This is a genomic window from Hydrogenophaga sp. GW101-3F08 (assembly GCF_059424585.1).
In genome coordinates, this window is the sequence record NZ_JBWKZP010000002.1 from 443,595 (window position 1) to 555,491 (window position 111,897).

Below are 111,897 nucleotides of genomic sequence, written 5' to 3' on the forward strand. Positions count from 1 at the left end.
GCGCTCAAGGTCGCGGTGTACAAGGACAACGCGCCGTTCTCCGACGGCGCCGTGACCGACATGAAAGGGCTGGACGTGGCCCTGGCCGAAGCGTTGGCCCGACAGCTGGGCCTCAAGCTCTCGCTGCTGCCCTTCGACGCCGGCGAGAACATGGGCGACGACCTGCGCAACATGGTCTGGAAGGGGCACTACCTGGGCTACGGCCCGGCCGATGTGATGCTGCAGGTGCCCGCCGACAAATACCTGGCGCAGAAGAACCCCCAGGTGCGGATCCTGGAGCCGTACATGCGGCAGTCGCTGGTGCTGGTGCACGACACGCGGCGCCTGCCCAGCGCGGCGGCCCCCGAAGACCTCAAGGGCCTGCCGCTGGCGGCCGAGCGCGGCGCGGGCGCGGCCAGCGTGCTCATGGGTTATGGCGGGGGGCTGCTGCGCACGCAGGTCTCGATCCACAACACCGGCACCGAGGCGGTCCAGGCCGCGGTGGACGGCAAAGTGGCGGCGGCCTTCGTGACGCGGGCGCAGGCCGAATCGGTGCTGTCGCGTCACCCGGACAGCGCGGGACAGTTCCGCATCAGCAAGATCAACTTCAACAACGGCATCGCCGACACCGGCTGGCCCGTGGGCATGGCGATCAAGTCGGCGAACAAGGAACTGGGCCAGGCCCTCGAAGCCGCGATGAAATCCCTGCGCGACAGCGGTGAGCTGCTGAAGATCTTCCAGCAGAACGGGTTAACGTTGACCGCGCCATGACAAGGCACCCCCCTGCGCCGCTGCGCGGCTTCCCCCCAGGGGGACCACGCCCTTGGACCGGCAAAGCCGGATCTTCGGCGTGTGTCGGGTGAATTCACTTTCTCCGGAAAAGTGTTCGGAGGAAGTGAGGCTGCCCATCGCCCAAGGTCCAGCCGGAGCAAAGTGCCTTCACCCAGAACGCGGTGGAACCGGCTTTGCCGGGCCGCTCGCGTTGCCCCTTGAGGGGCGGAGTGGTTACGCGCAGCGAACAAGCGACGGGGGTGGGGCGTGTGCTCCGGCTTTGCCGGGCCAAGGGCGTGGTCCCCCTGGGGGGAAGCCGCGCAGCGGCGCAGGGGGGATCACTTCCTACCGATTTTTCGGTAGACCGTGGCGCGGCTGATGCCCAGCACGCGTGCGGCCTGCATCACGTTGCCGCGGGCCTCTTCCACCGCGCGGCGGATCAGTGCGGTTTCCACTTCCCTGAGCGGCACGCCCGCGTGGGTGGTCGGACGCTGTGGTGTGGTGCTGGCGCGCCCGTCGTTGAATCGCGCCAGCACCTGCAGGCGCAGGCCCGACCACAACGGCAGTTCGACCGCGCCGCGCTGGGCGCGGGCGGCGTCGAACAGGTTGTCGGTCGGGATGGCGAACACGTCGCTGCAGTGCGGCCAGGGCGCGCAGGGTGCGAGGGCCAGCATGTCCGCCGCGGCCCGGTTGGTGCCGACGATGACGCCGTCGCGGTCCACGCACACCAGTCCGTCGCTGTCTTCCCCCGGCATGCGGCCGGCCCAGTTCAGGCGCAGCAGCAGGTGGTGTGGCTGCGCGAGGGTGAGCGCGTTTTCGATGCTCAGCGCCGACTGGCTGACCAGGTGCTTGAGGGCCGGGCGTTCGGGCACGTCGACGCCGGTGAGGTCGAGCATGCCCACGCAACGGCCGTCGGGGCCGAACAGCGGCGCGCCCGCGCAACTGTAGACGCTGGCGGTGTCGAAAAAGTGTTCGCCCCGGTGCAGCCAGAGCGGCTGCAGTTCGGCCAGCGTGGCACCGATGGCGGTGGTGCCCACGCGGTGTTCGGACAGGTCCACCCCCACGCGCGCGATCAGGCTGGCGCGCCGGTCCTGGTGGTCGATCGGGCCGTTGACGTCGATCACCACGCCCTGGGCGTCGGTGAGGATGGCGAAGTAGCGCGTGTCGGCCATGGTGCGCGCGAGCGACTGGATCACCGGTGCGGCCGCGCGCAGCAGGGGCTGGTTGGTTTCCATCACGCGCTTCATGGCGGAGGCGGGCACGGGGTCGAACACCAGCGGCTGGCGGGGCAGGAACCCCTGCGCCAGGCAGCGGCGCCAGGAGCGCTCGATCCAGGGGGCGATCCGCTGGCCCGCACCGGGAGCACCACCACCGAGCACGGCCCGCCGCGCGTTTTCGATCATGGCCAGGCGGTCGCTGTGGTTGTTCGCCGTGGTGACCGGCGGGCGCGGGCTGTTGTTCATGGATGGGCCTGTCTCGTTATGGCGCAGTGGAGCTCAATCGCACAACATACAGCAGCAAGTATGCCAAGCGGGGTGCTGTTTCATTTTGAGAATTTCCACCCCGGTTCGGAGTGTCTACGGGATAACCCTGAACAAAAACGGCAAGGGGGCTTCAACAATGCATAGGTATTTCCTTTCATAGGCAAGGCGCTTCATAAGACGCGCCGCTACCCACCAGGAGACCCACATGCAGAAAGTCCTGCACATCAACCCGGACAAATGCACCGGCTGCTTGCAGTGCGAAATGGCCTGCTCGTTTGAGAACTACGGCATCTACGCCACCTCCAAGTCGCGCATCAAGGTGTTCGACTTCCACCACACCGGCAAGAAGGTGCCCTACACCTGCACCCAGTGCGACGAGGCCTGGTGTCTGCATGCTTGCCCGGTGGAGGCGATCACGGTGGACAAGATGACCGGCGCCAAGGTGGTCAACGACGCGACCTGCGTGGGTTGCAAGGTCTGCACCATCGCCTGCCCCTTCGGCACCATCAACTACGTGCAAGAAACCGGCAAGGTCCAGAAGTGCGACCTGTGCGGCGGCGAACCGGCCTGCGCCGAAGCCTGCCCGACCGCCGCCATCACCTTCGTGGACGCCAACTGGACCGGCATCGACAAGATGAAACAGTGGGCCGACAAGCTGGGCAACCAGCCGTCTGCCGCCTGACCTCAAGCCTGAAACCTTGTGGGTCAGACCACTCGCGAAGCGATGTGCTCTGACCCCAACTGATCAATTAGGAGCATCAACATGTCTTGGGCTGGAAAAATCCTCCGCGTCAACCTGAGCGCGGGCACCGTGAAGTCCGAACCGCTGAACATGGAGTGGGCGCGCGCCTACCTCGGTTCGCGCGGCCTGGGCAGCAAGTACCTGATCAGCGAAGTCGACCCCAAGGTCGATCCGCTGTCGGCCGACAACAAGATCATCTGGGCCACCGGCCCGCTGACTGGCACCATGGCCTCCACCGGTGGCCGCTACACCGTCATCACCAAGGGCCCGCTCACCGGCGCCATCGCCTGCTCGAACTCGGGCGGCTACTGGGGCGCCGAGCTCAAGATGGCCGGCTGGGACATGGTGATCTTTGAAGGCAAATCGGCCAAGCCGGTCTACCTCTACATCAATGACGACACCGCCGAACTGCGCGACGCCAGCCACCTCTGGGGCCAGAGCGTGTGGAAGACCGAAGAGGTCCTCAAGTCCAGCCTGCAGGACCCGCTGCTGCGGGTCTCCAGCATCGGCAAGGCCGGTGAAAACGGCGTGCTGTACGCCGCCGTGGTCAACGACCTGCACCGCGCGGCCGGCCGCTCGGGCGTGGGCGCCGTCATGGGCAGCAAGAACCTCAAGGCCATCGCCGTGCGCGGCACCAAGGGCGTGGGCAACATCCGCGACCCCAAGGCCTTCATGAAGGTCACCTTCGAGAAGAAGAAGATCCTGGCCGAGAACGCCGTGACGGGCCAGGGCCTGCCGGCCTACGGCACGCAGGTGCTGATGAACGTGATCAACGAGATGGGCGCGCTGCCCACGCGCAACCACCGCGACGTGCAGTTCGAAGGCGCGAAAGACATTTCGGCCGAAGCCATGGCCACGCCGCGCGAGAGCGACGGCAAGAAGCACCTGGTGACCAACCAGGCCTGCTTCGGCTGCACCATCGCCTGCGGGCGCATCAGCAAGATGGACGAAGGCCACTTCACCGTGGCCAACAAACCGCAGTACTGGGGCGCCAACGGCGGCCTGGAATACGAAGCGGCCTGGGCGCTGGGCGCGGCCAACGGCGTGAACGACCTCGAAGCGCTGCAGTACGCCAACATGCTGTGCAACGAAGAGGGCTTCGATCCGATCAGCTTCGGTGCCACCGTGGGCGCGGTGATGGAGCTGTACGAGATGGGCGTGCTCACCGCCGAGCAGCTCGGCATCGACGCCAAGTTCGGCTCGGCCCAGGCGCTGGCCCACTTCGCCGAGATCACCGCCAAGGGCGAGGGCTTCGGCAAGGAGATCGGCCAGGGCTCCAAACGCCTGACCGAAAAATACGGCCACCCCGATCTGTCCATGAGCGTCAAGGGCCAGGAGTTCCCGGCCTACGACGGCCGCGCCATCCAGGGCATCGGCCTGGCCTACGCCACCAGCAACCGCGGCGCCTGCCACCTGCGCGGCTACACCATCGCGTCGGAAGTGCTGGGCATCCCGGTCAAGACCGATCCGGTCGAGAGCGAAGGCAAGCCGGAGCTGGTGAAGGCGTTCCAGGACGCCACCGCCGCGTTCGACTCGTCGGGCCTGTGCGTGTTCACCACCTTCGCCTGGGGCGTGGCCGATCTGGCACCGCAGCTGCAGGCCGCGTGCAACGAAGAGTTCACCACCGAAGAGCTGGAGAAGATCGGTGAGCGCATCTGGAACATGGAGCGCGAATTCAACAACGCCGCCGGCTTCACCGCCAAGGACGACAACCTGCCCAAGCGCCTGCTGACCGAAGCGGCCAAGACCGGTGCCTCCAAAGGCATGGTCAGCAAGCTGCCCGAGATGCTGCCCAAGTACTACGCCGCGCGCGGCTGGGACCCGGAAGGCCGTCCCACGGCAGCCACCAAGGCGCGTCTGAGCCTCTGAGTCGCCGGAAGACGCGCAGGTCATTGGGGGGTCGGATCACCGACTGGAGCGAAGCGCAAGGCGCGTGCTCTGACCCACAATGACCGGAAGCAACGAAGTAGCGGTCTCCTGAGACCGCTATCTTTCTTTTGGAGAAACTATGACCCACCACGTCATCCTCGGCGCCGGCCCGGCCGGTGTCATCGCGGCCGAGACCATCCGCAAGCACGCGCCCCACGATCCGATCACCCTCGTGGGCGACGAGAACGAGGCCCCGTACTCGCGCATGGCCATCCCCTATCTGCTGATCGGCAAGGTGGGCGAAGAGGGTACGCACCTGCGCCACACGGCAGACCACTACAGCCGGCTCAACATCCAGCTGCTGCGCGGTGTGCGCGCCAAACGGCTGGACACGGCCAAGCGCACGGTCGAGCTGAGCGACGGCAACACCCTGGGTTTTGACACCCTGCTGATCGCTACCGGTTCGTCGCCCGCCACACCGCCCATTCCCGGCATTGACGGCCCGGGCGTGCACAGCTGCTGGACGCTGGCCGACGCGCGCGCCATCGCCAACCTGGCCAAGCCCGGCGCCAAGGTGCTGCAGATGGGCGCCGGCTTCATCGGCTGCATCATCATGGAAGCGCTGCAAAAGCGCGGCGTGGAACTCTCCGTGGTGGAGATGGGCGACCGCATGGTGCCGCGCATGATGGGCCCCACGGCGGGCGGCATGATCAAGGACTGGTGTGGGAACCACGGCGTGAAGGTGTTCACCGGCACCCGGGTCGAGGCCATCGAGCGCGGCAACGGCGCCGAGCCCGGCCTGCTGGGCAAGATCGCGCAGGTGGTCGGCATCGGCTCGGCGTCCGCCCCCAACGGCAAGATGCAGGTGCGCCTGTCCAGCGGCGAACGGGTGGAGGCCGATCTCGTGATCAGCGCCACCGGGGTGCGGCCCAACATCGGCTTCCTGGAGACCAGCGGCGTGCGCTGCCTGGTGGGGGTGCTGACCGACGAACACTTGCAGACCAATGTGCCCGGCATCTACGCCGCGGGCGATTGCGCCGAGGCCTACGACAAGGTCAGCGGCAAGACCATCGTCAGCGCCATCCAGCCCAACGCCGCCGAGCAGGCCCGCGTGGCCGCGCTCAACATGATCGGCCAGTCGACCAGCCTGCCGGGCGTGACGCAGATCAACGTGCTCGACACCCTGGGCCTGATCTCCACCAGCTTTGGCAACTGGCAGGGCGTGCCCGGTGGGGAACACGTGGAGCTGACCGACAAGACCGCGGGCCGGCACCTGAGCCTGCAGTTCCAGGGCGACGTCATGGTGGGCTGCAACTCCGTGGGCTGGACCGATCACGTGGGCGTGATGCGTGGCCTGGTCGAAGGCCAGGTGCGCCTGGGCGAATGGAAAGACCGGCTCATGCACGACCCCACGAAACTGATGGACGCCTACCTGTCCAGCGCGCAGGGGCAGGGGCATTGGAGCGGCGCCGCCGACGAACGCCGCCGGTGAGGCCATGACCCCCCACGCTCCGCCGCTGCGCGGGTCGCTGCCCCCCGAGGGGGCTGGGCCTGCCTTGGGGCGGCCCGGTGGCTGGCCCCATGGCCCCCACGCTCCGCCGCTGCGCGGGTCGCTGCCCCCCGAGGGGGCTGGGCCTGCCTCGGGGCGGCCCGGTGGCTGGCCCCATGACCCCCACGCTCCGCCGCTGCGCGGGTCGCTGCCCCCGAGGGGGCTGATCCGCCTTGGGGCGGCCCGGCGGCGGATCGTTTGCCATCTATCACAATGTCTTCCATGCGCATCACCTTCAAGCTCTTCGCCACGCTGACCGACTACCTGCCTGCCGACGCGCGACGCAGCAACCAGCTGTCGCTGGAGGTGAGCCCGGACGCGCCCATCAGCCAGATCATCGAGCCCTTTGGCCTGCCGCCCAAGCTGGTGCACCTGGTGCTGGTCAACGGCAAATACGTCGAGCCCGACAAGCGCATGAGCACCACGCTGGCCGAGGGCGATGTGCTGGCCATCTGGCCACCCATCGCTGGGGGCTGACTTGCAGTCGAGCTATGCGGAGCGCTTCGAGCGCGACATGGGCTGCACCGAGGCCGAGTGGCTGGGCTGGCTGCCCGCGGCCATCGGTGCCTGCGCATGGCTGCGCGAGGGCCAAACGGCGCGGGTGGAGATACCGCCGGGCGCGCTGCAGCTGAGCTGGCAGACCCGGCCGCCCCGCGTGATCGCGCTCATGCGCATGCCCGTGCTGCGCGTGGGCTTCGTCTTTAACGGGCTGGACGCGGCGCAGCGCCACGCCTTCATGAAACGCTTCGACCTGTACATGCAGCGCGGTGGGGGGTAGGTCATGGCCCTGTGGGTGGCTACATACTCCTGGGGGAATGGGTAAGATGCGGAACATTGCCCCGCAACCCACACCGAAGGACCCGGCATGAGCGACAACGCCAGCGTGACCATCACCCGCCAGTCGGGCTACCAGTTCCTCGTCGATTTCGGCGCGGCGATGCCGTCGCTGCTGGCCGACGAGCCCGCGCCGCTGGGCCAGGGCGCCGGCCCGGCGCCCGACCACCTGCTGCTGGCGGCGGTGGCGAACTGCCTGAGCGCGAGCCTGCTGTTTTCGCTGCAGAAGTTCAAGCAGGACCCGGGCACGCTGGTGGCCACCGCCACGCCCGAGATGGGCCGCAACGAGAACAAGCGCCTGCGCATCGTGGGCATCCACGTGAAGCTGGAGCTGGGCCAGGCCGCGGCCCGCATCGAGCACCTGGACCGCGTGCTCGCGCAGTTCGAGGAGTTCTGCACCGTGTCCATGAGCGTGCGCCAGGGCATCCCCATCCATGTGCAGGTGCAGGACGGCACGGGCGCCATCCTCAAGGACTGAGAGGCCAAGAGGTTGAGCGGCCGGCGCGCCCGACCGGGCGCGCGCCGTTTTGACGGTACAGTGAAACCTCTTGAACCAACCTCGTCTTTTCACAGGGCGAAGACCCGATGCGACTCACCCAATGGACCGACTACAGCCTGCGCGTGCTGATGTACTGCGCGGCCTGTGATGGACGCGAGCACCCGCCCACGGTGAACGAGATTGCCGAGGCACACGGCATTTCGCGCAGCCACCTCACCAAGATCGTGATGATCCTGGCCGCTTGTGGCTGGATCGCGACCACGCGCGGCCGGGGCGGCGGCCTGCGCCTGCTCAAACCGGCCAACGAGCTGACCCTGGGCGAGATCGTCCGTCAGACCGAGACCGATCTGACCCTGGTGGAGTGTTTTGACAAGAAGAACAACACCTGCCGGCTCGACGGCTATTGCCGGCTCAAGGACTCGTTGTACAAGGCCATGAAGGGGTTCTTTGATGTGCTCGACGGCGTCACGCTGGCCGACCTGCTGGCGCCCGTGGCCACCAGCAAGGCGCACGCGGGGCTGCTGCCCCACCTGATCCCGATCCAGCTCGCCTCATTGAAGATGCCCAAAAAGGCGCCGGCCTCAACCGGTCCGGCCGCTCCCGCCAAACGGCCACCGGCCGCGCGCAAGCCGGCCAAGGCCAAAGCCGGCTGATGCCGGAAGCAACGAGGGTCAGCCCCACCGCCCCATGGTGTGGATGTGGTCATCGGCATCCACGATCAGGCTGTCCACCCCGCGCAGCGGCGCGAGCAGGTGCCGCCCCGCCGTGGCGCCCGCCACCATGATCGCTGCGCCCAGGCCGTTGACCGGAGGATCGGGCTGGCGCGACACCGTGACCACGCCCCGCACGCCGCGGCTGGGCATGCCCGTGCGCGGGTCCAGCACGTGGTGGTAGCGCCGGCCGTTGCGCACGAAGCAGCGCTCGTAGTCGCCGGAGGAGGCCACGCAGGCGTCGCGCACCTGCACCGTGCCGATCAGCCGCTCGGGCGCGCGCGGGTCGCGGATGCCCACGCGCCAGTCCTGGCCCTGGAGCTGGCCGCGCGTGAGCACGTCGCCACCGCCATTGACCATGGCGTGGCGCAGGCCGTGTTGTTCGAGCACGCGCAGACCCGCCTGCAGGATGGGAAGTTTGGCCACGCCCCCCAGGTCGATGCGCATGCCCGGGCGGCCCAGGCCGGCCTGACCCGTCGCGGGGTCGATCAACACGTCGCGGAAATCCACCAGCCGGCGTTCGCGGCGCAACTCTTCCGGCGCGGGCATGCGGGCGTCCCGCGGGTCGAACGACCAGCCGCCGTACGCCCCCACCGTGATGTCGAAGGCGCCGTCGCTGAGCCGTGACAGCTCGGCGGCCCGCTGCAGCACTGCGAGCAGCTCGGGCGGGGCCATCACCAGGCCATGGCCCGCGCTGCGGTGCATCGCGCTCACCAGGCTGTCGGCGCCGTAGCGGCTCATCATGCGTTCCAGACGCTGCATTTCCGCAAAGGCCGCCTGCACGGCCGCCGCCGTGGCGCCAGGGCTTTCGCCTTGCGCCACGATGTCCACCCGCGTGCCCATCAACACGCGGGACGCGCGGTGGACGTCGGGGCTGGCCAGCGCCGGGCGCAGCCCCAGGCCGGCGACGAGCAGGCCGCCCAGCCCGGCCAGGTACTGGCGGCGTTGGAGCAGGTGTGTCATGGTGGGGCCGGGTGGGTTCAGAGCGACTGGGCGACCATGTGGTCCACGGCGGCCTTCAGTTCGTCGTCGGTGAGGGTGCTGCTGCCACCGCGCGCGGGCATCATGCCCTTGGCGCCGGTGAAGCCTTCAAGGGCGTGCTTGTAGAGCGTGTCCTTGCCTTGCGCGATGCGCGGGCCCCAGTCGGCTTTGTCACCGGGCTTGGGTGCACCGGCCACGCCAGCGGCGTGGCACATGGAGCACACCGAGCCATAGACCTTCTTGCCCACGGCGTTCTCGGCCACGGGGGTCGGTGCGGGTTCCGGGGCGGGTGCGGGCGCTGCGGCCACCGGGGTGGGAGCGGCCGGCGCCGCCGCGGTGTCGGCGGGCTTTTCGCCGCAGGCCAGCAGGGCGGCGCTGCAGCCCAGGATCAGGAGAAGGTTCTTGGCGTTCATGGGGAATCCTTGGATGAAGTGGTGAAGGGGGCGGGGTGGATTTTAATATTCATTTTATATGAACAATTAAATCCGTTTTTTGACACGCATCAAAGTGGTCGGCCGTGGGTGTGCGGCGCGAGCCGCTGCAGCGACGCGGGCAGGCCCTGGCGCAAGCGCTCGGCCGTGAACCACTCGCCACCTTCCCGCGCCGCGAAGGCGCGCGCCTGGTCCAGGGTGGCGAACGCGGGCAGGTTGCCCGATCGCATCGGGCCCATCTGCCTCGACCCGTGCACGTACCAGGCCTGCTCGGCGGGTGTCCAGGCGCCGGTGTCCAGGTCGGTGACGTACGAGGCCACGATGCTGGCGGCACTCTGGCCGGCGGTGTAGCGCGGGACCTGCTGCTGGTAGAGGAACAGGCTCAGGGGCGAGTCCAGGTACTGCACGTCGCCGTTGTTGAAGATGACCTGGGCCGCCCAGCGGCGCTGGCGCGCCGGAAACATGCCGCAGACCGGGCAGCGTGCCTCGGGCGGCACCTCGCGCGCCGCGTGCAGGGGCAGGCCGGAGGCGGGGTCGTGGGAGAAGGTGGGCGCCGTCAGGCACACGTCGTCGGGCAGCACAGTGTCCCGCCGGGCGGGCGCCGGGGCACCCCGCACCACCCGGTAGCCCAGACCGGCGAGCACGGCCGAGGCGCACAGCAGCGAGAGACCGATGAACCGGCGGCGTTGCGGCATCACATGCGGGTGTCGTGCAGCGCACCGCCGCTCAGGTCCACCATGCCGGGCTGGATCTCGGCGTAGCGCAGCAGGCGGCCGCCGTGTTGCTGCATGAAGGTTTGCGCGGCGGACTCGGTGGCGAAGCTCGCGGCCGTGGGGCCCATGGAGCCGTGGCGCTTGCTGCCCAGCACGTAGAGCGCCTGGCGCGCGTCGATCCAGTGCCCCCGGGGCTGGTCCCAGTCGGCTTGGCCCATGTCCTGCACGTGCGCGCTCACCACCGCGCGCACCTGCTCGGGGGCGAGCAGCACCGACAGCAGTTCCACCGAATCGCAGAACCATTGCACCTCGGCCACGCCGTCGTAGCGGATCTGTCCCTTGGGGCCGGGGTAGTCGGCCAGCAGCATGCCGTCGAGCGAGCAGCTGGCCTGGGGGCTGATCTCGGCCGGGGCGCCGTTGGCGGCAGCGCCACTTTGGCCGCAACCCGCCAGGCTCAAGGCCGCCAGGCCGGCGCAGCCGCACAGCAGACGCCTGCGATTCAGGGTGAGGTTGAAAGGGGTGTTCATGGTCGGAATCTCCAGGAGGCCAGGGCAAGGGGCGCGACGATCCAGGCCAGCATGGCGCTGGCGAGCCAGCCCACCTGGCTGAGCGCCGGAGGCAGGATGCTGGCCAGGCCGTACAGGCGCTGCACGTCGTCGAGCGAAAACACGTTGAGGATGCGGAAGATGTCGGCCGGGTTCAGCAGCAACAGGTAGGCGAAGACCTGGCCGCCGAACTGCCCGCCAGTAGCCACCAGCAGGCCCAGCAGCAGCAGGTCGAACACCAGCACCAGCGCGAACCACAGCGCGATGGCCAGGCCCGAGGCGCGGGTGCGGTCGCGGGCCAGCACCGACAGCAGCACCGCCAGGCTCAGGAACGCCAGCCCCAGCAGCACCGAGCTGATCACGAAGCCGGCGTAGTGGTACAGGCCGGCCCAGCTGAAGCGCTGGTACAGCAGCAGGGCCACCAGCGCAAAGCCCGAGACGGTGGACAGCGTCAGCGCACCCGCGAGCCCGAGGTACTTGCCCAGCAGCAGTTCGAGCCGCGTGATGGGCAGGGCGAGCAGCAGGTCGAGCGAACCGCGCTCGCGCTCGCCGACGATGGCGTCGAAGCCGAGCAGCAGCGCGATCAGCGGGATCAGGTAGATCACCAGGCTGACCAGGCTGGCGATGGTGAGCTCGATCGAGCGCGGGCCGATCTGGCCCTGCGCGGCCGAGCCGAAGTAGGTGATGAGCAGCGAGAACACCGTGAAGACCACGGCCACCGCCAGCACCCAGCGGTTGCGCAGCCGGTCGCGGAATTCCTTGGCGGCCACGGCCTGCACCTGGCGCCATTGCAATGACACGTTCATGGTGCCTCCCTCAGGCCGAAGTACACGTCCTCCAGCGAGGGCTCGTGGATCTGCAGGTCGCTCAGGCCCGCGCCGGCCAGCCAGGCCAGCACCCGCATCTTGTGCTCACGCGGGCAGCGCAGTTCCAGCAGATCGGGTTCGCGCTGCTGCAGTGCGATGTCGGCTCCGGCCAGTTGCCCGGGCAGATCGTTGGACAGGGTCTGCAGCCAGGTCGGCGCGGCGCGCAGCTGGAACACCAGGGGCATGCGCGAGCGCTCGCGCAGCGCCTGCACCGAGCCTTGCGCGCACACGCGACCGTTGCTGAGCATGGCCAGGGCATCGACCCGCTGCTGCAGCTCGGCCAGGATGTGCGAGCTGATGACCAGGGTCACGCCCTGCGAGCGCAGCAGGTCGAGCTGGTCGTAGAAATCGCGGATCGCCGACGGGTCCAGGCCGGTGGTGGGCTCGTCGAGCAGCAGCAGTTGCGGGTCGCCCAGCAGGGCCTGGGCAAAACCCAGCCGCTGGCGCATGCCCTTGGAGTACTCGCGCACCGCGCGCCCGCCGGCCCGGGTGAGGCCGACGCGGTCGAGCAGGGCGGCGCATTGCGTCTGGGGGGCGCCCTTGAGGCGCGCGAAGAAGCGCAGGGTCTCCAGCCCGGTGAGGTTGTCGTACAGCACCAGGTTCTCGGGCAGGTAGCCCAGGGCGCGCCGGGTGGTGCGGAAGTCGGGGCCGTTCACCGCGCAGCCGTTGACGCGGATGTGGCCGTGGCTGGGGGTGATGAGTCCGAGCACGAGCTTGAACAGCGTGCTCTTGCCCGCGCCGTTGTGGCCGATCAGGCCGAAGAGCTGGCCGCGTGGCACCCGCAGGCTCACGTTGTCCAGCGCCAGCAGCGGCGCACGCCGGCTGCCATAGGGTTTGGTGACGCCCTCGAGATGCAGGGCCTCAGCGGAAATGCTTGTCACGCCATGTGCTCCAGTGGGGGTGTTTCGGCGTCATGGCCGGATGGGGGTCGATCACGCTGGGCACGCGCAGCACCGGGAACTGGTGCCCCAGCACGCGCAGGGCCTGCACGGCGGGGCTGCCCAGCAATAGTTGAATGGAAGGGTGGCGCCATTGCAGGCGGTCCACCAGGTCGTTGGCTTCGTAGGACAGGTCACCGATGCCGTTGCCGTCGCGGTCCCAGCCCAGGTAGTTGCTCCAGTGATTGCCCTGGCCGGGCTGGGGCTGGCCCCAGGGTTCGTCGCGCGCGCCCACGTAGCGCACCTGCTCCCGGTTGGCGATGAAGTCGTTGCCCACCACCTGGTTGCGCGTGGACCCCGCGGACAGGTGCACCCCGACGCGGTTGTCCACCACCAGGTTGTTGCGCAGGGTCACGTACTCGACGTCGTAAATGAAGAAGCCGCGGTCGTTGCCGGCCACCACGTTGTTTTCGATCACCGAGTCCTGCAGGGTGCGCAGCATGATGCCGTGGTCGGAATTGCCCCAGGTGCGGTTGCCGCGCACCACCTGGTCGCGCACCTCCATCAAGGCCAGGCCGCCGCGGTTGTAGTAGCTGTCGTTGTCTTCCCACAGGTTGTGGTACGAGTTCATGTAGTGCGAGCCGTAGCGGCTGTGGTGCAGCCGGTTGCCGCGGAATTCGGCGTTGTGCGACACGTCGACATAGAGCGCGTCGCGCACGAAGCTGATGTCGTTGCCGGTGATGCGCGCGCCCTGCGTGTTGTAGAGCTGGATGCCGTTGCCGCGCTGCGAGGAGTTGAGGTCGCGCAGGCCGGTGATGCGGTTGTGTTCGATGCGCACTTCGTTGGCCTTTTCGATCCACAGGCCGAAGAGGTTGTAGGTCAGGTCGCAGCGCCGCACCACGGCGCGGTGCGAGCCGGGCTGCACGTAGATGCCCGCGTGCTGGCTTTTCAGGCTGGTGCCGGAGTCGCGCACGATCAGGTTTTCGATCAGCACGTCGGGCGACGCGACGCGGATGGTGTCGCCGCGCTGGCCGCCGCTGAGGGTGGGGCGGTTGATGCCGCGCAGGGTCAGGGGTTTGTCGATGCGCAGGTTCACGCTGTAGAAACCGCGCGCCACCTCCACCACGTCGCCGACGGCGGCCTGCGCCACGGTGGCCTGGATGTCGCCGCCCGGTTCGACCCGCCACACGGCGGACCACGCGGAGCACGCGGGCAGGGCCAGGCCCAGCAGCCACACGCAGGCCAGCCGTTGGCGCCAGGAGCTGTGGGTCTTCACGCCAGGTGCCCCAGGGTCTTGAGCGCGAGGAACAGCGTCGCGCCGATCAGCAGGTTCTTGAAGCCGACGTAGCTGAGCATGTCCATCCAGTTCGCCACGCGGTAACGCGCCTGCCACCACGGGCCGTCCTTCACGTAGCGCTTGCCCGCCATGCGGATCAGCACCTCGTAGACGCTCCAGCCGAACCACCAGCCGATGATGGCGCTGGCCGACAGCCGCCCGTCGGCCGCCAGCAGCCAGGCCACGCTGGCGGCCAGGGCCAGCGAGAGCCCGGCGAACTGCAGGGCGCGCTGGTGCTTCCAGCCGTCGCGGCTCCAGGGCCACAGGTGGTGCTGCACCTCCTGCCACAGACCTTTGAGGCCTGGGGCGCGGCCGCCGGGCCAGGGTTGGGCGGGCGCGGTGGGCATGCGCGGATCGGGGCCCTGCGCGGCCCGGGCGCTGACGGGCGAGACCGGTTGGATCGGGATGAAGTAACCGTCGCGCCCGATCGGCGTGATGAGCAGGCCGTCGCGTTCGCGGCGCTTGCGCTCTTTGGCCAGCGGCGGGCAGCCCTTCTGGTCGGTGTAAAGCACCATGCAGTCCAGGCAGTGCAGGCATTCGCGGTGGTCGATGCGGCCATCGGCGTCGATCGCCTGCGCGCCGCAGCCCACGGCGCAGGCCTTGCAGCTGTTGCAGTCCTGCTTGCGCTGCAGGCCGAACCAGCGGAAGGTGCTGGGCATGGCCAACGAGGCGCCCAGCGGGCAGATGTACTTGCAGTAGGGGCGTTCGATGAACAGCGACAGGCCCAGGATCACCACCACGAACAGACCGTAAGGCCAGCTGCGGTGGGTGATGCCGACCAGGAAGGTGGTCTTGAAGGGCTCCACCTCGGCCAGCACCTCGGCCAGGCCCATGGAGAACATCGACACCACCAGCAGACCGAAGAAGATGGCGTACTTCAGCCACTTGAGCCGGTCGTGCCAGACCTGCGGCAGCTTCGTCTGGAAGCGCTTGAGGCCGATCACGCGCCCCACCTTGTAGAGGGCTTCGGAGAGCGAGCCGAAGGGGCACATCCAGCCGCAGAACAGCCCGCGCCCGAACACGAACACGGTGACGATGATGAAGACCCAGAAGACGAAGATGAACGGGTCCGACAGGAACAAAGACCAGGTCCACTGGAACAGCAGGGCGTGGAACCAGGTCAGCACCTGGGTGATGGAGGGCTGCGCCATGAGACCGAAGCCGATGAAGCCGATGCTCAGCGCCCAGGCCGAGTACTTGAAGGCGTTGACCGGCCATTTGTTCTTGTGGGTCGAGCGCCGCGTGAGCTTGTCGCGCAGGGCATAGACCACCGCCACCGCCAGCAGCAGGGCGATGAAGAGTCCGATCTCGATGGCGCGCGACTTCCAGATGCGCACCCAGGGCGCGTCGGGCTCGGTGACCACCGGGCGCCCGCCTTCGAGCAGATCCGCCGCCAGCCAGTATTTCGACTCGAAATTGGCGAAGCTGCGGTGGCCGGTGGCGCGGTCCACCCGGTTGCCCAGGAAGGCCAGCTTCCAGGGGTAGGCCGCCGAAAACGAACCGGCCCGGATGACGAAGATGGCCGACTCGCTGAAGGCCGGCGCGCCCGCGGCCTGCAGGCCATAGAGGTTGAGGTAGTCGAGGTCGCGGAAGGTGAACGAGTCGGCGCCCTGTTTCACCTGGACGCGGTCGTACAGGCCGCCGCGCACGAAACCGGAGCCCTTGAACGACTCCACGCCCGCGGTGCGCACCACGAAGAGCGCGTGTTCGCCCGGCTGCAGGCGCTCGCGCAGGTTGGCGAAGCTGCGCTCACCCAGCAGGCTGCTGCCGATGTCGGGGTGGTTGAGGTCGCCGAACCAGAGCTCGATGAAGGGCACGTCGCCGCGCGGCAGGCCCACCTGTTCGGGCGTGACGCGCAGGGTCTGCACGGCACCCATGTCGACCAGCTCGGCCCAGCTGTAGCGCTGCTGGCGCGCGACGAAGCGGGCGGGGTCGCGCCGCGTGGGCTCGATGATGCCGACCTGGCGGGCCACGGCCGCGCCCGAGAGTTGCATCACCTGGTTCTGGGCGATCACGGTCACGGTGGCGCCCGAGATGGCGTCCACCCCGAGCACGTTTTCTTCGGGGCGCGAGGGCCCCACTTCGATCTGGTCGGCCACCGACTTGCCGAGGTATTGGTGGTTGAAATCGAGCAGGGCCTGTTCAGGAATGCCCAGCAGCAGGATGGGCTCGGAGTGCTTGAGCACCTTGATGCCCACATAACGGCCCTGCGCGTCCATGCCGATGAGCGTGACCACCGGCTTGCCGGAGTAGGCCGGGGTGTCGGTGATGTCGGTCGAGAGCATCACGTAGCCCAGCAGGGTCTTCTTGCCCGGTTGCTGCGGGTCGGCGTCGCCATGGGCTTCCACATACGGTGGCTGGCCCATGCGTTGAGAAAAGCTCTTGGCGCCCGGAAACACATCGCCGCAGGGCACGAGGGCACACAGATCGGGGTTGGTGGCCAGGTCGGCGGGCAGATGGGCCTCGTAGGCCTGTGCCCATGCATCGTTGCCGAGCGGGCTCAGCCACAGAGCGGCGGCGGTCAGCGCGGCCGAGAAAAGGCGTGCAATCGACATCGTTGGGGTCCAGGGGGGGCGGAGCCCGATGCCAGCGCCACGCGGCGCCGGCACCGGACCCGGCAAGGCAAGACCTCCCCAGGTGGGGAGGGGTGCGAAGGCTTACGCCTCCACGATCATGCGGGTGCGCATCTCCAGGTGCAGCGCGTGGCAGAAGTGCGTGCAGTAGCACCAGTACACGCCCGGCTGGTCGGCGATGAACGTGACCGATGCCGTCTCCTGCGGGTTGACGATGAAGTTCACGTTGTGGTTGGGGATCGCGAAGCCGTGCGTCAGGTCTTCGACCTTGTCGAGGTTGGTGAGGATCAGCGTCACCTCATCGCCCTTCTTGACCTTGAACTCGCGCAGGCTGAACGCCGGGGCCTGCGAGGTCATCTTCACCGTGACCTTCTTGCCGTCGCGGAACACGCCGGACTCTTTCGGGTCCTTGATGGCCAGCGGGAATTCGTCGATGGTGTAGACCTGCTTGGGCTGGAGCAGCTCGCGCTTGAAGATGATGAAGTCGTGCGGCTCGCCACGCACCGGGTGGTCGGCCAGCAGCACCATCTTGTCGCCCGAGATGTCGATCAGCTGCTCGTTTTCGGCATGCAGCGGGCCCACGGGCAGGAAGCGGTCCTTGGAGAACTTGCAACCCACGGCCAGGTACTTGCCGTCGGCGGCCTTGGTTTCGGACTGGCTGGCGTTCAGGTGGCCCGGCTGGTACTGCACGTCGATGCGATCGACCACGTATTTGGCGGCCTTGTCGCCGGCGTGGAACTTGATCGCGGCGTCCACGTTCCATTTCACGACCTGGCTGTCGAGGAACAGCGTGGTATAGGCGTTGCCACGGCCGTCAAAGGCGGTGTGCAGGGGGCCCAGACCGATCTCGACCTCGGCCACGATGGCCGCGTCCAGCTTTTCCAGCTTGCCGTCGAACCACTCGAGCACCTTGTTCAGCTCGATCACGGTGGCCGTGGGCGAGAGCTTGCCGGCGCAGATGAAGTACTTGCCGTCCGGGCTGGCGTTGACGCCGTGCGGGTTCTTGGGCACGGAAACGTAGGCGGTCAGCGCGGTCGTGGGGTCCTGGTTGGCCGCGTGCGTGCCATCGACCACCGGCACCTTGGAGCTGCCCACGGTCTTGAACTTGCCGGCCTTCACCGCCGCTTCGATGCGGGCGATGTTGAAGAACAGGCAGGCATCGCGCTCGGCCGACATCATGTCTTCGTAGGTGACGCCCATCTCGACGTTGTACTGGTTGGTGGCCGCGAGCTTGCCGTCGTAGGACGTGGCGACCAGGTCGCAGTTGCCGTCGATCAGCACCTGCCAGCGCACTTCCATGCTCTCGGCGTCCACGCAGGTGAACATCGAGCGGTACTTGGAACCATCGTCCAGGCCGGTGTTGGGCTGGGGGATGGAAAACTCGGCGCCGCAGAACACCCGCGTGGTGTAGTTGATCGCCGGGTCCACCGGGTCGGCCTTGTCGGGGAAGATGCCGTGGAAGCCCTGGACGTTGGGCAACTGCGTGATCTTGTCGCAGATGAAGTAGTCCAGACGGATGCGCGCGATGCGGGCGTTGATCTTGTCGTTGATCCAGGCGTAGCGGCCGTCGTAGTTGCCGTCCTTGTACGAGGCGTGGGTGTGGTGCGAGTCGCCCACCGTGTAGCGCAGCGAGCCATCGGGCTTGGTGCCCATGATCTTCTTGGACTCGTTGGTGATGCCCCAGCCCACCAGTGCGTCGGGCACAAAGCAGGGGATGCGCATGAGTTCGCGGCCCGAGGGCAGACCGAGCACGCGCATGTCGCCGGTGTGGCCACCGCTCCACAGGCCGTAGTAGGTGTCGAGCTCACCGGGCTTGAGGTGTGTGCTGTTGCCGCTGGCGTGCGCGGCATCGGGTGCCGCGGCCGGTGCCGCGGCGGGGGTGTTGGCGGCACCCGACTCCTTCTCGGTGCAGGCCGCAGCGCCCAGCGTCAGACCCGCGAGCGCGGCGGTGTTGAGGAAACGCCGACGACCCCATACGGTGGTGTCGCTGGCAGACAAGGTGCTGTCGTCTTTCATGTGTGAACCTCTTGGGTTTGGTTTTGGAAAAGGGGTGGGCCACGCGCGGGCGGTGGCATGGCCACAGGGGCAGGGGGAACACTGTTCTCGCCACGGGCCACCAGCGTGTGGTGGCGTGGCCGTTCGGCGAACGCAGGATCGGCGGCGGGCGTGGGCAGAGCGGCGGGCAGGCACAGGGCGCAGTCCAGCGTCGGGGCCGGCAGGCTGTCGGGGCTGTCGTCGACGTTGACCCACTTGACGCCATCGCTGCCACAGACCTCGGTCATGCCGTGGTGGGTCAGCAGGGGCGATGCGAAAACGATGCCCCAGCAGAACAGCAGACACCACAGGACCCAGCGCTGCCGGGCTCGTGTGGGCTGTGGAAATGTGGGCATGCGCGGACTATAAGTCCGATATGATTCAATTGAAATGAATATTTAACGACGTTTGACCTGGATCAATGGCTTCGGTCCGACGAACGCCCGCGCCTGGCGCAGGCGGCCTGGTTGCGCGTGTCGGTACGCCGCACGCGCGCGGCAGACTGCAGAAGGGCAGCCGCTGGGGCGCGGGTCAGGCTCCGACGTCGTCCTTGTAGCCGGTCCCGATGGCGCCTTGAACGACCACGTCCTTCAGCACCACGTTGCTGTCGTCGGTGGGCACGGGGTCGGCGGGTGGTGTCGGCGCTTGGGCCCCGCTGCGCTACTTGGGCCGGGGCCGTTTCAGAGCGGGCCGCGCCGCCCGCAGCCGGCCGGCGCGCAGTTCGACCACGGCCTGCGCCACGGCGCGCGCCATGTTGCGGGCCTCTTCCTGCAGGCCCTCGTCGCGGTCCAGGGCTTCATGGCTGTTGGCGTAGGGCTGGTAGTAGCCGATGTAGCGGTCCAGCCGGGCCTGCGCACCCGCATCGAGAAAGCCCATCCAGTCCAGCCAGTCGCACAGCGATCGCCTTGCGCCTTCGATGCCGGCCACGTCGCCGTGCACCAGCACGCCGTAGGCACGGCCGGCCAGGTGCTGCGGGTAGCTCCAGCCCTCCATCTCCAGGGCCTTGGCCTTGGCGGGGTCTTTGCCACCAGTGGCGGTGGGGTCGGGATTGCCGCCGTCGGCGCACACCATGCGGTCCATCATCAGCTTGAGCGGGCTCGGGCTCTGGTACCAGTAGACCGGGGTGACGATGAGCACGGCGTGGGCCGCGGTCCAGCGCTCGTAGATCTCGGCCATCCAGTCGTTGGTCTGGTTCAGCGCGTGGTTGGGGTAGCAGCTGCAGGGCCAATGGCACAGCGGCATGGCGGTGGACAGGCAGCCCTTGCAGGGGTGGATCTTCAGGCCATAGTCGGAAGTGAGCAGGCTCAGGTCCAGCACATCGGTCTGCAGACCCAGCGGCTCCAGCACCTCGCGGGCGATCTCCATCAGCCGAAAGCTCTTGGAGATTTCACCCGGACAGGTGCCGTCGTTGCGCGCCGAGCCGCACACCAGCAGCACGCGCGACGGCGTGGCCGGGTCCGCCCAGCGCGATTGCGCGGTATCCAGCCGCTGTTTCGTAGCCACCCATTCGTCGGAGAGCTGGTAATTCGGGTCCGCGTAGCCTTTGCCCGCGGGGTGGGTGAACGGCGCTTTGCGGCCTTCGCTGAAGGCGGCCCAGGCAATGGCCTCCAACCGGTCGATGGCCGGCTCCTCCGCACGAAAGGCCGGGTCCATGAACGAGGCCCGGAAGCGCTCGGCGAATTGCGCCCGTGCCATGGGGGCGGGCGCCTGCCCCTTGCGAATCTGAATCATGGTCGGTCCCCTGCGGGAAGGGCTGGGGAACCCAGTCTGGTCGCCTGCCCCCGGGGGCGTCTGTGCGATGCCGCACTCAGCGGCGGTGGGGCGTCGCGCTGGTCGTCAGCGAAGACGCTCAGCCTCTCAGGCCGGCGCCCACCACCAGCCCGCCATCTTCACGCCCACCCCCGTGAGCAGCAGCGAGCCCAGCAGGTGCAGGCTTGCGTTGCCCGTGGCCAGCAGCCAGCGGCCGTGCTGCAGCATGCTCACCACCTCCACCGAGAAGGTGGAGAAGGTGGTCAGCGCGCCCAGGAAACCGGTGACGATGGCCAGGCGCCAGGTCGGGTCGAGCTGGGGCTGGGTCTGGAAAAACACCACCGCCACGCCCACCAGATAGGCGCCCGCCCAGTTCGCCGTGAGCGTGCCCCAGGGCAGCAGTGCGTGGCTCTGGTTGAGCCAGAGGCTGAGCTGCCAGCGCGACAGCGCGCCGATGCAGGCGCCCAGACAGATGGCGACGACGGTGAGCATGGGGTGGCCTCAGGGGTGTCGGATCAGAACGGAGGATCGTCGTCGTCCCCGACGGCGGTGACGGCGGCGTGGCCTTGCGAGGCTTTGGCTTCGCTGCCCGGCACCGCGGTGGCATCGGATGCCGCCGCGCCGAACGCCATTTCGCCGCCCAGCGCTTCGATCAGCTCGGGGATCAGCTTGCTCAGCTCTCCGGTGGTCAGCGCCACGTCGGTGTCGAAGCCGCTCTCGCCGTCGTCGGCGCGGTCGTCGAACACGCCTTCGAGAAAGGCCAGCCGCTTGAGCTGCAGCGATTCGGTGAGCACGAAGCCGACGCGGCCCTCCCAGCTCATGGCCAGGCGGGTGGGCAGCTTGCCTTCGGTGATGTGTTTGCGCACCTCGTCGGTGGCGAGGTTGTGGCGGGTGAACTTCACGACCGACTTTTCTTCGTCGCCCGATTTGAGTTCGCATTCGCGTTCGACCGCGAAACCGCCGGGCGCGCCACCATCGTCTTCATCGGAGGTGGGGGCCGAGAGCCATTGCGTCATCGCGGTCTGCGGTGTCACCTGGGTCTGCAACAGGGTCACGTTCAGGTCGTTGAAGGCGTTGACCAGCGCGGTCACCAGTTCGTCGACCTTGCCCTGGCTGCTGGCGTCGGTCACCAGCCAGCCGTTGGCCTGGTCGATCCAGACCCAGGCGGCCGTGCGGCGCGGAAAGGCCTGCGGCAGCAGCGACAGCAGCGCGTCCTCGCGCAGTTCCTTCATCTGCTTTTTGCCGGGCTTGCGGCCAGTGGTGGCTTCGATGTGCTCGGCTTCTTCGTCCGCTTTCTCGCGCACGACCGAGCCGGGCACGGCCTTGGTTTCGATCATCAGCTTGAGCATGCGCTGGCCGGCCACCGACTCCACCAGCGGACCGTGGGCCTCGCCGCGGGGTTCCACCCAGCCCACCGATTTGTCCTGCGTGGCTCCGCAGGGCACGAAACGCGCCGCATCCAGCGCGGCTTCCATGGTCTCCAGCGCGGGCGCCCAGCCGGGCGCGATGCGGTAGATCGTCACATTCTTGAACACGTCATTCCTTCAACAAACACAAAGCCCTGCCGCGTTGCGCGGGCAGGGCTTGCATCTTAGAGGATGGGGCTTCTACATCCTGGAAGGCAGCCAGGTCACCAGCCCGGGAAACCACCACAGCAGGATCAGCGCCAGCACCATCAGGAAGAAGTAGGGCATGCAGACCTTGGCGATCCAGGTGATTTCGCGTTGTGTCATGCCTTGCAGCACAAACAGGTTGAAGCCCACGGGCGGCGTGATCTGCGCCATTTCCACCACGATCACCACGAAGATGCCGAACCAGATCAGGTCGATGCCGGCGGCGCTGACGGTGGGCAGGATCACACCCATGGTCAACACGATCATGGAGATGCCGTCCAGAAAGCAGCCCAGCAGGATGTAGAACAGGGCCAGCGCGACGATCAGCACCACGGGTGAGAGCTGCAGCCCGGTGACGAACTCGGCCAGGTGGCGCGGCAGGCCGATGTAGCCCATGGCCAGCGTGAGGAAGGCCGCCCCGGCCAGGATGAGCGCGATCATGCAGTAGAGCCGCGTGGCGCCCAGCAGCGAGTCGCGGAAGGTCTTCGCGGTCAACGAGCCCTGGGCCGCGGAGAGCAGCAGCGCGCCGACCACGCCCACCGCCGCCGCTTCGGTGGCGGTGGCGATGCCGGTGTAGATGGTGCCGATGACGCCCCCGATGAGCAGCACCACCGGGATCAGGTGGCGCGACTCGCCGAGCTTCTCGCGCAGGCTCAGGCGGCCCTCGGAGCGCGGCACCTGGTCGGGGTGGAGCAGTGCCCAGATCATCAGGTGGCCGCTGAACAGGGCGGCCAGCATCAGCCCGGGGACCACGCCGGCCACGAACAGCTTGGCGATCGAGACCTCGGCCGCCACGCCATAGACGATCATGATGATGGATGGCGGGATCAGCAGGCCCAGCGTGCTGGCGCCGCCCAGCGAGCCCACCACCTTCTCGGGCGGGTAGCCGCGCTGGGTCAGCTCGGGGATGGTCATCTTGCCGATGGTGGCGCAGGTGGCGGCCGACGAGCCCGAGACCGCGGCGAAGATGGTGCTGCCCAGGATGTTGGTGTGCAGCAGGCGCCCGGGCAGGGCGTTCACCCAGGGCGCCAGGCCACGGAACATGCTCTCGGACAGCTTGGTGCGGAACAGGATCTCGCCCATCCACACGAACAGCGGCAGGGCGGTCAGCGTCCAGCTGCTGGCCGCACCCCAGATGGTGATGGCCATGGCGTCGCCCGCCGGGCGGGAGGAAAACAGCTCCATGCCGATCCAGGCCACGCCCGCGAGCGTGAGCCCGATCCAGACACCGCTGCCCAGCAAGGCAAACAGCGAGACGATCAACAGGCTGGTGACGAGCACGTCATTCATGGCGCGTCTCCACCTCGCCGTGCGCGCGTTTGCGCTGGAACTCGAGCACCCACTCGTCAACGAAAGCGATCAGCAGCACAGTGGTGCCCAGGCCCATGAGGAGCTGCGGAATCCACAGCGCCGTGGCATCGCTGGCGGTGGAGATGTCGTGGTACGCGTGCGACTGCCAGGCCAGCCGCCAGGCATAGACCGCCAGCAGGGCGGACAGCAGCACCGCCGCCGAGAGCGACCACAGCTCCAGCCCACGCCGTGCACCGCCCCTGAGTTTGCCGATGATCAGCGTCACGCGGATGTGTTCACCGCACTTGAGTGTGTGCGCCAGCGCCAGGAAACCCGCGCCCGCCATGGCGTAACCGGCGTAGGCGTCGGTGCCGGGAATGTAGAACTGGAACATGCGACCGAGCATGGACAGCAACACCATGACCAGCACGCCGATCATGAACAGCGCAGCCAGCCAGGCCGCGCCGAGGTAGAGGGCATCAAGCGTCTTGCGCATTCGAAACTTTCGCGGAGTACCCGCCAACGCAACCCAGAGGCACCGCGGAACCGGCTTTGCCGGGCCGCAGGTGCCGCCCCCTTGAGGGGGTCGCGCGAAGCGCGGCAGGGGTGATTACTTCTTGTACGCGTCCAGCATGGCCTGGCCCTCGGGGCCGGCCTTGTCCAGCCACTCCTTGACCATGGTTTCGCCCACCTTCTGCATGTCGGCCTTGAGCGCGGTCGAAGGTGGCTCCACCACCATGCCCTTGGCCTTGAGCACGGCCAGCGTGTCGGCGTTGACCTTGCTCGACTCGGCCCAGCCGCGGGCTTCGGCCGCGGCGCCGGCCTGGAGCACGGCCTGCTGGGTGGGTTTGTCCAGCGCGTCGAAGGCGCGCTTGTTCACGATCACCGCGTTCTTGGGCAGCCAGGCCTGCACGTCGTAGTAGTGCTTCAGGTGCTCGTAGAGCTTGCTGTCCACGCCGGTGGCGCCCGAGGTCATGTTGGTTTCCACCACACCGGTGGCCAGCGCCTGCGAGAGCTCGGCGGCCTGCACGGTGACCGGCTGGGCCCCCACCAGCTCGGCGATGCGCGAGGTGGCCGGGCTGTAGGCGCGCCACTTGCTGCCCTTGAGGTCGGCAGCGCTGGCCAGCGGCTTCTTGCTGTAGATGCCTTGCGGCGGCCATGGCACGGCATACAGCAGCATCAGGCCCTGCTCACCGAGCTTCTTCTCCAGGATCGGCTTCTGCGCCTTGTAGAGCTTCATCGACGCGTCGTAGCTGGTGGCCAGGAAGGGCAGGCCGTCGGCACCGAACATCTGCCATTCGTTCTGGTAGGCCGCCAGCAGGATCTCGCCCATCTGGGCCTGCCCGCCCTGCACGGCGCGCTTGATCTCGGGCGCCTTGAACAGCGACGCACCCGGGTGCACCGTGATCTTGAGCTTGCCCGCGGTGGCCTTGTCCACGTCGGCCGCGAAGCTGGCGAGGTTGACCGAGTGGAAGTTGGTCGCCGGGTAGGCGGCGGGCAGGTCCCACCGGGTCTGTGCCTGGGCGGAGGCGCCCAGGACCAGGGAGGCCACGAACATGATGAGTGAATGCTTCATGCTTTCTCCGGGACAATGGTTGGATGAAGAAGCGTCACAGCATAAATGCAAATGCCGGGCCAGGGGGCAACGCGCTTGTCCTCTGGAAGACCCGCATCCAGCGCCAGCGGCGAGCGCAGCGGAGGCCGCGATGAACCTGCGTTTCGTGGAGGCCTTCTACTGGGTGGCGTCGCTCAAAAGCGTGACGCGCGCGGCCGAAAAACTGTTTCTCACGCAGTCGGCGATGTCCAGCCGCATCGCGGCGCTGGAAGAGGAACTGGGCGTGTTGCTGCTGGACCGGCGCGACAAGCAGTTCCGCCTGACCGCTGCCGGAGCACGCTTTTTCACCTACGCCCAGCGCCTGCTGGAGCTGCAGCGCGAAGCGAAGGCCGAGATGGGGTCGGGCGCCGCGCTGGCGGTGTCCATGCGCATCGGTGCCATCGAGTCGGTGCTGCATTCCTGGCTGATTCCCTGGATCGAGAAGCTGCGTGCCGACCACCCGGGGCTGGCGCTGGAGCTCACGGTGGAGACCACACCCATCCTGGTCGAGCAGGTGCAGCGCGGCACCCAGGACCTGGTGTTCGCCGCCTTGCCCGCCTCGGCCGACGGCGTGCGCAGCCGCGCGCTGCCCGCCATGGACATGGTGTTCATGGGCAACGCCCAATTGCACCGCAAGCGCCGCTACACCCTGGCCGAGCTGGGCGAACTGGAGATCCTCACCTTTCAGCGGGGTTCGCTGCCACACGTGGCCCTGCTGGACCTGTTTCGCCAGGAAGGGATCGAGCCGCGGCGGGTGCACACCATCTCGTCCATCTCGGCCATGGCGCAACTGGTGCAGGGTGGGTTCGGCGTGGCCACGCTGCCGCGCCACGCGGTGCAGCGCATGCAGACCTTCCCCAATCTGCGCCAGCTCGCCTGTGACAGCGCGCTGCAGCCGCTGTCCATCCACGCGAGCTACCGCACCGACCCCAGCACACAGGCCGTGGAGACCGTGGTGAAGTCCGCACTGGCCTTTGTCGACGCGCAGAACGGCTCCCGAAAACGGGCCGCCAGTGCACCAGTGGTGGGCATTTCGCAGTTTTCGCACCAGTCCAAAGCATCGAAAAAATCGATGATCTAAGCGAAAAATTTCTCGTTTGAAGCGCCGCCGATCGCGCTCCACAATCCGCCCATCGTCACTCGAGTGACATGTTCCGGAAACAGGAGACAACGTGGGATCAGCTTCGGATGAGATGCAGCGTGTGTTCGGCCGCGAGGGCATGCAGGATGCCGGCCACGTGCGCAGCCTGATACGGCAGGGCCTGTGGGCCGGGCACACCAGCGGCCTGGCCGACGACCATGTGCAGGGCAACCTGGTCATCCTGCCGCAGGCGCAGGCCGACGATTTCCTGCGCTACTGCCAGCGCAACCCCAAGCCCTGTCCGCTGTTGGCGGTCTCCGAGCCGGGCCAGCACCTGTTGCCCCGGCTGGGCGCCGACATCGACATCCGCACCGACGTGCCGCGCTACCGGGTCTGGCGCGATGGCGAGCTGGTGGACGAGCCCATGGACATCACCCCGCTGTGGCGCGACGACCTGGTGAGTTTCGTCATCGGCTGTTCCTTCAGTTTCGAGCAGGCCCTGATGGAAGCCGGCCTGCCGCTGCGCCACGTGGAGCAGGGTCGCAACGTGGCGATGTTCCGCACCAATGTGCCCACCGAAGCGGCGGGGCCGTTCAGTGGCCCGCTGGTGGTGACGATGCGGCCGATGCGTGCCTCGGCCGTGATCCGCGCCGTGCAGGTCACCTCGCGCTTCCCCAATGTGCATGGCGCGCCGGTTCACATCGGCGATCCATCACTGATCGGCATCACCGACCTGTCAAAGCCGGACTACGGCGATGCGGTGGAGGTGATGCCCGATGAACTGCCGGTGTTCTGGGCCTGCGGCGTGACGCCACAGGCCGCGATCCAGCAGGCCCGCCCCGCGTTCTGCATCACCCACGCCCCCGGCGCGATGCTGATCACCGATCTTCTCAACAGCCAGCTAGCCAGTTTCTGAACCAGGAGCCTTCCATGAAAAAATTCGCGTTCTGCCTCTGCGCCACCGCCTTCGCGGTCGGCGCCTCGGCCCAGACCCAGTGGGACCTGCCCACCGGTTATGGGGCCAACAGCTTCCAGACCCAGAACGTGCAGCAGTTCGCCAACGAGGTGGACCAGCTCACCGGTGGCAAGCTCAAGATCACGCTGCACCCGGGCGGCTCGCTATACAAGGCCAACGAGATCAAGCGCGCGGTGCAGACCGGCCAGGTGCCGGTGGCCGAGTTCATCCTCTCGGGCGCGGCCAACGAGAACCCGCTGTTCGGCGCGGACTCCATTCCCTTCCTCGCCACCAGCTACCCCGCGGCCAAACGCCTGTACGAGGCCGCCAGGCCGGTGCAGGACAAGCTGCTGGCCTCGCAGGGCATGAAGCTGCTGTTCTCGGTGCCGTGGCCGGGCCAGTCGCTGTATTCCATCAAGCCGGTCAACGCACCGGCCGATCTGGCAGGCACCAAGATGCGTGCCTACAACCCGGCCACCACGCGCATTGCGCAGTTGCTCAAGGCGCAGCCGGTGACGATCCAGCTGGCCGAGTTGCCGCAGGCGCTGGCCACCGGCGGCGTGCAGACCTTCCTGACCTCCAGCGCCAGCGGGGTCGAGAGCAAGCTGCACGAGCAGGTGAAGTATTTCTACCCGGTCAGTGCCTGGCTGCCGCGCAACGCCACCGTGGTGAGCCAGAAGGCCTTCGATGCGCTGGACAAGCCCACGCAGGACGCCGTGCTCAAGGCCGCGGCCGCGGCCGAGCAGCGCGGCTGGATCACCAGCGAGCGGCTCGATGGCGAGTTCATCAAGGAGCTCGGTGCCAAGGGCATGACCATCGCCGCACCCTCCGAGAGCGTGAAGAAGGAACTGGCCGCCATCGGCGAGACCATGACCGCCGAATGGCTCAAGACCGCTGGCGCCGAAGGCCAGACTGTGATCCAGGCCTACCGCGGCCGCTGAGTTTCTCTCCGCGCGGTGGGGCGCCCCGGGGCATCCGGGCTTCCTCCCCACCGCGTCCTTCCCTTTGTTGTTGTCCAGCCGAACCAGGAGCGTGCGGTGTCCAGACTCGTCTTCCTTTTTTACAAGCTGCTGATGGCCCTGTCGGGTCTGTCCATGGTGGCGGCCTTTGGCGCCGTGCTGCTGGGCGTGGTGGCCCGCGAGGTGCACTGGGACATCCCCGGGCTCGACGCTTACGCCGGCTACGCGATCGCTGCGGCCCTGTTCCTGGCGCTGCCGGGCACGCTCAAGCACGGCGACCACATCCGCGTGACGCTGTTGCTCGACCGGGTGCCGGCCCGGCTGCGTTCTGCGCTCGAGTGGTGGTGCCTGGTCGCGGCCACCGGTCTGTCCGCTTTCATCGCGTGGTACGCCGTGTGGATGGTGTGGGTGTCCTACGTCTCGCACGACGTATCGCCCGCCGCCGACGCCTCCCCGCTGTGGATCCCGCAGATCAGCATGGCGCTGGGCTGCATCGGGTTTGCGCTGTCGTTTGCCCATGCGCTGGTCGAGCGCTGGCGCGGTGGCAACTTCATCGCGGCTTCGAGCGAAGCCGCCCACGTTGAATAGAACAAGAGACACAACCCCATGGACGTCGTTATTGCATTGGCCCTGATCGTGATGCTGTTCGCGGTGCTGGGCTCGGGCCTGTGGATCGGTCTGTCGCTGCTCGCGGTGGCGCTGGTCGGCATGGAGCTGTTCACCTCGCGCCCGGTGGGCGACAGCATGGTGCTGACCATCTGGGGCTCGACCTCCAGTTGGACGCTGACCGCGCTGCCGCTGTTCCTGTGGATGGGCGAGATCCTGTTTCGCAGCAAGCTCTCGGACGACATGTTCAAGGGCCTGGCGCCCTGGCTGGACCGCCTGCCGGGCCGGCTGCTGCACACCAACGTGGTGGGCTGCACCATCTTCGCCGCCATCTCCGGCTCCAGCGCCGCCACCTGCGCCACCATCGGCAAGATCACCTTGCCCGAGCTGCAGAAGCGCGGTTACCCCGACGACATCGCCGTCGGCACGCTGGCGGGGGCCGGCACGCTGGGCCTGCTGATCCCGCCGTCCATCATCATGATCGTCTACGGTGTGGCGGCCAACGTGTCGATCGCCAAGCTGTTCCTGGCCGGTGTGATCCCTGGGTTGATGCTGGCCGCGCTGTTCATGGGCTACATCATCGTCTGGGCGCTGCTCAACAAGGACAAGGTGCCGGCGGCGGACGCGGCCATGAGCTTTGGCCAGAAGATCCACGCCTCGCGCCACCTGATCCCGGTGGTGTCGCTGATCGCGCTGGTGCTGGGCGGCATCTACAGCGGCATCGCCACCGCCACCGAGGCGGCCGCGCTGGGCGTGGGGGGTGCGCTGCTGCTGGCCAGGCTGGAGGGTTCGCTGGACTGGGGGCGCTTCAAGGACGGGCTGATGGCGGCCTGCCGGGTCTACTGCATGATCGGCCTGATCCTTGCTGGAGCTGCCTTTCTCACGCTGGCCATGGGCTTCATCGGCCTGCCGCGCCACCTGGCCGAGTTCATAGGCGCGCTGCACCTGTCGCCGTTCGCGCTGATGCTGCTGCTGGTCGTGTTCTTCATCGTGCTGGGCTGCTTTCTCGACGGCATTTCCATGGTGGTGCTGACCATCGCGGTGCTGCTGCCCACGGTCGAGGCCGCAGGCTTCGACCTGATCTGGTTCGGCATCTTCATCGTGCTGGTGGTGGAGATGGCGCAGATCACGCCGCCCGTGGGTTTCAATCTGTTCGTGCTGCAGGGCCTGACCAAGCGCGACGTCACCTGGATCGCCCGCACCGCGTTGCCCCTGTTCGCCTTGATGCTGGTGGCGGTTCTGCTCACCTACTTCGTGCCCGACGTGGTGCTGTGGCTGCCGCGCCAGATGCAGGGTTGAGGCGCGGATCGACCGCCGACCCGACCCAGGAGACCGCCATGAAACCGCTTTTGATCGCCGCCCTGTGCGCGGCCACGGTGGCGCACGCCCAGACGCGCTGGCAACTGGCCACCGGCTACCGCGCCGAGTCCTTTCACACGCAGAACATCGAGCAGTTCGCACAGGAAGTGGAGCAGGCCACGGCCGGTGCGCTGCGCATCGAGGTGCGCCCGAACAACACACTGGTCAAGCTGGGCGAGATCCACCGGGCGGTGCAGACCGGTCAGGTGCAGGCGGGCGAGACCATCATGAGCAGCCTGGTGGAGGACATGCCGATCGCCGGCGCCGACGCCATCCCCTTCGTGGTGGGCAGCTACGCCGATGCGAAGCGCCTGTGGGATCTGCAGCGCCCCTTGGTCGACAAACATTTCGCCGCGCGGGGTCTGAAGGCGCTGTACGCCGTGCCCTGGCCGCCGCAGGGCCTGTACACGGTCACGCCGGTGCGCTCGGCGGCCGATTTCAGGGGCACGCGCATGCGCACCTACAACCAGGCCACCGTGCGCATTGCCGAGATGCTGGGAGCGACGCCGGTGGACGTGCCGATGGTGGAGGTCAACACGGCGCTGGCCGCCGGCCGGCTCGACAGCATGATCACCTCGGCCGTGACCGGTGTGGAGAACCAGGTCTGGGGTCAGATCCGGCACTATCACGAGATCAACGCCTGGTTCCCGAAGAACATCGTGTTCGTCAATCGGCAGGCGCTGGATGCGCTGCCGCCCGCGGTCCAGCAGGCCGTGCTGAAGGCCGCTGGCGCGGCCGAGCAGCGTGGCTGGGCCATGAGCCAGGCGGTGGCCGCCACCTCCACCCAGACGCTCAAGGCCCAGGGCATGCAGGTGGAGCGCATTTCGGCCGGTTTTGAGGCCGAGCTCAAGCGCCTGGGCGAGCGCTTCTCGCGCGAGTGGGTGCGCTCGGTCGGGAACGAGGCCAACCACATCTTCGTGCCGTACTACATGCAGCGTTAGCTGCCCGCATCACGCCCACCGCCACCACCGCTGTACCCCACCCAACTCCGATCCCGACGTTTTGCCCGACCTGTGCGGACAAGGCAGTATTCGTTTACAACCACAGCTCAAACACCATGCAAGACACCCTTTCCCCCCCCCGCTGGCAGTTCTGGATCGACCGTGGCGGCACCTTCACCGACATCGTGGCCAAACGACCCGATGGAACATTGGCCACCCACAAGCTGCTGAGCGAAAACCCCGAACAGTACAAGGACGCGGCGGTGGCGGGCATCCGCCATCTCCTGGGCCTGAAGCCGGGCCAACCGATCACGCCCGAGCAAGTCGAGTGCGTGAAGATGGGCACCACGGTGGCCACCAACGCGCTGTTGGAACGCAAGGGCGAACCCACGCTGCTGGTGACGACCGCGGGTTTTCGCGACGCCCTGCGCATCGCCTACCAGAACCGCCCACGCCTGTTCGACCGCCACATCGTCTTGCCCGAACTCTTGTACAGCGAGGTGATCGAGACCCATGAGCGCATCGACGCCCATGGCGGCGTGGTGACGCCTCTGCACGAGGCGCCTTTGCGCGGCGATCTGCTCGCGGCCTACGGCCGGGGTCTGCGCAGCGTGGCCATCGTGTTCATGCACGGCTACCGCTACATCGAACACGAGGCCGCTGCCAGCCGCATCGCGCGCGAAGTGGGTTTCACGCAGGTGAGCACGTCCCACGAAACCAGTCCGATGATGAAGTTCGTGAGCCGGGGCGACACCACGGTGGTCGACGCCTACCTTTCGCCCATCCTGCGCCGCTACGTGGAGCAGGTGGCCGGCGAGATGCCCGGCGTGAAGCTGTTCTTCATGCAGTCGTCGGGCGGCCTGACCGATGCCCACGCCTTCCAGGGCAAGGACGCCATCCTCTCCGGCCCGGCCGGGGGCATCGTGGGCATGGCGCGCACCGCGGCGCTGGCGTTCGCGGACGGCCCAGCGGCGGGTGGCGCTGTCAAGGTGATCGGCTTCGACATGGGCGGCACCTCGACCGATGTCTCGCACTACGCGGGCGAGTTCGAGCGCGAGTTCGAGACGCAGGTGGCTGGCGTGCGCATGCGTGCGCCCATGATGAGCATCCACACCGTGGCGGCCGGCGGCGGCTCCGTGCTGTCGTTCGACGGTTCGCGCTTTCGCGTGGGCCCCGAGAGCGCGGGGGCCAACCCCGGCCCGGCCAGCTACCGGCGCGGGGGCCCGCTGGCGGTGACCGATGCCAACGTGATGACCGGCAAGATCCAGCCGCTCTACTTTCCCCGCGTGTTCGGGCCGGCGGCCAACGAGGCCTTGAGCGTGGACGCGGTGCGCGCGAAGTTCGGGGAACTGGCCGCGCAGACCGGACGCAGCGCCGAGGACGTGGCCGAGGGCTTCATCAACATCGCGGTGCAGCAGATGGCCAACGCCATCAAGAAGATTTCGGTGGCACGGGGCTACGACGTCACGCGCTACACGCTGCAGTGTTTTGGCGGCGCGGGCGGCCAACACGCGTGCCTGGTGGCCGACGCGCTGGGCATGACGCGCGTGTTCGTGCACCCGCTCGCGGGCGTGCTCAGCGCCTACGGCATGGGCCTGGCCGACCAGAGCGTGATCCGTGAGCAGGCGGTGGAACTGCCGCTGGAGCCAGGCTCGCTGCCCCTGATCGCCGAGCGGCTGGACGCGCTCGGTGACGCGGCGCAGGCCGAGCTGCGGCGCCAGCAGGTCAATACGGGCGAGGTCACGGTGCACCACCGGGTGCATGTGCGCTACGCCGGCAGCGATGCGGCGCTGGTGGTGCCCTACGGCGACATGGCGGCGATCCAGGCTGGTTTCGAAACCGCCTACCGCCAGCGCTTTGCCTTCCTGATGCAGGGCAAACGCCTGGTGGTGGAGGCTGTGTCGGTCGAGGCGGTGGTGGCGGGCGACGCGCCGAACGAGCCGCGCCTGCAGACCCACGAGCCGCGCGAAGTGCCGCGGCGGGACACGGTGCGCATGTACTCGGGCGGCGAGTGGTTCGACGCCGCCCTGGTGGTGCGCGAAGACCTGCGTCCGGGCGACGTGATCCCCGGGCCCGCCATCATCGCCGAGCAGAACGCCACCACGGTGGTGGAGCCGGGCTGGGAAGCCGTGCTGACGGCGCGTGACCACCTGGTGCTGGACCGGCGTATCCCGCGCGTGACCCGCTTCGCGGTGGGCACCACGGTGGACCCGGTGCTGCTGGAGGTGTTCAACAACCTCTTCATGAACATCGCCGAGCAGATGGGCCTGCAGCTGCAGAACACCGCCCATTCGGTCAACATCAAGGAGCGGCTGGACTTCTCCTGCGCCCTGTTCGACGCCGAAGGCAACCTGATCGCCAACGCGCCGCACATGCCGGTGCACCTGGGCAGCATGGGCGAGAGCATCAAGACCGTGATCCGCGAGAACGCGGGGAAGATGCTGCCCGGCGACGTGTACGCGCTCAACGATCCCTACCACGGCGGCACCCATCTGCCCGACGTGACCGTGATCACCCCGGTGTACCTGGGTGGCGCGGCCCACGACAGGCCGCTGTTCTACGTGGGCAGCCGGGGGCACCACGCCGACATCGGCGGCACCACGCCCGGCTCCATGCCGCCTTTCTCCACCCGCATCGAGGAAGAGGGTGTGCAGATCAACAACTTCAAGCTGGTCGACCGGGGCGTGTTGCGCGAGGTCGAGATGGTGACGCTGCTGCAGAGCGGGGAATTCCCGTCGCGCAACCCGCAGCAGAACATGGCCGACCTCAAAGCGCAGATCGCGGCCAACGAAAAGGGGGTGCAGGAACTGCGCAAGATGGTCGAGCAGTTCGGCCTGGACGTGGTGCAGGCCTACATGGGCCATGTGCAGGACAACGCCGAGGAGTCGGTGCGCCGCGTGATCACGCGCCTGAAAGATGGTGAGTTCACGTTGCCCCTGGACAATGGCGCGCGGATCCAGGTGGCGGTGCGGGTGAACGCCGCGCAGCGCAGCGCCGAGATCGACTTCAGCGGCACCTCGGCGCAGCAGCCCAACAACTTCAACGCCCCCACGGCGGTGTGCATGGCGGCCGTGCTCTACGTGTTCCGCACGCTGGTGGACGACGACATCCCGCTCAACGCGGGTTGCCTCAAGCCGCTCAAGGTCATCATCCCCGCTGGCTCCATGCTCAACCCGAATCTGCCGGCCTCGGTGGTGGCGGGCAATGTGGAGACGTCGAGCTGTATCACCAACGCGCTCTATGGCGCCCTGGGCGTGATGGCGGCGAGCCAGTGCACCATGAACAACTTCACCTTCGGCAACGCCGCGCACCAGTACTACGAGACGATCTCGGGCGGCAGCGGAGCCGGGGAGGGGTTCGATGGCACCAGCGTGGTCCAGACCCACATGACCAACTCGCGCCTGACCGATCCCGAGGTGCTGGAGTTCCGTTTCCCCGTGCGGCTGGAGAGTTACGCCATTCGCGAGGACTCGGGCGGCGCCGGGCGCTGGCGCGGGGGCGATGGCGGCGTGCGCCGGGTGCGCTTCCTGGAGGACATGACGGCCAGCATCCTGTCCAACGGGCGCATCCACCCGGCCTTCGGCATGGCCGGCGGCATGCCGGGCGCCCTGGGTATCAACCGTGTGGTGCGCAGCGACGGCCGCATCGAGGCGCTGGCCCACATCGGCCAGGCCGAGATGAAGCCTGGCGACATCTTTGAGATCCACACGCCGGGCGGAGGCGGGTTCGGGCCGCTGTGACCGGATGAACGCACTTTCCGGCGTGCGTGCCAAAACCCGGAACACCGCGGAACCGGCTTTGCCGGGCCGCAGGTGTTGCCCCCTTGGGGGTCGCGCGCAGCGCGGCGGGGGTGGCCTCTAGAGCTCTTCGACGCGCCGGGCCGGGTAGCTGTCCCAGGCCTGGCAGCCCGGGCATTGCCAGAAGTGCTGACGTGCTTCAAAGCCGCAGGCCGCACAGCGGTAGCGCTTGAGCGGCGCACTCGCCTGTTCCAGCGCCGCCTGTACGCGGGCCTGGGCCACGTCGTCGGACAGCTTCTCCCCGGCCAGCCATTGCGTGGCCATCACCAGCGAGGCTTCGCGGCCCAGGTGGTCGAGATAGCGTGAACGCGCCTCCTCAGGGCCGCCGCTCAGGCTGACCATGGCTTCGGTCACATCGATGGAGGGCGCGCGGCTGTTGAACGACTGCAGCAGGGTCAGCGCCTCTGCCTGTCGGCCCGTCTGCACCGCCAGCTCGGCCAGCGCGTGGGCCGCCAGCGGCAGGGTCTGTGGTGCGTGCTGGCACAGCATGCGCAAGGCGTCGAAAGCGGCCGCAGCGTGGCCGCCCTGGGCCTTCAGGCTGGAGAGCGCCATCCAGCCACGTGCAAGCTGGGGTGCGTGGGCCACCGCTTCGCCCAGCAGCTGCAGGGCCTGTGTGGTGTTGCCATCGCGTTGTGCCTGCTCGGCTTCTTCGCAGAGGTAGTGGGCGAGCCGGGTGGTGAAGCTGCCCTGTTCGGCGTCATCCAGGCGCTGCGCGATGCGTTTGGCCTGTGGCCAGTCGCGCGAGCGCTCGTAGATGGCGAGCAGGGCCAGCAGGGCCTCGCCTTCAAACGCCGACCCTTCGAGCTTGTGCAAGGCCGCTTCGGCGCGGTCGAGCAGGCCCGCCTTGAGGAAATCCAGCGCCAGCGCGTGCTGGGCGCGATCGCGGTCCTTGCGGCTGAGGTCGGCGCGGGCCAGCAGGTGCTCATGCACCCGCACGGCGCGGTCGTAGTCGCCCCGGCGGCGAAACAGATTGCCCAGCGCGAAGTGCAGTTCGGCGGTGTCGGGGTCGCCCTGCACCGCCTCGATGAAGGCGTCGATGGCCTGGTCCTGCTGTTCGTTGAGCAGGTAGTTCAGGCCGCGGAAATAGGCCTTGGGTGCCTGCCGGCTTTCCATGCGCCATTGGCGCAGGTCGAGACGGGATGCACCCCATCCAAGCGCGAATGCCAGCGGCAGGCCCCAAAGCAGCCAGGTGAGATCAAAGTCCATGCCGGGGGTCGTGGGGGTCGGGAATGAGGGTGGAGTCGGCGTCAAAAGCCGTGCCGGCCCGCGGCGACGAGGCTGAAAGCGGGCGATGGGCCTTTCTGGCCCGCAGCCACAAGGGCAGCATGACGGCCACCCCGAGGAACACCCCGAGAATCAGCGCGACCAGGATCACCAGCACGAGCGGCGCCTGCCATTGCACCCCGAAAAACAGGTGCAGGGTGACCGGCTCCTGGTTGTTCAGCGCGAAGGCGAACAAAGCAAAAAAAATGGCTGCGTTGAGCAGCCACATCAGGTATTTCAAATCATCCCCTCTGTGGTGGGACGATTGTAGCGAGCGGGGCCCCTGGTCAGACCGGCTTGTTCGGTGCACGCGCCAGGATCTCGGCGGTCCTGGTGTCCACCTGTTCGCGCAGGGCCTTGCCCGGCTTGAAATGGGGGACGCGTTTTTCCGGAATCATCACGCTCTCGCCCGAGCGCGGGTTGCGCCCGACCCGGGGGGAACGGCGGTTGACGGAGAAGCTGCCAAAGCCGCGGATCTCGATCCGGTGCCCTTTGACCAGCGCATCGCCCATCGCGTCGAGGATGGCCTTGACGGCGAATTCGGCATCGCGGTGGGTGAGCTGGCCAAAACGGCCGGCCAGAGCTTCAACGAGGTCGCTGCGGGTCATGTCTGGGAAAAAACTCGGTCGTGCTGTTGGGCTGCACCGGGCGGATGCTCGCGCACCCGCCCAGGTTCAGTCGGCTCAGTTGTTGTTGTCGAGCTTGGCGCGCAGCAGGGCACCCAGGCTGGTGGTACCGGCGTTCTCGCGGGAAGACTGCTGGCTCAGGGAGGCCATGGCTTCCTGCTGGTCGGCGGCATCCTTGGCCTTGATGGACAGCTGGATGTTGCGCGTCTTGCGGTCGATGTTGACCACCACGGCGGTCACTTCGTCGCCTTCTTTCAGCACGTTGCGCGCATCTTCCACGCGGTCACGGCTGATTTCGCTGGCGCGCAGGTAACCCAGCACGTCTTCGCCCAGATCGATCTCGGCACCCTTGGCGTCCACGGTCTTGACCTTGCCGGTCACGATGGAGCCCTTGTCGTTGACCGACACGAAGGTGGTGAACGGGTCGCCGTCGAGCTGCTTGATGCCCAGGGAGATGCGCTCGCGCTCCACGTCGATGGCCAGCACGATGGCTTCGACTTCCTGGCCCTTCTTGAAGTTGCGCACGGCGGCTTCGCCGGTTTCGTTCCAGGACAGGTCGGACAGGTGCACCAGGCCGTCGATACCGGCGGCCAGACCCACGAACACGCCGAAGTCGGTGATCGACTTGATCGGGCCCTTGACGCGGTCGCCGCGCTTGGTCTGCTCGGCGAACTCGTGCCACGGGTTGGCGCGGCACTGCTTCATGCCCAGGGAGATGCGGCGCTTGTCTTCGTCGATGTCGAGCACCATGACTTCGACCTCATCACCCAGCGACACCAGCTTGGACGGGGCCACGTTCTTGTTGGTCCAGTCCATCTCGGAGACGTGCACCAGGCCTTCGATGCCGGGTTCCAGTTCAACGAACGCGCCGTAGTCGGCGATGTTGGTGATCTTGCCGAACATGCGGGTGCTTTGCGGGTAGCGGCGCGAAACGCCCATCCACGGGTCGTCGCCCATCTGCTTCAGACCCAGGGAAACGCGGTGCTTCTCGGTGTCGAACTTCAGGATCTTGGCGGTGATTTCCTGGCCAGCCGTCACCACTTCGCTCGGGTGACGGACACGGCGCCACGCCATGTCGGTGATGTGCAGCAGGCCGTCAATGCCGCCCAGGTCCACGAACGCACCGTATTCGGTGATGTTCTTGACCACGCCGTGCACGATGGCGCCTTCCTTGAGGGTGTCCATCAGCTTGGCGCGCTCTTCGCCCATGGAGGCTTCCACCACGGCGCGGCGGCTCAGCACCACGTTGTTGCGCTTGCGATCCAGCTTGATGACCTTGAATTCCAGGGTCTTGTTTTCGTAGGGGGTCAGGTCCTTGGTCGGACGGCTATCGACCAGCGAACCCGGCAGGAAGGCGCTGATGCCGTTGACCATGACCTTGAGGCCGCCCTTGACCTTGCTGGAGGTCGTGCCGGTGACGAATTCACCAGACTCGAGCGCTTTTTCCAGCGACATCCACGAAGCCAGGCGCTTGGCCTTGTCGCGCGACAGCAGGGTGTCGCCGAAGCCGTTTTCCACGGAGTCGATGGCGACCGACACGAAGTCGCCGACCTGGACTTCGAGTTCGCCCTGATCGTTCTTGAATTCGGCCAGCGGAACGTAGGCTTCCGATTTCAGTCCGGCGTTGACCACCACGTGGCTGTGTTCGATGCGAACGACTTCAGCGGTGATGACTTCGCCCGAGCGCATTTCGGCACGTTTCAGGGACTCTTCGAACAGGGCGGCAAAAGATTCAGACATTGAATTTCCTAAAACCGCTCAAACAGTCGGGCGCGGATCCACCACAAGGCGGTTCGCACGGAGATCGACGGATGGGCGGCGTTGACGTTGCGGTGCGTGGCACCGCGGGGTTAAGTGAAAGAACCATCGGGCCTGCGGGCTGTGAACACCCGGCCGTGCCGTCTGGGCCATCAAGGTGGTGGACTCAGTTGCCCGAGAACACCGTTTTGCCCTGCCACCAGTTCAACACATGCTGCACCGATTGCTCGACGTCCAGCCCGGAGTTGTCCAGTTGCAAGGCATCTTCGGCCGGCTTGAGTGGGGCGTGTGCCCGGGACGAATCCCGGTGGTCGCGCTTTTCCAAGTCCGCCAAAAGACTGGTGATGTTAGCAGCAATTCCCTTTGAAATCAACTGCTTATATCGCCGTTGGGCGCGCTGCTCGGCGCTTGCGGTGAGGTACACCTTGAGCGGCGCGTCCGGAAAGATCACGGTGCCCATGTCACGCCCATCGGCCACCAGTCCGGGCAGGCGGCGAAAACCGTGCTGCAGGGTCAGCAGGGCGGCGCGCACCTCGGGCACGGCCGACACGCGCGAGGCCGCCATGCCAGCCACTTCGCTGCGCAGCGCATCGCTCACGTCCACGCCATCGAGCCAGATGCGCGGGCCGTCAAAGCGCACCTGCAGCCCCGACGCCAATGTGCCCAGGCGCTGGGCCTGCTCGGGCTGGCGCAGATCGTCTTCGGCGGTGGACAAGCCGGCCTTGCCGGCCGCAAGGCCCACCAGCCGGTACAGGGCGCCGGAATCCAGCAGGTGGTAGCCCAGCCGTTGCGCGACCTCGGCCGCCAGGGTGCCCTTGCCGGAGGCGGTGGGGCCGTCGATGCAGATCACCGGGATGCGGGCGGCGTCTGCCTGGCACACGTCGAACAGGGCCTCGAAGTAGTCCGGGAAGGTCTTGGCCACGCATTTCGGGTCTTCGATGCGCACCGGCAGGCTTGCCGGGTTGAACGCCGCGAGCGAAAAGCACATGGCGACACGGTGGTCGTCGTAGGTGTGGATGGAGGCGGCCCGCCAGTGCGCCGGGGTGGCCGGTGGTGTGATGCGGATGAAGTCCGCGCCTTCTTCCACGGTGGCGCCGAGCTTGCGGCATTCGGTGGCCATGGCGACGATGCGATCGGTTTCTTTCACGCGCCAACTGGCGATGTTGCGCAGGGTGGTGGTGCCGTCGGCGTAGAGCGCCATCACGGCCAGCGTCATCGCCGCGTCCGGAATGTGGTTGCAGTCCAGCTCGATGGCCTTGAGTGGCCACAGCCCACGCCGGATGTGCAGCCGGTTGGCCTCGCCGGTGATCTGCGCGCCCATCAGGCGGGCGGCCTCCACGAAGCGGATGTCGCCCTGGATGGAGGCCAGGCCCACGCCTTCGATGGTGATGCCGTCCCTGCCAGGCAACGCGGGTGCCAGCGCACCCAGCGCGATGAAATAGCTGGCCGATGAAGCGTCGCCTTCGACGGGAATGCGCCCGGGCGATGTGTAGCGGCTGCCCGCCGGAATGGTGAAGCGCGACCAGCCATCTCGCTGGACCTGGACGTCGAACCTTTCCAGCAGGTTGAGCGTGATTTCGATGTAGGGCCGGGAAATCAGCTCGCCGACCACGTCGATGTGGATGTCCTGCCGGGCCACCAGAGGCAGGGCCAGCAGCAGGGCGGTGAGAAACTGGCTGGACACATCGCCGCGCACGCGGATGGGCGCATCGAGGTTCAACGCCTGCGGCTGACCATTGCCCAGCCGCAGGGGCGGATAACCTTCCTGACCGAGGCAGTCCACCGGGCAACCCAGCTGCCGCAGGGCGTCCACCAGGTCGCCGATCGGCCGCTCGTGCATGCGGGCGATGCCACTGAGCTCGAACGCGCCACCGTGCTGACTGGCCAGCAGCGCCAGGGCCGCGGTGAGCGGGCGCATGGCGGTGCCGGCGTTGCCCAGGAACAGCTGCGCGGTCTTCACGGGTAGCGCCCCACCCAGACCGTGCACCCGCAACGCGCCGTCGTCCTGGGGTTCGATGCGACAGCCCAACTGCGCGAGGGCCGCCAGCATCACGCGTGTGTCGTCCGAATCGAGCAGGTCGGTGATGCCGGTGTGACCCACGCTCAACGCTGCCAGCAGCAAAACCCGGTTGGAGATGCTCTTGGAGCCTGGCAGGCGGACGGTGCCGCCCGCGCTCTTCAATGGCGGAATGTCGAGATGGTCGATGGAGTACATGCGGAGGGCTTGCGGTGCGCGAGCGCCGGCGGAAACGATGGGCTCAACTGCGGGGTTTGATGGCGCTCATGCGCCAGTGGGCGCGTGAAGTGCTGGCGCGGTCAATCAGCGACTCCAGTGCATCCGGGTTGTCCGCGGCGATCGCGGTTTCAAAGGCATGCAGGGCACGCTGGAAGTGCCGGGACTGGGCGATGAGCTCTTCGCGGTTGGACATGAGGATGTCGCGCCAGATGCTCGGATCACTCGCCGCGATGCGGGTGAAGTCGCGAAAGCCAGGGCCGGCCAGCGAAAGGAACTCTTCGCCTTGCGGCTGCCCGGTGACGGCGTTCATCAAGGCAAACGCAATCATGTGCGGCAGGTGACTCACGGCCGCATAGGCGGCGTCGTGGGCCTCGGGCGTCATCTGTTTGACATGGCAGCCCAGCGCCGTCCAGACTGCGTGAGCCTTGTTCAGCTGGGCGGTCTGTGTGCGCTCAATGGGCGTCAGAATCACCTGGCGGCCGGTGTACAGATCCGCATCGGCGTTCTCCACGCCGGCGAGTTCCTTGCCTGTGATCGGGTGGGCGGGCACGAACACGCCGACCTGGTCACGCAGCACGCGGCGCGCGGCGTCGATTACCTCGCGCTTGGTCGAACCCACGTCCATGATGAGCGTGTCAGGGCCCACCAGGTGGCGAATGGCCTTGAAGGTCGTTTCGGTGGCCGACACCGGCACCGCCAGCAACACCAGGTCCGCGCCGCTGACCGCCAGCAGGGCCGAGGGCGCTTCCACATCGATCACGCCCATTTGACGTGCCCGTTCGGTGGTGGAAGGCGACTTGCTGTAGCCCACCACGCGCTTGACCAGCCCCGCCTTCTTGAGCGCGAGTGCGAATGAGCCACCCATCAGGCCGCAACCGATCAGTCCCAGTTGTTCAAACATCAAGAACCCCGCCGGGCAGCCCCAAAGGGGATAAAGAAGGTATGTGAAGGAGTGCGCTCATTCATTCGCTGACCGGGTACGCACCCAGCACCTTGTAGAACGCGCACAGCCCCTTCAGCTCCTCGAGGGCGGCCGCCACGTGCGGCTGCGAGGGGTGGCCAGCGATGTCGATGTAGAAGTAATACTCCCACTGCCCGGATTTGGCCGGACGCGACTCGAAGCGCGTCATGGACACGCCGTTGTTCTTCAGCGGCACCAGCAGGTCGTGCACCGCGCCCGGCCGGTTGGGCACCGACACCACGAGGCTGGTGCAGTCCTTGCCGGTGGCGGGTGGCATGGCCAGTGTCTGCGGCAGGCAGATCACGGCGAAACGCGTGCGGTTGTAGGCCTCGTCCTGGATCGCGTGGGCCACTATGTGCAGACCGAACTGCGCAGCGGCCCGTTCGCTGGCCAGCCCGGCCCAGGCCGGGTTGGTGGCGGCCAGGCGGGCGCCTTCGGCGTTGCTGTCCACAGCGCGGCGTTCGGCATGGGGCAAGTGTTGGCTCAGCCAGTTCTGGCATTGCGCGAGCGCTTGCGGGTGCGCCATGACGACCTCGATGCCTTTGAGGTCGTTCACCTGGCGCAGCAGGTTGTGCCGCACCAGCAGGCTGACCTCGCCCACGACATGCACCGGCGAGCGCAGGAACAGGTCCAGCGAACGGGCCACCACCCCTTCGGTGGAGTTTTCCATGCCCACCACGCCGTACTGGGCGGTGCCCGCCGCCGTGGCGTGGAACACCTCGTCGAAGTTGGCGCAGTAGATCAGGTTGGCGGCGCCACCGAAAAATTCGATCGCCGCCTGCTCGCAGAACGTTCCCTGCGGCCCGAGCACGGCGACCCGCTGCGGCGCTTCCAGCGCCAGACAGGCCGACATGATTTCGCGCCAGATGGACGCCACGTGCTGGTTGAGCAACGGCCCCTGGTTGGCCGCCTGGATTTTCTCGATGACCTGGGCGACGCGATCCGGGCGGAAGAAGGGCGAGCCTTCGGCGCGCTTGATCTCGCCCACCTGCTCGGCCACCCGGGCGCGCTGGTTGAGCAGCGACAGCAACTGCTGGTCGAGCGAATCGATCTGGACGCGCAGGGCTCCGAGGGCATCGGATTGTGTGGGTTGCGTCATGGCGTCAGGCCCGGGTTTTCTCGAAATCGCGCATGTAGGTCACCAGCGCTTGTACACCCGCCAGCGGCAAGGCGTTGTAGAGGCTGGCGCGCATGCCACCGACCGATTTGTGGCCCTTGAGCTGCAACAGGCCCGCGGCCTTCGCGCCGGCCAGGAAGGCCTCGTTGCGCGACTCGTCGCGCAGGAAAAAAGGCACGTTCATGCGCGAGCGGCAGTTCCGGGCCACCTTGTTGATGTACAGCTGCGACTGGTCGATGAAGTCGTAGAGCAGGGTGGCCTTGGCCAGATTGCGCTGCTCCATGGCCGCCACGCCGCGGAACGCACCCTCGCTCTGGCGCTTGAGCCACTGGAAGGTCAGGCCGGCCATGTAGATGGCGTAGGTAGGGGGCGTGTTGTACATGGATGCGTTGTCGGCCACGGTCTTGTAGTCGAACGCACTCGGGCAGATGGACAGCGCGTGCCCCAGCAGGTCCTCGCGCACCACCACCAGCGTGAGACCGGCTGGCCCCAGGTTCTTTTGCGCGCCGCCAAAAGCCAGGCCGACACGCGACCAGTCAACCGGTCGCGATGCAACGTGCGAGGAAAAGTCGATCACCAGCGGCGCATCGCTGCCCAGCACTTTGAGGTCGGGCAACTGATGGACTTCGATCCCGTTGATGGTTTCGTTGCTGCAGAGGTGCACGTACTGGGCATCGCGGCTGAGCTGCCACGAAGCGGGGTCGGGCAACTCAGTGTGCGCTTCTGCCGCATTGCTGGCGGCCAGGCGGGCCTCGCAGTATTTGCCGGCCTCCTTGAACGACTTCTGGCTCCAGCTGCCGGTGACCACAAAGTCCACCACCCCGCCACGCGAGAGGTTCAGCGGAACGATGGCGTTTTCGGCCAGTCCGCCGCCCTGCATGAACAGGATGCGGAAATGGGCCGGAACGGCCAGCAGTTCGCGCAGATCCGATTCGGCCGTCTCGATGATGGACATGAACTCCTTGCCGCGGTGGCTCATCTCCATCACGCTCATGCCGCTACCGTGCCAGTCGAGCATCTCGCTGGCCGCTTGCTGCAGCACCTCGGCCGGCATGGCGGCCGGACCGGCGGAAAAATTGTAGGGGCGCGTCATGGCGCTTCGGCGCCGGCGTCATCCGCCTCGCTTGGGTCGGCGAGCTCCGGCACGTTCGCATCGTTTTCCACGATGCGTTGCAGGCCGGAGAGCTCAGCGCCTTCATCCAGCGCGATCAGGGTCACCCCTTGCGTGGCCCGGCCCATTTCGCGGATCTCGCTCACGCGGGTGCGCACCAGCACACCCTTGTCGGTGATCAGCATGATCTCGTCGTCGCTGTGCACCAGCGTGGCGGCCACCACCTTGCCGTTGCGCTCACTTTGCTGGATCGCGATCATGCCCTTGGTGCCACGACCGTGGCGCGTGTACTCGCCAATCGGCGTGCGTTTTCCATAGCCATTGATGGTGGCGGTGAGCACGCTCTGTGCTTCGTCCTCGGCCACCAGCATGGCGATCACGCTCTGGCTGTCTTCGATCATCATGCCGCGAACACCACGCGCGTTGCGGCCCATCGGGCGCACATCGTTTTCGTCGAAACGCACGGCTTTGCCGCCATCGGAGAACAGCATCACGTCGTGCTGGCCATCGGTGAGTGCCGCTCCGATCAGGAAGTCGCCGTCGTCCAGGTCCACCGCGATGATGCCGGCCTTGCGCGGGTTGCTGAATTCGTCCAGCGCGGTCTTCTTGACCGTGCCCATGGACGTGGCCATGAACACAAAACGGTCGGACGGGAAGCTGCGCATCTCACCGGTCAGCGGCAGCACCACGTTGATCTTCTCGCCTTCCTGCAGCGGGAACATGTTGACGATGGGGCGGCCGCGCGAACCACGCGAACCCGCCGGAACTTCCCAAACCTTGAGCCAGTACAGGCGGCCCCGGTTGGAGAAGCACAGGATGTAGTCGTGCGTGTTGGCGATGAAGAGCTGGTCGATCCAGTCGTCTTCCTTGGTGGCCGTGGCCTGCTTGCCGCGACCGCCGCGCTTCTGCGCCCGGTATTCGGAGAGAGGCTGGCTCTTGATGTAGCCGCTGTGACTGAGCGTGACCACCATGTCGGTGGGCGTGATCAGGTCCTCGGTGGAGAGGTCCTGTGCGCTGTGTTCGATCTCGCTGCGGCGAGCGCCCAGCTTGGTCTGGCCAAACTCGACCTTCACTTCCGTCAGCTCTTCGCCAATGATGGCGGACACGCGCTCGGGCCGCGCCAGGATGTCGAGCAGATCGTCGATCTCGCCCATGACCTCCTTGTACTCGGCCACGATCTTGTCCTGCTCCAGGCCGGTCAGGCGCTGCAGGCGCATCTGCAGGATTTCCTGCGCCTGGGTTTCGGACAGGCGGTACAGACCATCGCTGCCCATGCCAAAGGCTTTTTCGAGTCCATCCGGACGGTAGTCGTCGGCGTTGATCACGCCACCATCGGCGCGCGTGCGGGTCAACATTTCGCGGACCAACTGGCTGTCCCAGGGACGGGCCATCAACTCGGCCTTGGCAACGGGCGGTGTGGGCGACTCGCGGATGATGCGGATGAAGTCGTCGATATTGGCCAGCGCAACGGCCAGGCCCTCCAGCACATGACCACGCTCGCGGGCCTTGCGCAGGTTGAACACCGTGCGGCGCGTCACCACTTCACGGCGGTGCTCCAGGAACACCTGGATCAGGTCCTTGAGGTTGCACAGGCGCGGCTGACCATCGATCAGCGCCACCATGTTGATACCAAAGGTGTCCTGCAGCTGGGTCTGCTTGTACAGGTTGTTGAGCACCACCTCGGGCACCTCACCACGCTTGAGCTCGATCACCAGGCGCATGCCGGACTTGTCCGACTCGTCCTGAATGTGGCTGATGCCTTCGATCTTCTTCTCGTGCACGAGTTCGGCGATGCGCTCCTGGAGGGTCTTCTTGTTGACCTGGTAGGGCAGCTCGTCCACGATGATGGACTGGCGCTGGCCTTTGTCAATGTCTTCGAAGTGGCACTTGGCACGCATCACCACGCGTCCGCGTCCGGTGCGGTAACCGTCCCGAACACCATTCATGCCGTAGATGATGCCCGCGGTGGGGAAGTCGGGCGCCGGCACGATTTCCATCAGTTCGTCAATGGAGGCTTCCGGGTGCTTCAGCAGATGCAGGCAGGCATCGACCACCTCGTTGAGGTTGTGCGGCGGGATGTTGGTCGCCATGCCCACAGCGATACCGGACGATCCGTTGACCAGCAGGTTGGGCAAACGCGAGGGCAGCACCAGGGGCTCTTTTTCGGAGCCGTCGTAGTTGGGGCCGAAGTTGACCGTCTCCTTGTCGATGTCGGCCAGCATTTCGTGGGCGATCTTCGACAGCCGGATTTCTGTGTAGCGCATGGCCGCGGCGTTGTCACCGTCCACCGAACCGAAGTTGCCCTGGCCATCGACCAGCATGTGGCGCAACGAGAAGTCCTGCGCCATGCGGACGATGGTGTCGTAAACCGCGCTGTCACCATGCGGATGGTATTTACCGATGACGTCACCAACGATGCGCGCCGATTTTTTGTACGCACGGTTCCAATCGTTGTTCAGCTCGTGCATGGCAAACAGCACGCGCCTGTGCACCGGCTTGAGCCCGTCGCGTGCGTCTGGCAAGGCACGACCAACGATCACGCTCATGGCGTAATCGAGGTAGCTGCGTCGCATCTCCTCTTCAAGACTGATGGGCAGGGTCTCTTTGGCGAACTGTGTCATGAACGGGTGCTGGTGTACGGATGTGAGCCAAAAGGCAACCGCTCATTTTAGTGGTGGCGTGGCACAGGCCCTGATCGGTAGGTCTGTTGTGCCTCAACAACGAATGACTTGGAGAAGCAGAATGTGGTTACAACACGGTATGGCAGCGCACAGATGGCTATAGTTTGCTTGTGGCACAATAAATTCAACGTTTTGAGTGGTGGTCACTTCAAGCGTCACTGTCGATAGCAGCCCCATTTGGGGCAATACCAAGAGGAAAAACCATGAATAAACTGAACAAAGTGGCAATGTTGATTGCATCCGCTGCTCTGGCAACTAGTGCTTTCGCTGCGCCCTCCAGTGGCACCGAAACCAATGACAACTGGCGCAGTGGCCATGGCAATCTTCAATGGAAGAACGGCGACGGCACCCTGTGCTGGCGCAATTCCAGCTGGACGCCTGCCACGGCAGCCAAGGATTGTGATGGCGCCATTGTGCCGGCCCCGGCACCCGCACCCGCTCCAGTGGCCGCGCCTGCTCCCGCTCCGGCCCCAGCTGCACCTGCTCCCGCTCCGGTGGCTACCAAGGTGACCTACGCTGCAGACGCGTTCTTTGACTTCGACAAGGCTGTGCTCAAGCCCGAAGGCAAAGCCAAGCTGGATGATTTGGCTGGCAAGGTCTCCGGCATCAATCTGGAAGTGGTGATTGCCGTGGGTCATACCGACTCCGTTGGCTCTGACAAATACAACCAGTCGCTGTCCAATCGCCGCGCCGAGGCTGTCAAAGCTTACTTGGTGAGCAAAGGCATCGAAAGCAATCGCATCTACACCGAAGGCAAGGGCGAGTCCCAGCCGGTGGCCGATAACGGCACCCGCGAAGGTCGCGCCAAGAACCGTCGCGTGGAAGTGGAAGTTGTCGGTACGCGCGCTGGCAAATAAGTCTCCTTTGCTGAGTTTCTGACGCAAGGCCCCATGTGTGAAAGCACATGGGGCTTTTTTCTGGTCGTCGATCCATGAATCGGTTTTTGTTTTTCCTGTGGTGTCTGTCGCTGGTTGCCTGTGGCGCACCTTCGGAAAGACCTGCTGAAGGTCTGTATGACCGGTATCCGGTGCGTGAAGCGACCGGGCTTGAACGTCACTGTCTGCTGATGGGCTCTGTCGAGGCGCAAACGAGGGCCACCGTGGTGATGCTGTTGTCGCCTCGCATGGCGTACAGCCTTCTCGAATGGCCTCACATGAAGGCCGCGGCAGAAGAGGCCCGCTTCCAAGTGCTTGCGTGGAAAGACCCACGGGTGACCGCGTCCGAGTGGGATGACGCCTTGGCTGCGTCCGGGCTCGACAGCGTCGACCGCCAACGGCTCCATGACCAGCCGGTTTTGTGCCATTCGGTCTGGAATCGAGTGGATCACCTGCCTTTCAGTCTGGTATTTCTTGGTTCCAGTGTGCATGCGTGGCCCATCCTGGGCGTCATGCCCGATACCGCTTGGCGGGATTCCCTCGAGCTCCGGCGCCAAGCCTTGCTGCATGCAGAGCCGAAAGGTGCCAGGTGAGGGTATTGGCCCACCCTGGGGGGCCCCAAGTGACGCTCAAGGAAGCTGCCTCTGATCGGCTGCGTTGCCTGTCCAGGCGCCGGGCGGGGCGCTTGATGGCACTGGCCGGTGCGTTGTGCCTGGGAACCGCCATCGGGCAAGCCGACACCCCTGGCCAGGATGCGTGCATTGATCCTGTCAGCTATCTCGCGCTCGATCCGGACGTGGTCGGGAAGGACAGCAATGGCATCGCAGCCCTGGGGACCTACGAGCGCATCAGCCCGGACGGACGTTTCGTGTTGAGGTCTTTTTCAGGCAGCTTGTTCGGACAGGTGTCCCTGATCGAGTTGCCGGCCGAACCACAGGGGGGGTTGCAAGCCTACCGCACGCCCTTGAGCAATGAGGCGTTTCCGGTGCAGGGGAGCTGGCGCTTCCTGGTGGACGTGAACGGGAGCCACTACCGGTTGTCGGATGTCCTGCGCCGGCAGCAAAGGGCGCAACCCTTGTTTTCGGGGGGGATGCGGGGGTTCTATGCCGCAGCCTCGGAGCTTCCCGCGGAGAAGAGTACAGATCCGTCGTTGATCTGGATCCGGTCCATGAGTTGGCCGCAGGGGGACCGTTCGGGGCAGGGGACGGGCCCGCTGCAGGTCCGGACCCTGGGGTTGCGAGACCGCGGTGGGCAGGTTGATATCGTGCACGATACCGGTGCGCAGTTCATCTGTGCTCAAAGGCAGAGCGTCGATGGCAATGTGTACACATTGCCCATGATCTCGGTGGATGGCCTGGAGTTTTCCGCCATACCGATCAATCCGCGACAGGGCCGGCCGAGCATGCGCGTTTATGGTTTGGCTGCTGGGGCGCTGGACGAACAGCATCCCTGCGATCTGAAATGGGACCTGCGCGCCACCCCTGGAAAGGCCGTGTTTGGATTTGCGACCCATGCCCCTGCGATGTTGGTCTACACCTCCAATTCCAGTGTGTACTTTCTCGATCGGCGTCTGCCTCCCGAGGCAGGAGCTTTCCAAGTGGAAGATTGGCGGACATTGGTGCTGGCCAGCGCCTTCCCCGGGCTGACCCGCGATGGGCGCATCGTCTTTGGGGCGACCTGGAAAGACTGTCCGCCCGATGGACCGTGTGTGGGACGCTCCGGTTACGTCGTGGCAGATCCCTACCAGAACCCTGCGTACCGGAACCATTGGAAGGCCCGAAACGCGACTGCGCCCAAGGCCTGCATCACTCGGCGGGAGGTCGTGGCGGAGCGGCGGCGTTTTGCCGATCAGCACGGTCTGGTACCCTGAAGCCGTGTGAAAATTGACCGCATGAATCCAACTGTCAATGCCGACCCCGCCGAACTGGCCAAATTCTCTGACCTTGCCCATCGTTGGTGGGATCCCGAGAGCGAATTCAGGCCCTTGCACCAGATCAATCCCTTGCGTCTGGGCTGGATCGACGGTCTGGCCAGCCTGAGTGGCAAAAACGTGCTCGATGTGGGGTGTGGGGGCGGCATCCTGTCGGATTCAATGGCACGCAAGGGCGCAGAGGTCACGGGCATCGATCTGGCCGTCAAGGCGCTCAAGGTGGCCCAGCTCCATGCGTTGGAGGCGGGGACGCAGCACGTGAGCTACCGGGAAATCAGCGCTGAGGCGCTGGCGCAGGAGCAGCCCGGTGCCTTTGATGTGGTGACCTGCATGGAAATGCTGGAGCACGTGCCGGACCCGGCTTCCGTGGTTCGAGCCTGCTCGGCGCTGGTGAAACCCGGTGGATGGGTGTTTTTCTCCACCATCAACCGCAACCCGAAGTCGTTCCTGTTTGCCATCGTGGGCGCCGAATACCTGCTGCAGATGCTGCCCAAGGGCACGCACGAGTACGCCAAGATGATTCGACCCAGCGAGTTGGCGAGCCATTGCCGTGCTGCCGGGCTGGAGCTGACGCAGACGCGTGGCATGGAATTCAACCCGCTCACCCAGCGCTACTGGCTGAGTCAGGACACCAGCGTGAACTACCTGATCGCGACACGAAAGCCATGACCGATCGCGTGTTCCGCGGTATTCGGGCCGTGCTGTTCGACCTGGATGGCACTCTGATCGACAGCGCGCCCGATCTGGGCGCGGCGGCCGACGCCATGCGCACACAGCGCGGCCTGGCCCCGCTGCCACTGGAGCGCTACCGGCCCTTGGCTGGCGCTGGGGCTCGGGGCATGTTGCGTGTGGCTTTTGACATCGACCCGGATCATGCTGGGTATGAGCCGCTCAAACAGGAGTTCTTTGCCCACTACGAAGCCTGCCTGACGCAGCGCACCCAGCCTTTCATGGAGGTGGATCGCCTGTTGGCGGCGCTGGTGCAGGGAGGACTGCTTTGGGGAGTGGTGACCAACAAATCGCAGCGTTTCACCACGCCGTTGACCCAGGCCATGCGGCTTTTTGACACCGCAGGCACCATCGTCAGCGGTGACACGACGCCCCATGCCAAACCCCATCCCGAGCCCTTGCTGGAGGCGGCTCGGCGCCTGGGGGTGTTGCCGGCGCAGTGCCTTTACGTGGGGGACGATCAGCGCGACATCCAGGCCGGGCAGGCTGCAGGCATGCCCACCGTGGCCGCACACTACGGTTACCTCGGACTGGGGGCCGACGCATCGGCCTGGGGTGCCGACGCCGAGGTTTTTTCACCCCTTCAGGTCTTGCAATTGCTGGAACTGCCTTAAACTTGGTTGTTCAGGGGCTGCACTGGTTTCGACGTGGGTTCGGACACGCAGCAGGGCATGTCGAGGTTCTGTCACCTCGTAAAACCGCAGAAAAAAACTAACTGCAAACGACGAACGTTTCGCACTCGCCGCTTAATTGCCGGTGAGCTTTGCAACAGCAGGCCTATGGGCTGGGCAAGGGTTCAAACGGCGCAAGCCGCGAGAGTCCAGGCTGCAAAGATAATTCAATAGGCTGGTTGGGCGTCGGGTAACTTGGCGCACAACAAGATTCAAGGTTGCTGGCGTCCTGTGTAGCGTGCCGCTGCGCGATTCAGGAAGCGAGACTCAAATCAGACGGCTACACATGTAGAACTGCGCGAAGAAGGCTTGCGGACGGGGGTTCAAATCCCCCCAGCTCCACCACACACCCAACCCCGGGGCTCCGATGCCCCGGGTTTTGCTTTCAATCCCCCAAAGACTTTCCACCGACCGCATCGCGGTGTGCGCGCTCGCGCAACCGTCCGCGGCGCGTCCAGCGGGTTTTGAGTATCCACAGCGCGCTCGTCAGAAAATAGACGGCCAGGCCACTGGCGGTGGCGATGATGGACAGACCCACCACCAATGGCTTGCCCACGGTCTTCAGCTTGCGGGCCCAGTGCACCAATTGATCGGTCCAGCCCTGCTCCGGCGCGGGCATTGCTTGGGTTCTTTCCAGCAGATCCATGGCCTGCGCTTCCGTGAGCGCGGGCTCTCCCAGAATCCTTTTGCCGAGTCGGTAGGCGCCGTAGTACACCGGCCCAAAGGTCACCGGGTTCGTCACCAGGGTGCTGGCCACCGCCATGGGGAGGTTGGCCCGCAAAAGAACCGCCACGGTGGCCGATACCGGGATTTGGGCCACGGGGATCAGCAGCCCAAAGAAGATGCCCAGCGCCAGCCCGAGGGCGATGCCTTTGCGGCTGAAATGCCAGAGTCGGGGGTGGTGCAGAACGGGTCCCAGCCATCGCAGCCACCGGTTCTGGCGCACGGTCTCCGGCTTGGGGAGCCACTTCTTGAATGTATGTTTCACCGATCGAGCACCTGATGCAGTTTTCGCTCCTATTCTGGCCGATGCGTTGGGGCGCCGCCTGGCAGCGGTGACAATCCACTCACCATGATGCAGTTACAGGACATTCTTTTTTCCCAGGGCTTTGGCACACGCCGTGTTTGTTGTGGGCTGGTACAGCAGGGGCTGGTTCAGGTCGGGGCCGAGCGAGCCGTTTGCACAGACCCGACCCGCGAGTTGGAGGAGCACGGTCTGGAGTTCTGGGTGCAGGGAGAGCGCTGGAACTACCATGCGCTGGCCTACCTCATGCTGCACAAGCCGGCAGGCTATGAGTGCTCACAAAAGCCCAGCACCTACCCGAGCGTCTACACCCTGTTGCCGGGGCCGTTGCGCAGCCGGGGAGGCGGCGCGGCGGCAGGGGTGCAGGCGGTGGGGCGGCTGGACCAGGACACCACCGGCTTGCTGCTGTTGTCCGACGACGGCAAGTTCATCCACCGCATGACCTCGCCCCGGCACCATGTGCCGAAGGTGTACGAGGTGCAGGTCAAGCACCCGCTGGATGATCGCCAGGTGGCCCGCTTGCTCGAAGGCGTGGTGCTCGATGACGATCCCAGGCCGGTGCGGGCCGCGGCCTGTCAGGCCGTGACCGATCACCACCTGCGTTTGACGTTGACCGACGGCAAGTACCACCAGGTCAAGCGCATGGTGGCTGCGGTGAGCAACCGGGTGGAAGGGTTGCACCGGTCTTCCATGGGACAACTGGTGCTGCCCGCCGATCTGTTGCCTGGCCAGTGGCGCTGGCTCACGAGCGGGGAGGTGTCGGCCCTCACGCAGAAGGTCGGCGCTCCCGCTGGCACCTGAGCTGGTTCAGAGCAGATCGCCCTTGCGGCTGTCCAGGGGGACCAGGAACGAGTTTTCCTGCCACTGGGAGCCCAGGACGCTGTTGGGCGCCTGACCGGTCGTGCTGTTGGGCCAGGTGGACAGCGGGCTGAAGTCGCTTTGCCGGTTGCTGCGCTGGCGCGAGATGGCCGAGCGCAGGTTGGTCTGCGCGGCAATGATGGCCCGCTCTTCCTGTTCACGCTCTCGCATGGATTGAACGGTGGGCGATTCACCCAGGAATTCGGCCCGGATTTCCGCCACCGTCGGCAGAGCGTTGGACCGCACCACCCAGTAGGGCAGGCCACACTGGGTCAGCAGCGAGTGCTTGAGCAGGCGGGTGCTGCGTGGCAACGGCAGGCGCCCGGGCACGTCCAGGCAACCCACCACGCGGCCGTCTGCTTTGCAGACCGTGAACGTGCAGTACACCCCCCCGAGCAATCGGTACCAATGCATGCCCTGTTCTCTGTCTCGCGGCAGCGTGAAGCGGGTCACCGGCAGCTTGATCATGATGTGGTGGTCGTAGAAAGCCCGCGCCAGCCAGTGCCAGACGCGCGCCTCTTCGCTGTTGGCGATGGCCCGTGTGCTCAAGGGCCAATGCTTGGGCATGCGCCTTTGGCGTCGGGTTCGTCTGGCTTCCCAGGCTCGATGCAGCAGCGCGCCCAGCACCAGAAGTGCAGGGATCAGCGCTGCAAGCAGCCATGGGTTGGACCAGAAGTTCATAAGCAATTCGTTGTTCGTATTGTCTGTATCAAAGTGTATGGATATCGCTCATAAAGAAACCGACCAGGGGCGCGACTGCAACGCTGTTTGTGTGAATTCCTTTGGGTTTGGGCAGCTCCTCGCGGGCTGACCACGCCCGTGGGATCGCCTGGGGCGTGGTAAAAGCCAGTCGCTGGAGAATCAGGGCTTGGTGTCGCAACCCGGCCATGGCCGCCGGACCGCCTTATTTGGGCGTGGCATGGTGGCTCGTGCTTGGGACCAAGAATTGTGCCCAGAAGCGCGGGTGCTGCCTATCCCGCAAATGGGGTACCCATCGCCCCCAAGCCTGAAACGTCGGGGCCACCGCGCTGCGGGCCGTATCCACCGGCGGGTATTCTTGTGAGCTGGGGGCGTATGGAGTCCCTGTATTCTTGTCCCTATGAAGTTGCTGTTCGATTCGTTTTGGCGCGCCGTCGCCTACTGCATGCATCCGCGCGTGATCGCGCTCTCGTTCCTGCCCCTGATCCTGATGGTGCTGGTGTCGTTCGGGCTGGGCTACTTTTTCTGGGAGGGGGCGGTGGCGTCCGTGGCCGCCTGGCTGGAGGCCTACGAGCTGATGCAGGCCTTGCTCAGCTGGCTCGACCGCGTGGGCATGGGCTCGCTGCGCACGGTGTTTGCGCCGTTGCTGGTGCTGGTGCTGGCCACACCGGTCATCGTGTTGTCGTGCCTGCTGCTGGTGGCTGTGCTCATGACGCCGGCCATGGTGTCTCTGGTGGGGCAGCGGCGCTTTGCCACGCTGGAGTGCAAGCACGGCGGTTCGCTGCTGGCGAGTGTGTTGTGGTCGCTCGGGTCCACGGTACTCGCGGTGCTGGTGCTGGTGATGTCCATACCGCTGTGGTTGGTCCCTCCCATGGTGTTGATCCTGCCCCCGCTGATCTGGGGCTGGCTCACCTACCGGGTCTTTGCCTTTGATGCGCTGGCCGAACATGCCAGCGCCGATGAGCGCAAGCGCATCCTGCGTGAGCATCGGGGCAGCTTTTTGCTCATGGGGGTGCTCAGCGGCTATCTGGGAGCGGCGCCCAGCCTGTTGTGGGCGTCGGGGGCCATGGTCATTGCATTGGCGCCGCTGCTGGTGCCGGTTGCGATCTGGATCTACACCCTGGTGTTCGCGTTTGCATCGCTCTGGTTTGCGCATTTCGCGCTGGCCGCACTGCAGCATTTGCGGGCAACCTCGCCGCGCGATGCGTCCGAGGCCCAGATGAGCAGCGCCGACGCGGCCGTGCCGAGGCCATTGAATCTGCCCGCCGCGGGGCCCGCGGAAGACCTGGGCCTGCCGCCGCCTGGCACCATTGGACCTCTCTGAATGCCATCAAAAACGACCATGCCACCTTCTTTCGGACTCATCATCATCGGAGACGAAATCCTCTCCGGCAAACGGGCCGACAAACACCTGCCCAAAGTCATTGAGCTGCTGGCCGCCCGTGGGCTGTCGCTGGCCTGGGCCCGTTGTGTGGGGGATGACCGGGAGCGCATCACAGCCACACTGCGCGATGCGTTCGCCAGCGCCGACGTGGTGTTTTCCTGCGGCGGCATTGGCGCCACGCCCGATGACCACACCCGTCAATGCGCCGCCGCCGCTCTGGGCGTGGCGCTGCATTTGCATCCCGAGGCGCGCGACCTGATCGAGCAGCGCATGCGCGACATCGCCGCCGAGCAAGGGCAGGTTTTTGACCCTGAGCGTGCCGACAACGTGCATCGCTACAACATGGGTGTGTTTCCGGTGGGTGCGCGGATCATCCACAACCCCTACAACCGGATTCCGGGTTTCTCGTGCGACGGCCCTGGCGGTGGTGTGGTGCATTTCGTGCCCGGGTTTCCCGTGATGGCCTGGCCCATGATCGAAGCCGTGCTGGACCAGCAGTACCGCCATTGGCAACGCCCCGGCACCTGGCTGGAGCGTTCGGTGGTGGTCATGGGCACGATGGAGGCCACCCTCACGCCGCTCATGGAGCGTATCGAAGAGACGCATCCGGTCAAGGTGTTCAGTCTGCCCAGCGTGGACCACCCGGAGTTCGGTCGGCACATCGAACTGGGGGTCAAAGGCACGCCGGTGGCCGTGGAGGCGGCCTTTGGCGATCTGTTGTTGGGTCTGCAGGCCTGTGGCGCCGAGCTTGGCCCTGAAATGGTGCGCTGAACGATTGCACCACATGGGTGCTATTTTATGAATTGCACTGCATTGGTGCTTTTTGCGTGAAGAGCGTTGCTGTTTTGTCCGCACATCCTGATGTTGCCTGTTTTAAACCGGTGCGTCCGATCTTGACGGTGCACCGCCTCGGCGATAATTCCGCCCGAGCAAGCGGGATTGGCATTCCGGGTCTGTGTCGCGCGTCATGCAATGGCACAAATACTGCTTAACTCGTACGTCGTTTTTATTTCCACTCACCCAGCTACAGGAGTATTTGATGGCCAAGACCGTCGCAGACGTGATGCAAATGGTGAAAGACAACGAAGTCAAGTTTGTTGACTTCCGCTTCACCGACACCCGGGGCAAAGAGCAGCACGTGACCGTGCCTGTTTCCCACTTCGACGAAGACAAATTCACCTCGGGCCATGCGTTCGACGGTTCTTCGGTGGCTGGCTGGAAGGGCATCGAAGCCTCGGACATGCAGCTCATGCCCGACCCCAGCACCGCCAACATCGATCCGTTCTACGAAGAAACCACCCTGTTCCTGCAGTGCGACGTGATCGAGCCCGGTGACGGCAAGGCCTACGACCGCGATCCGCGTTCCATCGCCAAGCGCGCCGAAGCCTACCTCAAGGCCTCCGGCCTGGGCGACACCGCTTTCTTCGGACCGGAACCCGAATTCTTCATCTTCGACGGCGTGCGCTGGAGCAACGAACCCGGTCGCGTGATGTATGAGATCGAAGAGTACGAAGCCCCCTGGAACAGCGGCGCCAAGCTCGAAGGCGGCAACCGCGGCCACCGTCCCACCGTCAAGGGCGGCTACTTCCCCGTGCCCCCGGTCGACAGCACGCAAGACATGCGTGCCGAGATGTCCCTGATCCTCGAATCGCTGGGCATCCCGGTCGAAGTGTTCCACCACGAAGTGGCGGGCGCTGGCCAGAACGAAATCGGTACCAAGTTCAGCACGCTCGTCGAGCGAGCCGACTGGACCCAGGTCCTGAAGTACGTGGTGCAGAACGTGGCCAACGCCTACGGCAAGACCGCGACCTTCATGCCCAAGCCTTACGCGGGCGACAACGGCTCGGGCATGCACGTGCACCAGTCGATCTGGAAAGATGGCAAGAACCTCTTCGCCGGTGACGGCTATGCGGGCCTGAGCGACTTCGCGCTGTTCTACATCGGCGGCATCATCAAGCACGCCCGTGCCCTGAATGCCATCACCAATCCCGGCACGAACTCGTACAAGCGTCTGGTGCCCGGCTTCGAAGCTCCGGTGAAGCTGGCCTACTCGGCCCGCAACCGCTCGGCCTCGATCCGCATCCCGTACGTGGCCAACCCCAAGGGGCGCCGCATCGAAGCCCGTTTCCCCGATCCTTCGGCCAACCCCTACCTGTGCTTCTCGGCGCTGATGATGGCGGGTCTGGACGGCGTGGAGAACAAGATCCACCCGGGCGAAGCCGCCACCAAGGATCTGTACCACCTGCCGCCGGAGGAAGACAAGCTGGTCCCCACCGTGTGCCACAGCCTCGACCAGGCGCTGGACTACCTCGACAAGGACCGCGGCTTCCTGACCAAGGGTGGCGTGTTCACCGACTCCATGCTCGATGCCTACATCGAACTGAAGATGGCCGAAGTCACGCGTTTCCGCATGGCGCCGCACCCGGTCGAATTCGACATGTACTACAGCCTGTGAAGCCCGGCCCGGCTTGGCCGGGTTGTTCTCACCGGGTCCACGGCCACCGTGGACCCCAAGCGAAAGGGACGGCAGACGCCGTCCCTTTCGCTTGGGGTGAGGCAAATTCACCACCCTGCGCTGGGAGGCAGGCACTTTTTGGACGGTTTTCGGTCATACTGAAATGTGATGAACACGCGCCGCCGGCGCTTGGAGAGACGTGTTGTTGATTCCCTTGCCTCCCTACGCCATTCGTTGGTTGATTGCCGGTGCAGCTGGTTTGTTTGTGGTTCAGGCTCAGGCCCAGGAACGCATTTACCGCTGCGGCAACGAATACACCAACAACGCCCAGGTGGCCAAAAACCGTGGCTGTAAGCTGATGGAGGGTGGCAACATCACCATCGTGCAGGGCATCACACCACAGGCCAGCCGGCCCGCCGCCGCCACGCCCGCCGCGCGTGGGGGGGGTGAGCAGCGCATCAACTCCCCAGAGCAGCGCGCTCGCGACAGCGATGCACGCGCCATTCTCGCGGCGGAGCTGCGCAAAGCCGAAGAGCGTCTGGCGCAGGCCCAAAAGGAGTACGCCAACGGCGAGCCCGAGAAGCAGGGCATTGAATCGCGCAACTACCAGCGCTATCTGGACCGCGTGGCCGAGCTCAAGGCGGCCGTGGCCCGGGCCGAGGCCGATGTGGCGGGTATCCGCCGCGAATTGAGCCGACTCGATGGTTCCGCGGGCTCCCCCGGAACTGCCGCAAAATAAGCGGCTTGAAAAAGCCAGCCCCCCCCACCCCATCCCTTTCCGCGGACAGCCCCGTAGCGCCTGCCCGGCCGGTGGCGCGGCCTGCGGCCAACGCGCTGCGTTTCCATTCGCTGGATCTGCTGGCCACCCTGGTGGCCGTGGTCGCTTCCGACGGCGCCATTTTGTATGCCAACGCGGCACTGGAGGATGCGCTGGGCATGTCCCGACGCAGCATCACCGGCGCTTTGCTGCAAGACTGCTTCACCGAACCCACGCTGTTGCAGAGCGCCTTGAGCGGCGCCCGCGGCAACGAATTTGCCGCGCTGCGTTACGACGCCTGGCTCCGGCGTGCGACGCACGAGCCGTTGCCCGTGCATGTGGTGGTGGCACAGACCGAAACCCCGGGGGAGGTCATCGTCGAGCTGCTGCCGCTGGAGCAGCAGACCCGGCAGGAACGCGAAGAGCGTTTGATCGACCAGGCGCAGGCCAACAAGGAGCTGATCCGCAACCTCGCGCACGAGATCAAGAACCCGCTGGGCGGCATCCGCGGCGCGGCGCAACTGCTGCAGATGGAGCTGGAGTCCAAGGAGCTGATCGAATACACGCAGGTCATCATCCACGAGGCGGACCGCTTGCAGTCGCTGGTGGACCGGCTGCTGGCGCCACACCGGCGCCCGCACGTGGTGGGCGACGTGAACATCCACGAGGTGTGTGAGCGCGTGCGCTCGCTGATCGTGGCCGAGTTTCCCAAGGGCCTGCGCGTGGTGCGCGACTACGACACCTCCATCCCCGAGTTCCGGGGCGACCGCGAACAGCTGATCCAGGCGGTGCTCAACATCGCGCACAACGCGGCCCAGGCGCTGGGCGAGCGCATCGCGGAGGGCGACGCGCAGATCACGTTCCGCACGCGGGTGGGGCGTCAAGTGACCTTCGGCAAGCAGCGTTATCGGCTGGCACTGGAATTGCATGTGATCGACAACGGGCCTGGGGTTCCAGACTCGATCAAGGACCGCATCTTTTTCCCGCTGGTGTCGGGGCGCGATGGCGGCTCCGGCCTTGGCCTCACGCTGGCACAAACCTTTGTCCAGCAGCACCATGGTCTGATCGAGTGTGAGAGCGTCCCGGGTCACACGGATTTCAAACTGCTGATTCCGTTGCCATGAAACCGAACTCACAACGCCGCGCCTGACGAAGGGACACAGAACACATGAAGCCGATCTGGATAGTGGATGACGACCAATCGATCCGCTTCGTGCTAGAGAAAGCGCTGTTGCGCGAGAACCTGCCGACCCGCAGTTTCACGAATCCCCAGGAGGTCCTCAAGGCTTTGACGGACACCCCCGAAAGTGAAGGCCCGCAGATCCTGGTGAGCGACATCCGCATGCCCGGTGGCTCGGGGCTGGATCTGCTGGAGAAGGTCAAGGAAAAGCTCCCCGGCCTGCCGGTCATCATCATGACCGCGTTCTCCGATCTGGACAGCGCGGTGTCGGCTTTTCAGGGCGGTGCTTTCGAGTACCTGCCCAAGCCGTTTGACCTACCCAAGGCGATCGAGCTGATCCGCCGCGCGGTGGAGGAAAGCCAGCGCGAGGAGGTGTCCGAAGAGCGCATGAGCGCGGCGCCCGAAATGCTCGGGCAGGCGCCCGCCATGCAGGACGTGTTTCGCGCCATCGGGCGCCTGAGCCAGAGCCAGGTCACGGTGCTCATCACCGGCGAGTCCGGGTCGGGCAAGGAGCTGGTGGCGCGTGCGCTGCACAAGCATTCGCCGCGCTCGGCCGGCCCCTTCGTGGCCATCAACACCGCCGCGATTCCCAAGGACCTGCTGGAATCCGAACTGTTCGGCCATGAGCGCGGCGCCTTCACCGGGGCACAGACCATGCGCCGCGGTCGCTTCGAGCAGGCCGATGGCGGCACGCTGTTCCTCGACGAGATCGGCGATATGCCGTTTGATCTGCAGACCCGGCTGCTGCGCGTGTTGTCCGACGGGCATTTCTACCGCGTGGGGGGCCACAGCGCGGTGCGCGCCAACGTGCGCGTGATCGCCGCCACCCACCAGAACCTGGAGCAGCGCGTCAAGGAAGGGGTGTTCCGCGAAGACCTGTTCCACCGGCTCAACGTGATCCGCCTGCGTCTGCCCGCGCTGCGCGAGCGGCGTGAAGACGTGCCCATGCTCACGCGCTTTTTCCTGCAGCAGAGCGCCACGCAACTGGGTGTGGAGCCCAAGCGCATTTCAGAGGCGGCACTGCGGCTGCTGGGCACGTTCGACTTCCCGGGCAACGTGCGCCAGCTGGAAAACGTGTGCCACTGGCTGACCGTCATGGCGCCGGCCCAGGTGATCGAACTCAAGGACCTGCCCCCCGAAGTGCTGGCGTTGGCGGGTACGGCGGCCAGTCCGGCCATGGCGGCGCCAGAAGCCGCGCCGTCGATCCCGGTCGTTCCAGAGGCGCTGACGGCGCCCCAGCCACAGGCCCTGGTGCAGCCGCTTCATGCCGAGCCGATGGTGTTCGCGCCGAGCGAGCCGCTCACGGCGGTGCCTGTGGTCGGCGTGACTCAGGCGTGGGAAGCGGGCCTGCAGGCCGAGGCCCAGGCCTTGCTGGCGGAGGGGCGCACCGACGTGTGGGACGTGCTCACGCGCCGGTTCGAGACGCGGTTGATCCAGACCGCGCTGGCCAGTACCCGGGGGCGCCGCATCGAGGCGGCGCACAAGCTGGGGATTGGCCGCAACACCATCACGCGCAAGATCCAGGAATTGAATCTGGAGTGACCCCCCGCGGCGCTTCGCGCCACCCCCTGCAGGGGGCAATGCCTGCGGCCTGGCGAAACCAGTTCCGCGGCATTCTGGGTTGAGGCATTTCGCGCCGGCGGCGCCTTCGGTTGTTATCCGAGTGTCAGAACCACCGGCGCGTGGTCGCTGGGGCGCTCGTTCTTGCGCGGCGCCTTGTCGATCCCGCAAGCCGTGGTGCGGGCCTTCAGCGCTTCGCTGATCAGGATGTGGTCGATGCGCAGGCCGCGGTTGCGGCGGAAGGCGAGGTCGCGGTAGTCCCACCAGCTGTAGTTTTTCTCGGGCTGCGGAAACAGGCGCACCGCGTCGCACAGGCCCAGGCCGATGAGCGCCTGCAGATGGGTGCGCTCTTCGGTCGTGCAGTGGATGGTTTCGCGCAGGCCCACCGGGTCCCACACATCGGCGTCATCGAAGGTGATGTTGTAGTCGCCCATCAGCACCAGTTGCGGGTGTGCGGCCATTTCGGTGCGCACCCAGTCGCGCAGCGCATCAAGCCAGCGCATCTTGTAAGCAAACTTTTCGCTGCCGGGTTCCTGGCCGTTGGGGAAGTAGGCACCGATCACCCGCACGCCGTCGATGGTGGCGCACAGCACCCGCGATTGTTCGTCGGCGAAACCCGGGATGTTCCTGATGACCTCGCTGGCGGGGGACTTGCTCAGCAGCGCCACGCCGTTGTAGGTCTTCTGCCCGAAGCACTGGGCCTGGTAGCCGATGTCGGCGAACGCCTGCGCGGGAAACTTGTCGTCGGCGAGCTTGAGCTCCTGCAGCGCCAGCACGTCCACCGGGTTCGCGGCCAGCCAGTCCAGCACCTGGGGCAGGCGCACGGTGAGCGAGTTGATGTTCCAGGTGGCGAGCTGCATGGTGTGTCGGGCCGGTTCAGGGCTGGCGGGTGTAGGTGACGAAGGCGAACGGCAGACCGTTGACCGAGATATGGGTCTCGCGCGTGGTCTCTTTCCACTCGGGGCCGAAGACCGGGGCGAAGGCATCGCCCTCGAAATCCCGCGCGATCTCGGTCACCACGGCGCCGCTGGCCAGCGGCTGGGCCTGGGCGTAGATCTGCGCGCCGCCGATCACCCAGGCGTCGGTGCCGGGTGGGCAGGCCGCCAGGGCCGCGGACAGTGAGCCGGCGCGGGTGGCGCCGTCGGCCTGCCAGGCCGCGTCGCGGGTGATCACGATGTTCAGGCGCCCCGGCAGCGGGCGGAACTTCGGCGGCAGCGAGTCCCAGGTCTTGCGGCCCATGATCACCGGGCAACCCAGCGTGGTGCGCTTGAAATGCGCCATGTCCTCGGGCAGGTGCCAGGGCAGGGCGTTGTCCTTGCCGATCACGCCGTTGGCGGCGCGGGCGAAGATGAGATGCAGTCGGGTGGCTTGGGCGGGCATGGCGCTATTGTGCCGCCGCCGCTTTGCGCGCGGGCCACAGCACGCTGGCAATCGCCAGCATCACGAAGACCATGGCCAGCCAGTCCTGCCAGTGCGGCACTTCGCCCACGATGACGGTGGCGCTGAGCGTTCCCACCAGCGGGATCGCCATCACGCTCATGGCGCTGGTGGCCGGCGGCAGGTCGCGCGCCATGCCGAACCAGATCAGCTGCGCCAGGCCGTAGTTGATGAGCGCGCCGTAGGCCAGGCTGGTCCACATCATGGGGGTGAACGTGGCCGGTTGCGGCAGCGGCTCCAGCGTGAGCGCCAAGGCCCACAACACGCCACTGCCCAGCAGCAGCATCCAGACCGTGACCACCATGGGCGTGAGCGTGAGATGGGCGCGGCGAAACATCAGCGTGCCCAGCGCCCAGGACGCCGCCGCCCCCAGCATCCAGACCACGCCCGCGGGTCGGCCCGAGAGGCGCTGCAGTTCGTGCCACAGCAGCAGGGCAATGGCCAGCGCCACGCAGACCACCGCCAGGCGCACGCGCGGCGTGATGCGTTCGCCGAAGAAGGCCGCGCCGATCAGCACCGTGAAGATGGGCATGGTGAAGCCCAGGATGGCCGCGCGACCCGACGCCAGTTCCTGCACGCCGAAGATGGACAGCGTGTGCCAGCCCAGCACGTTGGGCAGGCCGAGCCAGGCGATGGCGGCCCACTCGCGCCCGGTCGGGCGCATGCGCTCGCCTTGGGCGGCCACGTAGACGAACAGCCAGGCCGCGCCGATCAGCATGGTGCTGGCGCGGAAATACAGCGGGCTCAACTGCTGCAGCGAGAGTTTCATCATGGGCCAGTTGACACCCCACATGAGCGTGAGGGCCAGCAGCGCCCAGAGCTGGCGGCGGGTGATCAAACCGCGACGGGTGCTTTGATGGCCGGGTGGCTCTCGTAGCCGAGCACCTCGAAATCCTCGTACTCGTAATCGAAGATCGAAGCCGGTCGGCGCTTGATGTTCAGCGTGGGGTAGGCGAAGGGCGTGCGGCTCAGCTGAAGCGCCACCTGCTCGTGGTGGTTGCTGTAGATGTGGCAGTCGCCGCCGGTCCAGATGAAGTCGCCCACGTCCAGGTCGCACTGCTGCGCCACCATGTGGGTGAGCAGGGCGTAGCTGGCGATGTTGAAGGGAACGCCGAGGAAGATGTCGGCGCTGCGCTGGTAGAGCTGGCAACTGAGCTTGCCGCGCCCGCCGGGTTCGGTGGCCGGTGCCACGTAGAACTGGAAAAAGGCGTGGCAGGGCATGAGTGCCATCTTGTCCAGCTCGGCCACGTTCCAGGCGCTCACGATGATGCGGCGCGAGTCGGGGTTGGTCTTGAGCGTCTGCATGACGTCGGCGATCTGGTCGATGTGGCCGCCGTCGGGCGTGGGCCAGCTGCGCCACTGCACCCCATAGACCGGGCCGAGGTCGCCGTCGGCGCGCGCCCATTCGTCCCAGATGGTGCAGCCGCGTTCCTGCAGCCATTTCACGTTGCTGTCACCGCGCAGGAACCACAGCAGTTCGACGATGATGGCCTTGAGGAACACCTTCTTGGTGGTCACCAGCGGAAAACCTTCGTTCAGGTCGAAGCGCATCTGGTGGCCGAACACGCTCTTGGTGCCGGTGCCGGTGCGGTCGCCTTTGTGCACGCCGTTCTCAAAGACGTGGCGCATGAAATCTTCGTATTGAGAACGCACGGGGCGCAGGGGGAGGTGGTCGGTCATGGGGCAACTTCGGTGGGCAACGGGCGGGCCAAACCGCGATTGTGCCCGCTCCACATCACCCCTGCGCCGGGGTGGACCGGTACGCGCCAGCCGGCTACGATGCGACCTCGTTGTACCGCCCACAGGAGACCTCGCCATGTCTTCACTCACGCTCTACACCAACCCCCAATCCCGCGGCCGCATCGCGCACTGGATGATGGAAGAACTGGATGAGCCCTACGAAACCGTCTGGCTGGACTACGGCACCACCATGAAGGCGCCGGATTACCTGGCGGTCAACCCCATGGGCAAGGTGCCGGCGCTGCGCCATGGCGACGCGGTGGTGACCGAGGCGGCGGCCATCTGCGCCTACCTGGGCGACCGGTTCCCGGAAAAAGGCCTGGTCCCGCCGCCCGACTCGCCGGCCCGGGCCGACTACTACCGCTGGCTGTTTTTCGCCGCCGGGCCGCTGGAGCAAGCGGCCGTGGCGCGCGCGCTCGGCTGGGAGGTGCCCGAGGGCCGCAGTGTGATGGTGGGCTTCGGCAGTTACGCCGACACGATGCATGCACTGGAGCTCGGGCTGTCGAAGGGGCCGTACGTGTGTGGTGAGCAGTTCACCGTGGCCGATGTTTACGTGGGGTCCAGCCTGGTCTGGGGCCTGATGTTCGGCACCATCGAGAAGCGGCCGGCGTTCGAGGCCTATGCCGCGCGGGTGCAGGCGCGGCCGGCCTGGCAGCGCTCGGCCCAGATCAACGAGGCACGCATCAAACCCACGTGAGGTCACACCGTCTCAGGTCAGCCGGTCGAGGGCGCGGGTCGCCCACAGCAGGGCGATCAGCAGCAGCACCACCACCGGCATCACCGCGCCGAGCCCGACCCAGGTGGCCAGCAGGCCAAACGCCGCCGGGATGACCGAGCCGCCCGCGTAGGCGGCCATCATCTGCCGGCCAATCACCGTGCGCGCCACGTCCGCCGGAAAGCGCCGCGCGGCCTCGTGCATCAGCGAGGGAAACACGGGGGCGCAGCCCAGGCCCATGAGCACCAGGCCGGCCAGCGACAGCGCCGCCGGCAGGCCGGGCAGGGCGAACAGCACAGCGCCAACCAAGGCCAGCGTGACCCCCAGGCCCACCAGCCGCCGGTTGCCCAGGCGGTTGGACACCAGGCCGACGCCAAAACGCCCGGCGGTGATGGACCCGAAATACACCGAGACCCAGAAACCCGCCTGGGCCAGGCTGGTGCCCCGGTGGACCAGGATGCTGGCGGCCCACAGGCCGGTGCCCATCTCGGCCGCCACGTAGAACAGGAAACACAGCGGCGCCAGCCACAGGGCGCGGCGCGCGACCGGTTTGAACACCACGGGCGGCTCGTCCGCCGCAGCGGCGTCGGTCGGGTGGCTGCGTTCGCGCCGCCAGAGCGACAGCGTGGCCCAGAGCAGCGCGGCCAGCGTGAGCTGGGCCAGCCCGAGGGTGAGCACACCGCGGGTCCAGCCGCCCGGGCCGGCCAGCGCCAGGCCCATCACGGCCGGGCCGGTGGTGGCCCCCACACCCCAGAAGCCGTGCAGCCAGTTCATGTGGCGCGACGAGTAGTGCGCGGCGACGAAGTGGTTCAGGCTGGCATCGACCGCGCCACCGCCCGCGCCCAGCGGAATGCCCAGCAGCACCAGCCAGGCAAACGAGGGTGCGACGGAGAAGCCCACCAGGGCCAGCGCGGTCATCAGGCAACTGGCTGCCACCACCACGCCGGTGCCCACCCGCGCGACGATGCGCCCGGCAAAGCCGGCGCTGAGGGCGGCGCACACCGTCATGGTGATGGTCAACACGCCCACGGCGGCCAGGGGTTGGCCCATGTCGGCCCGCATGGCCGGCCAGATCACGCCCATGACGGCGTCGGGCAGCCCCAGGCTGACGAAGGACACGTAGACGATGGCGAGCAGGAGCAGGTGGGCCAAGCAGCGGATCTCGGGGTGTGCAAGGGGGCAGGTGGCCCCGCTGCCGGGTTCAGGGCAACAGCACGCGCCCGGGGTTGAGCAGGTTCTGCGGGTCCAGCGCCTGTTTGATGGAGCGCATCAGGGCCAGCGCCACCGGGTCTTTGTAGTGCGGCAGCTTGTCCACCTTGAGACTGCCAATGCCGTGCTCGGCACTGATCGAGCCTTTGAACCGTGCCACCGCGTCGAACACCAGGGTGTTCACACGCGCTTCCTGCTCGCGCAGGAAGGCCTTGGGGTCGCCATCGGCCGGCGCCTGCACGTTGTAGTGCAGGTTGCCGTCGCCCAGGTGGCCGAAGTTGACCAGGCGCACGCCCGGAATCTCGCGCTCCAGCAAGGCATCGGTCTCTTCGCAGAAGGCCGGGATGCTGGACACCGGGATGCTGATGTCGTGTTTGATGTTCAGGCCTTCTTCGGCCTGCGCCAGCGGAATGCTCTCGCGGATGTGCCAGAGCGCGTGCGCCTGCTGCAGGCTCTCGGCCACCACGGCGTCGCTCACCACGCCGTTCTCGAACGCGGTTTCCAGCAGGCGCTCGAACTGCGCGCGGGCGTGCTGTTCGGACTCGCTGTCGCTGTTTTCCAGGAGGACGCAATAGGGGGTGTCTTCCCACAGCGGCACGCGCTGCTGCGGGAAATGTTTCGCTACCAGGCCCAGCGCGAACTGGCCCATGACTTCGAAGCCGGTGAGGCTCGCGCCCAGGTGCTGGTGCGCCAGGCCGAGCAGGGTCACCGCCGTCTCCAGCGAGGGCACGGCGGCCCAGGCCGTGAGCGTGGCGGCGGGCAGCGGGTAGAGCTTCATGGTGGCCGCGGTGATGATGCCCAGCGTGCCCTCGCTGCCGATGAACAGATCGCGCAGGTCGTAGCCGGTGTTGTCCTTGCGCAGGCCGCTCAGGCCGTGCCAGACCTCGCCCTGCGCGGTCACCACTTCGAGGCCCAGGCAGAGTTCGCGCGCGTTGCCATAGCGCACCACCTGCGTGCCGCCGGCGTTGGCGGCCAGGTTGCCGCCGATGGTGCAGCTGCCTTCGGCCGCGAGCGAGAGCGGAAACAGGAAACCGGCCTTCTCGGCCGTTTCCTGCAGCGTCTGCAGCACGCAGCCGGCCTCCACCGTCATGGTGAGGTTGGCGCTGTCGATGGCGCGCACAGCGTTGAGCCGCGTGAGGCTGAGCACCACCTGCGTGCCGCTGCCGTCGGGCACCGAGCCCACCACCAGGCCGGTGTTGCCGCCTTGCGGCACGATGGACGCACCCGCGGCGGCGCAGGCCTTCACCGCCGCCGCCACTTCGGCCGTGCTGCCCGGGCGCACCACGGCCAGGGCGCGGCCATGGGCGCGCTGGCGCCAGTCCCGCTCCCAGGCGCTCAGATCGGTGGCGGGGTCTTCGTGCGTGAGCACGTGGGGGCCCCCCACGATGCGCCGCAGTTCGTTGAGCAAGGTATTCATGCGTGTGGGGACGGCGTTGCCACGGGGTCGGCCGCAGCGCCGGTGGCGGCGGCGTGGCGGGCCTTGTCGGCTTCCACCGCATCCTTGCCCGCGGCGCGCAGACGCATGCGCACGTGCAGCGCGCAGGCCACGAACAGCGCCACGCACAGCAGCACCTCGATGCCGGCCAGCGCGGCGGACAGCCCGCTCTCGCTGGTGGCGCGCACCGCGCCTTCGGTGAAATAGACCCACACCAGCAGGCTGAGCCAGCGGTAGGTGTACATGCGGTTCTTCAGCAGCCCGGCCAGCGGCAGGGTCAGCGGCAGCACCTTGAGCACCAGCCACGAACCACCCGGGCGCAGCGGTGCGAGCCAGAGTTCCCAGGCCAGGCCCAGCACGATCAGACCCAGCAGGCTGCCCACGGCAAGCCAGCGCGTGGCGCGCACGGCGGGCGCCGGGTTGGAGGCAGGAGAAACAAGGGTGGGATCGGGCATAACGGGGAGGGGCGCGGACGCGTGATGGGCAAATGGCATGATACCGGGATGACCCTGATCGAGCGTCTGCGGACGATGGAAACCCTCTTGCGCGAACTGTGGCGCGACACGCTGAAATTCCCCTGGCGCAACACCGCTTTCACGCTGCGCGAGCGCTTTCGCGAAGACCGCCTGGGCGTGACCGCCAGCAGCCTGACCTTCACCACCACCATCTCGCTGGTGCCGCTGTTCACCGTGGCGCTGGCCATCTTCAGCGCCTTCCCCATGTTCGACCGGCTGCAGGCCACGCTGCAGCGCTGGCTGATCCAGAGCCTGGTGCCCGACAACATCGCCAAGCAGGTGCTGAGCTACCTCAACCAGTTCGCCAACAAGGCCGGGCAGATGGGCTGGGCCGGCGCGCTGGTGCTGCTGGTGACCGCGCTGGCCCTGATCCTCACCATCGACCGCAAGCTCAACGACATCTGGCGCGTGCGCCAGGCGCGTTCCCTGACCCAGCGCGTGCTGGTGTATTGGGCGGTGCTGACCCTGGGGCCGCTGCTGCTGGCTGGCAGCCTCACCGCCACTTCCTACGCCCTGACCATCTCGCGCGGCGTGGTGTCGTTCATGCCGGGCGGCATCCGCCTGCTGCTGGATTCGGTGCAGTTCGCGCTGGTGACCGGCGGGCTGGCCGCGCTCTACCGCTACGTGCCCAACACCCATGTGCGCTGGAGCCATGCGCTGGTGGGTGGCGCCTTCGTGGCCATCGGCCTGGAGCTGGCCAAGAAGGCGCTGGCTCTGTACCTGGCGCAGGTGCCCACGTATTCGGTGGTGTACGGCACCTTCGCCACCGTGCCGATCCTGCTGGTGTGGTTCTACGTGGCCTGGGTGATCGTGCTGCTGGGCGCGGTGGTGGCCGCCTACCTGCCCAGCCTGCTCTCGGGCGTGGCGCGGCGCGGCGACAGCCCAGGCTGGAATTTCCAGCTGGCGCTGGAGCTGCTGCAGCAGTTGCACCGCGTGCGCGACGACGCGCCCAAAGGCATGGGCCTGTCGGCCCTGGCCCAGGTGCTGCGGGTGGACGCGCTGCAGCTCGAAGAGCCGGTGGCGGCGCTGGTGGCGCTGGACTGGCTGGGCCGGCTGGACGAAGAGGACGAGCGCTATGTGCTGCTGGTGGACCCGGCGGCAACCCCGATGGCGCCCCTGCTGGACCGCCTGCTGCTGGCGAGCAGACCCGGCAACGCGCGCTTCTGGTCCGAAAGCCGCTGGTCGCAGATGACCCTGGCGCAGGCGCTGGCGCAAACCCCCGACGTGGCGGAGGACCCGCAAGGGGCGGGGACAGGACCGTCGGTCGCTGCCGGCTGATCCGATCCGCTGGGTGCTGTTCAGCGCAGGCTGAACGGCGCGCGCAGAAAGCCGCGAAAGCGCGCCCGTCCGCCGCGCATCGGCGCCTGGCTGAGCCGGACGCCCGGGAAGCGCTGCAGAAAGCGGCCGATGGCGATGCGGCCTTCGAGCCGCGCCAGGCTCAGGCCCGCGCACTGGTGGATGCCGAAGCCGAACGCCAGGTGCTTGTTGCCCTCGCGTTGCAGGTCCAGCGTCTCGGGCCGGGCGAACTGTGCCGGATCGCGGTTGGCCGCGCCGATGCACAGCGTGACCAGCGCACCCGCGGGCAGGTCCACACCGCCCACCTGCGTGGCCTTCAGGGCGCGCCGGTTGCCGAGCTGGTTGGAGGATTCGAAGCGCAGGACCTCGTCCACCGCGAGCGTGAGCAGCTGTTCCTGCGCGGCGGCATCTCCCGCCGTGGCCCGCAGATCGGCCAGCAGACCGGCTTTGGCCGCCGGGTTTTCTTCGAGCAGGATCAGGCCGTTGCCGATCAGGTTGGTGGTGGTCTCGTGGCCGGCGTTGAGCAGGAAGATGCAGTTCTGCAGGAGCTCGACCTCGCTGAGCTTTTCGCCATCCACCTCGCCCTGGATCAGGCGCGTGAGCACGTCGCGCTCCGGGTCGCCGGGGCGCTGGCGGCGCTCGACCACCAGGGTGCGCAGGTAATCCAGCATCTCGGTCACGCTCTGGTTGCCCAGCGCGTGCTGCGCGGGCGACACCACCGGCTCCAGCGCGCCCAGGATGGCGAGCGACCAGGCGCGCAGCGGCCCGCGGTCTTGGTGCGGCACGCCCAGCAGGTTGCCGATGATCTCCACCGGAATGGCCGAGGCGAAGTCTTCGATCAGGTCGCCGCCGCCCTGGTCGGCGATGCGGTCGAGCAGGCCGTCCACCAGCGTCACCAGCCCGGGCTCCATGTCGGCGATGGCGCGGCGCGTGAGGGCGCCCATGATGAGCTTGCGCACGCGGGTGTGCAGCGGCGGGTCGTTGAACACCAGACTGGTGGTGTGGTGCTCGTACAGCGGCGAGTCCGCGCCGTACTTGGGCGCGAACTCGACGTGTTTGTCGGAACTGAAGGTGGCCGCGTCGCGGTACACCGCCACCAGGTCGGCGTAGCGGGTGAGGAACACCGAGCCGTCGGGCATGTGGCGCACCGGTTCGTGCTCGCGCAGGGCGGCGTACACCGGGTAGGGGTTGGCCAGGAAGTCGGCGGGCAGGGCACGCAGGTCGAAGGCGGTGGCGATCTCGCGCGCCCGCGCCGCGCTCATGGGTGGGGTGATCGGGTCGTGAAACATGGTGCGGCCATTGTGGCTGCGGGCGCTGGAACGCGGGTGCTGGTTTTCCCGCCGGGAGGCGCTCAAGCGCGCCGCAGGACCGGGGGCGTCGGGCTGGCGGCGGGGCGCTCCAGCATCTGGCGCGCGAGCTCGCCGATGCGCGCCAGGGCCTGCATGGTGAGTGCGTTCCAGGGGCCCGAGAAGTTCAGGCGCAGGCAGTTGCGGTAGCGGTCGGTGGCGGTGAACAGTTCGCCCGGGCCGAAGGTGATGCCTTCGCTGGCGCAGCGCCGGAACAGGTCCATGCTGCCGATGGCCGGATGCAGCTCCAGCCACAGCGTATCGCCCGACGGCGGGTTGCTCACGCGCGTTCCCGGGGGAAAGTGGTGTGCGATCAGATGCCGGGCCTCGTTCCGGCGCTGCCGCATGTCGGCGCTGAGGCGGCGCAGGTGGGCTTCGTAGCTGCCCTGGGTGAGCAGGTCGGCCAGGGCCTCTTCCAACACCACGTTCGTGGCCGCGCCCTGCAGCCGCTTGTGGGTGGCGATGGCATCGCGCCAGCGACCCGCCGCCACCCAGCCCAGGCGGATGCCCGGCGTCAGGGTCTTGGCGAACGAGCCGCAGATCATGACGTTGCCCTCGGTGTCGTAGGCCTTGGCGGCCTTGCGCCGCTCGTCGCCGGCCAGCAGGTCGTTGAACACCACGTCTTCGATCAGGGGCACCTGCCGGCGGGCCAGCAACTGCACCAGGCGCTGCTTGGCCGACAGCGGCATCACCGAGCCCAGCGGGTTGGACAGCGTGGGGGCCGCGAGCACGGCCTTGATGGGTTGCGTGTCCAGCGCCAGCTCCAGCGCGGGCAGCGAGAGCCCGGTGGCCGGGTGGGTGGGGATCTCCAACACCCGCAGGCCCAGGGACTCGATCAGATCGAGGTAGCCAAAAAAGGTCGGAGACTCCAGCGCCACCACGTCGCCCGGCTGCGTGACGGCGCGCAGGCACAGGCTGACCGCCTGGGTGCAACTGGCGGTGATGACGATGTCCGACGCATCGAGCGCGCAGCCCAGGTGCAGGGCGCGCTGCGCCACCGCCGCGCGCAGCGCGGGCCTCCCGGCATCGGCCTTGTTGTATTCGGTCAGGCTGCGCCGGTGCACGCGCGAGGCGCGGCCCACGGCCACGCGCAGGCGCTCGTCGTCGAACAGGTCGCTGCTCTGCGGTGTGAACCCCCCAAAACTGGCGCGGTCACCGGGCTGGTGGAGCAGGGCGAAGGCTTCGGAACGGCTCTGCCGCTCCAGCAGAAAGCTGCGTTGCGGTGGTGCGCTCAGGCTGGGCTGGGCGATGCGCTGGGCGCGCCTCACGAAGTAGCCGGCCTTGGGGCGCGCCTGCACCAGGCCCTGCTCCTCCAGCTGGCGAAAGGCCTGCATGGCGGTCGAGATGGACACGCCCTGCGTCAGCGCCGTCTCGCGCACCGAGGGCAGTCGTTGGCCGGCCTTGAAGGTGCCGCTGTGGATGAGCTGCGCCAGTGTCTGCGCGATCTGCTGGTACAGCGGCAGGGTGGGGGCGGGGCTGGCCGACGGGGCCGGACACAGCGTGAGGGTGGGGGGCGGCGCTGGCATGGCGTTTCCATGCTAACCCAGTGCGCGGTCGCCGTCGGGTCCGGTGGCTGGCACCGACCGGTACAGATGGGGTCGAAAGAGACCACACAGATGCGGCCTGCACGGATCTGGCAGGGCGCAAATTGGCCATCTGTGTGCCTGTTGCGAACGGGCGCAAACCGGGACAGTAGAGCCTCATTCACAGGAGGCACGCCATGCACCCCACCGCCCAGACCACCCGCTTGTTGCCGCGCCAGACGCGCATGATCGACGCCAGCGCCGGCATGCGCCTGAGGGTGGTCAGCGGCCACTTCTGGCTGACCCAGCCCAACGCCGCGCAAGACCTGTTTCTCGGCCCCGGCGCCAGCATCGACCTGCTGCAGGACTGGATACTGATCGGCGCCGACGCGGGGCCCCGCCCGTCCGAGGACGCGCCGGCCTGCTACAGCGAGTACCTGCTGACGCCGCTGGTGGAGCCGGTGCCACGCCATGGCTGGAGCGCGGCCGCCTGGCGCACTTTGCGCCGATGGGCCCGCCAGGCCGCAGCGGCGACCCGCAGCGCTTGGCCGAGCGCCTTCGCCAAATGAGCCTCAGCGGCTTCGGAGGAAATCGCGGATGGCGAACAGCGTGGCGTCGGGCGTTTCCGTCATCTGGTGGTGGCCGACCGGCAGGCTCTCCACCCGCACGGTCTTGCCCGCCGCCTGCGCAGCCTTGATGAGCCCCTGCGCGGCTTTGGGTTGCGTCATCTGGTCCTGGGCACCGAGCAGGAACAGCACCGGGCAGGCTAGGGCGGCGACGGCCGCTTCGCCGCCCGCGTACCGGTCGCAGGCCACGAAACCGCGGTGGAACACGTTCACCGCCGGGTTGCTGGCCAGCACGCGCCGGCCCAGCGCCATGCTCGCGCCGTAGACCCAGGTGCCGGGGCCGAGTGCCGAGGGCGGGGCGGCCAGGGTGCTGCGCGAGAACACGTTGACCATCTTGAGCGCCTTCTCAGGCTCGTTGAGCGAGGCTTCGATCAGCGCAGGCGACACTTTCATGGGGTAGGCCGTGCCCACCAGCACCAGGTGGCTCGCGCGGTCTTTCAGACGCGCTGCGGCCTCCAGGGCGATCAGCGAGCCCCAGCTGTGGCCGACCAGCGCCGCTGATGGCACACCCGCTGCGTCGAGCAAGGCGGCGATGAAGTCCGCGGCTTCTTCGACCGAAGACGGCGCTTCGCCAGCACTCTTGCAGTGGCCCGGCAGGTCCACGGCCAGCACGTTGAATCCGTGGTTCGCGAGGTAGCGGCTTTGCAGGATCCAGACGCTGTGGTCGTTGAGCACGCCGTGGATGAAGACCACGGTGGGTTTGGCGGCATCGAAGGCTTTGCCACCGGTGTAGCAGTAGGTCTGGGCGCCGTTGACGGTGAGGTACATGGTCAGCCCCCCGTCTTTTCTGCGACCTTGAGCGCGCGCTTCAGATCGTCGATCAGGTCGTCCGGGTCTTCCAGCCCGATCGACAGGCGGATCGTGCCGGGGCCGATGCCGGCGCCGGCCAACGCCTCGTCGCTCATGCGGAAGTGCGTGGTGCTGGCCGGGTGGATCACCAGCGAGCGGCAGTCGCCCACGTTGGCCAGGTGGCTGAAGAGCTTGAGCGCTTCGATGAAGGCCTTGCCCTGTTCGCGCGAGCCCTGGATGTCGAAACTGAACACCGAGCCCGCGCCTTTCGCGCCGTGTTTCAGCAGCTTCTGGGCCAGCGCGTGGCTGGGGTGCGATTCGAGCAGCGGGTGGCCCACACGGCCGACCAGCGGGTGGCTGGCGAGAAACTGCACCACCTTCTCGGTGTTGCCCATGTGGCGCTCCATGCGCAGCGGCAGCGTTTCGATGCCCTGCAGGATCAGCCAGGCGCTGTGCGGGCTCAGGCAGGCGCCGAAGTCGCGCAGGCCTTCGCGGCGCGCGCGCAGCAGGAAGGCGCCCACGGTGCTTTCTTCGCTGAAGGTCATGCCGTGGAAGCCGTCGTAGGGCTCGGTGAGCTCGGGAAACTTCCCCGAGGCCTCCCAGTCGAAGCTGCCGCCATCGACCACCACACCGCCGATCACGGTGCCGTGGCCGCTGAGGAACTTGGTGGCCGAGTGGTAGACCAGATCGGCGCCGTGCTCGAAGGGTTTGATGAGGTAGGGCGTGGTCAGCGTGCTGTCCACCAGCAGCGGCACCCTGGCTTCGTGCGCGATCTGCGCCACGCTGGGAATGTCCAGCACGTCCAGGCCCGGGTTGCCCACCGTCTCACCGAACAGCAGCCGGGTGTTGGGCCGCACGGCGGCGCGCCAGCCGTCGATGTCGCCCGGTTTCACGAAGGTGGTTTCGATGCCGAAGCGGCGCAGCGTGTAGTGCAGCAGGTTCTGGCTGCCGCCATAGAGCGCCGTACTGGCGACGATGTGCGAGCCCGCACCCATGAGTGTGGCGATGGACAGGTGCAACGCGGCCTGGCCGCTGGCCACCGAGATGGCGCCGATGCCGCCTTCGAGCGCGGCCATGCGCTGCTCGAACACCGCATTGGTCGGGTTGCTGATGCGGCTGTAGACGTGGCCCGCGCGCTCCAGGTTGAACAGCGAGGCCGCGTGGTCGCTGGACTCGAAGACGAAGGAGGTGGTGAGGTGGATCGGCACGGCGCGCGCGCCGGTCGCGTCGGGCGTGGCGCCGGCGTGCAGCGCCAGCGTGTCAAAGCCGGGGTCGGAATAGCCGGACATGAAGTTGTCTCCGTCAAAGGGTGGTTGCCCCGGGGCTTGGGGGACTCCCGGGGCAGGGCCCGCGTGGTGTTCACAGCGTGGGGATTTTGCGCATTGTGGGCTATATTCCCATGCATGCCAGCCCGACTGGCGACACCGGAAACCCGAGGAGAACAGCCATGAAAGTCAGTGACATCCTGCGCGTCAAGGGCGGAACGCTTTACACCTGCCAGCCCGACGAGCCTCTGGTCAAGGCGATCGAGATCATGGCGGAGTTCGACATCGGCTCGCTGGCCGTCATGGAGCACGGTGAACTGGTGGGCATGCTCACCTTCCGCGAGGTCATCCACACCCTGGCGAAAAACGGCGGCTCGGTCGGCACCCGGCAGGTGCGTGGTGTCATGGACGACCACCCCATGAGCTGCACGCCCGAAACGGAACTCGACCAGGTGCGCCCCATGATGCTGGAGCGCCACACCCGCTACATGCCGGTCATGGACAACCGCATGCTGATGGGCGTGATCAGCTTCTACGATGTGGCCAAGGCCGTGGTGGACAGCCAGAACTTCGAGAACAAGATGCTCAAGGCCTACATCCGCGACTGGCCGGAAGAAGAAACCGGCAAGAACGAACCGAACTTTCCTTGAGCACAAACCCTTTCAATGCAAAACGCCCCGAGTCCGGGGCGTTTTGCATTGAAACGGCGTTTGAGCGAGGTGCCCTCAACCCAGAAACACCGCGGAACCGGCTTTGCCGAGCCGCAGGTGTTGCCCCCAGCAGGGGGTGACGCGCGCAGCGCGGCGCGGGGGGTTACATCGTGCGATGGATCATGTCCCGCACCAGCGGGTAGATCTGCTGGTTCCAGCGCCGGCCGCTGAACACGCCGTAGTGGCCCACACCGGTCTGCACGTGGTGGGTCTTGAGGTAGGGGCGCACGCTGCTGCACAGGTCCTGCGCCGCCACGGTCTGGCCCACGGCGCAGATGTCGTCGCGCTCGCCTTCGACCGTCATGAGCGCGGTGCGGCGGATGGCGGCCGGGTTGACCGTGCGGCCCTTCCAGGTGAGAACGCCGCGTGGCAGGTCGTAGGTCTGGAACACCTTGGCCACCGTCTCCAGGTAGAACTCGGCCGGCAGGTCGTTCACCGCGAGGTACTCCTCGTAAAAGTCCTGGATCACGCCGGCCTCTTCGGTGCGGCCGGCGAGCAGGTGGTCGTAGATGTGGCGGAACGACTGTCTGTGGCGGTCCGGGTTCATGGCCATGAAGGCCGAGAGCTGCACGAAGCCGGGGTAGACGCGGCGCATGAAGCCGGCGTGCGGCAGCGGCACGTGGCTGATCAGGTTCTTCTCGAACCATTCGATGGGTTGGCTGGTGGCCAGGCGGTTGACCTCGGTGGGGTTGACGCGGCAGTCCACCGGACCGGCCATCAGCGTGAGGCTGCGGGGCTGGGCCGGGTGGTCGTCTTCCGCCATCAGCGCGGTGGCGGCCAGCGCGGCCACGCAGGGCTGGCACACCGCCACCATGTGGCTGCCGGGGCCGATGGTCTCGGTGAAGCGCATGAGGTAGCTGACGTAGTCGTCGAGCGAAAAACCGCCATGGCGCAAGGACACGTCGCGCGCGTTGTGCCAGTCGGTGATGTAGACGTCGTGGTCCTGCAGCAGGGTGCGCGCGGTCTCGCGCAGCAAGGTGGCGAAATGGCCCGAGAGCGGCGCCACCAGCAACACCGGCGGCTGGGCCTCGGCGCCTTCCTTGCGAAAGTGCAGCAGGGTGCCAAAGGGCAGGGTGAGCACCGCCTCTTCGTGCACCGGGTGCATGCGCTCGCCGGCCTGCACCTGCTGGATGTTGTAGGGCGGGCGCGAGTGGGTCAGGCGCAGGCGCGAGAGCACGTCGCAGGCCGCGGCCATCTTGCGCACCAGGGTGCCCTCGGTCTGGCGCAGCCACAGCGTGGCGCTCAGGTGCTGGGCCAGCAGACGCAGCGGCGAAATCAGGTCGGACTGGAGTTGGTAAGCCTGATACATCATGGGTTTTTCCTGGGCATCGTGAGCGGGTGCAGGCAAGTAGCGGGCCAGCGGCCAGTGCACCGGGCCGGTGCACGTGGCGGCGGTGGGTGTGGCACAGCCCTTGCTCGGGATGGGGCACCAGAGGAGGGTTCCCATGGCCAAAGCGGTACTCACGATCAGCAGCAAGAACTACGGTGCCTGGGCCTTGCGCGGCTGGCTCATGGCCCGCTTCGCGAAGCTGGACTTCACCGAACACGTGATCCCGCCCGACGACCCGGCCATGAGGGCCGAGATCCTGCTGCTCTCGGCCTCGATGCGCGTGCCGGCGCTGGAGCACGACGGCGTGCACGTCTGGGACACGCTGGCCATTGGCGAATACCTGAATGAAATCAAGCCCAAGGCCGGGCTGCTGCCGGCCGATCGCGCGGCGCGCGCACATTGCCGCGCGATCTGTGGCGAGATGCATTCGGGTTTTTCCGCCCTGCGCTCGTCGCTGCCGATGAACATCAAGGCGCATTTCCCGAACCACAAGCTCTGGTCACGCGCCCGCACCGACGTCGACCGCATCGAAGCGATCTGGACCGAGTGCCTGCAGACCTACGGTGGGCCCTACCTGTTCGGTGCAAGGCCCTGCATCGCCGACGCGATGTTCGCGCCGGTGGTCACGCGCTTCATCACCTATGCCGTGGCGCTCGATGAGGCCTGTGTGGGCTACTGCGACACCATCATGGCGCTGCCGGCGATGAAGGAATGGGTGGCGGCGGCGGAGGCCGAACCGGACGACATTGATGAGCTGGAAGCGGAGTTTTAGTGGGGGCTTGCCGGCTCCCTGGTGCTCGTTGTTTTCTCTCGCCACCGCCTTTTGCCTTTTGTGTGCCTGTATGTTGGCAGGCCTTCGACCACCGGGTGAGGAGCGCAGCGAAGTCAAGGAGGAGGGGCGGCGCAGCCGACCGGGGGACATTCGAGGAGCCTCTCACCCGGTGGCCGAAGGCCACACAAACCCGGTGGCCTGAATTCTGGCGCAGGCGCGCACCAGACGGGTCCACGCCTGCACCATCGGTGCCTCTGGGATAATCCGGTGCATGAGCGGCAACACCTTCGGCACCCTGTTTTGCGTCACCAACTTTGGTGAATCCCACGGCCCGGCCATTGGCTGCGTGATCGACGGTTGCCCGCCGGGCATGGCACTGAGCGAGGCCGACATCCAGGGCGACCTGGACCGCCGCCGCCCCGGCACCAGCAAGTTCGTCACCCAGCGCAACGAGCCCGATGCGGTCGAAATCCTCAGCGGCGTGTATGAGGGCAAGACCACCGGCACGCCCATCGCCCTGCTGATCCGCAACACCGACCAGCGCAGCAAGGACTACGGCAACATCCTGCAGACCTTCCGCCCCGGCCATGCCGACTACGCTTACTGGCAGAAGTACGGCATCCGCGACCCGCGCGGTGGCGGCCGCAGCTCGGCGCGCCTCACGGCGCCCACCGTGGCCGCGGGCGCGGTGGCCAGGAAATGGCTCAAGGAGCGCTACGGCGTCACGTTCAAGGCCTGCATGACGCAGATCGGCGACGTGGTGATCCCGTTCGAGAGCTGGGACCATGTGCCCCACAACCCGTTCTTCGCGCCGGTGGCCGACGTGTCGGCGCTGGAGGACTACATGAACGCGCTGCGCAAGAGCGGCGACTCCTGCGGCGCGCGTCTGCGTGTGACGGCGCAGGGCATGCCGGTGGGCCTGGGCCAGCCGCTGTACGACAAGCTCGACGCCGACATCGCCTACGCGATGATGGGTCTGAACGCCGTCAAGGGCGTGGAGATTGGCGCCGGTTTCGCCAGCGTGACCCAGCGCGGCAGCACCCATGGCGACGCGCTCACGCCCGAGGGCTTCGTGGGGAACAATGCCGGCGGCACGCTCGGCGGCATCAGCACCGGGCAGGACCTGGAGGTGTCGATCGCCATCAAGCCCACCAGCTCGATCCTGATCCCGCGCGACAGCATCGACGTGGCCGGCGCGCCCACGGAGGTCATCACCAAGGGCCGGCACGACCCCTGCGTCGGCATCCGCGCCGCGCCCATCATCGAGGCGCTGCTGGCGCTGGTGGTGATGGACCACGCGCTGCGGCACCGTGCCCAGTGTGGCGACGTGAAGGTTGAGACACCGGACATCGCCGCGGCTGGCCGGGGCTGATTCAGACCGTCGTTGCGTGCGCCAACCCCACCCGTTCGTGCCATGCGCTGATTCATGAGCGCTCGCAAACAGCTGTTCCCCTTTGCCGCGCTCTCGGCCAGCTATTTTGCGCACATCGGCTTTTTCAACCCCTACCTGCCGCTGTGGCTCAAGGAGCTGGGCTTCAGCCTGATCGCCATCAGCGTGCTCACTTCCGTGCAGTCTGCCACGCGGCTGTTCGCCCCCTACGCCTGGGGCGCGCTGAGCGACCACACGGGCGAGCGCGTGAAGCTGCTGCGCTACGGCGCCACCGTGGCGTTGCTGCTGTCCATCGGTTTGTGGTTCCCGCTCGGCGGCGTGGCCCTGTTCGTGGTGCTGCTGCTCATGTTCACCCACACCAGCGCCATGATGCCCATGAGCGAAGCGGCGCTGGCGCATCTGGTAAGCCAGGGCGGGGCGTTTGATGCGAAGCGCTACGGCCGCGTGCGGCTCTGGGGCTCGCTGGGGTTCCTGATCACCGTGATGGTGACGGGCTGGTGGTTCGAGCGCTTTGGCATGGGCCACTTCCCGGCCTGGACGCTGGCGACCCTGGCCGCCGTGGTGGTGAGCGTGTGGCTGCTGCCCGATTTCAAGGAAGCCACGCACCACGACGACGCGCACCCCGACATCTGGCCGCTGCTGCGCCAGCCGGCGGTGCGCTGGTTTTTCGCGGCCGTGTTCTTTCACGTGCTCGCGCACATCTTCATCTACGTCTTTCTCTCGCTCTACCTCGACTCGCTGGGCTACAGCAAGACGTTGATCGGCCTCTTGTGGGCCGTTTCGGTGCTGATCGAGATCGGCTGGTTCGTCGCCCAGGGGCGTTGGCTGCCGCTGCTCTCGCTGACCGGCTGGCTGGTGCTCGCGTCCGCGCTGATGGTGCTGCGCATGGGCCTGACCGCAGGCTTGCCGCTGGTGTGGCCGCTGCTGCTGGCCGCGCAGGCGCTGCATTCCATCACCTTCGCCGCGCACCACACGGTCTGCATCGCGCTGCTCTCGCACCACTTTCCCGGCCGGCTGCGTGGGCGCGGGCAGGCGCTCTACACCGTGATCGGCTACGGCCTGCCGGGGTTGCTGGGCGGTCTGGGGGGCGGGGTGCTGAGTTCGGCGTACGGCTTGTCCAGCGTGTTCTGGCTCGCGAGCGCGTTGGCGGCGGTCGCCACGCTGTGCGCCGTGCGGTTGCGGCGGCTGGACCACCGGCCGGGGTAGGTGGCCCGACCGCAGGCACAATGGAATTGTTACCTGATGTTTCTGCTGTCACACACCACCATGCGTTCCAACAACCAGCCCATTGCCCCGTCCACCAGCGCCCGCGCTCCAAAGTCCCCGCCGAAGATCCCGCCGTTCTGGCACCGGCTCAACGCATTTTTCCTGTTCCCGTTCCAGCCCCGGCCGCTCATGTACGCGGTGTTCCTGTCGCTGTGTTCCTTCGCGGTGACCATGTCCCCGCTGATCGGGTTTTTCGCCGTCGTGGGCATTCTGCTGGCCACGGCGCGCTACAGCTTCAAGGTGGCGGCCATGGCGTCGATGGGCTTGCTGCGCAGTTCGGACTACGACAGCGCGCAGAGCGATCCCGCCTGGACCAACCTGCCCTGGAAGTTCCTGGGCGTGTTGATGGTTCACGGGCTGCTCATCTCGATCCTGGCCTCGGCCAGCGAAGGCCTGGGCTCGATCGGCAACGTGATCTCGTCCCTGCTCATGCCGGCCACGCTGATGGTGCTGATCCAGACCTGCAGCTTTCGCAGCGCGATCAACCCCTCGGAGCTGATCCGTGCCATGGCGGCGGTGGGCATGCCCTACCTGCTGCTGTGCGTGTTCATGCTGCTGCTGAGCATGGGCATGCCGGTGGCCTGGGGGCTGTTGCTGCCGCTCGCGCCCAAGGGGCTGATTGCGCCGCTGATCGCCTTTGTGGCGGTGTATTTCGCCTGGGTCAGTGCCAGCATGGTGGGCTACGTCATGTACCAGAACCACGACAACCTGGACATCGATCTGGTGCAGGACCCCGAGAGCGGGGACTCCGCGGGCGCGCGCCGGGCGGGTGCCTCCGGAGACGCGTTGGCCCGTGAACGCGATGCGGAAGTGGCCGGGCAGATCCGCGCCGGTCAGATCGCGGAGGCCTATGACATGGCCTACGACTGGCAGCGCGCCAACCCGGACAGCCTGGCGGACCAGCGCCGCTACCACCGTGTGCTGCTGCTGACCGACAAGAAGGACACGCTGGGGTGGTTCACGCAGAAGTTCATCCAGAACCTGCTCAAGGAAAAAAAGGGCCAGGAGGCCTTGCAGGTGCATGCGGCGACCTTGGCCAAGTCCCCCGACCTGGTGCTGGAGTCGGCCGATCTCACGCTGGAGCTGGCGCAACTGGCCTGGAAGGGCCTGGACGACAAACAGGCTTTCTCGCTGCTCAAGAGCTACGACAAGCGCTACCCCCGCCACCCCACCATACCGCAGGCCTACGAGCTGATCGCCCGCATCCTGCACCAGGGCCAGGGCCGCACCGAGCAGGCGCTGGCGGTGTACCGCGCGCTGCGAAAGAGCCACCCGCAACACGCCAGCACGCAGGAAGTGGCCTGGCTGCTGCGGGATCACACGGGGGAAGCGGCGCCGGCTGCGCCCCTGCGCTCGGCCTGAAAGCGCTGAGGCCTTCAGTCCAGCTGCTCCCCCGCGCAGCGCTCGACCCAAGACGCATGAAACGGTCCAATCCAGAGGCACCGCCGGGCCGGCTTTGCCGGACGGCCAGTGCCGCCCCCTTGAGGGGGTGACGCGAAGCGGCGCGGGGGTGTTTCATTTCTGTTTCTGTGCCAGCAACTGCGTGACCGGCGCCGCCGGTGCGTGGGCTTGAAGGGCCGGCAGCCAGCCCATGGCCGCTTCCCACTGGTTGCTCTGGGTCAGGCCGTTGACCAGCAAGGTGAGCGTGTCGGGCCACTTGGGGTGGACCGAGGTGCTCCGGTGCAGCAGCCCGGCCAGCCGCTGTGCGTCGTCCCAGGCGTGCAGCTTGACGAAGACCGGGACCAGATGCACCAGCGTGTTGGCACTCAGGCGCGGGCCGGGTTTTGCCAGCTTCAGGTAGGTGTGGAAGTGGGCGTGCGTGCGCTTGCGCGCGGCGTGGTCGGTGTCGGGCAAGGTCAGCAGCAGCTTGGCCGCGGCGTGGAACCCTTCGCTGTCGGGGAAATGCTGCGCCACCTCGAACCACGGCTCCAGCACCTGGGGATCGCGTGGCCGCAGCCGGGCGGCGCGGTGCCAGGCCTGGTTGGCGGCCGCATAGTCCAGTTCGTCGGTCAGACGCTGGGCGCGCTGGATGCTGGCCTGGACCTGGGCCTCGTCGTCGGACAGGGGAGCGGCCGCGGCGGGCATCAGGTTGGCGGGGGCATCGAGTGTCTTCACCGCCATCAGCGCCCCCATCAACAGGGCCCCGCTCAGCAAGCCGCCAAAGTGGGCCATGTAGTCCACACCCTGGCCGCCCAGCCATTGCTGCAGCAGCTCATGGGCCATGTACACCGGCAGCATCACCAGCGCGGGCCACCGGGCGTAGTTGAAATAGAAGAACAGCAGGTAGAAGAACTGGATGCGCCGCAGCTTGTACATCACCACGTACATGGCCATCAGCCCCGCGATCGCTCCCGAGGCGCCCAGCCCATAGCCGGGCGTGCCCGCATGCGACCACAGCGAGACCGCTGAAGCCCCCAGTCCGCAGAGCAGGTAGAGCAGCAGGTACATCCAGGGGCCCAGGGCCATTTCCAGGGTGAAACCGAAGAGAAAGAGAAACACCATGTTGCCCAGCAGGTGGTCCACGCTGCCGTGCAGGAAGGTGGCGGTCAGCAAGGTCTCCGGCCGGTCCGTGAAGCCCCGGTCAAAGTACTGGGCCCAGCGCAGGGTGAAGGGCCGGGGCTCCGACGGCGTCATCCGCGCCCGCAGCCGTTGCCACTCGGCATGTTGCGGGTCGCTCTCCCGGATCACCTGGCCCGCCAGCAAGGCCTCGCGAAAGCCGGGCTCCTGCCACATGTCCTGGTACAGCAGGGCATGTTCCCGGTTTTTCCACATCGCCTGGGTCATCGCCAGATGGGTTTTTTCGTCGGGCGACTGCCCGGCCTTGCCCTCCAGGTGGCGGAGGTAGTGCGGCATCTCCAGCTCGGCCAGGCCGCTGCGGGCGTACCGCTCGGCATTGCGCTCCACCGCCCGTTCTTCCGGCGCCTGCCAGCCCCAGTACACCAGCATGTTGATGACGATGATGAGCACCGTCATCCAGGGCGGCGCGTGCCAGGTGGGCTTGTTGGCAAGGGGGATGGCAAAGAACATGGGGCCACATTGTGCCGGCGCCGTGGTCCCTGCCCGAGCACCCCGCCATCGACGAACCGGTCGGCGTTGCCCATTGACGCCGGTGTGTCGAGCGCGAACGCCCGCATCTGCCGCAGGCGGTCTGCCCTGGGCGCTACGAAGGGCGCGGCTGGCCGGCCCGCGCAGCGTTCAGCAGGGCCTTCAGTGCCGCCCGCAGCACGCCGGTGGCTTCGTCGGGGCTGAGCAGGCCCGAACTGACAAAGGCCCCATTCACCAACACGGCGAGCTGCGCGGCGAGTTCATCGGGCCGGGGGACGTTCAACCGCCACGCGATGTCCAGCAGATGGCCCCGCAGCGCCTGCATGTGTCGCCGCGACACCTGGCGGGCCGGGTGGTCCTGCTCGGCGAACTCGGCGGCCACGTTGATCTGGGGGCAGCCGCGGTAGTTCGAGCGGGCGAGGCGTTCGCCGATCCAGCCCATGTGCGCGTCCAGTTCACCGGCGGGATCGTCGGGGAACCGCCGGGCCACGCCGTCCCACTGCGCCCAGAACTCGAGATCCTCCCGCTCCAGGAAGGCGACGATGAGGTCGTCCTTGGTGGGGAAATAACGGTACAGGCTGGTCTTGGCCACCGCCGCCTCCAGCACGACCAGATCGACACCGACCGCGCGCACGCCGCGCTCGTAGAACAGCCGGGATGCCGTGTCGAGGATGCGGTCACGGACCTCGGGTGCTGGCTCGGCCGTCGCGGAGCGTCTCGACGCCGGGCCGGAGCGGCCCGTGGGGGAAGGGTTTGGCGGTGAAGTGGGGGTGGTCGGCGTGGACATGCTTGACATGATACAGACCTGTCCGTAGTATTTGATGTACAGACAGGTCTGTATCGTTTGTTTTTTCAAAGGACTCCACATGAATTCCATCAGCAAGTGCGTCGCCGTGGTTGGCGCCACGGGTCACACCGGTCAATTTGTCGTCCATGAAGCGCTCCGTCGCGGGCTGTCGGTGGTGGCCGTCGGGCGCAGCGCCGCCCGGCTCGACGAGACGATTCCTGAGGCAGTTCCCCGGCGCGTTGCCGAGCTCGACGATCCGGTCCGCTTGGAACAGGCTTTCGCCGGATGCGCGGTGGTCATCAACTGCGCGGGGCCGTTTCTCGACACCGCGGCGCCCGTGGCGCGGGCGGCGCTGCGGGCCGGCTGCCACTACATCGACGTGACGGCGGAGCAGCCCAGCGCACAGGCCAGCTTCGCCGAGCTCGATGCGCCGGCGCGTGCGGCCGACCGGGTCGTGATCCCGGCGGCGGCCTTCTATGGGGGCCTGGCCGATCTGCTGGCCAGCGCACTGGCGGGCGACGGCGAGATTGACGAGATCACGGTGGCCATCGCGCTGGACCGCTGGTGGCCCACCGCCGGCACGCGCAAGACCGGCGAGCGCAACACCGTGCCGCGCTTGGTCGTGAAAAACGGGCGCTTGGCGCCGTTCGTGCCCTCGGCCGAGGTGCCCGACTGGGTGTTTTCCGCACCGCTGGGCCAGCAGGCCATGGTCGAGATTCCGTTCAGCGAAGTCATCACCCTGGCCCATCACCTGAAGGTCGGCGAAATCCGCTCGCTGCTCAACCGTTCGGCGCTGGCGGACATCCGCGACGCTTCGACGCCGCAGCCCACGGCGGCGGACGACAGCGGGCGCTCTGCGCAGCGCTTCGAGCTGGTGGTGCGCCTCGTCCAGGGTGGCCTCGCCCGGACGGCCGGCGTGCGAGGGCAGGACATCTATGCCGTGACGGCGCCCATCGTGGTCGACGCCGCCCTGCGTCTGCTGGCGCCCTCGTACCGGCGCAGCGGGGCGCTCTCGCTGGCGCAGGCGGTCGATCCGGTCGAGCTGCTGCGCGCATTGCACGGCCCGGCGCTGGACCTCTTCGGGGACGCGCTGCCCGGATAAGCCGCAAACCGCCCCTGCCCGCGCGGCAGGCCAGCGCCGCGCCACCACCTCGGCCGGGCACGGGCGTGCCGGAACCTGTCAGCCGGCGGCCTGGGGCGCGCCTGCCGCCAGCCGGGCCGGCGAGAGCATCTGCGCCGTGAGCCCGCAGTTCGCGATGTGCGCGGGCAGCGGCTCGCCCCGCGCCAGCGCCGCGCAGGCTTCCCCCATGGCCGCGCTGGTCTGGATGCCGTAGCCCCCCTGTGCCGCGCACCAGAAAAAGCCCGGCGCAGATGCCGAGGCCCCCACGTTCTGCCGCTGCGCCCCGAGGGGGTGCGCTCCCGGCTTGGGGCGGCCCGGCGCCGTCGCGTCGAAACCGCCCACCAGGTCGCCGTCGGCCACGAAGGATCGCAGGCCGGCCCAGGTGTGGGTGGGGCGGGGCGTGAGCGTGGTCCAGGTTTCGATGGCGTGCATGCCCAGCGCGATGTCCAGCTCTTCGGGTTGCACGTCCTGCGGGGTGGTGGGGTCGGCGTTGACGGGCGAGGCGAGCAGGGCGCCGGCGTCGGGCTTCATGTAGAAGCTCTCGTCGGCCGCCATCGTGAGCGGCCAGCGGCTGCTGTCCACGCCGGCGGGCGCGGCAAAGGTGAAGGCGCTGCGCCGCTTGGGCACCAAGCCGATCGGCGGCACCCCCGCCAGGCCGGCGACCACGTCGCACCACGCGCCCGCGGCGTTGATCAACACCGGCGCGGCGTACGCGCCACCGGCCGCGGCGCGCACCCGCCAGAGATCGCCCACGCGCTCAATGGCCACCACCTCGGCATCGGTCACCAGTTCGCCCCCGGCGTGCTTGTAGCCGCGCAGGTAGCCCTGGTGGATGGCGTCCACGTCCATGTCGTAGCTCTCGGGCTCCAGGATGGCCGCGCTCACCTTCTCCGGTCGCAACACGGGCATGATCGCCAGCGCCTCTTCCGCGCTGAGCCAGCGCCCGGTGCCGCTGGTCTGCTGCAGCACGGCCCAGGCCTCCCGCAGCGCGGGCATCTCTTCGGGCCCGGCCACCGTGAGCAGGCCGCGCGGCGTGAGCAGCGGCGCGCTCGCAAAGCCCTCGGGCGGGTGCTGGAAGAAAGGCTCGCTCGCCCGCGACAGCGCGCGTACCTGGGACGTGCCGTAGGTGGCGATGAACTGCGCGGCCGAGCGGCCGGTGCTGTGGTAACCCGGCTGGCTCTCGCGCTCCAGCATGACGCAGCGGCCGTGCGGCGCGAGAAAGTAGCCGGTGGAAGCGGCGGCGATGCCGGCGCCGATGAGGATGAAATCGTGCGTTGGGGTGCTCATGCCCGGCATGTTACGGCGCGCTGGCTTGGCCTGGTGCTGGCGTGGGTTCACCAGCGGTTCAGGGCCTCGCGCAGTTGGGCTTTGATGTTCGAGTTGGCGAAGCTCGCGTCGATGGAGGTGCGGGCCACGGCGCGCAGCTCGTCGTCGGTCCAGCCGAAGGCGGCCTGGCACAGCGCGTATTCGCCTTCGAGCGTGGTCTCCAGCAGGGCCGGGTCGTCGGTGTTGAGCGAGACGGGCACGCCCGCGCGGCGCAGCCGGTCCACCGGGTGGGCGTCGATGGACGGGTAGACGCCGAGCTTGAGGTTGGACGTGGGGCACACGCCCAGCGGGATCTGGCGCTCGGCCAGCAGGGCCATTAGGGCGGGGTCTTCGATGGCGCGCACACCGTGGTCGATGCGGTCGGCGCCGAGCCATTCGATCGCATCGCGCACCCCTTCGGGCCCGCTGGACTCACCCGCGTGCACGGTGCGCTTCAGGCCGGCCGCGCCCGCGCGGCGGAAGGCCTCGGCAAAGCGCGGGCCGGTGCGCCCGGCCGCGGCCTCGTTGCCGTCGATGGAGAGCGCGACCACGCGCGGGTGTCGCAGCGCGACCAGCGTGTCCACCAGCTCGGCCGCGGCGTCGGCCGATTGCGTGCGCAGCAGGCTTACGCACAGACCCACGGGCGGCAGGCCGTCCTGTTCGGCGGCGCGAAAACCGGCGTCCAGCGCGTCGATCAAGGCGCCCAGGCGGCCGCGCCAGGGCTTCCAGTGGGTGGGGTTGAAGATCAGGTCGGCGTAGCCGGTGCCGCTGGCCGCCAGGCGCTGGCTGAACCCATAGGCCGCCTCGGCCAGTTCCTCCCGCGTGCGCACCAGTCCACAGGCCCAGTCGAGAAAGTGCAGGAAATCGGCGAGGCCGTCGAAATGCAGCAACTGCCCGGGCGGACGGGGCAGAGGCTCGCCGTGGCGCCGGGCCCAGGTTTCGAGCTGCGGCACCGGCAGGCAGCCTTCGAGGTGCACATGGACTTCGGCGCGCGGCAGGGCGCGCAGGCGGTCGGGTGAGGCGGTTGGCGAGGGGGGCGTCATGGGCTGGAGGGCGTGGCCGGGATGAGCCGCCATGATCGCCGTTGCCAGCGGTTTCGCCATACGGTCCGGCGCATAGGGAGTATCGGATCACCCCATCCGGTCGCACCGCTTCGCTGTCGGCCCGGGGCGTTGTGGTTCAGCGCTGCGGCTGCATCACGATGATGGCCATGCCGAGCAACGCCACGCTCGCGCCGGCCAGGTCCCACAGCGTGGGCCGCACCTGGTCCACCGCCCACAGCCACAGCAGGGCCACGCCGATGTAGACCCCGCCATAGGCCGCGTACACCCGTCCGGCGGCGGTGTCGTGCAGGGTCAGCAGCCAGGCGAACAGCGCCAGGCTGAGGGCGCCCGGCAGCAGCAGCCAGATGGACCGGCCCTGCTTGAGCCACAGGTAGGGCAGGTAACAACCGACGATCTCGGCCAGCGCGGTGGCGGCGTAGAGCAGCAGGGCTTTCATGCCGGCATTGTGCAAGCAACCATTTCCCGACCCTTCCTGTTGGAGCACCGGGGAGCCATTTTCGGGCGAAGCCTGTGACGCAGAGGGCTACGCCGGACCGTCCAAAAATTTTTGCGGAATCCTGTAGCGAGCCCCTGGCTAGGTGCCATTGGTGTTGTATTTGATTCCGCGACCCCGGAGATAGACGTAGTTGATTCCGCGACCCCGGAGATAGACACGTCCGAAGACACTGGTGTCAGCCGCGATCCCGTTGACGCCACCATAGCGGTGATGATCGTCGTCGATTCGGAGCCAGGTGGCGCCCATGTCGACGGATTGATAAACGGCGTCGACGCCGTTGATCGTGCCCACGAGATAGACGGTGGCCGAATGGACCGATCCCGGGGCAGGTGCTCCGAGTGCGACCTTGATGGCACCGTGCACATTGGTGAATTCCGCCCCCACCGTCGCCATCGCGCTCAGCTTCGTCCAGGTGAGGCCGGAATCGACCGAGCGCCACAGGTTGTTTGCGTCCGCCAGCCAGACGTCGCCTTCCACGAAGGGGTTGACGGCCAGGCCGGTGACACCGTTTCCGTTCGGTGCCCAGGTCCGTGCATTCGCCGTGAAGGTGTGCCCGCCATCGGTCGATGTGTAGAACCTGGCGCTGTTGGACGGGTACCACCAGTTGCCGCCGTGGTCGTAGGCGTAGACCTTCAGCGGGTTCTTGCGGTCCGCCGCGATGTGATACGCCACGATCGGTGCCGGCAGGTTGGTGGCCGTCCACGAGGCGCCTCGGTTCGTCGTGTAGTACGGCACCTGCCCCCTGATCGCCCAGATGATGTTCCCACCGTCTGCCGTGACGGCGACCTTCGATTCGTCGCCGGTCGCGTTGCCCACCGGAGGCACGGAGGGGAACAGTGTCCAGGTGAGGCCGGCGTTGGTGCTGTACACACCCTTGGACGTGTGGTCGAAGGTGCCCACGCCCACGATGAAGGATGGGTTGTTCCAGGCCATGTCGATGCCGGTGCCATTGCCGCCGCTGCCGCTGAGCTGCGCCGTCGGTGACCGTGTCGGCGATGTGGTCAGCGAGGTGTGCACGTACAGGCCGGTGTCGCCATGCCCGCTGGCCAGCACATAGGGTGCGCCCGGAGGTGGTGCGGTCAGCACCAGGTTGACCATCTCCTCAATACCGTTCACGTCGTACTTCCAGCGCGGGAGTGTCGCCGAGAAGCCTTCGGTCGTCGAGACGACGCCACCACCGAGCACATAGGAGACATGCTCTGGATTGAAGGGGTCGATCTCGAGGTCGTCGGGCCATCCCCAGTAGCCGGTGGCGTCGTGGTAGTTCAGGCTGTCGTCGATGTCGCCGGAGCGCCCAAACTCCGACCACGTGGCGCCGCCGTCGGCCGAACGCATCGCAATCTGCACCCAGCCGTCATCGCCCCAGGTGCCGGAGACGCCGAAGGCGATCTTGGTTGTCGCGCCGCTGCCATGGACCGAGAGGCCGCCGATGCCGCCGAAGTAGCGACCGTCGCCGGACTCGATCAGCTTGGTCCAGTTCGTGCCGTCGAACTTGTACAGGACCGACGGCGCGCTGCTGCCCGGCCCAGGGCTGGAGGCGAATGGCACGTACCACATGCCGTCGGCCGCGCGGGCGAGGTGCGGGATGTGGATGTTGTCGGCACCGAGCGCGGTGACCACGGCTGTGGGGATCGCCACCGGCGACCAGGTGGCGCCGCCGTTCGTTGATTTGTACAGATACGCGGAGAGCCCGGCCAGGTTCTTGTAGTCCGGCGCGATGCCGACGTAGATCGTCTGCGTCGGGTTGCCCGAAGGCGTGAAGCCTGAGGTGGGCACCGAGAGGTCGAAGGCCACGAACTCCACGCCGATCGGGCTACCGCCGTCGTTGTTGTCGATCTCCGTCGTCGACATCACGTGCGACGACAGCGAGCTCACCTGGTTCCAGGTCTGGCCGCTGTTCGTGCTCTTCCAGAGGCCGGCCGTGCGCGAGGCGTAGAAGATGGTGGACGGCACGTTGGGATCGACCATCATGCGCTCGCCGATGGCGCGGCCCCGGTTGTTCGCGCCGACGGGGAAAGGCAGTGTGACATGGCTCCAGGAGTTACCCTGGTTGGACGAGTAGTAGAGGCGCCCGTTGCCCCACTGAACCGCCTGCATCGTCGTCATGTAGACCTTGTTCGGGTCGGTCGGATCGAGAGCCATGCTTTCGGCACCCTGGTGGACTCCCTCGGACCGGTCGAAGTGATCGGTGAGCGCCACCCAGATCGAGTTGGCATGGTCCCATCGGTACACACCCATCACGTCGGTGCGGGCGTAGCGCAGATTGGGCACGGTCGGGTGGTAGATGATGCCGGGCACATAACCACCACCACCCATTTTGACGGTCGTCCAGCGCCTGGCGTATTGCAGCCACTGTGAGCCGTATGCCGGAGGCACGTTGGAGCCGCTCGCCCCAAAGACGGCATTCCTCTGGTTCGTGGTTTCGCTGTCGCCTGCGGTCGTCTCTGTCTTCTCTGAAGCCAGAGACGATTCAGGACCGCTCGGTGGCGTCGAGGTTGTTGTTCCGCCGCCACAGGCGGCGAGTTGCCCGAGGGCGATACCAACGATCGAAAGGCAGAGTGTCTTCCAGGAGCCTCTCCGGGCTGAGGCAGACCCTTGTTTGACGGTGGCACGCGGCAGATGCCGAAGTTGAATCATGAACGACTTCCATCGGATGTATCAATTCAATGATTCTCGCCCATCAATCTGCCCCGAAGGCCACCCGCTGCCCTTCGGCTGCTCTGATTTTTCAGTCGCAATCAGCTGAAAAAGCGCGTCGCCTTCTGGCGAAAAGCGTAGCGCTCGCGGTTCGCGAGCGCTACTGCCCTTCTTTTCTCACGAAAAGAAAGACTTCGCTTTTTAGCGAAAGGCCAAGCCTTCGCTTCGCTCAGCTTTTCTACGAAAAGAAGCTCTTGGCCTTTTCAAACCACCCCTTGTCGTTCGGGCTGTGCTTGTGGCCGCCTTTCCGGAACGACTCGTCCAACTCCTTGAGCAGCTTGCGCTGGTGCTCGGTGAGCTTGACGGGTGTTTCCACGGCCACGTGGCAGTACAGGTCGCCGGGGTAGCTGGCGCGCACGCCTTTGACGCCTTTGCCGCGCAGGCGGAAGGTCTTGCCGCTCTGGGTGCCTTCGGGCAGGTCGATGGTGGCCTTGCCTTGCAGCGTGGGCACGTCGATCTCGCCGCCCAGGGCGGCGATGGTCATGCTCACCGGCACCTGGCAGTGCAGGTCGTCGCCTTCGCGTTCGAAGATGTCGTGCTTGCGCAGGCGGATCTCGATGTAGAGGTCGCCCGAGGGGCCGCCGTTCTGGCCCGGTTCGCCGTTGCCGGTGCTGCGGATGCGCTGGCCGTCGTCGATGCCGGCGGGGATCTTGATCTCCAGCGTCTTCTGCTTCTTGATCTTGCCCTGGCCGTGGCAGGTGGTGCAGGGCTCGGGGATGATCTTGCCGCTGCCGTGGCAGTGCGGGCAGGTCTGCTGCACGCTGAAGAAGCCCTGGCGCATCTGCACCTGGCCCTGGCCGTGGCAGGTGGTGCAGGTCTTGACGCTGGTGCCGGGCTTGGCGCCCGTGCCCTTGCAGGTTTCGCAGTCGTCCCAACTGGGGATGCGGATCTGGCTTTCCTTGCCGGCCGCCGCCTCTTCCAGGCTGATTTCCATGGCGTACGAGAGGTCGGCGCCGCGGTAGACCTGGCGGCCGCTGCGCTGGCCGCGCGCGCCACCGAAGATGTCGCCAAAGATGTCGCCGAACGCGCCTGAGAAGCCGTCGAAACCGTCGGCACCCGGGCCGCCGCGCATGTTCGGGTCCACGCCGGCGTGGCCGTGCTGGTCGTAGGCCGCGCGCTTCTGCGGGTCCGAGAGCATTTCGTAGGCTTCCTTGGCTTCCTTGAAGCGTTCCTCGGCGGCCTTGGCGGCGTCCCCCTGGTTGCGGTCGGGGTGGTGCTTCATCGCGAGCTTGCGATACGCCTTCTTGATCTCTTCGTCCGACGCGTTTTTCGGGACGCCCAGCACTTCGTAAAAATCGCGTTTAGCCATGGTCTGTTGCAGTTCTGTTTGAACACAAACGCCGCGTCAGGTTGCCCGGACGCGGCGGCAGGGTGGAGCCGTCAGGCGGCCGCTCAGCCCTTCTTGACTTCCTTCACCTCGGCGTCAACGATGTCGTCATCGGCCGACGCCTTGTCGGCGCTGGCCTGGCCGGCGCCTTCGCTGGCGCCCGCTGCGGCGGCTTCGGCCTGCGAGGCGGCGTAGACCTTCTCGCCCAGCTTCTGGCTGGCGGTCATGAGGGCTTCGGTCTTGGCCTCGATGTCGGCCTTGTCCTCGCCCTTGGCGGCTTCTTCCACGTTTTTCAGCGCGGCCTCGATGGCTTCTTTTTCAGAGGCTTCGAGCTTGTCACCGTGTTCGCCCAGCGACTTCTTCACGCTGTGCACCATGGCTTCGGCCTGGTTGCGGGCCTGCACCAGTTCGACCTTCTTCTTGTCGTCGGCGGCGTTGAGCTCGGCGTCTTTCACCATCTGCTGGATCTCGGCTTCGGACAGACCCGAGTTCGCCTTGATGGTGATCTTGTTTTCCTTGCCGGTGCCCTTGTCCTTGGCGCCCACGTGCAGGATGCCGTTGGCGTCGATGTCGAAGGTCACTTCGATCTGCGGCATGCCGCGCGGCGAAGCGGGGATGCCTTCGAGGTTGAACTCGCCCAGCAGCTTGTTGCCCGAGGCAATCTCGCGTTCACCCTGGAACACCTTGATGGTCACGGCCGGCTGGTTGTCTTCGGCGGTGGAGAACACCTGGCTGAACTTGGTCGGGATGGTGGTGTTCTTGCCGATCATCTTGGTCATGACGCCACCCATGGTCTCGATGCCCAGGGACAGCGGGGTCACGTCGAGCAGCAGCACGTCCTTGCGGTCACCCGAGAGCACCTGGCCCTGGATGGCGGCACCCACTGCCACGGCTTCGTCGGGGTTCACGTCCTTGCGCGGCTCCTTGCCGAAGAACTCTTTCACCTTTTCCTGCACCTTGGGCATGCGGGTCATGCCGCCGACCAGGATCACGTCGTGGATGTCGTTCACGCTGATGCCGGCGTCCTTGATGGCGGTGCGGCAGGGCGCGATGGTGCGCTCGATCAGCTCTTCCACCAGGGCTTCGAGCTTGGCGCGCGTGAGCTTGAGGTTCAGGTGTTTCGGGCCCGACGCGTCGGCGGTGATGTAGGGCAGGTTCAGGTCGGTCGAGGCCGAGCTGGAGAGCTCGATCTTGGCCTTCTCGGCGGCTTCCTTCAGGCGCTGCAGGGCCAGCACGTCCTTGGACAGGTCAACGCCTTGCTCTTTCTTGAACTCGCCAATGATGTAGTCGATGATGCGCTGGTCGAAGTCTTCGCCGCCCAGGAAGGTGTCGCCGTTGGTGGACAGCACTTCGAACTGCTTCTCGCCATCGACGTCGGCGATCTCGATGATGGACACGTCGAAGGTGCCGCCACCCAGGTCGTACACCGCGATCTTGCGGTCGCCCTTTTCCTGCTTGTCCAGGCCGAAGGCCAGGGCCGCGGCGGTGGGCTCGTTGATGATGCGCTTGACGTCCAGGCCGGCGATGCGGCCAGCGTCCTTGGTGGCTTGGCGCTGGGCGTCGTTGAAGTAGGCCGGCACCGTGATCACGGCCTCGGTCACGGCTTCGCCCAGGTAGTCCTCGGCGGTCTTCTTCATCTTGCGCAGGATGTCGGCGCTGACCTGCTGGGCCGAGATCTGCTTGCCGCGCACTTCCACCCAGGCGTCGCCGTTGTCGGCGGCCACGATGGAGTAGGGCATGAGGTTGATGTCCTTCTGGACTTCTTTCTCGGTGAACTTGCGGCCGATCAGGCGCTTGATCGCGTAGAGCGTGTTCTTGGGGTTGGTCACGGCCTGGCGCTTGGCGCTGGCGCCGACCAGCACCTCACCGTCTTCCTGGTAAGCCACGATCGAGGGCGTGGTGCGTGCACCTTCCGAGTTCTCGATCACCTTGGTGGTGTTGCCTTCCATGATGGACACACACGAGTTGGTGGTGCCCAGGTCGATGCCGATGATTCTTCCCATGTTCTCTGCTCCGGTTCTTGAAAAATGATGGTTGAAAAAGGTGTGAAGACGCTGTGAATGCGATGTGGATGATGTGTGGATAAGTCAGCCCCTTTTCAAGGGCGACCCCTCACAAAAGCCCTATTTCGGGGCCGCCACCGTGACCAGCGCGGGGCGCAGGACGCGGTCGGCGATCAGGTAGCCCTTTTGCAGCACGGCCACCACCGTATTGGGCTCTTGGGCGGCCGGCACCATGCTGATGGCCTGGTGCTGGTGCGGGTCGAACCGGGCGGCGGCCGCGGGGGCGATTTCCAGCACCTTGTGGCGCTCCAGCGCGCTTTTCAGCTGCTTGAGCGTGGCTTCGGAGCCTTCGCGCAGCTGCTCGCGCGTGGCTTCCTGGATGGCCAGGCCCGCTTCCAGGCTGTCGGCCACGGCCAGCAGGCTCTCGGCAAAGCTCTCCACCGCGAACTTGCGGGCCTTGCTGATCTCGTCTTCGGCGCGGCGGCGGGCGTTTTCGGCCTCGGCCTTGGCGCGCAGGAACTGGTCGGCCAGGTCGGCGTTCTGCGCCTTGAGGGTGGCCAGCTCGTTGGCCAGCGCGGCCTGGGCGTCTGCCGTGTTGGCGGCCTGCGCGGCGAGGGCTTCCGCTTCGCTCACGGGATCCGATGTGGTGGTTTCAGAGGTCTGGACCGGTGGGTTGGCGGCGTTCTCGGGCGTAGGGCTCATGAGCGTTGGGGTTCAGGTAAGGCCTCAGCGAGAGGCGGTCAAGAAAAAAGCTTTGCGAAGCAAATAGGGTCTTTGACCCCGTTTTCAAGGGGCGGCGTGGACGGAAACCGCGCTTTCTGGCGCGGGGCGGGCAGCGCATGCGGCCCGTTCGCCACAGCCCGCGGCGCGCTGAAAACCGGTCGGACCGGTGCCAGCGGCGCGTTGTGTGGGCTGTCGGGGGGGCGGTGGCGGGCATCGGCCCGCTCACCCGGGGCGTGATTTTATGTCCTGACCGGCCGGGGGGCACCCTGGTCCGATGCCCGGGGGCGTTCTCAGTTCATCGGGCCGCGCGCCGACAGCGGGACCGCGGCCGCGCGGGCCTGCTGGTGGGCCCATTTGCTGGCGAACGGTTGGACCTCGCTCAGGCGGCGTGCGAGATCGGCGCCCTGGCTCGTGAGCCGGTAGCCATCACCGGTGTGGTCCACCAGCCGGGCCGCGCGCAGTTCCTTCAGGCGGGTGTTCAGGGTGTTGGGGGTGACGCCGCCCACACTGTCTTGCAGCAGGCGAAAGGTCTGGGGGTGGCCGTCGCTGAGCGCCCAGATCACCCGCAAGGCATAGCGAGCCTCCAGCAGGGTGTAGAGCTGGATCACGGCGGTGTTGTCTCTGGCACTCATGCGGTTCTCCTGACCCAACCTCAGGCGGGCGGACGATGCCACTATAGGCCAGATCGTGCGTTGCTACCCGTTTGCTAGCTGTGTGCACTGCAGCAATAGGGCCGTAAAGCCCCGGGCTGTGCATTTGTCCGCACACCGGGCGGTTGATGCGGACAAATCCGGATGGACAGGCTCCTAGCGGAGGTAGACCCGGCGCAGCAGGCCGATCAGGGTCTGCACCTCGTCCTCCGACAGCGCGTGCGTGGCTTCCCGCTCCAGCCGGGTCGCGGTGGCCTGGGCCGCGCGCTGCAGCTTCTTGCCGGCGGCCGACAGGTGCAGGCCCTGGGCGCGGCGGTCGGTGGGGTGGGGGCGGCGTTCAATCAGGCCGCGTTTGTCCAGGCTCTTGATCATGCCCACCAGGTTGGGCGGCAGGATGTCGAGCGCCGCGCAGAGCTGGCGCGAGGTCACGCCGGGGTTGTGGCCGATCAGCGAGAGCACCGAAAAATCCACCGGTCGCAGGCCATAGGGCGCCATGCGCGGCAGGAATATCGAGATCACCGTGAGCGCCGCACGCCGGGCGTTGTAGCCCAGCAGGGTTTCGAGGTAGGCGGTGTCGAGCTCGGGCGTGGCGCTGGGGGCCTGGGGTGCGGCCGGCACGGTGGCGCGAGCGCTGGTCTTGCGCGGTGCACGGGCGCGGGGCGGGGCGGTGGGGGCGGTGGTCTCGGGCATGGGGCGAGGATAGCGCGGTGGCCGATGGGTGCCGGTGATGCAGGTCAAGCGGGCGTCAACCCGGCTTCCAGCATGCTCAGGCGCATCTCGAATTCGGGCCAGACCCAGCGCCAGAAACCGGCCTGGGCCTGGCTCCAGCGCCCGGCCTCGGCGCCCGCGGTGGCGCCAATGCGCGACCAGGCCCAGGCCATGAGCACCAGGGCCAGCGCGCGCAGGTAGTCGTCGGCCAGCCAGTAGGGGGTGTCGGGGGCGGCGCCGGCGGCCTGGGTGTGGGGCAGCAGGTGTTCACCGGTGAAGCGGGCCAGGCGCGCCATGGCCTGCCGGGTGCGCGTGGCAGCGGGGCTGTCGCTCAGCTCGACGGCCAGCTCGGCCAGCAGGGTCCTGAGCGCGGTCGCACCGTCGGGCAACACCTTGCGCAGCAGCAGGTCGATCGCCTGGATCTCGTTCGTGCCTTCGTAGATCATCGCCACGCGAGCGTCGCGCACGTGCTGCTCGATGCCCCACTCGCGCACATAGCCGTGGCCGCCGAAGACCTGCAGGCAGGCGCTGGCGCCGTGGAAGGCCTGGTCGGTCCAGGCGGCTTTGAGCACCGGGGTGACCAGGCTGCACCAGCGCGCAGCGGCCTCGCGCCGTGCGGCGTCGGGGTGGTGTTTCTGGGTGTCGAGTTCGAGCGCCGTGCGGTAGCCGATGACGCGCCCGGCGTCGATCCAGGCGCGCTGGGTGTCGAGGATGCGGCGCATCGCCGGGTGCAGGGCGATGGCATCTGCCTGAACTGTGACCCCCACGCCGTTCACCGCGGGGACGGGCGCCGCCTTGCTCGTATTGCCCGGCGCACGCATCTGGCGGCGTTCCTGCGCGTAGGCGTCGGCTTTCTGCCAGGCGGCTTCGAGCAGGCCGATGCCCTGCAGGCCCACGTGCAGGCGCGCGGCGTTCATCATGACGAACATGGCGTTGAGGCCCTTGCCGGGTTCGCCCACGATCCAGCCCGGGGCGTCGTCAAAACGCATCACGCAGGTGGGGCTGCCGTGCAGGCCCATCTTTTCTTCGATGCGCTCGCACACCACCGGACTGCGCTCCCGTGCCCCCACGCTCCCCACTTCGTGTGGTTCGCTGCCCCCCGTGGGGGCTGGCCTTGCTTGGGACGGCCCGGCGCTGCGGCCGTCGCCGTCCTCGTAGAACTTCGGCACCAGGAACAGCGACAGGCCTTTCGGGCCGGGCGGGCTGTCGGGCAGGCGCGCGAGCACCAGGTGCACGATGTTGTCGCTCAGGTCGTGTTCACCACCGGAGATGAAGATCTTGGTGCCGCTGAGCGCGAAGCGGCCGTCGGACAGGGGCAGGGCTTTCGTGCGCACCAGGCCGAGGTCCGACCCGGCGTGGGGCTCGGTCAGGCACATGGTGGCGAGCCATTCGCCGCTGGCGATCTTCTCCAGGTAGGTCGATTTCAGCCCGTCCGACGCGTGGTGCTTGATGCACTCGTAGGCGCCGTGCAGCAGGCCCGGTGCCATGGTCCAGCCGTGGTTGGCGGCGCTGAGCATTTCGTACAGCTGGGCTTCAAGCACGGCGGGCAGGCCCTGGCCGCCGTCTTCCACCGCGCAGGCCAGCGAAGGCCAGCCGGCTTGCCAGAAGGCCTGATAGGCGTCGCGAAAACCGGGCGGCATGGTCACCGCGCCGTCGCGCCACTGCGCGCCCACCTCGTCGCCCTCGCGGTTCAGCGGTGCCACCACCTCGCCGACGAACTTGCCCGCTTCCTCCAGCACCTGGCGCAGCAGGTCGGGGTCGGCGTGTTCGGCCAGAGCGGGCAGCTCGGCCAGGGTCTGCGGCGCCTGCAGCACGTCGAGCAGGATGAAGTCGTGGTCGGCCAGGCGGGGCTGGTAGGCGTTCATGGCGGGGTGGGCGTGAAGAGTGGGCTGGCGGAGGCTCAGGCGGCCTGGCGCGCGGTGCCCAGGTAGGTTTCGATCACGCGCGGGTCGCTGGCGAGTTCGCTGGCCGGCCCTTGCGCGCTGAGCTCCCCCATCTCCAGCACGTAGCCGTGGTCGGCCACCTGCAGGGCGGCGCGCGCGTTCTGCTCCACCAGCACGATGGTCACGCCGGTCTGGCGCAGCGTCTGGATGATGGAGAAGATCTCGCGCACGATCAGCGGCGCCAGCCCCAGGCTGGGCTCGTCGAGCATGAGCAGGTCGGGGCGCGACATGAGCGCGCGGCCCACGGCCAGCATCTGGCGCTCGCCGCCCGAGAGCGTGCCGGCGAGCTGGGTGCGGCGTTCCTGCAGGCGGGGGAAGAGGGTGTACACGTCGTCGAGCCGGCTGCGCCACTGCGCGTTGCCCAGGCGCATCTGGCGAAAGCCGCCGAGCAGCAGGTTGTCTTCCACCGGCATGGTGCCGAAGAGCTCGCGCTTCTCGGGCACCAGCGACATGCCGTTCATCACGCGCTCTTCCAGCGTGAGCGTGGCGATGTCCTGACCGCGGAACTCGATCAGGCCCTTGCCGGGCAGGATGCCCATGAGGGTGTTGAGCAGGGTGGACTTGCCCGCGCCGTTGGGGCCGATCACGGTGATGACACTGCCCGGTTCGGCCTGGATGTCGATGCCGTGCAGCACCTCGGCGCGGCCGTAGCCGGCGCGCAGGCCCTTGACTTGAAGGATGGGGTTGCTCATGTCAATGCTCCGTGCCGAGGTAGGCCGCGCGGACTTTCGGGTCCTGCTGGATCTGCGCGGGTGGGCCCTGGGTGAGCAGGGTGCCGAACTCCATCACCACCAGGTGGTCGCAGATCTGCATCACCAGGTCCATGTCGTGTTCCACCAGCAGGATGCTCATGCCTTCGCCTTTCAACTGGCGCAGCACACCGGCCAGGGCCTGCTTCTCCTGGTGGCGCAGGCCGGCCGCGGGTTCGTCGAGCAGCAGCAGGGTCGGGTCGGCGCAGAGGGCGCGCGCGATCTCCATCAGCCGCTGCGGGCCCATGGCGAGGTTGCCGGCCTGCTCGTGCAGGTGGTCGCCCATGCCGATGCGTTCGAGCTGGCGCTGCGCCTCTCGGAACAGCTGCTTTTCTTCCGCCCGGTTGGCGCGCAGCATGGCGGTGAGCACGCCCTTGCGCCCACGGGTGTGCGCGCCCAGGGCCACGTTTTCCAGCACCGTCATGTCGGGGATCATCTTGACGTGCTGGAAGGTGCGCGCCATGCCCAGGCGCGCGATCTCGCGCGAGGGCTTGCCGCTGATGTTGCCGCCCTGGAACACCACCTCGCCGCGCGTGGCCGGCAACACGCCGGTGATGAGGTTGAAGGTGGTGGACTTGCCCGCGCCGTTGGGGCCGATCAGGCCCACGATCTGGCCGGCCTGGATCTGGAAGCTGATGTCGTTGACCGCCACCAGGCCCCCGAACTGCATGCGCGCTTTCTTCACGTCGAGCACCAGCTCGCCGGCCGCGGGTTTGGCGCGCTCGGGCAGGGCTTCGGCCTGCGCCCAGTCCACCGCGCGGGGTTGGCGCGGCACGCGTTTGCCCACCATGGACCACAGGCCGTCGGGCAGGTACTTCAGCACCACCACCAGGGCAATGCCGAACACGATCACCTCGTAGCTGCCGCTGGTGCCGATGAGCCTTGGCAGCAGCACCTGCAGTTGGTCTTCGAGCACGCGGATCAGGCCCGCGCCGACGATGGCGCCCCACACATGGCCCACGCCGCCGACCACCGCCATGAACAGGTACTCGATGCCCATCTTCAGGCCGAAGGCCGAGGGGTTGACCGTGCGCTGGAAGTGGGCGAGCAGCCAGCCCGCCACGGACGCGAACAGCGCGGCCAGCACGAAGATCGTGACCTTGTAGCGGAAGGTGCTGATGCCCATGGCTTCGGCCATTTGCGAGCCGCCCTTGAGCGAGCGGATAGCGCGGCCCGCGCGCGAGTCCAGCAGGTGCAGCAAGGCCGCGGCGAAGGCGAGCAGGATGGCCCAGGTGAGCACGAAGAAGCCTCGGCCCTGGCCGATGTCGAAGCCGGCGATGGACAGGCTCTGCAGGCCCAGCAGCCCGTCGTACTTGCCCAGCGCGTCCAGGTTGCCCATGAGGTAGTAGAGCGACAGGCCCCAGGCGATGGTGGCCAGCGGCAGGTAGTGGCCCGACATGCGCAGTGTGATCAGGCCCACCAGCAGCGCGCTGGCGGCGGTCAGGCCCATGCCGATGAACAGCGTGAGCCAGGGCGAGATGCCGGTGTTGAGCGTGAGCCAGGCCGTGGTGTAGGCCCCGATGCCGACGAACGCCGCCTGGCCGAACGAGGTGAGCCCGCCCACACCGGTGAGCAGCACCAGGCCCATCACCGTCATGCTGTACATGCCGATGTAGTTGAGCTGGGTGATCCAGAAGTCGGGCAGGGGCAGCACCGCGATCAGGGGAATGGCCGCCGCGAGGACCAGCAGGCCTTTGTTTTGAAGAGTGGGCATGTCAGTTTTCGACTCGGCGACAGATGTGTTGCGAACGAAAGGGCGCAGACCGGGGAACACCGCGCAACCGGCTTTGCCGGGGCGCTGGTGTTGCCCCCTTGAGGGGGGATGCGGCTACGCGCAGCGAGCAAGCGACGGGGGTGGGCTTCATGTCAGTGGTCCTCGTCCGAGTGGCCGCTGCGCAGGGAGCGGACGAGCAGTACCGGCAGGATCAGCGTGAACACGATCACTTCCTTGAAGGCGCTGGCCCAGAACGAGCCGAAAGCCTCGATCACGCCCACGAACAGCGCCGCGACCAGCGCGCCCGGGTAGCTGGAGAGGCCCGCGGCCACGGCGGCCACGAAGCCCTTGAGGCCGATGAGGAAGCCCGAGTCGTAGAACACCGTGGTGGTCGGGCCGATCAGCAGGCCCGAGAGCGCACCAATGAAGGCCGCCATGGTGAAGGTGAGTTGGCCCGAGGCGTGTGAGGAAATGCCCATGAGGCGCGCGCCGGTGCGGTTGACCGCGGTGGCGCGCAGCGCCTTGCCGCGCAGCGAGCGCTCGAAATACAGCCACAGCAGCACGATCAGCGCGATGGTGGCCAGCGCGGTGATGATGGCCTGGCCCGACAGCATGATCGGCCCGACGTTCAGCCGCAGGTCCCAGAAGCTGGGGTTGCGGAAACCCTCGGCACCAAAGAACAGCAGACCCAGACCGGTCATGGCGAAGTGCACGCCCACCGAGACGATCAGCAGGACCAACGGCGTGGCGCTCTCCAGCGACTGGTAGGCCACGCGGTAGACCAGCGGGCCATAGACGGTGACGATGGCCACGCTCAGCGCGGCCTGCACGGCCAGCGGAAACTGCTGCGGCGCGGCCCAGATGGCGACGCCCGAGACCAGCAGCGGCACGATGAGCATGCGGCCCGTGGCCTTGACCGCCGTGAGCGCGTTGCGGTGGTGCTGCCAGCGGCTGGAGAGCTCCATGAGCGCGGCCACGCCAGCGAGCAACAGCAACAGCCACACGGTGCCCGGCACCTGGCCGGTCTGGAAGATGGCCAGGGTGAGCGCGCCATAGGCGACGAACTCCCCCTGGGGAATGAAGATGACGCGGGTGACCGTGAACACCAGCACCGTTGCCAACCCGAGCAGGGCGTACACGGCACCGTTGGTCAAGCCGTCCAGCAGAAGAATGCTGGCAATGGAGAAATCCATACAGACCCTTAGCAAAAAAAGTAAGCGCGGAAAAGAACTTCAAACGGTGACGCACCAAGACCTTCCGAAGAAAGCCCCCTTCGCGCCTGCCCCTCACCCCAGCCCTCTCCCCAAAGGGGCGAGGGAGTAAGAGGACCTCGCAACGCGCGAAGTGCCTCCTTCCGGCGGCATCAAGGGTCCGGCTCTGCCGGCCCGAGATGCCGTCTCCCCTCCCAGCGCCGAAGGCGCGCCAGAGAGGGGGAAGCCGCGTCAGCGGCGCAGGGGGGTGCTCCGAATCACTCCACTTTGAATTTGCCGTCGACGACCTTGAGCATCACACCGGTTTCCAGCGTGAAGCCCCAGTGGTCGGTGGGCGTCCAGTTCATCACCCCGTGCGAAAAGATCGTGCGGCCCATGGTTTCCATGCCGTCGCGGATGGCGGCGCGGAACTCGGGCGTGCCCGGCTTGGCCTTCTTGAGCGCCATGGGGATCACCTTCTCCAGCGTGATCTGCGCGTCGTAGGCGTGGCCGGCGAACTGGTTGCGCAGGCCGGCGCCCACGGCCTTTTCGTACTTCTGCACGAAGTCCACGGCGACCGCTTTGGACGGGTGGCTGTCGGGCAGCTGCTCGGCGATCACGGCCGGGCCGGAGACCACGAAAGCGCCTTCCACGGCCTTGCCGCCCACGCGCATCAGGTCTTGCGTGGCCGCGGCGTGGGTCTGGTAGATCTTGCCCTTGAAGCCACGGTCCACCATGGCCATGTGCGGCATGGCCGCGCCGCTGCCCGAGGCCACGATCAGCACCGCGTCGGGGTTGGCGGCGTTGATCTTGAGCGCCTGCGGGGTCACGCTGGTGTCGGTGCGGGCGAAGCGCTCGGTGGCCACCAGCTTGATACCGGCTTTCTCCAGCAGCGGGGCGCTTTCTTTGAGCCACTGTTCACCGTAAGCGTCGGTGTAGCCCAGGAAGCCCAGGGTCTTCACGCCCTGCTTCTTCATGTGCTCGACCATGGCGTGGCCCATCACGGTGTTGGACTGCGGCAGGCGGAACACCCACTTGTCCTTGCCGGGCGGCAGGCCCACGGGCGAGCCGGCCAGTTGCACCGTGCCGGCTTCGGTGGCGATGTCGCTCATGGCGGCGGCCACGGCGGTGATGCACGAGCCGATGATCATGTCCACCTTGTCTTCGGTGACGAAGCGGCGCGCGTTGGCCGCACCCTTGCCAGGGTCGGTTGCGTCGTCCAGGACGATCAGGTTGACTTTTTCACCCGCGATGGTCTTGGGGAACAGCTTGAACTGGTTCTGCATCGGGATGCCCAGGCCGGAGCCCGGCCCGGTGAGCGCCAAGCTCACGCCGATGTTGATGTCCGCCTGCGCGGCGCCCGCCAGGGTGGTGATGGCCAGGGCGACCAGGGTCTTGATGTGTTTCATGGGATGTCTCCTCGTTGAGGGTGGTTTGGGGAAAGAGCAGGGAAATGCTTGTTGTTTTTCTATGCGTCGCAGCACAGCGCCCGGATGTCCGCCGGCACCGGGATGGCCTTGATGCGGTCGGGTTCGCCGGGCGGGTGGACCACGAAGGCGCGGGTCTCGCTGCCTTCGCAGAGCACCAGGTCATCGCGGTAGATGACGTGGTGGTGGGTGAAGACCTTGGCGCGCCATTCGCTCACGTGGGTGTGGACCCGCAGGCGGTCGCCGTACGAGGCCGGGTGGAAGAAGCGGCTGCGCACCTCCAGCAGCGGCGTGCCCACGATGCCGCGCGTGCGGATCAGCTCGCGCCAGGGCGGCACGCCGCACTGGCGAAAAAAGTTCAACGACGAGGCGTCCATCCACTTCGAGAAGTTCGGGTAGAAGACGATGCCCGCGGGATCGCAGTCACCGAACATCACCTCGACCTCAAAGACGACGGTTTTGGACATGGATGGAACAGGCCTCGGAGAGAAATGTCTTGCGAAGCGTGTTCACCGTGGCGCCATGCGCAGGGCACCGTCGAGCCGGATCACCTCACCATTCAGATGGCCGTTGGTGACGATGTGCGCGGCCAGCTGCGCGAACTCTTCCGGCTTGCCCAGGCGCGAGGGGAACGGAATCGACGCGGCCAGCGACTGCTGCACCGGCTCGGGCAACTGCTTCATCAGCGGCGTGGCAAACAGGCCGGGTGCCACGGTGCAGACGCGGATGCCGTGTTGCGCCAGATCGCGCGCCATGGGCAGGGTCATGCCCACCAGGCCACCCTTGGAGGCGCTGTAGGCCTGCTGGCCCACCTGGCCGTCGAAGGCCGCCACCGAGGCGGTGAACATCATCACGCCGCGCTCGCCGTCTTCCATCGGGGCCTGCTTCACGCACTCGGCGGCGAACAGGCGGCTGATGTTGTAGCTGCCGATCAGGTTGACGTTGATCACCCGGGCGAAGTCCTCCAGCGGCGCGGCGTTGCCGTCCTTGCCGACGATGCGTTTGGCGGTGCCGATGCCGGCGATGTTCATCAGGATGCGCGCCGGGCCGTGGGCCGCGGCCGCCTTGGCGATGGCGGCGGTCACGCTCTCGGTGTTGGTGATGTCGCAGGCGCAGGCCACGCCGCCGATCTCGGCCGCCACCTTCTCGGCCAGCGCGGTGTTGACGTCGAGCACGGCGACCTTGGCGCCCTGGCGGGCGAGCTCGCGCGCGACGGCTTCGCCCAGGCCGGAGGCGCCGCCGGTGACCAGTGCTGCGTGTCCTTGGATGTTCATGGTGGTGTTCGCTTTCAGGCTTGGGGTTTGATGATGTTCGGGGCGGTGTCGTCGTGCAGGGCCTGCACCAGGGCGTCGCGGTGCTTGAGCACCATGCGCTGGTTGATCGAGCCCTTGTCGGTGATCTCGCCCAGATCGATGGACGGCGGCTCGGCCAGCACGATGGCGCGCGCGATGCGCGTGGCGCTGCCGGTGGAGGTCTTGGCCAACTGGGTGATGACGTGCTGGAAGTGTTCCTTCACGTAGGCGTTGTCCAGCACCTCGGCCATGGGCGCGCTCGCGGGCAGGCCGCTCAGGGTGCGCACGTGCTGGGTCGGGAAGATCATGGCGCCCACTTCCTTGAGGTTCAGACCGGTGAGCACCACGTCCTGCACATACGGTGCGCCGGCGGCGATCACCTTGGCGCGCATCGGCCCCACGCTCACGAAGGTGCCGGTGCTGAGCTTGAAGTCTTCGGCGATGCGGCCGTCAAAGCGCAAGCCCTTGTGCAGGTCGTCGGGGTCGATCCAGGTCACGGCGTCGCCGCTGCAGAAGAAACCTTCTTCGTCAAAGGCTTCCTGCGTGGCTTCGGGGCTGCGCCAGTAGCCGGGGGTGACGTTCGGTCCCTTGTAGCGCACCTCGATCTTGCCCTGCATGTCCACCAGCTTGATCTCCAGCCCGGGCGTGGGCACGCCCAAGTCACCGGCCTTCACGTCGGCGCTGTTGACCGAGAGCGCGAACGGGCCGGACTCGGTCATGCCCAGGCCGGTGCACATGACGATGCGCTCGCCGATCTCGCGTTCCTGGCATTCGTGCAGCGCATCCCAGATCGGTTGCGACAAGGCGGCCGCAGCGTAGAAGAACATGCGCACACGGCTGAGCAGGTTCTTGCGCAACACGTCGTCGGTCTTCATCACGTCGGCGATCACCTCGAAGCCGGTGGGCACGTTGAAGTACACGGTGGGCGCGATCTCGCGCAGGTTGCGCAGGGTCTCGCCCATGAGCGCGGGCACCGGCTTGCCGTCGTCGATGTAGAGCGTGCCGCCGTTGTAGAGCACCATGCCGAAGTTGTGGTTGCCGCCGAAGGTGTGGTTCCAGGGCAGCCAGTCCACCAGCACCAGGGGGTCCTGCGTCAGCGGCGTCATGGACTGGCGCATCTGCTGCTGGTTGGCGCACCACATGCGGTGCGTGTTGATCACCGCCTTGGGCATCTTGGTCGAGCCCGAGGTGAACAGGAACTTGGCGATGGTGTCCGGGCTGACGCGGGCGTGGGCCTCGTCCACCGCGGCGGTGGGCTCGGTGGCCAGCAGCTGTTCGAAAGTCAGCAGCTCGCCCGCGGGCCGGCTGTAGCCGCCCAGGCTGGTCAGCACCACGGCGCAGTCGGCCGGCACCGCGGCGTTGAGCGCCTTGGCGAAGCGCGCGCCGTCGCTGGCGAACACCAGGCCCGGGGTGAGCGTGCTCATCACGTGCTTGAGCTTGCCGTGGTCGGTGCTGACGATGGAGTAGGCCGGCGAGGTGGAGCAGTAGGGCACGCCCACATACAGACAGGCCAGCGAAAGCAGGGCATGTTCCAGATCGTTTTCGCTCAGGATCACCACCGGGCGCTCGGCGTCGAGGCCGCGGTCCAGCAGCGCCTGGCCGATGCGGCGCGCACCGTCGAGTGCTTGCGCGAAGCTCAGGTGCTGCCAGTCGCCGGCCGTGCCATCGGCGTGGCGCACGCGGCGCGCGAACAGGGTGCGATCCGGCGCGTTTTTCGCCCAGTGCGCCAGGCGCTCGCCCATGGTGCGGGCGTAGGGCAGCAGCTCGGGTTCGCCGCGCACATAGCGCACACCGCTGCTGCCTTCGCGCACCACCACACGGGGCACGCCGAATTCCATGGGCCGGTACTTGTGCTGAGGGGTCTCGGTGTTCATGTCTTGTCTCCGGATCGTCGTTGTGGCATTCGGCCCTTTGTCGGGCCTGGCCCGCTTGCGCGGGCGCTGGCGGGGAAGCGGCAGGCTCAGCCTTTTTGCACCTTGTTGGCGCGGCCTTCCAGGAAGGCCTTCACGCGCTCCTTGGCCTCGGGCGCGGACTGCGCGATGGCGGCCATCAGCGCCTCGGTCATCAGGCCGTGGTCGGCGCTCTGGTCGGCGATGCGCGGCAGCACGTGGGTGAGCGCGAAGTTGGTGGTGGGCGCGTTCTGCGCGATCTTCTCCGCCAGCTCGATCGCCTTGTTCAGCGCCTGGCCCTGGGGGACCAGGTACTGCGCGAAGCCGGCGCGTTCGCCATCCTGCGCGTTGTAGACGCGGCCGGTCAACATCATGTCGGTCATGCGCGCCACGCCCACCAGGCGCGGCACCCGCACCGAGCCGCCGCCGCCGACGAAGATGCCGCGCGAGCCTTCGGGCAGCGCGTAGAAGGTGGATTCGTCGGCCACACGGATGTGGGTGGCGCTGGCCAGCTCCAGGCCGCCGCCCACCACCGCGCCGTGCAGCGCGGCGATCACCGGCACCGGGCCGAACTGCACGGCGTCCAGCGCCTTGTGCCACATGCGCGAGTGGTGCATGCCTTGCACCGCGTCGCGCTCGCTGATTTCGCTCAGGTCAAGCCCGGCGCAGAAGTGTTCGCCTTCGCCTTCGATCACGGCCGCCTTGACCTCGGGGCCGAAGCCTTCGAAGACGTTGCGCAGGCTCAGGACGAGGCCGTCGTTGATGGCGTTTCGCTTGGCCGCCCGGGTGAGCCGGACGATCGCCACGGCGCCCCGGATTTCAAGGGAGAGGTCGGCGGAAATGGAGGCGATCGACATGGAGGTTCCTTGCTCAAACGAAAATATCTGGTTATAGTTTATAACCAAACATCGGACCCCACAACACGCAAACCGGTCGTTTTCCCCAGGACTAGGGTTTGTCCTAGGTCGCCGTTTCAGACCCGCCTTCAGTGGGCCATTTCCATTCCAATCCACACAGGAGACAAGCCGAATGCAAGCCTTCATTCCCTACGGTATCTACTGGTCCACGCCCTTCGCCAAATGGCAGGGTTCGCTGGCCAACATGAACGCTCTGCCGCTGGCCGCGGCGGTGGGCAAACAGGCGCTGGCCGCCCGTGGTTTCGACATGGTGCAGATCGACCTGGGCCTGCTGGGCATGACCAACCCGCAAAAGGGCAGCTTCTATGGCTTGCCCTACGTGACCGGCCTGATGGGCATCGACCGCGTGGCCGGCCCCACCGTGCAGCAGGCCTGCGCCACCAGCGTGCGCGCGCTGCAGATGGCCGCGCAGGAAGTGGTGTGCGGCACCGCGCAATGCGCGCTGCTGGTGATGGCGGACCGCCAGTCCAACGGGCCGGTGGTGTACTACCCCGACCCCTCGGGCACGGGCGGCTACGGCATCACCGAACACTGGGTGCCCGAGAACATGGGTCACGACCCCTATGCGAAGAACCCGATGCTGCAGACCGGCGAAAACGTGGCCGCGCGCTACGGCATCAGCACCGCCGAACAGCACGAACTCAAGCTGCACCGCTACCACCAGTACCTGGACGCGCTGGCCGGCGAGCGCGCCTTCCAGAAACGCTACATGGTGGACGCGCCGCTGTCGGACTCGAAGTTCCGCAAGCAGACCGGTGCGCTCGCCGTGGACGAGGGCATCTTCCCCACCACGGCCGAGGGCCTGGCCCGGCTCAAACCGGTGAAAGAGGGCGGCACCATCACCTTTGGTGGCCAGACCCACCCGGCCGACGGCAACGCCGGTGCCATCGTGACCACCCGCGAGCGGGCGCGCGAGGTTGCCACCGACAAAGGCATTGAAGTGGAGATCCTGGGCTTTGGCATGGCCCGCGTGGAGCCGGGCTACATGCCCATGGCGCCTTCGCCCGCCGCGATCAACGCCATGAAGAATGCCGGCCTGGCCATCGGTGGCATCGACGTCATCAAGACCCACAACCCGTTCGCCGTGAACGACATCGCGCTGGCGCGCGACACCGGCTTTGCCTGGCAGAAGATGAACAACTACGGCAGCTCCATCATCTGGGGCCACCCGCAGGCGCCCACGGGCATGCGCGCCATCATCGAGATGATCGAAGAGCTGGTGCTGCGCGGCGGCGGTGTGGGTCTGTTCACCGGCTGCGCCGCGGGCGACAGCGGCTACGCCACCGTGATCCGCGTGACCGACAGCCGCAAGGGTTGATGCCATGAAACACTTCTCTGCCCGTTTCTCCAACGCCTGGCTGCTTGATGGCGTGCGCACGCCGATGGTGGACTACTGTGGCGCGTTTGGCCTGCTCTCGCCCACCGACATGGGCATCAAGGTCGCGCGCGCCGTGATCGAACGCGCCGGCGTGGCCGCCGCGGATGTGGACTCGGTGATCACCGGCTCCATGGCGCAGGCCGACTTCGATGCCTTCGTGCTGCCGCGCCACATCGGCCTGTACGCGGGTGTGCCCCTGGCGGTGCCCTCGATCCTGGCGCAGCGCATCTGCGGCACCGGCTTCGAACTGTTCCGCCAGGCGGCCGACCAGATCGCGCTGGGCTACGCCGAGCTGGCACTGGTGGTGGGCACCGAGTCCATGTCGCGCAACCCGATCGCTGCCTACACCCACCGCAGCGGCTTCAAACTGGGCGCGCCGGTGGAGTTCAAGGACTTCCTGGTTGAGGCGCTGAACGACACCGCCGGCCCGGTCACCATGATCGAGACCGCCGAGAACCTGGCGAAGAAGTACGGCATCAGCCGCGCCGACGTGGACGCCTTCGCCTCGCAGTCGTTCGAACGCGCGCTCAAGGCCCAGGCCGACGGCTTTCACGCGGGCGAGATCGTGCCGGTGGTCAACGAAGACTTTGTGCTCGATGGGTACCACACGCGGGGCATCCGCCTGCCGCGCAAGGTGGACCAGGTGGCCCACGACACCCACCCGCGGCCCTCGCCGGTGGAAGCGCTGGCCAAGTTGCGCACGGTGTACGCCGGAGGTGTGCAGACCGCGGGCAACAGCTCCGCGCTGGTGGACGGCGCCGTGGGCGCCCTGGTGGCCAGCGATGCCTACGTGAAGCGCAACGGCTTGAAGCCGCTGGCCCGCCTGGTGGGTGCGGCTGCGGTCGGCGTGCCGCCCGAGATCATGGGCATCGGCCCGGCGCCGGCCATCCGCGCGCTGCTGGAGCGCTGCGAGCTCACGCTGGACGACATCGGCCTGTTCGAGATCAACGAGGCCCAGGGTGCGCAAACCCTGGCGGTGGAGCGTGAACTCGGGCTGGACCGCGACAAACTCAACGTCAATGGCGGTGCCATCGCGCTGGGCCACCCGCTGGCCGCCACCGGCGTGCGCCTGACCGTGACGCTGGCGCGCGAGCTGCGCCGCCGGGGGCTGCGCTACGGCATCAGCAGTGCCTGTATTGGCGGCGGGCAGGGCATGGCATTGCTGGTGGAGGTGTAACCCCCCCCGCCGCGCTGTGCGCCCCCCCCAGGGGGGCGCTGCCTTGGACCGGCGGAGCCGGATCCTTGGCAGCCCTGGGTTTGGGGATGGGCGCACCAGCCGCTTCTGGTTTCCTTGGTGAATCGTTTTTCTTGTTTTCTCGAATCTGTTTTTGGAGCCATCCATGAAAGTCATCACCGCCGACGAAGCCGGCGCCCTCATTGCCGACGACGCCACGATCTTTCTGGGTGGCCTGGCCGTCACCAGTCTGCCGGAAGAGGTGTTGCAGGGGGTGGAGCGCACGTTCCTCAACACCGGCCACCCGCGCAACCTGACCACCTGGGCCTGTGGCGCGGTGGGCAATTCGGGTGAGGCGGGCATGAAGCACTTCGCCCACGCGGGCATGATCAAGCGCGTGGTCGCGGGTCACTTCGGCCAGACCGGCAAGGAGATGATGAAGATGGTGTTCGACGGCGAGGTCGAGGCCTACAACTTTCCGCAGGGCTCGCTCTCGCACCTCACGCGTCAGATCGCCAACCGCTCGCCCGGCCTGCTGACCCAGGTGGGCCTGGGCACCTTCGTGGACCCGCGCCTGGAGGGCGGCAAGATGAACAGCCGCTCCACCGAAGACCTGGTCAAGCTGGTGGCGTTCGAGGGCCAGGAGTGGCTGTACTACGCGCCGCCCAAGATCGACGTGGCCATCATCCGCGGCACGCTGGCCGACGAGCGCGGCAACATCACGCTGGACAAGGAGGGCATGCTGCTGGAACAGCTGTCGATCGCCCAAGCGGCCAAGCGCTGGGGCGGCATCGTGATCTGCCAGGTGGAAGCGGTGGTCAAGGCCGGCAGCCTGCACCCCAAGGCGGTCAAGGTGCCCGGGCTGCTGGTGGACTACGTGGTGATCGGCAAGCCGGAGAACCACATGCAGTCCATCGCCACCCAGTTCAACCCCGCGCTGTGCGGCGACATCAAGGTGCCCACGAACAGCCTGGAGCCCATGCCTCTGGACGAGCGCAAGGTGATTGCGCGGCGCGCGGCCATGGAGGTCAAGCCCGGCGCCATCACCAACCTGGGCATCGGCATACCGGCCGGCATTCCCACCGTGGCGGCGGAAGAGGGCGTGTCCGACCTGCTCACGCTGTCGATCGAATCGGGCGTGAACGGCGGCATTCCCGCGCAGCTGGGCGACTTCGGTCTGGCCTACAACGCGGAGTCCATCATCGAGCAGAGTTCTCAGTTCGATTTCTACGACGGCGGTGGCCTGGACGCGAGTTTCCTCGGCCTGGCCCAGACCGATGTGCACGGCAACGTCAACGTCAGCAAGTTCAACGGGCGCCCGGTGGGTTGTGGTGGCTTCGTCAACATCACGCGTTCGACGAAGAAGCTGGTGTTCTGCGGCAGCTTCACCGCCGGTGGGCTGGATGTGAAGGTGGGCGACGGCCGGCTCACCATCGTCAAGGAAGGCAAGGCACGCAAGTTCATCGAGCAGGTCGAGCAGGTCACTTTCAACGGCCACGACGCCGCGCTGCGCCAGCAGCAGGTGGTGTTCATCACCGAGCGTGCGGTGTTCCGCCTGTGCGAGGAAGGCCTGGAGTTAACCGAGATCGCGCCCGGCGTGGATCTGGAGCGCGATGTGCTGGCCCACATGGCCTTCAAGCCCATCATCAGGGACCTGAAAACCATGGACCCGGGCATCTTCAGCGAGCGCTGGGGTGGGCTGCACCGCCTTTTCGCAGACCACGCACACTGATACCGGTTCGGTGTCTTCGCCGCGGGTTAGGGGTAAGTCCTAGGCAGTCAGCACGCCTATTGTTATGGAAAATAACGATTGGTGGCGCTCCTGAACGGGTTGCCAACCTCTCATCCGGCCCGCGAACAGGCCACCAACCGGAGATATTCATGCGATCCTGGACATTCAAAGTGGCGGCGCTGGCCCTGGCGGTTTCGGCCAGTGCGGGCGCGTTCGCGCAGGAGGTCACCCTGCGCTTGCACCAGTTCCTGCCCCAGCAGGGCACGGTGCCTTCCAAGGCGCTGATGCCCTGGGCCAAGAAGATCGAGGAAGAATCCAAGGGTCGCATCAAGATCCAGATGTACAGCTCGATGCAGCTGGGCGGCACGCCCCCGCAGCTGTTCGATCAGGCGCGCGATGGTGTGGTCGACATCGTCTGGACCCTGCAGGGCTACACCCCCGGTCGTTTCCCCAAGACGGAGGTGTTCGAGCTGCCCTTCATCGCCGGGTTGTCGGCCGAAAAGACCTCGCGCGCGCTCTGGGACTATGCCCAGAAAAACGCGATGGACGAGTACAAGGACGTGCACGTGCTGGCCTTCCACACCCACGGC

101 protein-coding genes, 1 other RNA gene and 1 pseudogene (2 of these 103 running past the window's edge) are annotated in these 111,897 nt (G+C 67.0%); 42 read left to right on the forward strand and 61 right to left on the reverse strand.

All coding sequences use genetic code 11. From position 1 onward, the window contains the following. Positions 1–173, reverse strand: partial view of a DUF8200 family protein gene (locus tag AC07YZ_RS07720; protein ID WP_494794329.1) — the 5' portion only. Its footprint begins 289 nt before the window's first position; the window shows 173 of its 462 coding nt (coding positions 1–173); the start codon lies at positions 171–173; its stop codon lies beyond the left edge, outside the window. On the opposite strand from AC07YZ_RS07720, the gene AC07YZ_RS07725 reads away from it, so the two are divergent. Continuing rightward, positions 151–750 (forward strand): substrate-binding periplasmic protein, encoded by a 600-nt coding sequence (locus tag AC07YZ_RS07725; RefSeq protein WP_494794330.1) that lies wholly within the window; start codon positions 151–153, stop codon positions 748–750. The two genes, AC07YZ_RS07720 and AC07YZ_RS07725, sit on opposite strands and share 23 nt — an antisense overlap. A gap of 338 nt (positions 751–1,088) precedes the next feature. Here AC07YZ_RS07725 and AC07YZ_RS07730 read toward each other — a convergent pair whose 3' ends face one another. Then, entirely contained in the window at positions 1,089–2,213 is a 1,125-nt protein-coding gene (locus AC07YZ_RS07730; protein ID WP_494794331.1) for a sigma-54-dependent Fis family transcriptional regulator, read from the reverse strand. A gap of 226 nt (positions 2,214–2,439) precedes the next feature. On the opposite strand from AC07YZ_RS07730, the gene AC07YZ_RS07735 reads away from it, so the two are divergent. From AC07YZ_RS07735 to AC07YZ_RS07765, 7 genes are all read left to right on the forward strand, one after another. Next, the gene (locus tag AC07YZ_RS07735; RefSeq protein ID WP_226493745.1) at positions 2,440–2,916 is read left to right on the forward strand and encodes a 4Fe-4S dicluster domain-containing protein; all 477 of its coding nucleotides are present in this window, start codon (positions 2,440–2,442) and stop codon (positions 2,914–2,916) included. An 81-nt stretch (positions 2,917–2,997) separates the two neighbouring features. Then, positions 2,998–4,845, forward strand: a complete 1,848-nt coding sequence (locus AC07YZ_RS07740) for an aldehyde ferredoxin oxidoreductase family protein (protein ID WP_494794332.1) — start codon at positions 2,998–3,000, stop codon at positions 4,843–4,845. Positions 4,846–4,984: 139 nt separating this feature from the next. After that, complete coding sequence (locus AC07YZ_RS07745; protein WP_494794333.1) at positions 4,985–6,337, forward strand: NAD(P)/FAD-dependent oxidoreductase; 1,353 nt, start codon at positions 4,985–4,987, stop codon at positions 6,335–6,337. A gap of 279 nt (positions 6,338–6,616) precedes the next feature. Next, positions 6,617–6,871, forward strand: a complete 255-nt coding sequence (thiS, locus tag AC07YZ_RS07750) for a sulfur carrier protein ThiS (RefSeq protein ID WP_226493742.1) — start codon at positions 6,617–6,619, stop codon at positions 6,869–6,871. Position 6,872: 1 nt separating this feature from the next. Beyond that, the gene (locus AC07YZ_RS07755) at positions 6,873–7,172 is read left to right on the forward strand and encodes a hypothetical protein (protein WP_494794334.1); all 300 of its coding nucleotides are present in this window, start codon (positions 6,873–6,875) and stop codon (positions 7,170–7,172) included. An 87-nt stretch (positions 7,173–7,259) separates the two neighbouring features. Beyond that, on the forward strand, positions 7,260–7,706 hold the full coding sequence (locus tag AC07YZ_RS07760) for an OsmC family protein (RefSeq protein WP_494794335.1): 447 nt from the start codon (positions 7,260–7,262) through the stop codon (positions 7,704–7,706). 107 nt (positions 7,707–7,813) lie between these two features. Next, a complete protein-coding gene (locus AC07YZ_RS07765; protein WP_494794336.1) occupies positions 7,814–8,380 on the forward strand; it encodes an RrF2 family transcriptional regulator in 567 nt (188 codons plus the stop codon). Positions 8,381–8,398: 18 nt separating this feature from the next. Here AC07YZ_RS07765 and AC07YZ_RS07770 read toward each other — a convergent pair whose 3' ends face one another. The 16 genes from AC07YZ_RS07770 to AC07YZ_RS07845 all read right to left on the reverse strand — a co-directional run bounded on the left by AC07YZ_RS07770 (position 8,399) and on the right by AC07YZ_RS07845 (position 25,022). Next, positions 8,399–9,400, reverse strand: a complete 1,002-nt coding sequence (locus AC07YZ_RS07770; RefSeq protein WP_494794337.1) for an FAD:protein FMN transferase — start codon at positions 9,398–9,400, stop codon at positions 8,399–8,401. A 17-nt stretch (positions 9,401–9,417) separates the two neighbouring features. Then, positions 9,418–9,831, reverse strand: a complete 414-nt coding sequence (locus AC07YZ_RS07775) for a c-type cytochrome (RefSeq protein WP_494794338.1) — start codon at positions 9,829–9,831, stop codon at positions 9,418–9,420. An 89-nt stretch (positions 9,832–9,920) separates the two neighbouring features. After that, positions 9,921–10,544, reverse strand: a complete 624-nt coding sequence (locus AC07YZ_RS07780) for a nitrous oxide reductase accessory protein NosL (protein WP_226493736.1) — start codon at positions 10,542–10,544, stop codon at positions 9,921–9,923. Continuing rightward, a complete protein-coding gene (locus AC07YZ_RS07785; protein ID WP_494794339.1) occupies positions 10,544–11,089 on the reverse strand; it encodes a nitrous oxide reductase accessory protein NosL in 546 nt (181 codons plus the stop codon). Before AC07YZ_RS07785 ends, AC07YZ_RS07780 begins: the two co-directional genes overlap by 1 nt. After that, positions 11,086–11,913 carry an ABC transporter permease gene (locus AC07YZ_RS07790; protein WP_494794340.1) on the reverse strand — a complete coding sequence of 276 codons (828 nt, stop codon included), beginning with the start codon at positions 11,911–11,913 and terminating at the stop codon, positions 11,086–11,088. The genes AC07YZ_RS07785 and AC07YZ_RS07790 overlap by 4 nt, the downstream gene beginning before the upstream one ends. Continuing rightward, entirely contained in the window at positions 11,910–12,854 is a 945-nt protein-coding gene (locus AC07YZ_RS07795) for an ABC transporter ATP-binding protein (RefSeq protein ID WP_494794341.1), read from the reverse strand. The genes AC07YZ_RS07790 and AC07YZ_RS07795 overlap by 4 nt, the downstream gene beginning before the upstream one ends. After that, the gene (locus AC07YZ_RS07800) at positions 12,835–14,127 is read right to left on the reverse strand and encodes a nitrous oxide reductase family maturation protein NosD (RefSeq protein ID WP_494794342.1); all 1,293 of its coding nucleotides are present in this window, start codon (positions 14,125–14,127) and stop codon (positions 12,835–12,837) included. Before AC07YZ_RS07800 ends, AC07YZ_RS07795 begins: the two co-directional genes overlap by 20 nt. After that, positions 14,124–16,742, reverse strand: a complete 2,619-nt coding sequence (locus tag AC07YZ_RS07805; protein ID WP_494794343.1) for a 4Fe-4S binding protein — start codon at positions 16,740–16,742, stop codon at positions 14,124–14,126. Before AC07YZ_RS07805 ends, AC07YZ_RS07800 begins: the two co-directional genes overlap by 4 nt. Before the next feature lie 102 nt (positions 16,743–16,844). Further along, entirely contained in the window at positions 16,845–18,776 is a 1,932-nt protein-coding gene (gene nosZ, locus AC07YZ_RS07810) for a TAT-dependent nitrous-oxide reductase (RefSeq protein ID WP_494794344.1), read from the reverse strand. Next, positions 18,773–19,150, reverse strand: coding sequence for a DUF2946 family protein (locus AC07YZ_RS07815; protein ID WP_494794345.1), 378 nt, complete (start codon positions 19,148–19,150; stop codon positions 18,773–18,775). The genes nosZ and AC07YZ_RS07815 overlap by 4 nt, the downstream gene beginning before the upstream one ends. A gap of 304 nt (positions 19,151–19,454) precedes the next feature. Next, entirely contained in the window at positions 19,455–20,525 is a 1,071-nt protein-coding gene (locus tag AC07YZ_RS07820; RefSeq protein WP_494794346.1) for a flavodoxin family protein, read from the reverse strand. A 126-nt stretch (positions 20,526–20,651) separates the two neighbouring features. Continuing rightward, positions 20,652–21,035 carry a fluoride efflux transporter CrcB gene (gene crcB / locus AC07YZ_RS07825; RefSeq protein ID WP_494794347.1) on the reverse strand — a complete coding sequence of 128 codons (384 nt, stop codon included), beginning with the start codon at positions 21,033–21,035 and terminating at the stop codon, positions 20,652–20,654. Positions 21,036–21,058: 23 nt separating this feature from the next. Continuing rightward, a complete protein-coding gene (locus AC07YZ_RS07830) occupies positions 21,059–22,078 on the reverse strand; it encodes a recombination-associated protein RdgC (RefSeq protein WP_494794348.1) in 1,020 nt (339 codons plus the stop codon). 72 nt (positions 22,079–22,150) lie between these two features. Further along, positions 22,151–23,446, reverse strand: coding sequence for a TRAP transporter large permease (locus AC07YZ_RS07835; RefSeq protein WP_494794349.1), 1,296 nt, complete (start codon positions 23,444–23,446; stop codon positions 22,151–22,153). Then, positions 23,439–23,942 (reverse strand): TRAP transporter small permease, encoded by a 504-nt coding sequence (locus AC07YZ_RS07840; RefSeq protein WP_494794350.1) that lies wholly within the window; start codon positions 23,940–23,942, stop codon positions 23,439–23,441. The genes AC07YZ_RS07835 and AC07YZ_RS07840 overlap by 8 nt, the downstream gene beginning before the upstream one ends. Before the next feature lie 114 nt (positions 23,943–24,056). Next, a complete protein-coding gene (locus tag AC07YZ_RS07845; RefSeq protein WP_494794351.1) occupies positions 24,057–25,022 on the reverse strand; it encodes a TRAP transporter substrate-binding protein in 966 nt (321 codons plus the stop codon). Between the two features lie 130 nt (positions 25,023–25,152). On the opposite strand from AC07YZ_RS07845, the gene AC07YZ_RS07850 reads away from it, so the two are divergent. The 7 genes from AC07YZ_RS07850 to AC07YZ_RS07880 all read left to right on the forward strand — a co-directional run bounded on the left by AC07YZ_RS07850 (position 25,153) and on the right by AC07YZ_RS07880 (position 34,681). Further along, complete coding sequence (locus tag AC07YZ_RS07850) at positions 25,153–26,121, forward strand: LysR family transcriptional regulator (protein ID WP_494794352.1); 969 nt, start codon at positions 25,153–25,155, stop codon at positions 26,119–26,121. Positions 26,122–26,260: 139 nt separating this feature from the next. Next, positions 26,261–27,037 carry a putative hydro-lyase gene (locus AC07YZ_RS07855; RefSeq protein WP_494794566.1) on the forward strand — a complete coding sequence of 259 codons (777 nt, stop codon included), beginning with the start codon at positions 26,261–26,263 and terminating at the stop codon, positions 27,035–27,037. 14 nt (positions 27,038–27,051) lie between these two features. After that, positions 27,052–28,017: a TRAP transporter substrate-binding protein gene (locus AC07YZ_RS07860; protein WP_226493723.1), complete on the forward strand. Its 966-nt coding sequence runs from the start codon at positions 27,052–27,054 to the stop codon at positions 28,015–28,017. A 96-nt stretch (positions 28,018–28,113) separates the two neighbouring features. Continuing rightward, entirely contained in the window at positions 28,114–28,623 is a 510-nt protein-coding gene (locus tag AC07YZ_RS07865) for a TRAP transporter small permease (protein ID WP_226493722.1), read from the forward strand. A gap of 18 nt (positions 28,624–28,641) precedes the next feature. After that, complete coding sequence (locus AC07YZ_RS07870; RefSeq protein ID WP_226493721.1) at positions 28,642–29,940, forward strand: TRAP transporter large permease; 1,299 nt, start codon at positions 28,642–28,644, stop codon at positions 29,938–29,940. A 38-nt stretch (positions 29,941–29,978) separates the two neighbouring features. Further along, complete coding sequence (locus tag AC07YZ_RS07875) at positions 29,979–30,941, forward strand: TRAP transporter substrate-binding protein (protein ID WP_494794353.1); 963 nt, start codon at positions 29,979–29,981, stop codon at positions 30,939–30,941. A gap of 116 nt (positions 30,942–31,057) precedes the next feature. After that, positions 31,058–34,681, forward strand: a complete 3,624-nt coding sequence (locus tag AC07YZ_RS07880; protein WP_494794354.1) for a hydantoinase B/oxoprolinase family protein — start codon at positions 31,058–31,060, stop codon at positions 34,679–34,681. A 117-nt stretch (positions 34,682–34,798) separates the two neighbouring features. On the opposite strand, the gene lapB is transcribed toward AC07YZ_RS07880, so the two are convergent. The 9 genes from lapB to gyrA form a co-directional block, all read right to left on the reverse strand. Then, positions 34,799–35,944: a lipopolysaccharide assembly protein LapB gene (gene lapB / locus AC07YZ_RS07885; RefSeq protein ID WP_226493718.1), complete on the reverse strand. Its 1,146-nt coding sequence runs from the start codon at positions 35,942–35,944 to the stop codon at positions 34,799–34,801. Continuing rightward, positions 35,934–36,242, reverse strand: a complete 309-nt coding sequence (locus AC07YZ_RS07890) for a lipopolysaccharide assembly protein LapA domain-containing protein (RefSeq protein ID WP_226493717.1) — start codon at positions 36,240–36,242, stop codon at positions 35,934–35,936. The genes lapB and AC07YZ_RS07890 overlap by 11 nt, the downstream gene beginning before the upstream one ends. A 46-nt stretch (positions 36,243–36,288) precedes the next feature. After that, the gene (locus AC07YZ_RS07895) at positions 36,289–36,609 is read right to left on the reverse strand and encodes an integration host factor subunit beta (RefSeq protein ID WP_226493716.1); all 321 of its coding nucleotides are present in this window, start codon (positions 36,607–36,609) and stop codon (positions 36,289–36,291) included. A 75-nt stretch (positions 36,610–36,684) separates the two neighbouring features. Then, entirely contained in the window at positions 36,685–38,367 is a 1,683-nt protein-coding gene (gene rpsA, locus AC07YZ_RS07900; protein WP_226493715.1) for a 30S ribosomal protein S1, read from the reverse strand. 184 nt (positions 38,368–38,551) lie between these two features. Then, entirely contained in the window at positions 38,552–40,600 is a 2,049-nt protein-coding gene (locus AC07YZ_RS07905; RefSeq protein ID WP_494794355.1) for a bifunctional 3-phosphoshikimate 1-carboxyvinyltransferase/cytidylate kinase, read from the reverse strand. Positions 40,601–40,643: 43 nt separating this feature from the next. Beyond that, entirely contained in the window at positions 40,644–41,522 is an 879-nt protein-coding gene (locus tag AC07YZ_RS07910; protein WP_226493713.1) for a prephenate dehydrogenase, read from the reverse strand. A gap of 61 nt (positions 41,523–41,583) precedes the next feature. After that, a complete protein-coding gene (pheA, locus tag AC07YZ_RS07915) occupies positions 41,584–42,681 on the reverse strand; it encodes a prephenate dehydratase (RefSeq protein ID WP_494794356.1) in 1,098 nt (365 codons plus the stop codon). A 4-nt stretch (positions 42,682–42,685) separates the two neighbouring features. Further along, the gene (gene serC, locus AC07YZ_RS07920; protein WP_494794357.1) at positions 42,686–43,792 is read right to left on the reverse strand and encodes a 3-phosphoserine/phosphohydroxythreonine transaminase; all 1,107 of its coding nucleotides are present in this window, start codon (positions 43,790–43,792) and stop codon (positions 42,686–42,688) included. Next, a complete protein-coding gene (gyrA, locus tag AC07YZ_RS07925; protein ID WP_226493710.1) occupies positions 43,789–46,431 on the reverse strand; it encodes a DNA gyrase subunit A in 2,643 nt (880 codons plus the stop codon). Before gyrA ends, serC begins: the two co-directional genes overlap by 4 nt. 263 nt (positions 46,432–46,694) lie before the next feature. On the opposite strand from gyrA, the gene ompA reads away from it, so the two are divergent. The 6 genes from ompA to ssrA all read left to right on the forward strand — a co-directional run bounded on the left by ompA (position 46,695) and on the right by ssrA (position 51,041). Then, the gene (gene ompA / locus AC07YZ_RS07930) at positions 46,695–47,348 is read left to right on the forward strand and encodes an outer membrane protein OmpA (protein WP_319004834.1); all 654 of its coding nucleotides are present in this window, start codon (positions 46,695–46,697) and stop codon (positions 47,346–47,348) included. Positions 47,349–47,395: 47 nt separating this feature from the next. Then, positions 47,396–47,959 carry a hypothetical protein gene (locus AC07YZ_RS07935; protein WP_494794358.1) on the forward strand — a complete coding sequence of 188 codons (564 nt, stop codon included), beginning with the start codon at positions 47,396–47,398 and terminating at the stop codon, positions 47,957–47,959. A gap of 95 nt (positions 47,960–48,054) precedes the next feature. After that, positions 48,055–49,236, forward strand: coding sequence for a hypothetical protein (locus tag AC07YZ_RS07940; RefSeq protein ID WP_494794359.1), 1,182 nt, complete (start codon positions 48,055–48,057; stop codon positions 49,234–49,236). A gap of 21 nt (positions 49,237–49,257) precedes the next feature. Beyond that, entirely contained in the window at positions 49,258–49,965 is a 708-nt protein-coding gene (gene ubiG, locus AC07YZ_RS07945; RefSeq protein WP_226493707.1) for a bifunctional 2-polyprenyl-6-hydroxyphenol methylase/3-demethylubiquinol 3-O-methyltransferase UbiG, read from the forward strand. An 8-nt stretch (positions 49,966–49,973) separates the two neighbouring features. Continuing rightward, entirely contained in the window at positions 49,974–50,639 is a 666-nt protein-coding gene (gene gph / locus AC07YZ_RS07950) for a phosphoglycolate phosphatase (RefSeq protein WP_226494777.1), read from the forward strand. A gap of 13 nt (positions 50,640–50,652) precedes the next feature. Beyond that, positions 50,653–51,041: a transfer-messenger RNA gene (ssrA, locus tag AC07YZ_RS07955) on the forward strand. 40 nt (positions 51,042–51,081) lie between these two features. Here ssrA and AC07YZ_RS07960 read toward each other — a convergent pair. After that, a complete protein-coding gene (locus AC07YZ_RS07960; RefSeq protein WP_494794360.1) occupies positions 51,082–51,684 on the reverse strand; it encodes a DUF2062 domain-containing protein in 603 nt (200 codons plus the stop codon). Between the two features lie 87 nt (positions 51,685–51,771). On the opposite strand from AC07YZ_RS07960, the gene AC07YZ_RS07965 reads away from it, so the two are divergent. Continuing rightward, the gene (locus tag AC07YZ_RS07965; protein ID WP_226494776.1) at positions 51,772–52,521 is read left to right on the forward strand and encodes a 16S rRNA pseudouridine(516) synthase; all 750 of its coding nucleotides are present in this window, start codon (positions 51,772–51,774) and stop codon (positions 52,519–52,521) included. A 6-nt stretch (positions 52,522–52,527) separates the two neighbouring features. Here the strand turns inward: AC07YZ_RS07965 and AC07YZ_RS07970 are convergent, their stop codons facing one another. Next, the gene (locus tag AC07YZ_RS07970) at positions 52,528–53,127 is read right to left on the reverse strand and encodes a hypothetical protein (RefSeq protein WP_226493705.1); all 600 of its coding nucleotides are present in this window, start codon (positions 53,125–53,127) and stop codon (positions 52,528–52,530) included. 550 nt (positions 53,128–53,677) lie between these two features. On the opposite strand from AC07YZ_RS07970, the gene AC07YZ_RS07975 reads away from it, so the two are divergent. From AC07YZ_RS07975 to ntrC, 6 genes are all read left to right on the forward strand, one after another. Further along, entirely contained in the window at positions 53,678–54,601 is a 924-nt protein-coding gene (locus AC07YZ_RS07975; protein WP_494794361.1) for an EI24 domain-containing protein, read from the forward strand. A gap of 18 nt (positions 54,602–54,619) precedes the next feature. Beyond that, positions 54,620–55,432 (forward strand): competence/damage-inducible protein A, encoded by an 813-nt coding sequence (locus tag AC07YZ_RS07980; RefSeq protein WP_494794362.1) that lies wholly within the window; start codon positions 54,620–54,622, stop codon positions 55,430–55,432. 268 nt (positions 55,433–55,700) lie between these two features. Next, entirely contained in the window at positions 55,701–57,116 is a 1,416-nt protein-coding gene (gene glnA, locus AC07YZ_RS07985) for a type I glutamate--ammonia ligase (protein ID WP_226493702.1), read from the forward strand. A 259-nt stretch (positions 57,117–57,375) separates the two neighbouring features. Further along, the gene (locus AC07YZ_RS07990) at positions 57,376–57,855 is read left to right on the forward strand and encodes a hypothetical protein (RefSeq protein WP_494794363.1); all 480 of its coding nucleotides are present in this window, start codon (positions 57,376–57,378) and stop codon (positions 57,853–57,855) included. Then, a complete protein-coding gene (gene glnL, locus AC07YZ_RS07995) occupies positions 57,852–58,997 on the forward strand; it encodes a nitrogen regulation protein NR(II) (RefSeq protein ID WP_494794567.1) in 1,146 nt (381 codons plus the stop codon). Before AC07YZ_RS07990 ends, glnL begins: the two co-directional genes overlap by 4 nt. 44 nt (positions 58,998–59,041) lie before the next feature. Then, complete coding sequence (gene ntrC, locus AC07YZ_RS08000; RefSeq protein ID WP_494794364.1) at positions 59,042–60,595, forward strand: nitrogen regulation protein NR(I); 1,554 nt, start codon at positions 59,042–59,044, stop codon at positions 60,593–60,595. 113 nt (positions 60,596–60,708) lie between these two features. Here the strand turns inward: ntrC and xth are convergent, their stop codons facing one another. The 4 genes from xth to AC07YZ_RS08020 are packed head-to-tail and all read right to left on the reverse strand — an operon-like array spanning position 60,709 to position 63,730. Continuing rightward, positions 60,709–61,473 (reverse strand): exodeoxyribonuclease III, encoded by a 765-nt coding sequence (gene xth / locus AC07YZ_RS08005; RefSeq protein ID WP_494794365.1) that lies wholly within the window; start codon positions 61,471–61,473, stop codon positions 60,709–60,711. Between the two features lie 16 nt (positions 61,474–61,489). Then, positions 61,490–61,993, reverse strand: coding sequence for a dihydrofolate reductase (locus AC07YZ_RS08010; protein WP_494794366.1), 504 nt, complete (start codon positions 61,991–61,993; stop codon positions 61,490–61,492). A 4-nt stretch (positions 61,994–61,997) separates the two neighbouring features. Then, positions 61,998–62,888 carry a DMT family transporter gene (locus tag AC07YZ_RS08015; RefSeq protein WP_226493698.1) on the reverse strand — a complete coding sequence of 297 codons (891 nt, stop codon included), beginning with the start codon at positions 62,886–62,888 and terminating at the stop codon, positions 61,998–62,000. Next, positions 62,885–63,730 carry a thymidylate synthase gene (locus tag AC07YZ_RS08020; RefSeq protein WP_226493697.1) on the reverse strand — a complete coding sequence of 282 codons (846 nt, stop codon included), beginning with the start codon at positions 63,728–63,730 and terminating at the stop codon, positions 62,885–62,887. Before AC07YZ_RS08020 ends, AC07YZ_RS08015 begins: the two co-directional genes overlap by 4 nt. A 136-nt stretch (positions 63,731–63,866) precedes the next feature. Between AC07YZ_RS08020 and AC07YZ_RS08025 the strand changes: the two genes are divergently transcribed. Beyond that, positions 63,867–64,487 (forward strand): glutathione S-transferase family protein, encoded by a 621-nt coding sequence (locus AC07YZ_RS08025; RefSeq protein WP_494794367.1) that lies wholly within the window; start codon positions 63,867–63,869, stop codon positions 64,485–64,487. A gap of 12 nt (positions 64,488–64,499) precedes the next feature. Here AC07YZ_RS08025 and AC07YZ_RS08030 read toward each other — a convergent pair whose 3' ends face one another. From AC07YZ_RS08030 to AC07YZ_RS08040, 3 genes are read right to left on the reverse strand one after another with little or no spacing between them, the layout of a single operon-like run. Further along, positions 64,500–65,657 carry an MFS transporter gene (locus AC07YZ_RS08030; protein WP_494794368.1) on the reverse strand — a complete coding sequence of 386 codons (1,158 nt, stop codon included), beginning with the start codon at positions 65,655–65,657 and terminating at the stop codon, positions 64,500–64,502. Between the two features lie 49 nt (positions 65,658–65,706). Next, positions 65,707–67,131 (reverse strand): FAD-binding oxidoreductase, encoded by a 1,425-nt coding sequence (locus tag AC07YZ_RS08035; protein ID WP_494794369.1) that lies wholly within the window; start codon positions 67,129–67,131, stop codon positions 65,707–65,709. Then, positions 67,128–67,604 carry a DUF2069 domain-containing protein gene (locus AC07YZ_RS08040; protein WP_494794370.1) on the reverse strand — a complete coding sequence of 159 codons (477 nt, stop codon included), beginning with the start codon at positions 67,602–67,604 and terminating at the stop codon, positions 67,128–67,130. Before AC07YZ_RS08040 ends, AC07YZ_RS08035 begins: the two co-directional genes overlap by 4 nt. Before the next feature lie 48 nt (positions 67,605–67,652). Between AC07YZ_RS08040 and AC07YZ_RS08045 the strand changes: the two genes are divergently transcribed. Beyond that, positions 67,653–68,942 (forward strand): YihY family inner membrane protein, encoded by a 1,290-nt coding sequence (locus AC07YZ_RS08045; RefSeq protein WP_494794371.1) that lies wholly within the window; start codon positions 67,653–67,655, stop codon positions 68,940–68,942. Between the two features lie 20 nt (positions 68,943–68,962). Here the strand turns inward: AC07YZ_RS08045 and AC07YZ_RS08050 are convergent, their stop codons facing one another. Continuing rightward, positions 68,963–70,249: a cytochrome P450 gene (locus AC07YZ_RS08050; protein WP_494794372.1), complete on the reverse strand. Its 1,287-nt coding sequence runs from the start codon at positions 70,247–70,249 to the stop codon at positions 68,963–68,965. Positions 70,250–70,311: 62 nt separating this feature from the next. Next, complete coding sequence (locus AC07YZ_RS08055; RefSeq protein WP_226493691.1) at positions 70,312–71,832, reverse strand: aminotransferase-like domain-containing protein; 1,521 nt, start codon at positions 71,830–71,832, stop codon at positions 70,312–70,314. Positions 71,833–72,026: 194 nt separating this feature from the next. On the opposite strand from AC07YZ_RS08055, the gene AC07YZ_RS08060 reads away from it, so the two are divergent. Then, the gene (locus AC07YZ_RS08060) at positions 72,027–72,398 is read left to right on the forward strand and encodes a DUF2917 domain-containing protein (protein WP_226493690.1); all 372 of its coding nucleotides are present in this window, start codon (positions 72,027–72,029) and stop codon (positions 72,396–72,398) included. Between the two features lie 3 nt (positions 72,399–72,401). On the opposite strand, the gene AC07YZ_RS08065 is transcribed toward AC07YZ_RS08060, so the two are convergent. Together AC07YZ_RS08065 and AC07YZ_RS08070 are read right to left on the reverse strand one after the other, a co-directional pair. Beyond that, positions 72,402–73,223 carry an alpha/beta fold hydrolase gene (locus AC07YZ_RS08065; RefSeq protein ID WP_494794373.1) on the reverse strand — a complete coding sequence of 274 codons (822 nt, stop codon included), beginning with the start codon at positions 73,221–73,223 and terminating at the stop codon, positions 72,402–72,404. A 2-nt stretch (positions 73,224–73,225) separates the two neighbouring features. Continuing rightward, the gene (locus tag AC07YZ_RS08070; protein WP_494794374.1) at positions 73,226–74,533 is read right to left on the reverse strand and encodes an O-acetylhomoserine aminocarboxypropyltransferase; all 1,308 of its coding nucleotides are present in this window, start codon (positions 74,531–74,533) and stop codon (positions 73,226–73,228) included. A 158-nt stretch (positions 74,534–74,691) separates the two neighbouring features. Here AC07YZ_RS08070 and AC07YZ_RS08075 point away from each other — a divergent pair, with 158 nt between their 5' ends. After that, positions 74,692–75,159 carry a CBS domain-containing protein gene (locus tag AC07YZ_RS08075; RefSeq protein WP_068167015.1) on the forward strand — a complete coding sequence of 156 codons (468 nt, stop codon included), beginning with the start codon at positions 74,692–74,694 and terminating at the stop codon, positions 75,157–75,159. Positions 75,160–75,322: 163 nt separating this feature from the next. Here AC07YZ_RS08075 and AC07YZ_RS08080 read toward each other — a convergent pair whose 3' ends face one another. Further along, a complete protein-coding gene (locus tag AC07YZ_RS08080) occupies positions 75,323–76,531 on the reverse strand; it encodes a polyhydroxyalkanoate depolymerase (protein WP_494794568.1) in 1,209 nt (402 codons plus the stop codon). Between the two features lie 133 nt (positions 76,532–76,664). Between AC07YZ_RS08080 and AC07YZ_RS08085 the strand changes: the two genes are divergently transcribed. From AC07YZ_RS08085 to AC07YZ_RS08100, 4 genes are all read left to right on the forward strand, one after another. After that, complete coding sequence (locus AC07YZ_RS08085; RefSeq protein ID WP_226493686.1) at positions 76,665–77,321, forward strand: glutathione S-transferase; 657 nt, start codon at positions 76,665–76,667, stop codon at positions 77,319–77,321. A 271-nt stretch (positions 77,322–77,592) separates the two neighbouring features. Next, positions 77,593–78,693 (forward strand): chorismate synthase, encoded by a 1,101-nt coding sequence (aroC, locus tag AC07YZ_RS08090; protein ID WP_494794375.1) that lies wholly within the window; start codon positions 77,593–77,595, stop codon positions 78,691–78,693. A 54-nt stretch (positions 78,694–78,747) separates the two neighbouring features. Next, positions 78,748–79,917, forward strand: coding sequence for an MFS transporter (locus tag AC07YZ_RS08095; RefSeq protein WP_226493684.1), 1,170 nt, complete (start codon positions 78,748–78,750; stop codon positions 79,915–79,917). 36 nt (positions 79,918–79,953) lie between these two features. Beyond that, positions 79,954–81,339 (forward strand): tetratricopeptide repeat protein, encoded by a 1,386-nt coding sequence (locus AC07YZ_RS08100; protein WP_494794376.1) that lies wholly within the window; start codon positions 79,954–79,956, stop codon positions 81,337–81,339. Positions 81,340–81,492: 153 nt separating this feature from the next. Here the strand turns inward: AC07YZ_RS08100 and AC07YZ_RS08105 are convergent, their stop codons facing one another. Next, the gene (locus tag AC07YZ_RS08105; RefSeq protein WP_494794377.1) at positions 81,493–83,004 is read right to left on the reverse strand and encodes a rhomboid family intramembrane serine protease; all 1,512 of its coding nucleotides are present in this window, start codon (positions 83,002–83,004) and stop codon (positions 81,493–81,495) included. Between the two features lie 133 nt (positions 83,005–83,137). Next, positions 83,138–83,899, reverse strand: coding sequence for a TetR/AcrR family transcriptional regulator (locus AC07YZ_RS08110; protein ID WP_494794569.1), 762 nt, complete (start codon positions 83,897–83,899; stop codon positions 83,138–83,140). Here AC07YZ_RS08110 and AC07YZ_RS08115 point away from each other — a divergent pair. Next, positions 83,889–84,911, forward strand: coding sequence for a saccharopine dehydrogenase NADP-binding domain-containing protein (locus AC07YZ_RS08115; RefSeq protein WP_494794378.1), 1,023 nt, complete (start codon positions 83,889–83,891; stop codon positions 84,909–84,911). The genes AC07YZ_RS08110 and AC07YZ_RS08115 overlap by 11 nt on opposite strands. 78 nt (positions 84,912–84,989) lie before the next feature. On the opposite strand, the gene AC07YZ_RS08120 is transcribed toward AC07YZ_RS08115, so the two are convergent. The 18 genes from AC07YZ_RS08120 to AC07YZ_RS08205 all read right to left on the reverse strand — a co-directional run bounded on the left by AC07YZ_RS08120 (position 84,990) and on the right by AC07YZ_RS08205 (position 106,963). Beyond that, positions 84,990–86,216 (reverse strand): NAD(P)/FAD-dependent oxidoreductase, encoded by a 1,227-nt coding sequence (locus AC07YZ_RS08120; protein WP_494794379.1) that lies wholly within the window; start codon positions 86,214–86,216, stop codon positions 84,990–84,992. Positions 86,217–86,263: 47 nt separating this feature from the next. Further along, positions 86,264–87,310: an adenosine deaminase gene (add, locus tag AC07YZ_RS08125; protein ID WP_494794380.1), complete on the reverse strand. Its 1,047-nt coding sequence runs from the start codon at positions 87,308–87,310 to the stop codon at positions 86,264–86,266. A gap of 103 nt (positions 87,311–87,413) precedes the next feature. Next, a complete protein-coding gene (locus AC07YZ_RS08130) occupies positions 87,414–87,734 on the reverse strand; it encodes a YnfA family protein (protein WP_494794381.1) in 321 nt (106 codons plus the stop codon). Positions 87,735–87,872: 138 nt separating this feature from the next. Next, positions 87,873–90,431 (reverse strand): WD40/YVTN/BNR-like repeat-containing protein, encoded by a 2,559-nt coding sequence (locus AC07YZ_RS08135; RefSeq protein WP_494794382.1) that lies wholly within the window; start codon positions 90,429–90,431, stop codon positions 87,873–87,875. A gap of 238 nt (positions 90,432–90,669) precedes the next feature. Next, positions 90,670–91,800 carry a molecular chaperone DnaJ gene (dnaJ, locus tag AC07YZ_RS08140; RefSeq protein ID WP_494794383.1) on the reverse strand — a complete coding sequence of 377 codons (1,131 nt, stop codon included), beginning with the start codon at positions 91,798–91,800 and terminating at the stop codon, positions 90,670–90,672. Between the two features lie 83 nt (positions 91,801–91,883). Beyond that, the gene (dnaK, locus tag AC07YZ_RS08145) at positions 91,884–93,821 is read right to left on the reverse strand and encodes a molecular chaperone DnaK (RefSeq protein ID WP_494794384.1); all 1,938 of its coding nucleotides are present in this window, start codon (positions 93,819–93,821) and stop codon (positions 91,884–91,886) included. A 120-nt stretch (positions 93,822–93,941) separates the two neighbouring features. Then, entirely contained in the window at positions 93,942–94,523 is a 582-nt protein-coding gene (grpE, locus tag AC07YZ_RS08150; protein ID WP_226493673.1) for a nucleotide exchange factor GrpE, read from the reverse strand. Positions 94,524–94,834: 311 nt separating this feature from the next. Beyond that, positions 94,835–95,176, reverse strand: coding sequence for a winged helix-turn-helix transcriptional regulator (locus AC07YZ_RS08155; protein ID WP_226493672.1), 342 nt, complete (start codon positions 95,174–95,176; stop codon positions 94,835–94,837). A 174-nt stretch (positions 95,177–95,350) separates the two neighbouring features. Then, positions 95,351–95,884 (reverse strand): MarR family winged helix-turn-helix transcriptional regulator, encoded by a 534-nt coding sequence (locus AC07YZ_RS08160; RefSeq protein ID WP_226493671.1) that lies wholly within the window; start codon positions 95,882–95,884, stop codon positions 95,351–95,353. A gap of 44 nt (positions 95,885–95,928) precedes the next feature. Next, on the reverse strand, positions 95,929–97,767 hold the full coding sequence (locus AC07YZ_RS08165) for an acyl-CoA dehydrogenase family protein (RefSeq protein WP_494794385.1): 1,839 nt from the start codon (positions 97,765–97,767) through the stop codon (positions 95,929–95,931). Positions 97,768–97,802: 35 nt separating this feature from the next. Continuing rightward, the gene (locus AC07YZ_RS08170) at positions 97,803–98,537 is read right to left on the reverse strand and encodes an ABC transporter ATP-binding protein (protein ID WP_226493669.1); all 735 of its coding nucleotides are present in this window, start codon (positions 98,535–98,537) and stop codon (positions 97,803–97,805) included. 1 nt (position 98,538) lies between these two features. After that, complete coding sequence (locus tag AC07YZ_RS08175; RefSeq protein WP_494794386.1) at positions 98,539–100,308, reverse strand: branched-chain amino acid ABC transporter ATP-binding protein/permease; 1,770 nt, start codon at positions 100,306–100,308, stop codon at positions 98,539–98,541. Between the two features lie 152 nt (positions 100,309–100,460). Continuing rightward, positions 100,461–101,501: a branched-chain amino acid ABC transporter permease gene (locus AC07YZ_RS08180; protein ID WP_494794387.1), complete on the reverse strand. Its 1,041-nt coding sequence runs from the start codon at positions 101,499–101,501 to the stop codon at positions 100,461–100,463. A 275-nt stretch (positions 101,502–101,776) separates the two neighbouring features. Next, positions 101,777–102,907, reverse strand: coding sequence for an ABC transporter substrate-binding protein (locus tag AC07YZ_RS08185; RefSeq protein ID WP_226493666.1), 1,131 nt, complete (start codon positions 102,905–102,907; stop codon positions 101,777–101,779). Positions 102,908–102,966: 59 nt separating this feature from the next. Then, entirely contained in the window at positions 102,967–103,392 is a 426-nt protein-coding gene (locus AC07YZ_RS08190; RefSeq protein ID WP_494794388.1) for an acyl-CoA thioesterase, read from the reverse strand. A 42-nt stretch (positions 103,393–103,434) separates the two neighbouring features. Further along, on the reverse strand, positions 103,435–104,199 hold the full coding sequence (locus AC07YZ_RS08195) for an SDR family NAD(P)-dependent oxidoreductase (protein WP_494794389.1): 765 nt from the start codon (positions 104,197–104,199) through the stop codon (positions 103,435–103,437). A gap of 14 nt (positions 104,200–104,213) precedes the next feature. Then, positions 104,214–106,091: a feruloyl-CoA synthase gene (locus tag AC07YZ_RS08200; protein WP_226493663.1), complete on the reverse strand. Its 1,878-nt coding sequence runs from the start codon at positions 106,089–106,091 to the stop codon at positions 104,214–104,216. 86 nt (positions 106,092–106,177) lie between these two features. Then, positions 106,178–106,963, reverse strand: coding sequence for a crotonase/enoyl-CoA hydratase family protein (locus tag AC07YZ_RS08205; RefSeq protein ID WP_494794390.1), 786 nt, complete (start codon positions 106,961–106,963; stop codon positions 106,178–106,180). A gap of 244 nt (positions 106,964–107,207) precedes the next feature. Here AC07YZ_RS08205 and AC07YZ_RS08210 point away from each other — a divergent pair. From AC07YZ_RS08210 to AC07YZ_RS08230, 5 genes and pseudogenes are all read left to right on the forward strand, one after another. Then, positions 107,208–107,864: pseudogene (locus tag AC07YZ_RS08210) on the forward strand (thiolase family protein); the annotation flags it as partial. Between the two features lie 99 nt (positions 107,865–107,963). After that, a complete protein-coding gene (locus AC07YZ_RS08215) occupies positions 107,964–108,341 on the forward strand; it encodes a hypothetical protein (protein WP_494794570.1) in 378 nt (125 codons plus the stop codon). 4 nt (positions 108,342–108,345) lie between these two features. After that, entirely contained in the window at positions 108,346–109,578 is a 1,233-nt protein-coding gene (locus AC07YZ_RS08220; protein WP_494794391.1) for a thiolase family protein, read from the forward strand. A 163-nt stretch (positions 109,579–109,741) separates the two neighbouring features. Then, positions 109,742–111,307 (forward strand): acyl CoA:acetate/3-ketoacid CoA transferase, encoded by a 1,566-nt coding sequence (locus tag AC07YZ_RS08225; protein WP_494794392.1) that lies wholly within the window; start codon positions 109,742–109,744, stop codon positions 111,305–111,307. 149 nt (positions 111,308–111,456) lie between these two features. After that, positions 111,457–111,897: the beginning of a TRAP transporter substrate-binding protein gene (locus AC07YZ_RS08230; RefSeq protein ID WP_494794393.1), read on the forward strand. Its footprint extends 588 nt past the window's final position; the window shows 441 of its 1,029 coding nt (coding positions 1–441); its start codon is at positions 111,457–111,459; its stop codon lies beyond the right edge, outside the window.

What these genes read in the sequence shown, in the direction of transcription:
- AC07YZ_RS07770 (WP_494794337.1), bottom strand. Translation starts at nt 9,400, where the DNA reads ATGACACACCTGCTCCAACGCCGCCAGTACCTGGCCGGGCTGGGCGGC.
- AC07YZ_RS07780 (WP_226493736.1), bottom strand. Translation starts at nt 10,544, where the DNA reads ATGCCGCAACGCCGCCGGTTCATCGGTCTCTCGCTGCTGTGCGCCTCG.
- AC07YZ_RS08105 (WP_494794377.1), bottom strand. Translation starts at nt 83,004, where the DNA reads ATGTTCTTTGCCATCCCCCTTGCCAACAAGCCCACCTGGCACGCGCCG.
- AC07YZ_RS08085 (WP_226493686.1), top strand. Translation starts at nt 76,665, where the DNA reads ATGGCCAAAGCGGTACTCACGATCAGCAGCAAGAACTACGGTGCCTGG.
- AC07YZ_RS07835 (WP_494794349.1), bottom strand. Translation starts at nt 23,446, where the DNA reads ATGAATGACGTGCTCGTCACCAGCCTGTTGATCGTCTCGCTGTTTGCC.
- AC07YZ_RS08075 (WP_068167015.1), top strand. Translation starts at nt 74,692, where the DNA reads ATGAAAGTCAGTGACATCCTGCGCGTCAAGGGCGGAACGCTTTACACC.
- AC07YZ_RS07980 (WP_494794362.1), top strand. Translation starts at nt 54,620, where the DNA reads ATGCCACCTTCTTTCGGACTCATCATCATCGGAGACGAAATCCTCTCC.
- AC07YZ_RS08175 (WP_494794386.1), bottom strand. Translation starts at nt 100,308, where the DNA reads ATGCCCACTCTTCAAAACAAAGGCCTGCTGGTCCTCGCGGCGGCCATT.
- AC07YZ_RS08130 (WP_494794381.1), bottom strand. Translation starts at nt 87,734, where the DNA reads ATGAAAGCCCTGCTGCTCTACGCCGCCACCGCGCTGGCCGAGATCGTC.
- AC07YZ_RS07850 (WP_494794352.1), top strand. Translation starts at nt 25,153, where the DNA reads ATGAACCTGCGTTTCGTGGAGGCCTTCTACTGGGTGGCGTCGCTCAAA.
- AC07YZ_RS08065 (WP_494794373.1), bottom strand. Translation starts at nt 73,223, where the DNA reads ATGTACCTCACCGTCAACGGCGCCCAGACCTACTGCTACACCGGTGGC.
- ntrC (WP_494794364.1), top strand. Translation starts at nt 59,042, where the DNA reads ATGAAGCCGATCTGGATAGTGGATGACGACCAATCGATCCGCTTCGTG.
- AC07YZ_RS08010 (WP_494794366.1), bottom strand. Translation starts at nt 61,993, where the DNA reads ATGCCCGCCCAAGCCACCCGACTGCATCTCATCTTCGCCCGCGCCGCC.
- AC07YZ_RS08195 (WP_494794389.1), bottom strand. Translation starts at nt 104,199, where the DNA reads ATGAACATCCAAGGACACGCAGCACTGGTCACCGGCGGCGCCTCCGGC.
- AC07YZ_RS07765 (WP_494794336.1), top strand. Translation starts at nt 7,814, where the DNA reads ATGCGACTCACCCAATGGACCGACTACAGCCTGCGCGTGCTGATGTAC.
- rpsA (WP_226493715.1), bottom strand. Translation starts at nt 38,367, where the DNA reads ATGTCTGAATCTTTTGCCGCCCTGTTCGAAGAGTCCCTGAAACGTGCC.
- AC07YZ_RS07860 (WP_226493723.1), top strand. Translation starts at nt 27,052, where the DNA reads ATGAAAAAATTCGCGTTCTGCCTCTGCGCCACCGCCTTCGCGGTCGGC.
- gyrA (WP_226493710.1), bottom strand. Translation starts at nt 46,431, where the DNA reads ATGACACAGTTCGCCAAAGAGACCCTGCCCATCAGTCTTGAAGAGGAG.
- AC07YZ_RS07735 (WP_226493745.1), top strand. Translation starts at nt 2,440, where the DNA reads ATGCAGAAAGTCCTGCACATCAACCCGGACAAATGCACCGGCTGCTTG.
- AC07YZ_RS08155 (WP_226493672.1), bottom strand. Translation starts at nt 95,176, where the DNA reads ATGAGTGCCAGAGACAACACCGCCGTGATCCAGCTCTACACCCTGCTG.
- AC07YZ_RS07845 (WP_494794351.1), bottom strand. Translation starts at nt 25,022, where the DNA reads ATGAAGCATTCACTCATCATGTTCGTGGCCTCCCTGGTCCTGGGCGCC.
- AC07YZ_RS07965 (WP_226494776.1), top strand. Translation starts at nt 51,772, where the DNA reads ATGCAGTTACAGGACATTCTTTTTTCCCAGGGCTTTGGCACACGCCGT.
- AC07YZ_RS08120 (WP_494794379.1), bottom strand. Translation starts at nt 86,216, where the DNA reads ATGAGCACCCCAACGCACGATTTCATCCTCATCGGCGCCGGCATCGCC.
- thiS (WP_226493742.1), top strand. Translation starts at nt 6,617, where the DNA reads ATGCGCATCACCTTCAAGCTCTTCGCCACGCTGACCGACTACCTGCCT.
- AC07YZ_RS08070 (WP_494794374.1), bottom strand. Translation starts at nt 74,533, where the DNA reads ATGTCCGGCTATTCCGACCCCGGCTTTGACACGCTGGCGCTGCACGCC.
- add (WP_494794380.1), bottom strand. Translation starts at nt 87,310, where the DNA reads ATGGCGGCTCATCCCGGCCACGCCCTCCAGCCCATGACGCCCCCCTCG.
- grpE (WP_226493673.1), bottom strand. Translation starts at nt 94,523, where the DNA reads ATGAGCCCTACGCCCGAGAACGCCGCCAACCCACCGGTCCAGACCTCT.
- AC07YZ_RS07910 (WP_226493713.1), bottom strand. Translation starts at nt 41,522, where the DNA reads ATGTTTGAACAACTGGGACTGATCGGTTGCGGCCTGATGGGTGGCTCA.
- AC07YZ_RS07940 (WP_494794359.1), top strand. Translation starts at nt 48,055, where the DNA reads ATGGCACTGGCCGGTGCGTTGTGCCTGGGAACCGCCATCGGGCAAGCC.
- AC07YZ_RS07730 (WP_494794331.1), bottom strand. Translation starts at nt 2,213, where the DNA reads ATGAACAACAGCCCGCGCCCGCCGGTCACCACGGCGAACAACCACAGC.
- AC07YZ_RS07840 (WP_494794350.1), bottom strand. Translation starts at nt 23,942, where the DNA reads ATGCGCAAGACGCTTGATGCCCTCTACCTCGGCGCGGCCTGGCTGGCT.
- aroC (WP_494794375.1), top strand. Translation starts at nt 77,593, where the DNA reads ATGAGCGGCAACACCTTCGGCACCCTGTTTTGCGTCACCAACTTTGGT.
- AC07YZ_RS07815 (WP_494794345.1), bottom strand. Translation starts at nt 19,150, where the DNA reads ATGCCCACATTTCCACAGCCCACACGAGCCCGGCAGCGCTGGGTCCTG.
- pheA (WP_494794356.1), bottom strand. Translation starts at nt 42,681, where the DNA reads ATGACGCAACCCACACAATCCGATGCCCTCGGAGCCCTGCGCGTCCAG.
- AC07YZ_RS08100 (WP_494794376.1), top strand. Translation starts at nt 79,954, where the DNA reads ATGTTTCTGCTGTCACACACCACCATGCGTTCCAACAACCAGCCCATT.
- AC07YZ_RS08110 (WP_494794569.1), bottom strand. Translation starts at nt 83,899, where the DNA reads ATGGAATTCATGTGGAGTCCTTTGAAAAAACAAACGATACAGACCTGT.
- AC07YZ_RS07855 (WP_494794566.1), top strand. Translation starts at nt 26,261, where the DNA reads ATGCAGGATGCCGGCCACGTGCGCAGCCTGATACGGCAGGGCCTGTGG.
- AC07YZ_RS08080 (WP_494794568.1), bottom strand. Translation starts at nt 76,531, where the DNA reads ATGATGTATCAGGCTTACCAACTCCAGTCCGACCTGATTTCGCCGCTG.
- AC07YZ_RS08060 (WP_226493690.1), top strand. Translation starts at nt 72,027, where the DNA reads ATGCACCCCACCGCCCAGACCACCCGCTTGTTGCCGCGCCAGACGCGC.
- AC07YZ_RS07740 (WP_494794332.1), top strand. Translation starts at nt 2,998, where the DNA reads ATGTCTTGGGCTGGAAAAATCCTCCGCGTCAACCTGAGCGCGGGCACC.
- AC07YZ_RS08095 (WP_226493684.1), top strand. Translation starts at nt 78,748, where the DNA reads ATGAGCGCTCGCAAACAGCTGTTCCCCTTTGCCGCGCTCTCGGCCAGC.
- AC07YZ_RS08135 (WP_494794382.1), bottom strand. Translation starts at nt 90,431, where the DNA reads ATGATTCAACTTCGGCATCTGCCGCGTGCCACCGTCAAACAAGGGTCT.
- AC07YZ_RS08050 (WP_494794372.1), bottom strand. Translation starts at nt 70,249, where the DNA reads ATGTTTCACGACCCGATCACCCCACCCATGAGCGCGGCGCGGGCGCGC.
- AC07YZ_RS08020 (WP_226493697.1), bottom strand. Translation starts at nt 63,730, where the DNA reads ATGACCGACCACCTCCCCCTGCGCCCCGTGCGTTCTCAATACGAAGAT.
- AC07YZ_RS07820 (WP_494794346.1), bottom strand. Translation starts at nt 20,525, where the DNA reads ATGATTCAGATTCGCAAGGGGCAGGCGCCCGCCCCCATGGCACGGGCG.
- dnaK (WP_494794384.1), bottom strand. Translation starts at nt 93,821, where the DNA reads ATGGGAAGAATCATCGGCATCGACCTGGGCACCACCAACTCGTGTGTG.
- AC07YZ_RS07725 (WP_494794330.1), top strand. Translation starts at nt 151, where the DNA reads ATGGGCGACGACCTGCGCAACATGGTCTGGAAGGGGCACTACCTGGGC.
- AC07YZ_RS07785 (WP_494794339.1), bottom strand. Translation starts at nt 11,089, where the DNA reads ATGAACACCCCTTTCAACCTCACCCTGAATCGCAGGCGTCTGCTGTGC.
- AC07YZ_RS07875 (WP_494794353.1), top strand. Translation starts at nt 29,979, where the DNA reads ATGAAACCGCTTTTGATCGCCGCCCTGTGCGCGGCCACGGTGGCGCAC.
- AC07YZ_RS07790 (WP_494794340.1), bottom strand. Translation starts at nt 11,913, where the DNA reads ATGAACGTGTCATTGCAATGGCGCCAGGTGCAGGCCGTGGCCGCCAAG.
- AC07YZ_RS07905 (WP_494794355.1), bottom strand. Translation starts at nt 40,600, where the DNA reads ATGTACTCCATCGACCATCTCGACATTCCGCCATTGAAGAGCGCGGGC.
- ompA (WP_319004834.1), top strand. Translation starts at nt 46,695, where the DNA reads ATGAATAAACTGAACAAAGTGGCAATGTTGATTGCATCCGCTGCTCTG.
- AC07YZ_RS08185 (WP_226493666.1), bottom strand. Translation starts at nt 102,907, where the DNA reads ATGAAACACATCAAGACCCTGGTCGCCCTGGCCATCACCACCCTGGCG.
- AC07YZ_RS08165 (WP_494794385.1), bottom strand. Translation starts at nt 97,767, where the DNA reads ATGAACGCCTACCAGCCCCGCCTGGCCGACCACGACTTCATCCTGCTC.
- AC07YZ_RS08200 (WP_226493663.1), bottom strand. Translation starts at nt 106,091, where the DNA reads ATGAACACCGAGACCCCTCAGCACAAGTACCGGCCCATGGAATTCGGC.
- AC07YZ_RS08180 (WP_494794387.1), bottom strand. Translation starts at nt 101,501, where the DNA reads ATGGATTTCTCCATTGCCAGCATTCTTCTGCTGGACGGCTTGACCAAC.
- nosZ (WP_494794344.1), bottom strand. Translation starts at nt 18,776, where the DNA reads ATGAAAGACGACAGCACCTTGTCTGCCAGCGACACCACCGTATGGGGT.
- lapB (WP_226493718.1), bottom strand. Translation starts at nt 35,944, where the DNA reads ATGGACTTTGATCTCACCTGGCTGCTTTGGGGCCTGCCGCTGGCATTC.
- glnA (WP_226493702.1), top strand. Translation starts at nt 55,701, where the DNA reads ATGGCCAAGACCGTCGCAGACGTGATGCAAATGGTGAAAGACAACGAA.
- AC07YZ_RS07935 (WP_494794358.1), top strand. Translation starts at nt 47,396, where the DNA reads ATGGGGCTTTTTTCTGGTCGTCGATCCATGAATCGGTTTTTGTTTTTC.
- AC07YZ_RS08220 (WP_494794391.1), top strand. Translation starts at nt 108,346, where the DNA reads ATGAAACACTTCTCTGCCCGTTTCTCCAACGCCTGGCTGCTTGATGGC.
- AC07YZ_RS07975 (WP_494794361.1), top strand. Translation starts at nt 53,678, where the DNA reads ATGAAGTTGCTGTTCGATTCGTTTTGGCGCGCCGTCGCCTACTGCATG.
- AC07YZ_RS08205 (WP_494794390.1), bottom strand. Translation starts at nt 106,963, where the DNA reads ATGTCGATCGCCTCCATTTCCGCCGACCTCTCCCTTGAAATCCGGGGC.
- AC07YZ_RS07870 (WP_226493721.1), top strand. Translation starts at nt 28,642, where the DNA reads ATGGACGTCGTTATTGCATTGGCCCTGATCGTGATGCTGTTCGCGGTG.
- AC07YZ_RS08055 (WP_226493691.1), bottom strand. Translation starts at nt 71,832, where the DNA reads ATGCCAGCGCCGCCCCCCACCCTCACGCTGTGTCCGGCCCCGTCGGCC.
- AC07YZ_RS08045 (WP_494794371.1), top strand. Translation starts at nt 67,653, where the DNA reads ATGACCCTGATCGAGCGTCTGCGGACGATGGAAACCCTCTTGCGCGAA.
- AC07YZ_RS08160 (WP_226493671.1), bottom strand. Translation starts at nt 95,884, where the DNA reads ATGCCCGAGACCACCGCCCCCACCGCCCCGCCCCGCGCCCGTGCACCG.
- AC07YZ_RS07745 (WP_494794333.1), top strand. Translation starts at nt 4,985, where the DNA reads ATGACCCACCACGTCATCCTCGGCGCCGGCCCGGCCGGTGTCATCGCG.
- AC07YZ_RS08170 (WP_226493669.1), bottom strand. Translation starts at nt 98,537, where the DNA reads ATGAGCAACCCCATCCTTCAAGTCAAGGGCCTGCGCGCCGGCTACGGC.
- crcB (WP_494794347.1), bottom strand. Translation starts at nt 21,035, where the DNA reads ATGCTCACCGTCGTCGCCATCTGTCTGGGCGCCTGCATCGGCGCGCTG.
- AC07YZ_RS07805 (WP_494794343.1), bottom strand. Translation starts at nt 16,742, where the DNA reads ATGTCGATTGCACGCCTTTTCTCGGCCGCGCTGACCGCCGCCGCTCTG.
- AC07YZ_RS08225 (WP_494794392.1), top strand. Translation starts at nt 109,742, where the DNA reads ATGAAAGTCATCACCGCCGACGAAGCCGGCGCCCTCATTGCCGACGAC.
- AC07YZ_RS08190 (WP_494794388.1), bottom strand. Translation starts at nt 103,392, where the DNA reads ATGTCCAAAACCGTCGTCTTTGAGGTCGAGGTGATGTTCGGTGACTGC.
- AC07YZ_RS08115 (WP_494794378.1), top strand. Translation starts at nt 83,889, where the DNA reads ATGAATTCCATCAGCAAGTGCGTCGCCGTGGTTGGCGCCACGGGTCAC.
- serC (WP_494794357.1), bottom strand. Translation starts at nt 43,792, where the DNA reads ATGACGCGCCCCTACAATTTTTCCGCCGGTCCGGCCGCCATGCCGGCC.
- AC07YZ_RS07760 (WP_494794335.1), top strand. Translation starts at nt 7,260, where the DNA reads ATGAGCGACAACGCCAGCGTGACCATCACCCGCCAGTCGGGCTACCAG.
- AC07YZ_RS08025 (WP_494794367.1), top strand. Translation starts at nt 63,867, where the DNA reads ATGTCTTCACTCACGCTCTACACCAACCCCCAATCCCGCGGCCGCATC.
- AC07YZ_RS08035 (WP_494794369.1), bottom strand. Translation starts at nt 67,131, where the DNA reads ATGAATACCTTGCTCAACGAACTGCGGCGCATCGTGGGGGGCCCCCAC.
- AC07YZ_RS07775 (WP_494794338.1), bottom strand. Translation starts at nt 9,831, where the DNA reads ATGAACGCCAAGAACCTTCTCCTGATCCTGGGCTGCAGCGCCGCCCTG.
- AC07YZ_RS08040 (WP_494794370.1), bottom strand. Translation starts at nt 67,604, where the DNA reads ATGCCCGATCCCACCCTTGTTTCTCCTGCCTCCAACCCGGCGCCCGCC.
- AC07YZ_RS07880 (WP_494794354.1), top strand. Translation starts at nt 31,058, where the DNA reads ATGCAAGACACCCTTTCCCCCCCCCGCTGGCAGTTCTGGATCGACCGT.
- ubiG (WP_226493707.1), top strand. Translation starts at nt 49,258, where the DNA reads ATGAATCCAACTGTCAATGCCGACCCCGCCGAACTGGCCAAATTCTCT.
- xth (WP_494794365.1), bottom strand. Translation starts at nt 61,473, where the DNA reads ATGCAGCTCGCCACCTGGAACATCAACTCGCTCACCGTGCGCCTGCCC.
- dnaJ (WP_494794383.1), bottom strand. Translation starts at nt 91,800, where the DNA reads ATGGCTAAACGCGATTTTTACGAAGTGCTGGGCGTCCCGAAAAACGCG.
- AC07YZ_RS07895 (WP_226493716.1), bottom strand. Translation starts at nt 36,609, where the DNA reads ATGACCCGCAGCGACCTCGTTGAAGCTCTGGCCGGCCGTTTTGGCCAG.